The organism is Vibrio sp. EJY3 (assembly GCF_000241385.1).
GTDB lineage: Bacteria > Pseudomonadota > Gammaproteobacteria > Enterobacterales > Vibrionaceae > Vibrio > Vibrio natriegens.
In genome coordinates, this window is sequence record NC_016614.1 from 1381964 (window position 1) to 1497306 (window position 115343).

The window sequence follows — 115343 nt, forward strand, 5'->3', positions numbered from 1 at the left end:
TGTATGACCTGACCGGGATGAACATCCATAGAAATGACTTTGGGTCTAAATTCCCATGGCATATCCGGATTGACGTGCGCCATAAATTCCACTCGAATCGTACGGCTCATGTCCGGTTCCATGCCTGTGGGCTGAATGGCGGCCACATCATTAGTTTTGCCGTTAATGCCCAACGCATCGCACATCACGTCGTACAAGGGGACCAAAGCAAATCCAAAGCCAAACATCAGCACTGTGGCTATCAGTAGCTTGATGGTCAGTTTCTTATTCGATGGATTAGATTGAGTCACGCTTGCCTCCTACATTTAATCGACTTTAGGAGGTGTCGTGAAAGTATGGTGCGGCGCAGGACTTGGCACTGTCCATTCCAGCCCTTCTGCTCGCTCCCAAGGTTTCGCGGTTGCTTTCTCACCACCACGAATACACTTGATGACTACCCATAAGAAAATCAGTTGAGAAAGGCCGAAGGCGAAGCCACCAATAGAGACGATTTGGTTTACATCAGCAAACTGGATGGAGTAATCAGGGATTCGTCGCGGCATGCCAGCTAGCCCTAAGAAGTGCATAGGGAAGAACAACACATTGACGGAAATGAGCGAGCACCAGAAATGCCACAAACTTAACTTGTGGTCATACATGTTACCCGTCCATTTCGGAAGCCAATAATAAGCCGCCGCCATAATGGAGAAGACTGCCCCGGAAACCAGAACGTAATGGAAGTGCGCAACCACAAAATAGGTATCGTGATATTGGAAATCGGCAGGCACAATCGCGAGCATTAGCCCAGAGAACCCACCAATAGTGAATAGGACGATAAACGCAATCGCAAACAGCATTGGTGTTTCGAACGTCAGTGCACCGCGCCACATGGTCGCAACCCAGTTAAACACTTTCACCCCGGTTGGCACTGCGATAAGCATGGTGCAATACATAAAGAATATTTCGGCAAACACCGGCATCCCTGTGGTAAACATATGGTGAGCCCACACAAGGAAAGAAAGCAGCGCGATACTGCACGTCGCGTACACCATAGAATGGTAACCAAATAACTTCTTACCACTGAACGCAGGAATGATCGCTGAGACAATACCAAAGGACGGGAGGATCATGATGTACACTTCTGGATGACCAAAGAACCAGAAAATATGCTGGAACATGACCGGATCACCCCCACCTGCCGCATCAAAGAAACTGGTGCCAAAGTACTTATCGGTAAGAACCATGGTTACCGCGCCAGCCAAAACAGGCATAACGGCGATAAGCAAGAATGCAGTGATCAGCCATGTCCAAACAAACATCGGCATTTTGAACCAGGTCATGCCCGGTGCACGCATATTCACGATGGTTACGATGACATTGATCGCCCCCATGATTGAGCTAATACCCATGATGTGTACAGAGAATACAAACAACGCAGTACTGTCGGGGCCATATGTGGTTGAAAGCGGCGCGTAGAATGTCCAGCCAAAGTTAGGTCCACCGCCCGGTAAAAACAGTGAGCTTAGTAGGATGAGAAACGCAAAAGGCAAGATCCAAAAGCTCAAGTTATTCATGCGCGGTAATGCCATGTCTGGCGCACCAATCATCATCGGTATCATCCAGTTCGCTAAGCCCGTAAAGGCAGGCATCACCGCACCAAAGACCATAACTAAGCCATGAACTGTCGTCATCTGGTTGAAAAACTCAGGTTCTACCAATTGTAAGCCTGGTTGAAACAGCTCTGCGCGAATGACCATCGCCATCGCACCACCGGTCAGGAACATGGTGAAACTAAACCAGAGATAAAGTGTGCCGATGTCTTTGTGGTTGGTCGAATACAACCAGCGAGTAAGTCCTTTTGGCGCGTGATGAACATCATGATCATCATCAAGAGCAATGGTTGAATTTGCCGAAGTTTGCGCTTCAATCGGCGCAGACTTTATCGCTTTTTCTGCTGGCTTACTCATATTTCCTCCTTAGCACTCTTTTGTGCCTTAAAGGCATTGACGTCAGATGCTTGAACGGTATCGCCCGTATCATTACCCCACGCATTTCTCTGGTAGGTTATGACAGCTGCGATCTCTTTATCGCTTAACTGGTTGGCAAAAGACTGCATCGCGGTTCCCGCGCGACCATTCACAACCACTCCAATATGCTCAGTTACATTACCTGTGGCCACAGGGCTGCCTTTAATTGCAGGAAATGCGCCTGGAATACCTTCACCATTCGCCTGATGACACACTGCGCAACGCGAGGTGTAAATCGCTTCACCTTCTGCCATCAACTCATCCATGGACAAGTCTTGGGTTAATGCTTCTTGAGCGGCGGCTTTTTGAAGGGCTAATTCTTCTTTTTTACCCGATAACCATTGGTCGAACTCTTGCTCTTCCATCGCATGTACCACAATCGGCATAAACCCGTGAGCACGACCACAGAGCTCGGCGCATTGGCCTCGATACACGCCAGGCTCATCAATTCTTGTCCACGCTTCATTAATGAATCCAGGTACGGTGTCTTTCTTCACTGCAAAATCAGGTACCCACCATGAGTGAATCACATCGTCTGACGTGAGGAGAAAACGAACTTTGCGATTAACCGGAAGGACAAGCGGGTTATCCACTTCAAGTAAGTAATGAGCGCCTTTGGCTTCGATTCCGTCAATCTGCTTCTGACTTGTTGCAAGAAGACTAAAGAACTCGACGTCTTGACCAAAATAGTTGTAATGCCACTTCCACTGAGAGCCAGTGATTTTTATGGTGAGATCCGATTGGCTGGTATCTTCCATTGCAACTAAAGTTTTTGTTGCGGGAATCGCCATTGCGACAAGAATGATAATAGGGATAACAGTCCAAATAATTTCCACTTTGGTGCTTTCATGGAAATGAGCGGCAACTGCTCCTTTTGACTTGCGATGACGAATGATGGAATAGAACATGACACCAAAGACCACAAGGGCAATCGCACAGCAAATATAGAAGATCAGCATATGCAATTCATACACTTGCTCACTGATCGCTGTGACCCCTTTGGTCATGTTGTAGTCGTTGTCTTTTGACCATCCATAAGAGGAGAATGTGATTAAAATCACATTCAGTGTTAAGGCAAGAGTAGTCGCTAATCTTTTCAAAAGATCTCTCCTCTGCTCAGCCGCTACGCTTACGCGAGCTTCCTTGCGTCCCGATGCAAATATCGAACAAATTTACGAAAAATCGCAAAAACTGCGATTTCAACATGGTTTGTTATATTTATGTTAAAAGGCTAGTTATAGTTCTAAAGTTCTTCAAGAAATAAAATGCGAATAAATTTTGTTCGATAATTAAAAAATAAATTCGGTTTATCGATTGCCCTCTTTGAATTGAAATTGATAACCATTTACATTAATTGCAATTAATGACGTAAAGTCGAAACAGGTAGGCCCCCACACCTAAGGAAAGACAGACATGACCGCAATAATTGATCAATGGCTAGCACGAGACCCCGATCCTAAAACTCGTGAAGAGCTGCAACACCTCGTCGACACAAATGATCAGCAAGAGATCAACGACCGATTTGGTTCACGCCTTGCTTTTGGTACCGCAGGATTACGAGGAAAAGTCGGCGCGGGTCCAAACCGTATGAACCGCCTCGTTATTCAGGAAACCGCAACCGGACTTGGCCACTACTTAATTGACCAGGTTCAAGACGCAACATCACGCGGCGTTGTTATTGGATACGATGGTCGACCAGACTCAAAGCAGTTTGCGCACGATACTGCATCTGTACTGACCGCACTTGGCATCAAGGTTTATTTGACTCATAAAGTGGCTGCAACGCCAATCGTTGCCTTTGGTGTACGTACACTGAACGCTGCCGCAGCCGTTGTCGTAACAGCAAGTCACAACCCGCCGGAATATAATGGCTTTAAAGTCTACTGGGAGAATGGCGCGCAAATTATTCCACCGCATGACTCGGGGATTGCCGCTGAGATCGACCTGGCAACGACCAAACCTCTACCGCTGATGTCGTTAGACGATGCGAAACAACAGGGATTACTGGTTTGGCTGGAAGATGACTACTACCAGAGTTATCGCCAAACCATGAACGAAAATGCGTTGCTCACACCAGATTCCAACACCGATATTTCTATCGCTTACACAGCCATGCATGGTGTCGGTGCCGATATGGCAGAGACGCTTTTGGCTGATGCCGGATTTAAGAAAGTGGCGAGTGTAACAGAGCAGCGTGAGCCGGATGGTACCTTCCCAACGGTTAACTTCCCTAACCCAGAAGAAGCAGGTGCAATGGACATGGTGATGGCTCTGGGTAAATCAGTAGACGCCGATATCGCCTGTGCTAACGACCCAGATGCAGACCGTTTTGCAGTCGCGGTTAAACGTCCTGATGGTGAGTATCAAATGCTCACTGGTGACCAAGTCGGCTCACTATTTGGTGATTACCTGCTGGAGCAACAACCAAACTCGCTGGTGGGAAATACCATCGTCTCTTCTCGCCTATTAAGCAGCATTGCCAAAACGCATGGTGCACAATACTACCAAACCTTAACGGGCTTTAAATGGCTGACCAACATCGCCATGGAGAAAGAAACAGAGCAACACCCATTCTTATTCGCTTACGAAGAGGCTCTGGGTTACACAGTTGGTAATAAAGTCTGGGACAAAGATGGGCTCTCTGCGATCGTTGCCTTCTCTCAGCTGACAGGAAAACTGAAAGCTCAAGGCCAAACGCTATGGGACAAACTGGAAGCGCTTTACCGTCAGCACGGATTTTACTTCAACGCACAACGCAGTATTGCTTTGGGTCCAAAATCGCCACCTATCGGTGACAAGCTACGTGCAACGCCACCAAGAGATATCGCAGGGAAAAAAGTAGCAATAACAGAAGATTTAAAAACATCCGTAAAAACGTATGACGACGGCTCTGAAGAAGCGATCGATTTACCTTCCAGTGATGTATTGATCTACCACCTCGAAGACCAATCACGCGTGATCGTTCGTCCTTCAGGCACTGAGCCTAAATTGAAATGTTACTACGAAGTCATCTCTGATTTTCCGGACAACATGAGCTATGAACAAGCCCAGCAAGCTGCAGAAGCGAAGATGAATGAACTTATCGACGCCCACCAAAAAAGCTTGTAAGTAAAAATCTCTAGACGCAAAAACAAAAACAGCCAGCAATAATTGCTGGCTGTTTTCTTCGCATTTGAAAGGTTACAGAACGAAACTGCTCAACATCCACAATGCTAATATCACAAACACCAATCCCATTAATTTATGTTGGACCATGCGGAATTTGTCATTTTCAATCAGCCCCTTACCCACACTGCCAGCCAACGCGACAAGTAACAGATTAAACAGAAGGCCCATAACGTTAAGTAACAAGCCAAGCGCTAGCATTTGCTCACCCGATGTGGCCGTAATGTTGCTGGAAACAAACTGCGGCAAGAACATAACAAAAAACACTAATGCTTTTGGGTTGAGTAAGTTGCTCATCAAAGCGCGCTGATAATAGGTCGTCGCCATTTTACTCATTTGATCAAGCTCTGGAGCCGACGAAGCTTGCGCTCTCATACAGTCCCACCCCATTTTTAGCAGGTAAGCACCGCCCAGCAAGTGCAGCACCTTTAGCGCAACCGGACTCATCGCGACAAGCGTGGAGACGCCCATCGCAGCCAACAGGGTTAAAATGACACCTGAGGTAGCATTGCCAAGGCTGGCAAACAGCCCAACTTTTTTGCCATAGCTCATACTTGAACTGGCAATCAGTAACATATCAGGACCAGGCAACATCAATAACGCCAGAACGGCAGTCAGATAAACAGGGAGTACAACTAAATCAATCATGAAAGAAAATGAGTGCAATAAAAAAGGAGGCGGATCATATATCAATGAGACAACAAAAAACAATAGATATATTCCACGATAAAGGTGTCAATCAATACATTAATTCACAAAGTTATAATTTAGCAACCTATTAACCTTTTAGCACCTAACCAGCCGTTTTTAAAACACATAGCAATTTTGTACAAAAATAAGCACCATAGATCCGTTACACTCTCCAGCCTGAACTCCTGAGTAAATGAGGCATCATGAAAAAAAAGAATAAGGAAATCGCGACATTCAAGATTGCTCAAGAACTCGGAGGCTTAGAATTGCTCGATGCGAAGTACGAAAAGCAGCATTTTTCTCGCCATAGTCACGAAGGTTATACCATCGGCGTGATTGAAAAGGGCGCGCAAAAATTCTTCCGTACTGGGGGGAACCACATCGCGCCGCAAGACAGCATCATTTTGATCAACGCTGATGAAGTGCATAGCGGCCACTCGGCTTCAGAAGGGGGATGGGAGTACAAAGCCATGTACCCTGTCCCGGACCAGTTTCAGACTCTAGGGCAAGAGCTTGCTTCTCCTGACATTGCCCTTCCCTACTTTCCTCAACCTGTCGTGTACGATCCGGAACTCGCCGGTCAGCTACGTCTGGTATTTGAGACATTAGAAAAGTCGGACAATCGACTGCTGAGAGAAACGCTGGTGTATGGCACGCTCATCAAGTTAGCGAGCAAACACAGTACCCACCGCTCGCCACTGCAGCAGTCGACCAAAGCACAAAAACAAGTAACATTAGTGAAAGAGTTTTTAGAGGACTTTCCTCAAGCCGATGTCTCGCTGGAAGAATTAGCCAAACTTGCCGCGCTAAGCCCATTTCATTTGCTCAGAGAGTTTCAAAAGCAGTTTGGCTTCCCACCCCATGCTTTTCAAATTCAGCAACGTTTACGAATGGCGAAGAGACTGCTAAAGCTAGGCGGGAAGATCTCTGATGTCGCTCAAGAGTGTGGTTTTCATGACCAAAGCCACTTACATCGTCACTTTAAAAAAGCAATGGGTGTGACACCAGGCCAATACGCTCGCTATTGTTAATCTCAGCAAATTTGTACAAGGCGTGGAATCATATTCACGCTACTTTCAGGTTAAACCTGAACTCTGAAAAAATAAGAAAATAAAATGGAAAATACTTTGCCTTTAGAAGCACAATCAAAAGCCGCACTGTTTTGGCAAGGCACGATAGCCATGATGCCACTCAGCATTGCTGTCCTTCCTTGGGGGCTGCTCGCGGGCTCATTTGCAATAGATACCGGCCTCACTCCGCTTGAAGGACAAGCGTTGTCGGCAATCCTATTTGCAGGCTCCGCACAACTGGTCGCGATGGGGATGATAAAAGCTGGGGCTGGATTAACAACCATGTTGCTAACGACTTTCTTTATTACTTCCAGACACTTTCTGTATAGCGTGTCTATGCGCAGTAAGATCTCACCACTTCCGTTAAAGTGGCGTCTTTCACTCGGATTTTTGCTCACCGATGAGCTGTTTGCCATTGTTGGACATCACTCGGACAAGCAGTTTAACCGGTGGTATGCACTTGGTGGTGGTTTAAGTTTTTACCTTTTTTGGAATGCGGCCACGTTAACAGGCATCGTGGCGGGAAGTATGATCCCCGAGCTGAATGAAATGGGGCTTGAATTTGCAGTGGCTGCGACGTTTATTGCGATCGTCGTACCAACCATAAAAAATGCAGCAGTACTGGCCAGTGTCGTCATTGCATTGGTAACTTCCGTCGCTCTTGCTTATTACCAAGTCGAAGGCAGTCTGATGATTTCAAGCATTTTGGCAATGCTAACCGGATACTTTGTGGAACAGTTTACGGAGAAAAACTCATGATTATGTTATCGATCTTACTGATGACGGCGCTTGTATTCACCAGCCGATACTTGTTTCTTGAGCCTAAACTGCCAATTCGACTCGGCGTACGCACGCAAAAGATTTTGAGTTACGCGAGCCCAGCAGTGCTGACAGCAATTTGGGCTCCTATTGTTTTTATTCCGGAAGGTGAACTCGGACTAAGCTTACAAAATCCATTTTTGCTCGCCGCCATTATCGCCGTTTTAATCGCTTATCTGACCAAAAACGTGTTAATGACGACGATTGTAAGTATGGTCGCATTTCTCCTTCTAAGAGTACTGCTTTAATCAGCAACCCACTCAGTTTCAAACAAGGTGACGTCGCCACATTTTAGGCGTCCGAGAAAAACGTCACCTTGATGAACTTCTCCAACACCTTTAGGTGTGCCCGTCATGACCACATCACCATCTTCTAAACGGGTGTAGCTGCTCAGTTCATCCAGAATAGTAAAAGGAGGATATAGCATCTGCTTTACGTGCCCTTTTTGTACATGAACACAATTGATCAAAAGTTCGAGATTCAGATCGTTAATATCTATCCCTTCAAGAGGTACAAAACGGCTGAACACAACAGAGCCATCAAATGCCTTTGCTCGTTCCCAAGGTAGCCCCTGCTTTTTCAGAGTCGATTGTAAGCCGCGCTTAGTTAGATCTAACCCTAAACCGACCGCAGCGTATTGACCATTTTGAACTAAAAAACAGATTTCAGCTTCGTAATGCAGTGTTTCTTGATGAAATGAATGCAAGGTTGCAGAAATGGATGAGGAAGGTTTATTAAACACCACCATCTGTTCTGGTATCGCATTATCAAGCTCATGTATGTGCTCGACATAGTTTCGACCTACGCACAGCACTTTACCCACTTTAACTTTCTTTTCTTCGACCTGAATTTCACCCATTGCTCGTCCCTGCAAAACAAAACATACACAAATTCTAAGAGTTAACGACACTTGATCGCATACCCGCTTTTTAAAATCAAGCAATTCGGCTTATTTTGAGTTTTGTGTCACCAATCTGAAGCAGAGCGTTTTTGATTCAGGCTGTTGAGTTTGAAGGGCGATGTTTGGATATTGAGTAAAGTGATGTGCTGATATTGATTAAAATATAGAAAAGTCAGCAATTTATTAGCAATAAAACTGAAATCGAATCATCACACAACAGAAATCTATCTTTCATTTTCACCGTTTACCTTAGCGTCATCAACACATCAGGCAAGAAAGCCCATTTATAACAAATAAGGTATTAAGATAATGAAAAAAGCAGCACTCACTACTGCAATTCTGTCGGCATTGGTAACAGCACCATCTTTCGCAGCAACCGTTTACTCAAACGATGGCACTGAGCTAAAAGTTGGTGGTCGTGTTGAATTTCGCGGTGACTTCATCGGTTCAGGCGGTGAAGAAGTAGAAGGCTCAATGAAAGATAAAAGCCGTGCTCGTGTAAACCTTAAAGGTAAAACAGACATCGGTAACGGCCTTTCAGCATTTGGTGTATACGAAGCTGAGCAAGATACAGGTTCAAGCGAGTTTGAAAACCGCTACATGTACGCTGGTGTAGATTCAAATGCAGGTGCTTTCTCAGTAGGTCGTCAAGATATGGCTGCGGTAATCATCTCTGATATGACGGATATCACTGAGTTTTCTGGTGTTCAACAAGTTATCGATTCATCTTCTGACAAGCAAGACAGCGTATTCGCATACCGTGGTGAGTTCGACGCTCTACAACTGCAAGCAACTTACCAAGCAAACTCTGATGATAACCAAGACAAATATGGCATCTCAGGTATGTACTCTCTGCCAATGGGTCTAGACCTAGGTCTTGCATACTCGGGTGGCGATGTTGACGCAGACAACTCTGAAGACCAACTTCTTGGTGGTATCGCTTACTCCCTAGATAACCTATACCTTGCAGGTACTTACTCACAAGGTCAACTATCTGATTCTGTAGACTTCACTGCTTACGAATTAGTTGCAAGCTACAAAGTTGCTAGCCAGGTAACGATTGCGGGTATGTACACTTTCCAAGAAAACGATCCAGACGGCGCGAGCAAATACGACTCAACTGATGGTTTCGAACTGGTTGGTTACTACAAACTAAACAGCAACTTCCGTACTTACCTTGCTTACTACTTCAACCAACTTGATGAAGTGAAAGATGCAGAAGGTCTAGTTGTAGAAGGTGAAGACACGCTACGTCTAGGCGTACGTTACGATTTCTAATTCTCTCTTGTCCTAGAGCGAGTCCTTGGCCGGCACCTTTGTCGGCCATTTTTTGCTTCATAAAAGTAGTTTTCCCAATCCTTCCTTAACTACTTTCATTCACTTACGCGATTTATTCCCACATATTCTTCTTCGCCCTGCCCTGTTTTAATGCAATTTTTCACAGACTTAGTGCATACCTCCTAAGAGGTATAGAACCTAAAAATAAATATGCTTATATTTCAACAAGATAAAAGTTGGCACGCGAACTGCAATATAGATATTGCAAATGCATGGCAGCGTTTGTGCTTCTCGTTCTTTGTACCTGTTTTAACAGGCACGTCCTTTGAATTGGTAATGTGGCCTCCCTATGGGAGGCATTTTTTTTTATTGGCGCTTTTTGTTGGCGTAAAGACCAATAGCGCGTATGCTCCACAGTTCAATCAGCAGAAAAATCCATTATAATCCAGTGACTTCACAAACAATCGCCGCACCTTTGGCCTAAACCACAGGTTCAAACAGTAAAAATACCCATTGAATTGAAAGAAAAACCCCGCTTTTGAGTTCTATATTTTCAGAGAAGGAAATGAGGAGCGTCGCATGACACAACCAATCAAAATTACACTCTATCGATGGGCAGGAAGCTGGGGACCTTTCAAAGTGAACATCCCTTGCGGAGAATGCACGCTAACCCACGATATTTTAACCGATACTTTTGAAAATGAGCTGTCAGATGTGCCTGTAGAGCTGGAAGTCAAAGATTGGTTATCCCACTGGTGGGAACCCTTAAAGAAAGGCGCCTGGCACGCTCCTATTCTGATAGTAGAAGGTAAGGTGATCAGCCAAGGTGAAGCATTAAACCGAGGTGTATTAATACAATCGGTTATTGCTGAGTGGGTTAAACGAGATAGCCTCAAAGGGAATATTGTTTACGGAAAAGCTACGTGTCCACATTGTAAGAAGACCAAGCAACTGCTTGATGATGCAGGTATCACATACCAATATTACGATGTGGTGAAAGACAGTGCCGCACTTTACAGAATGATCCCGGAAGTCAAAGCCATCATAGGTGAAAAAACACCCGTCACTGTGCCTCAGATCTGGCTAGAAAGTAAGTATATTGGAGGTGCTGATAGTCTGGAAAAGTGGTTAGTAGCAAAGGGGCTAGATAAAGTCCCGAATAATGTTGTAGAGATACCGAGTCAATCTGCATAGTCTGGCATTGGTCTTAAACCTTTACCTATGCTATTTCGGTCACTGACTGTGATTGATATTGTTTGTAGAAGCGCTGAAGTAATTATGGAAACAAAAAGCCCTGATTAAGTAATCAGGGCTTTTTGTATTAATTCGCTAGCTTTTTCACTAAACGAGAAAGAGCAGAAGCTTTTTTCTTCTTCGCTTTACCGTGAAGTGCTTTGTGCATTGCATCTTTAGCAATCATTTGGCCAATGTAAGCGCCACCAAGTTCGTTTGTCATGACCTTCTCCTGAAGTTATCCTTCTTGTTTATGTGGTAATATTACACCACAAAAGGACAAAAACAAGATCTAAATCACATGTTTTTGTAATTAAATTTCAACCCTAACTAACCTGGACACACATTTAACTCAGCGTTTCGGCTGTTGGTAAGTTTTACCAGCAGCAACATAAGTATCTTTCTGTTTGATTTCAAAGAAGGTTTCAAAGAACCAAGCGGCAAACTTGATTAAATGATCGCCTTCATTCATGACATGTTCCACATACTCTTGCTCTTCACCAGACTCGTCTTCTTGAGTTGTCATATGGTAAATACGCTTTTCACCATCGACTTCCGCAAGGCCAAACTGACCTGTAAGAGACTGAGCCGCTTGCGCGACCTCTTCTTCTTCACAAGCTTTTAGTATCTCAAGTGCTTTAGGCATGTTTTCTTGCTGGATAATTTCTTTTACCAGCGTTTCAAATTCGTTTTGTTGCATTCTTTCACCTAACGATTAAAGACGGTTTGCTGCGCATTTTAGAAAGGTGGTGTCTCCCTTGCAAGAAGATTCAAACCGTTGCGTCTGGCTGGTTCTAATTAGAGAGCAGCCATTCTTCCCGCCAAAGGTAACAAACTTCCCCAAAAGATAATGATTTATACACGCTCTCATACGATGACAGCCTAGTCCCTTACAGTGTATATTTCGACACGCATAGTTGATAATTGGTTCAAATCGTGATGCATTAGTTCTTAGGAGGAAGCAGTGGATTGGATTCAAAGTGTACAAAGTTATATTCGTGTCGTTGAAGAAGGCAGCTTTAACGGTGCAGCACGAAAACTCAATACCACCAGCTCAGCCATCAGCAAGCGGATTCAATGGCTTGAAGACAAAGTCGGCGTGCAGCTGCTCAAACGTACGACTCGTTCAATCAGCCAAACGGAAGCTGGGGCTCTATTCTATGAGCGAGCCAAAAGTCAGCTCGATTCCTGGCAGTCCGTATTAGACGAAACTCGCTCTGTGAACCAATCGCCGGCAGGGCTTTTAAAAATTGGCGCAACACTCGCGGTAGGTTCGAAGTTTCTTGTCCACTATTTGGATGACTTTCTCGAAAAATACCCGGACATCACGCTACAACTGACGACCACATTGCCCGGTCAACTTCCTGAGTTAAGTTTGGACCTCTTTATCAGCCGCGAGTTAGATCAGCTCAACTCACTCAGTTTTAAGGCTAGCCCTCTGTTCAAACACAAAGCTCAGTTTTATGCTGCCCCGAGTTATTTAGAAAAGTACGGCACACCAGAACGCGTCGAAGATTTAAGCCGACACAACGTGCTTATATGGGGTGAAAAACCCTCAAGAGAAATTAAGACCAATAAGAACCAACGGATAAGCTTATCCGGCAACTTTGCAACGACAAATCCAGAAGCTTTATTTCATGGCGCTAAGCGAGGGATGGGTATACTCATGACCAACAACGTCATGATCAAAGATGACCTAAAATCTGGAGCATTAGTGCCTATTTTGCCAGACATTACGGCTGATGAAGCGATCGTCTACGCTTACTACCCTAAATTAGACTATCAACATACCCGAACTCAATTGTTTCTCGATTATCTAAAATCTCGATTAGAAGAAGAAAAACGAGAATAATTTCAGATAACTAACAACGCTCCAATAGCAGTCCCTTGCTTGATGAAAAGTAATCAAACACTGGCCTGGTGAGGTAAAAATCGTGCCACTGGTTACACTTACAGGTAAACCATACTGTAACTTAGTCGCTGGCAAAGTTTGAAAAATCCACCTAAGTAAACGATAGTTTGTCTGATACGTTTCAAATTAGTCAGAATCAACGCCACACGATATAGAACAAACAACGCTAGGTGACGTGTACAATGGATCATGTACAAATCAGTTTTCAAAAGCTTGATGAGATCTTGAAGCTGAGTGGTAGTGCTCTACTAAACAGGGTGATTTTAGATATTCATCAACAGGTGAACACGCACTGTACCTGTATTGTCGAGGTGGCTCATCTCCAGCACTCAGCTCATACAATATCGGTTGCTAGAAACGATAAAATCGAAAATCACCTTGAGTACCCGCTTTCTGGCTCACCATGCGAGGAAGTGGTTAACGATATCGGTGAGAATATCTTCTTTCAAGATCATGTATATCGTGATGTATCCGAAGATAAAATGTTTCGCGAAATTGGAATAGAAGCGTATTTAGGATTGCCACTGAAAACACAAAATGGCGATGTACTCGGTATTTTGATATCTACTTTTACCCATATCTTTTCCGCACTAGAAGCGCAAGCATTGCTCGAACTGCATCGCTTCTACGCCAATGTCATCATCCACAGTTTACGAGAAAAATGGGTCAGTGAGCGTTCGGATAAACTTCTAAACCAGCTGAGTTACGAAGTTTCGCACGACAATCTGACAGGACTACTTAACCGCAGTTGTCTGGCTGATACCCTGGAAACTTTAACACAACAGTCGTCGCGCCCTTTTAACCTTGCTTATCTGGATATCGATAACTTCAAGTCGATTAACGATATCAACGGGAACTACATCGGCGACCAGATAATAAAGTTTACGGCAAACGCGATTCAAGAAAGCCTGTCTTCCCCAGAAAACGCGTTTCGAGTTGCTGGCGACGAGTTTGCATTTATCACCTATGACGAAGACCCTGTTGCGGTGTGCCAGCAGATTCTCGACATCATAGAGGCGGGTTACATTGATAAATCGAACCACATCTCGTTCACAGTGAGTATTGGTATTGCACGAGCCGCCAATCACAGCCCAAAAACAGATGGGCTTATCCTAAACGCCAGCCTGGCATTGAAAGATTGTAAGAAACACCGAGAGACGCGTATACAGCACTATGACACGCAGCTTAGTGCCCTTTATCATCGACAAACGCAACTTATTGAGGTGATACGTCAGCAGCTGAAAACGAGCATCACAGACAATCATGAACTGTATGTCGTTGTTCAACCGATCGTGGACATCAACGCTGACCAGTGGGATTACTTTGAAATACTCTCCCGTTGGGAAAGTGACACATTGGGCAACATCGCCCCTTCTGAGTTTATAGAAGCAGCCGAACAATCTGGCTTAATCGTAGAGCTCGGTGAGCGCATTATTGAGCTCGCTTGTATTGCCAAACAAGAATTGGAATCTCAACTAGGTCACAGCGTAAAATTATCGATAAATTGTTCTGCTTATGAGTTGGTTGATTCTAAGCGCTACATCAACCATTTAACGTCCATGATAGACAAGTACCAACACTCGACCTGCGACTTTGTTATCGAACTCACCGAAACCGTTTTACTGTCCCTAAGTGGGCAAGAACAGATGGTTCTGAATTCATTACGTTATCTCGGGTTTCAAGTCGCCTTGGATGACTTTGGTACGGGCTACTCAAGCCTGAACTATATTCACAACTACCCTATCGACATCATAAAAATTGATGCGACGTTTGTGAGAAATATGCTTTCGAACAAAACGTCTGAACAAGTGGTTTTATTGATCGTGCAACTTTCCCAATTGCTCAACGTGAACTTAATCGCAGAGGGGGTGGAAGATAAGAATGCCTCAGACAAGCTCATTGAGATGGGATGCAATTACATACAAGGCTATTTCTACGCCAAACCAAGCCGTGTAAGCGAGATGCTCACGCTGATTAATAAACGACAAGTTAAAAGCGCATAAAAAAGTGAATAAACAAAAGGCCAAGCAATGCCTGGCCTTTCAAGGTTAAATTTTGCACAAAGGGAAAGCCGGACTGTTATAAAACCGCTTTCTCTTTATTCTTCAGAAGCTTATCCATCGCATCACGGTTTGCAACAAACGTTGCCATTTCCTTCTTAGGCACCGAACTCGCCATTGGAATGTTCGCTCTCATGGCGTTGACTGGTCGGCCATACTGGATCAATTCATAGTGCAGATGAGGGCCAGTTACACGGCCTGTTTTACCAGATAGACCAATGCGTTGACCACGTGACACTTTTTGCCCTTTCTTCACCAGGATCTTACTTAGGTGTAGATAGCGGGTTTTGAACTTACTACCGTGTTCAACCACCACGTAATTACCCGCGTATGGGTGTTTACGTGTCATGATAACCGTTCCGTCACCTGTCGAAACCACAGGCGTTCCGATTGGTGTTGCGAAGTCGGTACCATTATGTGGCGCGACACGGCCTGTCACGGGGTGATGACGATTAGGATTGAACCCAGAACTGATTCGCCAACCACGACTCACAGGATAACGCTGGAAAGCACGCTGCAGGCTCTCACCTTTCGCGTTATAAAATTGACCATCGGTATGCAGGTAAGCGGTAATTTCACGACCGCGATTATAAATCTTTATCGCTTCAATTTCGTTCTTACCAGTAGAGACACCATTGATGCTCTGTGAACGTCGAACCACTTCAAAGCGATCGCCGGCACGAAGATCTTTGCCAAAGTTTAATTGCTCTTTCAGCAAGGTCACAACCTGACTGATTTCAGCCGAAGTTAAGCCAAGACGACTCGCTGATGAAGAGAAGCTGCCTTGGATCACACCAACCAGTGGTTCTTGATTCCATACGCCAGGAATTGAAATGTCGGTAAAATCATAATTGCCGTCACGGTTCAGCTCATAAACCACTTTGTCTGCAATAGAAAATTGCAGTTCCATTTTAAGCAGTTCACCTTCGATATCATCACGCCAAAATCGCAGTGTATTGCCTGGTTTTAGCGTATCGAGCGCAAGGTAGTTTAAGTCCGTTTCCATGACTTTCATTAGCGAGCTGTAGCCGAAACCAAGCTGACTAAAAATGGTACTAAGATTGTCGCCTGCTTGGATTTGATACTCAAAGTTCGGTGGGGTGACAACTTCTGCAGTCGTCGCATCAAGAATTCTTTCAACAACCTGCGATTCCGGCAGGTTTAAAGCGATGGTTTTCGTTAATGGTGACTCTTTGAGAGAGTGAGAAACACCAATCGCGAACAAAACAGGTAAGGAGTACAACAGCAGCGCTCTACGACCTGTCAGATTCGGCAACCGTCTTGTAATTTCATTTGTAGACACGGGAATTACTATCTCCTTATAAACAGGCCTAATAGCTTATTCATTCCCGCATAAGAAATCACTAGGAAATTTCGAGATCTAGCTCAGAAAACACCTATTTTTTACATAAGTAAAATAAATTCATCTTTGTTGCATATGTAGGAAATTGCCTACACGCTTCAGCGATACAGAATTTAATTGTTTAGGCACTTCAGACATCGCTTGATTTTCATCGTGCGTCAGATAGGAGGCATCGATAATTGTATCGTCTCGCCACTCCAGTTGATTAAATTTAATACGATCGCCAATGAATACACTATCAAGTAATATAACTCGGCTTGGAACAGCATCAAATTTAAACAGACCAATATAATAAAAAGATCCTGTTCCCTGTGAGGTAACAATCATAGGGGCAACAATCCAAGGCACGTCTTCTATCTGGCGTTGAACAATAAATTCTTTCGGTAACAAAACCTTACCTTTCGTCGCCCCAGCATCGTATTGACCAATCAAATAACCAAGTTCTTTATCCCACTCATCAATGAAACTCACTGCATTTTGTTCGGGAACCTGAATTGTCCACGGATTTGAAGATTTGATATTTAGCACGTCCGAAATAATCGTATTAGTCTGAACTTCGCTCTGCGGAAACTTGGCTAATATTTCGTCATCAGAGAGACTAAATCGGTAAACACCAGCAACAATCACGATGATTAATAATACAACGGGAATAAGAAGGATAAGTGGAATAGGCAGAATTCTATTGCGGGCCATGAAGACTTCCTTGATTTTATATTTTATAAATCGCGCTCGGAGTATATACCAAATAAAGAGCCATAGCCGTAAAACAACCTTCTAATCAATACATCAAATGTTTCAAAATAAAACTGACTTGGCCTTCCTAAGTTCGTCGAGTTTTCGTTGGAAAGGTGATCGCTGCCATGAGGTATTCGGCCTTAAATGTCCTAAACTGTTCTCTGAGAACTTGAGAAGATTTAGCCCCGCGTGGCGCTAACCATTCGATCGCCAGTACAGGTGCTTCACGGGACATGAAGACAGTTTGAGGTTATTTAATTTAAACGATGCCAAAACCAAACAGAACCCACTCATGTGAGTGTGCGTGTGGCTTGATTCAGCTTCGCTGCTTAGGTGAACCCATGCGTACATCGATTTGCCATTGCTTTGAGTGTCAAAAGCGAACTGGCAGTGTATTTGGCGTCCAGGCTCGCTTCGCCAAAAAGCACGTCATTTTAGATGGTGACGTAATTAGCTATACCAGAATCAGCGATGACGGGAGCGAAGTCCGATACGAATTTTGTCCTGCCTGTGGCACCACCATGCGCCTGTTACTCTCCGCTGCACCAGACATTATTGTTGTGCCTGTTGGACTCTTTAGTGACAAAGAATTTCAAGAACCGACCATTTCCATCTATGAAGAACGAAAACATGGCTGGGTCAGTTTCGAATGCACGATGGAGCACATCGAATGAGTGGCAACCTTATTTAGGACGGTACACACTTTTCAAAAAGTAGCTTGTTATCAAGCGTTTTTCCGACACGTTTTCTTATCAATCATTTGTTGTGATTGGCCTATCCCTGCTTTTTTGAGTTTTTTTTGAGAATGATCAACCGAGTTGTACTGTAAGGGGTTTCGTATCTCAGTGTGAGCGCTATAATCGGCTCCTAACATTTAGTGGGGTTTTATTGTGATTTCCAGACTTCCTCGTTGGGTGGAATATGGCGCGTTTCTACTTGCCCTTCTTGCAGGCTGCGTCAATGCCGTCGGTCTTCTCGGCTTTCAACATCAAGCGATAACACACATCTCCGGAACCGTAACTCAGCTAGGGAATAGCTTACTAACAGGTGTGGACAGCTCCATTCACCTGCTCTTCATCGTATTTAGCTTTTTGATTGGTGCTGCGTTCAGTGGTTTCTTTATCGAAAGCAGTGCATTAAAACTTGGACGTCGTTACGGGGTCGCACTGTGTATAGAAGGCAGCTTACTTCTTCTTAGTTTAGGCTTCTTGGTACAGGGCAACGTTTATGGCCAATATTTAGCTTCCGCTGCCTGCGGATTGCAAAACGCGATGATTACGACGTTTAGTGGCGCTGTAGTCAGAACCACTCACATGACCGGTATTATTACTGATTTGGGCATTATGATTGGAGAAAGCTTGCGCGGACGTCAATTTGACCGTCGAAAGGCCCTATTGTTCTTATTCATCTTTTCCGGATTTTTACTCGGTGGCGTTGCAGGTGCCGCGCTTTTTACTGTGTATGGTCTGCATACATTGATATTTCCAGCGCTCTTAGCGTTCGGAACCGCCATCATTTACTGGATGTATTTGTACAGGCTAAACCATAGCCCAACGTCTTGATAATTCAGACAAACCGTCAAGTAACAATGGCACAGCAGCCTAAGTGCAAATGGCTTCATAACGCTTAGGCTGCAAGCAGGAACTCAACTGAATCCCGCCACAAACACGCCGCTAAACTCCAATCCCAAATCTGACGACAATCCCTCACTTTGCCTTTCCCGTGTTCAACACTCAAACTTGCCGAGAGTCAGGAGAAAGTCCTTATGTTAAGAAAGTGTAATGGTGAAAAATCCCGCAATTGTTGCGTGATTTAAATCACACTTAGCCGCGTTTTTACTATTCCAATCACACTGCTTCTCAGAATTACCTTCACACAAGCCAATTAATGATACAATTTTCTAACACGAGCAACATATTCGTATACAGAAACGCATTATTCAATCAATTTTCCGACAAATCGACTGAATAAGTAAATGTATTTAATGAATAGTATTGCAATGGATGTAGTTTGCGGGTACCCTCCGCAACCTGCGATTAAATACGGATGTTTAGTGAATATTTATGTCATGGATTATGGCAAGTATTGACTAGTAGTAACACGAGACAATTATGCACAATAATACTAATGCTACTGAAGCACCTAAAGGCAACTTTTGGATGTTCCTGATTCCATCCTTAATCGGTCTTCTGCTTTTTATGGCACCAATCTCTTACGATGGTGATCTTACTATCCCAGTTGCGGTCATGGCTAAAGTCATTCCTGCTGTACTTGGCGATACATTGATTGCCATTATTACCGTTATCATCTCTTTTATGGCTGTCGCTTCTGTTCTTTGCAAAATTTTCCAGCCTGCTGCGATCCTTCGTAATGGTTTCCTTAACGGTTTGTTTAACCCATCCCCACTTTGGTTGCTTGTTCGCTTAATTGGCGCAGCTGCCGTGTTGATGACTTTCTTTGAGATCGGCCCTAAAGCGGTCTGGGAAGAAAACACAGGTGGATTGGTTCTGACAGGCCTGTTACCGACACTGTTTGCGGTATTCATCTTTGCTGGCCTATTACTGCCTCTGCTGCTTAACTTTGGTCTGTTGGAGCTATTTGGCGCACTGCTAAGTAAAATAATGCGCCCAGTGTTTAACCTACCAGGCCGCAGTGCTATCGACTGTATGGCATCTTGGTTGGGTGATGGCAGTGTTGGTATCTTGCTGACCAGTAAACAGTACGAAAACAAGTTTTACACGCAACGTGAAGCTGCGGTAGTGGGTACCACTTTCTCAGCAGTTTCGATTACGTTCAGCTTAGTCGTTATCGCTCAGGTTCAACTTGAGCATCTGTTCCTGCCATTTTACGGCACCATCTGTCTTGCAGGTATTGTTGCTGCAGTGATCATTCCACGCTTACCACCACTAAGCCTGAAAAAAGATCGCTACATTGATGACAGCAAGCCAGACAAAGATGCAGATGCAGTTCCTGAAGGCCATACAACGTTCTCTTGGGGTATGGATCTGGCTCTGAAACGCGCGTCAGAAGTGACATCGTTCCAGTCTGTATTTAAAGAAGGTGTTCACAACGCAATAGACATGGTCTTTGGCGTACTACCTGTAGTAATGGGTCTTGGTACGGTTGCTTTGGTCATTGCAGAATACACGCCAGTATTTGAGATCTTGGGCCAGCCATTCATCCCTTACCTTGAATTGCTGCAAATCCCAGAAGCGGTTGCTGCATCGCAAACTATCGTTGTGGGCTTTGCTGATATGTTTATCCCTGCGATTCTGGCGGCTTCAATTGATAATGAAATGACGCGCTTTGTTATTGCGGCTATGTCTGTAACTCAGCTTATCTACATGTCTGAAGTGGGCGCGCTGCTACTAGGCAGTAAGATCCCGGTCAACATCGTAGAACTGTTCGTTATCTTTATTCTACGTACCCTCATCACACTACCTGTGATTGCTGGTATGGCGCACTTGATATTCTAACGTCACTTGCTCTCAGAAAGGCTCTGCTTCGGCGGGGCCTTTTTTGTTTGAACACAACGCCCCTCGCCCTCCTTAATTCCAACCTTGGCCAACAATATCAACCTTAGAAAAGAGTAATTTCTCTTGTTGCCGAGAGGCGTATTTTCTCATCAGACCAGTCTGGATATTTTCCCCTCAACGAGCACTACCCTCTAACTCATTCATATACAAGCAATAAATAACCACTTTATTTTTCATCCATAACCGGAGTGCCAAATTACGCATTTTTCCATCCAAATCGCGCATGTTTGGTTTCAAGTTTTTCACAATATTGTCGATAAGTAATGAAGAACCAAACACACCGGTTTCTTTTGCTGTCAATTCACCCGAGTAAGCAGAGGTGAAAGCAGGGATAAGCCATAGGGATACTCAGAGGAAAACTATGAAATTCAGACACAAGGTTGTCACCGCCTCTTCAATTTTGTTGCTCATTACTGTGTCGCTACTGTCGATAGAGCAAGTCATAACGATCCGAGCTCAAACCAGCGAACATATCGATTCTAGCGTACAAGAAATCTTAACGAGCGTAGGGAACACGGTAGAATCAGAAATGTCAGCCAAGAAGAATCTCGCTCGCGCCACAACCGAGATCATAGAGCTCGACCCAAACTCACAGGACTATGTTAAGAGCATTGTCGAGAAACCAACCCTAAAATCCAGCTTCATCGCCATTGGTTTAGGCTACGAGCGTAACGGAGTGGTTGTCGAAAACGACGATGGCTGGGAGCCAGATGCGACTTACGATCCGCGTAAACGTCCTTGGTTTACCGCTGCAAAAAGCAAAGGCGACTTGGTAGTGACCGCACCGTACGTTGATGTTTCTACAAAAAGCGTAATCATCTCCGTTGGGACGCCAGTTAAAAACAACGGCCAGTTTACAGGTGCTATGTTTTATGACTTAGCACTCACGACACTTTCCGATTTGGTCAATCAAGTAAACTTGTTTGATGCGGGCTATCTATTTCTTGTGTCATCAGACGGCACCACCATTGCACACCCTAACAGCAAGCTCCATGGCGAGAAAATCAGCAGCTACTTGCCGCAAGTAAAACTGGAGAGCACAACTCAGAAGATTGAAATTGATGGCAGCCCATACATGGTCAGCCTGGAACACATCCCGAGTGAAGACTGGTATCTGGGTGCAGTGATCGACGAAACCATCGCTTATGCGGATGTGGCCGAGTTACGTAACAGTGCAATCATTTATTCAATCATTGCGATTATCGCGTCAATTATCGCGTTAACTCTGTTGATTCGCACATTAATGCGCCCGCTTGATACTCTCAACAACGCGATTAAAGATGTGGCATCAGGAAAAGGCGATCTCACTCAACGTCTGGAAACCAATACCGATCCGGAGTTTTCTGAGCTTGCAAAAAACTTCAACACCTTTATAGAAAATTTACAGCACCAAATCATTGAATCGAAGAGTATTTCTGACCAGATCCTAAGTGGTACGCAAATAACCGCCAAAGGTGCTGAAGACTCCGCAGGCGCTATTCAAACTCAGCTACAGGAGCTTGAACAGTTAGCAACGGCCATGCACGAAATGTCGGTTACAGCAACCGAAGTGGCGAACAATGCTCAAGGTGCCGCAAGTGCAGCGAAAGAAGCCGATCAAGCGACGGTCGAGGGTTCATCCGTCGTAAGCGAGTCGACACAAACCATCAACTTGCTTTCAGACAGCATCGATTTGGCCGTCGAAGAAGTTCATGTTCTTGAATCGGCAACGGCGAACATTGAAACGATCCTTAAAGTGATTAACGATATCGCTGATCAAACCAACCTGCTGGCTCTAAACGCAGCAATTGAAGCCGCTCGAGCGGGTGAGTCTGGCCGAGGTTTTGCGGTCGTTGCTGATGAAGTGCGTACGTTGGCTCAGCGCACACAAGAGTCTACAACGGAGATTCGCAGTATGATTGAGCAGCTTCAGTCTGGCGCTTCATCTGTTGCCAGCGCAATGCACCAAAGTAAAGGCAGCGCAGTTGAAGCCGTGGAAAAAGCTGAGTTAGCTAATAACTCATTGCAACGTATTCGAGATGCTATTCAGAGAATTTCGGATATGAACTTACAGATCGCCTCTGCGGCTGAAGAGCAAAGCTTAGTTGCTGAAGAGATCAACAACAATACCGTTAATATTAAAGACCTGTCGACTCAGGTCGCTGAATCAGCGAATCGAACTAACGAAGCGATGCGAACTCAGCAAGAGGATGTTCATAAGCAAGATGATATCCTCAACCGATTTACGGTATAACGTCATCTACAACAAAAACAGCGAGCTAGGCTCGCTGTTTTTGTTTCATCCACTTGTAAATTCAGACTAGAGTCTTAAATCAACGTGAACATAACGATCATTTGAACGACGATAATAGTGATCATCGACTTTTAAATAGGTCAAATTACCAATTTGGATAAAGACACTATTACTAGGAACGCGATCGCGGTAATAGTAGCGGTGTCTTGGTGGTCTATGCTCAACCACTATTACATCTCGATGCTTATGCTTATGTTTATGTTTACGCTTGTGCTTATGGTGGTGACGATCATGGTCATGATCATCGTGGTAGTGATGATGCTCACGTTCATAGCGATGCTTATGCTTCGGATCCGCCATCGCGTCGGCACTAAATATGCCTAAAGTCAGCATAACGCCAGCCATGGCAACAGATAATTGTTTTGACACAACAGTTCCTCTCATCGAAATTACCACTCTAATCTTAGGCAGCAGCTATCCTACTCATGTCAGACCACCGCTAAGGTTTTTCACCAAACCGTCAGAGTTTTTGCCATATATCAGGTTTACGTCAGAACAATTACTCTCCTTATGCACCCCCCACTTTAGCTACACATTTCATAACAAATAAAAAAGCCGCGCTGTTTTATCAGCGCGGCTCTACTAAATTTGACTGTAAAAGCTTACACAGCTTGAGCAACCAGCAAGAAGCAACCAAACAGGAACATCATGCTCATTCCCATTACGCCGCCACCAGCTTCATAAATACTGTTATCTTCTACTGGTACACGACGAACTTTCATTGTCATAGACAAAGGAACGAATACCGCAAGGAATACCAGAATAATACCTGCATAGCTAAGGATGGCTAAGAAGTGCTCTGGTGCAAACACGGCTCCCAGTAACGGTAAAATAAACGTGGTGACAAATACCACTGGCTTACCCGCTTGTAACAAGTCTGCATTTTGATCGTAAAGGGCCATCGCCACCCCTAAGAACGAGGTCAATAGCGCCAAACCAGTAAACATAGACAGAATAAACTCCAGACCAGAGTACTGCTGACCAAGCACCGCAATCAATTCCGTCACATTTGAGTATTGAGCCAGCTCCTGAGGGGGTAAATTGCCCACAACTGCAAGTAGCCATAGCAGGTAACAAATAAGAGGAATGGTTGAGCCAACAATGATCATGTTTCGCAACTGCGTTTTGCTCGCTTCTTTGTTGTAACTAACCAGAGACGGAATCACGACCATAAAACCAAAGCTCGTAAATAGAACTGAGCTGGTTTTAATCAGCGCTACTTTGTCTTCGCTCACGACTTCATCTAGCCCTTCAAACGTCACGCTTGGCATAAGAGCGAAAAGAGTAAGGATAAGTGCGGCGATCATACCAATGAACAAAGCGCGGTTAAGCTTATCAACAACGCCTGTGCCTGCAGAAACAACGATGCCAACCAAAAGAGTGAAGCCAACTTGGCTTGAAATTGTCGAGATTGGTAGTCCCATCGACGCAGTAACTTTTTGTAGCAAATCGCCAGCGCCGATAATGTAAGCCATGAGTAGACAAACAAGCAGCGCATAAAGCAGGCCGTTAGTAACCAACTGACCACCTTTACCAAGCGTTTCGCGAGCAATTGCATTCATGCTAACGCCACCACCGACTTTACAGCTCGCTTCAAGAAGAAGCAGCGCCGCGTAAGTAGTTCCGGCCCAGATGAACAGCATAAGAAGTGTGCCCCACAGGAGGCCAAATTGAGCAAGCACCATAGGTATAGCAAGCATACCGGCGCCAAGAGCAGTACCTGCAACAATCAGGGAGCTGCCGACAAGTTTTAGATTCACGGTCAATACCTCTAAATTCAATCCGTTTTTGTTCCCCCTGCCGTACTTAATCCAAAGTACAAACAACAAAACGTCCCCTATTTGCCAAAATTGGCCGAAAACCGGCGTCAATTAGCAATAACATGCACTGAAAAAAGAGAACGCACTCTGATTTCATCGGCATGTAGGCGAGCATTTTTGGGCGATATTCTGATTGATGGGATGCCCACATTTTGGGTTCGAAGCAAAATAGGTCATCAAATTCATCAATCTCTCACTCGAAATAGAATGAGATTGGTTCGGCGAGATTGTACGGCATAACCAGGAGAATTGAAAAGTAAAAGGTCAAAGTTTCAGCCATATATTTTAGTGGTTGCAACTAAACACCTAACATGTGCGGTTAAAATAACCAGTAAAGAGAGGAATGTCTGGCACTCCCACGGGAATATATCGAGTGTACACTTTTATTTACAGCTTGTGAGAAGACGTTAAATTCCAATGCCGTAGCCTAGATCAGACAATATCGCTATTATTCGCTGCGTACCGACATCGTTCGGTTCACATACCTCTAAAACACTGAGTTACGGTTCGAAAATTTGGTAACTTAAGTGACGAAATGCTGGGTTCGGTTCCCCAGCATTTACATTTCCCTGGTATTAAACCAAATCTATACGACACATAACGCTTTGAGTTTATTAGTCAGCTTTCGTCTAAAGCCTGGATCATATACGTCAAAGCATGAATGCCCTCATCTGCAATCACTTTTTCGGTTTTGCTCATGCTCTTATAAAGGGTTTGCAATTCTTCTTCACCAATCGATTCACGATGTAAGTAAAGTTCCTTGTAGTTCATTAATCGCAACTGAGATTCACGCGTCAACGCCAACACACTTCTCCCGAAAGTCTGCTGTTTGTCTGCAATTTCACTACGTAACGTATCTAAAATGCGTTGCATTTTGCGAATATCTGTTTCATTCGTGGTTAAATGATAGGACTGATAATTTTCCATTTTTTATAGCCAACTGAAATATATGTATTTTTTAGGTCGCCATTCATATACCTAATTATCAATAAGATAAAGAGCAGCTGGTTAAACTGGTCCACAAATTGCTTTAATTAGGTCAAAACAGTCCTGTCTGGAGAAGCTATGCATGTCGACCCTATTATTGAAGCACTGATCAAAAGACGAAAAGAGATGGGTTTTTCCCGTGAACAAATTGCCAAAATGGCAGGGATGAGCGTAAAAACCTATCAAAGAATTGAGCGCGGTGAATCTGACCTCAAGCTTTCACAATACCGTTCAATCTTAAGATCAATGCAGCTCACTGATCTTGATCTCTCTCTCGACGTCAGGGGTGTAGAACATGTGACAGAACAGGACCTTGCTTCTATCGCACGCTTACTATCCCCTGAAGCTCAATCCTTATTAGTACGTCTTTTGTCTCTCGTACTCGAGCAACGGAAGAACACTTCCTAAGCCTGATGCTCTGTTATAATTAGGTATGAGTATATTTGCTCTCCAATATGTAACGGAGACGTTTTATGAAACGCGGTTTAATTAGCAGATGGGTTGTTACAGCCTTGACGTTTTTCCTTATAGGCAGCACATCGGTGTCGGCTAAGCCACACAACGAACCTTCCGTGCGCCCAATTACTCAACCAGGGAATAAGCATCAGACCCGTCCGGTGCAACGTCCAACAGTAAAGCCAACTCATCCACCTTCTCAGCATAGACCACCAAGCTATCATCGTCCTCCGAATGTCAGCAGACCACCGAGTTACCACCGTCCTCCCGTGGTGATTAGACCGCCTAAACATCATTCGACTTATATTTATGTACGCAGTGGGCATCGTTACCCACCATACCGCGGCCATTATTACTACTATCACCGAGACTTAGTCGATATCGCGACGTTCGCGATTTTTGCTGGTATTACTTACGCTATCATTCAGGATGCTTATTATAAGAAAAGTGGCGATCGCTACGTGTACGTAGAAAGTCCACCGGCGGGAAACTACACAGTCATCGATGGAAGCGAAGTGGTAAGCTATTCCGGCTCAAATAGTGCGACCGTCACGCAAAGCTCCAGCTCGACTTCAACTAATGTGTCCTCGAACAGTCCATTCAAAAAAGGAGAGATTGTTGACTCTTTGCCTAGCACTAAGAAAACGGTAGTGGTGAATGGACAAACTTACTTTCAATATCAAAACGCTTGGTTTCTCCCTTTACGAGATCAGCGTAAATATGTGGTTGTCGAATCACCGTTGTAGCGCGTATACGATCTCTAGCTAATGCTAATCCGCTGACCACACTGAACGTATGTCTGGCCAGCCCCAGTTAGTCAGCGCTACGTCTTCGAGTACCCCCTGAAAACGTAGCGTTTGGGTGTGATGAAACATGGGTGCAATCCAATATTCACTGACCAGCGTTGAAGCAATCGGTTCTAGCGCTTCCAAATAGTCTTCGAGCTGAGTATTTGCCCGAAGTCGTTCAAGTTGCTCATCCAGCCACACTGCATTTTCCTGATTCAAGGTATTATGCAAAACGGTGTGTGTATAAAAATTGCTGAAAGCCGATGCATGCCGATTGTCATCCAAATTGATATTGGTCACCACGAGTGTTTCATTCAGCGTGCCATTGCGTGCTCGCTCACTCAACTCTCGATATGAGTACATCACGGTCTCTACTTTACAACCCGTACTTTCTAATTGGCGTGAGATAGCACGAGCGCACCGCCGCAAAGCCGTATAGTTATAACCAGCAATACTGATGTGTTTGGGTAGCTTGGTTTCTTCACCAAACGGACGGAGAACCGGTCTCCAGGTTGGCAATAAATTGAACGCAGGAATGCTACCGAACACGATATTTTCACTTTTCATGATTTCAACCAAATACTTGGGTTGAATCAATTCGGCGATATAACGACGTTGTGCCAAAGACAACGCGTGCTTCGCCCGGTGGTTAAACAAAGCAAACAAGCAGCCGTCTTCGATTCGGCTTCTTTTATTTGCCGCATATGTCTGTGCATCACTCATCGACATATAGTGAAGACACGCGCCATCATCCGTATTAGCCTCAACCAGTTCTGAGTTTGAAGATAAGGAGGGATTTTCCATCTTTTCGTCATCGACAATCCATATGGTCACTTGGTCGGTCAGCACTCGACAAGAATAGTAGCCTTCAAACGCCTGTAGCTTTAAACGGTTTTCATTATGTTCGATCACCGAAAAAGGACCACTCCCAACAACGAGTCGATTATTTGCCTCATTGACCTGACTCGCAGGCTGGATGCCATATTTCACCCCGGAAATCAGTCCCGCGAAACCCAAATCAGGCGTGTTCAAAGTAAAAATCACCTTGAGCGGATTCGGGGCAGTTATCGTTTCGACATGGGCCAAATCTTTTTCGTAGTAATCGAGAAGCTTTAACTTATTAAACAGGCTTACAACCGTATCTGCATCAATGGGGCTACCATTATGGAAAGTCAGTCTGGGACGAAGATAGAAAGTCCACTCGTACTTGGCCTCGTCATATCGCCAATGATGTGCCAGTTCCGCTTTAACCTGGCCATCATTGTCGCTAGCAACTAAGCAACAGTATATTTGTCGTAGCAAAAATCGTTCACTGCTTCTCTGAAGTTGATGCGGCACTACACGTTCAAACGTCCGCTTATAGGTCAGCTGTATATTGAGTTGGCCTTCTTGAAGTGAGGCACCAGAAGTCGTTTTCAGTAATCGCCCAAAAGCCGCTTCGTCTTCATCTAATATGGAGAGCGCTTTTTCGTATTTTCCTGACTTAATTCGCTCTCGTGCGAGCGTTTCCTTCAATGCACTCAGTTCAACATTCATTAATAAGGTAGAACGATGATTTCGGCCTGCTTTAGGCTGCCAGCTCAACCATTCATGCTGCTGCATTTGAGCCAACAGGCTTCGCGCATGACGAGGCGACACAAACAATAACTCAGCAATCTCATGGAGCGTGGTTTTCGTTTCCTTACCAACTTCAAACGGCATTAAACGTTGATAGTAACGAAACAAATTCAGATCAGACACGGAGCTTTTCCTTATCTTTTGATGAGGCTTTTGGGAATGGAGTATTTTACTGAAGTTAGGAGAAAAAAAATAAGAAAATCTCGAACTAATGAGTTCCTCTTTTCCGCCTTTTCTCGCGCCAAAAAGCCCAACGTCCGCTTAATTTTAGCCTTAACAGGAACAAAAATAATAAATTCACTCTGTTTTATTAGTCCCCTTTTCTCAACATACTGAATTTGTCAGCACGAGAAGGAGAAATAAACATGATGTCAAAACCAGATAAAGCACCGATGGCGAACTTTTTCCAAAAACGCCTCATTCAGTCGCACAGCAAACTAGAAGTGATGGCTCTGGTCCACCTCAACGAGATGTTCCACTGGTCGTAATTCCCCCTTTGCAAAGCAGAGCCTTAGCTCCTGATACCCCCAACGTCTTTAGGTTCTGCTTTCTTTCTCTCCATACTTGCTATCCTCAGGATCAACTTGCACAACCCACTCGTACCACGTACACTTAATCGCAATTCGACGATTAACTATAAAGACCGACAGATGAGTGATAAATGCGATAATACCTGCCAGGTTTCTTTTGAAACGACTGAGCAACAACTGAACAAAGAAAAAACCTTGGCTGCACAGGCAAAAGCTTTATCACACCCTGCACGGATACGTATCCTGCATATCCTCCATAAGTTAGACACAATGGACAACTGCTTGAATAGTGATTTAGTCTCTGAGCTGGGCCTGGCGCAATCCACCGTTTCTGAGCACTTACGAATTCTAAAACAGGCAGGCTTTATTACTGCCGAGCCTAATCCACCAAAAGTTTGCTACCGTATTCAGCGAGAAACACTGAATAGTTTCAGCACTGAATTCTCAAACCTTTTCAACTAACTGATTCCGCCTTACACGTTAAGATGAGTAAGCGCAAACTCAATAATCGTCTTTCGACGATATACGAGGAAGACACGATGACCACTGAAGTTTTAAGTAGTGCCAGTAATAAAATGAGTTTTCTGGATCGATACCTCACAGTATGGATCTTCGTCGCAATGGCAATTGGTGTTGCTATCGGTGCCGTTTTCCCTCAAGTAGCACAATGGAACGAAGCCATGTCAGTCGGCAGTACCAACATACCACTGGCTATTGGCTTGATCCTGATGATGTACCCGCCACTGGCGAAAGTTGACTACGGCTTGCTGGGAACGGTGACGAGAGACAAAAAAGCCATCACACTTTCATTAATAATGAACTGGATTGTTGGTCCGATTCTGATGTTCATTCTTGCGCTGACATTCCTTGGTGATCATCCAGGCTATATGGTTGGGATAATCCTCATTGGTCTTGCTCGTTGCATCGCTATGGTTCTGGTGTGGAACGACATCGGCGGCGGTAACAAAGAGTATGGGGCCGCGCTGGTCGCTTTGAACAGTGCTTTTCAAATTCTGACTTACAGCGTGATGGCATGGCTGTTTATTACGGTACTGCCGCCCTATTTTGGCTATGAAGGTTTCATCGTTGATATCTCTATGGGAGATATTGCTGAAAGCGTTCTGATTTACCTTGGCATCCCTTTTCTCGCTGGCTTTCTCAGCCGTAAGTGGCTAGTCGTAGCTAAGGGGGAGCAATGGTACAAAGACGAGTTCATCCCGCGAATTTCTCCGATCACGTTAGTCGCTCTGCTTGCAACCATTGTTTTGATGTTCAGCTTAAAAGGTGAAATGATTTTAGAGCTTCCTATGGATGTATTCCGAGTCGCAGTTCCACTGGCTATTTACTTCGTATTGATGTTTTTTGTTAGCTTCTTTATCGGTAAAAAAATCGGTCTCCCATACGACAAAAATGCTTCTATTGCTTATACAGCGACTGGTAACAACTTCGAACTCGCTATCGCAGTTTCTATCGCGGTATTTGGTTTAAATTCCGACCAAGCGTTCGCTGGTGTGATTGGCCCACTGATTGAGGTGCCAGTATTAATAGCGTTGGTTAACGTCGCACTCCGAATGAAAGCCAAATACACAAGCTAATTAGAAAATTTAAACTGATATCCTTCAAAACGCCTTCCCTTTTCGGAAGGCGTTTCAGTATAGTGAGTATGAAACTTCGTTTGAGCTCGTGGAAAAAGGGAAAATAAATGGAATTAGATATTTATGTTGTAGACGCATTCACAGATGCACAATTTAAAGGCAACTCTGCCGCTGTCGTCCCTGTTACTGAATGGTTAGCACCTGAGCTCATGCAAAATATCGCTGCTGAGAATAACCTCTCTGAGACCGCATTTCTAAAACAGATTAACGAAAATCAATATGAAATCCGCTGGTTCTCGCCACTGACAGAAATTGACTTTTGTGGCCACGCAACACTTGCTTCAGCCATGGTTTTATTCGACCAACTCAATGTCGACGGTACTATCGAATTTCACACACTAAATGTTGGTAAACTCAGTGTTGTGAAAAATGCTTTGAGCAAGATCGAAATGACCTTCCCTGCCCGACCACCTGAACCAGTCAGCACTATTCCTACACAACTGATAGAAGGACTGAATTGCAAAGTAGACCGAGTGCTATTAAGCCCGCAAGCGTACTTTGTCATATTGGAAAACCAACAAGAAGTGCTGGACGTTCAATATCAATCTGAGCAGCTTAAACAACTTGCTCCTTATGACGTCGTCGTTACCGCCAAAGGCACTGATTATGACTTTGTTTCGCGCTACTTTTGGCCTGCTAACGGTGGTGACGAAGATCCGGTAACGGGTTCTATACACGCAGGACTCGCGCCATTTTGGACAGAGGAGCTTGGCAAGACCTCACTTGTTGCCTATCAAGCCTCGGCTCGAGGTGGCGTATTGCACTGCCAAGTAAACGATAACAGCGTTGAAGTTTCCGGTGATGGTGTGCTTTACCTGAAAGGAAAAATTTTCGTTTAACGTAACGACAATAAACAATCTAAATACAGCCCAGCCGCGGTTGGGCTTTGTTCTCAAAAGACGTTATATCGACAGCCGATTAATTGCTGGCTTACTCACTAACCGCACCTGCGGATACATCATAAAGAAGTACAAAACTCGATCATGCTCTCGATTCTGCACACTAACCTCCTGGCATTTCAGTTGCGAACCTAAGCCTCTAAATTTTAAAAGAATAGTTTCTTCATTCCATGCTAAGCTCTAGTAAAGCTCGTTCACTGCTGAAATGTATCCAGTAATTTCAGAGCATCAAAATGACTTGTCTAAACATCTTTCAGGGAAGCACCGCACTATGAAGCGAATTATCTTTGGCACCTTAATTATTGCTCTACTGACTGCATGTTCAAAAGACAACACACATCAGGCACTTGGAACACTAGAGCGTGACCGCGTCACTTTTACCGCAACTTCAAATGAGATAATTCGCGCTCTACCCGTCAAGGAAGGCAGCCAAGTCAGTGAAGGTGAAGTCCTCGTGCAACTGGATACCAAGAACCAACAAGCGGTGCTCGCTCATACAGTAGCCGAGCAAGCCAAAGCCGAAGCTTATCTCTTGAAGTTAACTAACGGTGAGCGTCCTGAAGACATCGCTGCCGCCTCGGCAAAAGTCGCAAGAGCGGAAGCACAACTCACAGAAGCTCAGAAAAGCTATCAACGCACAGTCGAACTGGTCAGAAAAAAGCTCATTAGCCAATCGGAGAAAGACTCCGCCCTAGCAGCAAGAGATTCAGCTCGGGCTGAGTTGAACTCCGCCAAAGAAGAGTTCAGCAAGCTCACTGCCGGCTCTCGGCCTGAAGATATTGATCAGGCTAAAGCGGAATTGATGGCAGCGAAAGCAGATGTTGCGTTGCAAGAGCAGAAACTTGCAGAACTGACCATTACCGCCACACGCGATGGAACGTTGGATAACTTACCCTACAACCTTGGGGAGCGAGTGCCAGTGAATGGTATCGTTGCGGTAATACAAGCGAGCAGGGTCCCCTACGCCCGAGTTTACGTTCCTGCTAAATTTCGTCTTAGTTTTGTCCCGGGAAAAACCGTTACGGTTAACGTGGATGGGCTAGCAAGTCCTTTACAGGGAACCGTACGCTGGGTAGCCACTGAACCGTCATTTACACCTTATTTCGCGCTCACAGAAGAAGAACGTTCGCGTTTGATGTACCTGGCTGAAGTCGATTTACCTGAGTCGGCAAAAACGCTGCCTTCTGGTGTGCCAGCTCAAGTTGACCTAGTGGAGTAACGCGATGACGGAATACGCCATTCAGGCTAAGAATGTCGTCAAGAAATTCGGTAATTTCACGGCGATCAACGACATCACACTGAATGTTCCCAAAGGCTCTATCTACGGCTTTTTAGGTCCGAATGGCTGCGGTAAGTCGACGACTATTCGTGTACTGACAGGTTTGCTCAGCCCTACGGAAGGCAACGTCGATGTTCTTGGGCTGGAGATTCCTAGGCAGTCCGAAATGCTGCGGCTCAAGATCGGCTACATGACTCAGAAATTTTCGCTTTATGACGATCTCTCGGTTCAAGAAAACCTCGAATTTATTGGCCAAATTTTTGGTCTGGGTAGCAAAGCGCTTAAAACCCGGATTGAAGAACAATTGAGAACCTATGGGTTAGATCAGCTACGAAAGCAACGAGTCAGCGGCATGAGTGGCGGGCAAAAACAGCGTCTTTCTCTTGCTGCTGCAACAATGCATAACCCCGAACTTCTGTTTCTTGATGAGCCTACCTCCGCCGTCGATCCTGAAAACCGACGTGAGTTTTGGGAACAGTTGTTTGATTTATGCGACCAAGGCACCACCATTTTAGTAACCACCCATTACATGGACGAAGCCGAACGTTGCCATCGTCTGGCTATTATGGAATCAGGTGAAATTCGTGCCGATGGCGAGCCGGAACAGTTGATGGAAAATATGGGCGTGAACATTATTGAAGTCAAATCAGACAAACTGCGTGAGTTAAAAGAAAAACTCCTTCAACGTGATGAGGTTCGTTCTGCCGCTCAATTAGGGGTTCGTTTGCGCATTCTGATCCACCAGCATGTTGAGCATCCAATAAATTGGCTCAAACAGACATTTCCGGAATTAGAACATGCCGAAATGAATCATGCACGACCAAGTCTGGAAGATGTCTTCGTCACTGTAACAGGGAAAGGTCGCCAATGATCAAGCCAATAGCCCGAATGAAAGCCGTGATGATCAAGGAAATTCGTCAACTTTCCCGAGATAGGATCACCTTTGGCATGGTCGTGATGATCCCGCTTATTCAATTACTGTTGTTCGGGTTCGCAATCAATACGGATATTCGCAATATTCCGGTTGGTGTCGTCGATCAAAGTGGCAGTACGGCCGGGCGAATCATTGCTCAGTCAGTTGAAGTCACTCAGGTTGTCGATATCAAAGAGACCTATGCCACTGCTCAAGAAGCAGAGCAAGCCATCCAGGACGGGCTTGTGCGAGCAGTGCTGATTTTACCGAGCGACCTTACGCAACGCATGATGCAAGGGCGCGAACTGGGCCAATGGATCGTCGATGGTTCAGATACCATGATCAGCTCAGCGATATTGTCGCTGCAAACCATGCCTCTCACAGACTTTGACTTCGAGATCCGATCCAGACCGACCAAAACGTTTGAGGTTGCGCTTTACTACAACCCTAGCCGCCGTTCTGCGGTAAACATTGTTCCGGGGTTACTCGGCGTCATTCTCACCATGACGATGATCTTATTTACCAGTGCGGCTATTGTTCGGGAGCGAGAACGAGGTAACTTAGAACTTCTCATCACGACACCAATCCACTCAATTGAGTTGATGATTGCGAAGATCGTGCCTTATATCTTCGTCGGCTTGATTCAAGTCTTTATCATTTTAGGTCTCGGCCATTGGATTTTTGGCGTTCCTATCAACGGTGCCATCAGCCAAATGCTGTTTGGGACATTGCTCTTTATCGCGGCGAGTCTGACCTTAGGCCTGATGATATCCACCATCGCAAAAACACAACTTCAAGCCATGCAGATGACCGTGTTTATTCTGCTGCCATCCATTCTGTTGTCTGGTTTTATGTTTCCCTATGAAGGAATGCCAGTGGCGGCACAATGGATATCGGAAGTGCTTCCCGCCACCCACTTCATGCGGATGATTAGAGGAATTGTGCTACGCGGTGCGGACTTATTCGATTTATGGCGAGATACGTTATGGCTAGTCGGATTTACCATACTCGGTCTCTTAGTTGCTTCTCTCAGGTTTAAGAAGTCGCTCGATTAACAGCGTACCAAACGCTGTGCATCTTTTAATAGTACTCGCCCATAGAGCAGTCACGTATTTGAGAAATTGTGTAGTTATTTAAAGAGTCTATCTTAAAATCAAACACAACTTCTTTACAGACCATGCCCTGGCGGTCACTGTAGGTGATAAAGCCTTCACTATAGGCTCGATTGCCATCGGAAGATTTGATTTGTGCTGCAAGCTCTAAGTAACCTTTGTGTGCATCAACTCGGTTCATCACTTCGAACGCATCCAGCCATTCTTCTCGATTTGCCATCTTAAGTAGCATTGATTCGGCTTGAGATTCCAACTGCTTTGGGTACACATAAAATCGGTTGTATCCAAAATATGCGCACATCAATAAAAAAACGACTGCTAATGAGGTTGTTCTTGTCATGCAAGTGCCTCTTGTTGTTATAAAAACTCAACGTTGTAGTCTGAGTATAGGAGCTCAGCAAATTTTAGGTTATAGAACTTGCCTGAATAACAGAGGGCCGTCAGAAACAGTCAATTCTCTGACAATCTCGCGTCCAATTCACATAAAAAAGGGCAGGGATCATATTATGATTCCTGCCCATTTCTTTTCGAGGCTCAATGCGAAGCCCGTTTTATCCTGTCTGCCTAATCCGTATGTACGTGTTCGGTAGTTATACTCTCAGTCTTAACGGGTTCTACTATTTCAACTTTTACCGCCGCAACCTTAAATTCTGGGATTTTCGCATGCGGATCCGTTGCCGTAGTTGTTAAGCGGTTAACTGGCGATTCAACAAAGTGGAAAGGAATAAACACCACCCCTTTTTGCATTCTCTTGGTTACAAACGCATCAATTTCGATATGACCACGACGTGTCGATATTTTCAGGCGCTGACCATTGCTGATCCCCAAAGCCTCGGCATCTTCGACGCTGATCATGGCTCTCGGTCCTGCAAGATTATCCAACCCTTTCGTTTTTCGCGTCATGGTCCCGGTATGGAACTGCTCCAACACTCGGCCGGTTGTCAGTACCAAAGGATACTCTTCATCTGGAAGTTCAGCGGCATACCGGAATGGAATGCCCACCATTTGCCCTTTACCACGGGTAAACTGGGTTTGGTGCATGATTCGCGTGCCGTTCGGATTATTCTTGTTGCTCGGCCATTGCACACCATTTGGCGTGATAGCGTCCCAACGTAAACCCGCATACTGAGGCGTCACACGAGCAATCTCGCTGGTAATTTCAGACACGCAGTGATAATTCCAGTCACTACCCATCGCGTTAGCCAGCTCTTGAATGATCCACCAATCCTCTTTGGCCTCTCCCGGAGCGGTAACAACAGCATTCACACGCTGTACCCGACGCTCAGTGTTAGTGAAATGCCCTGATTTTTCAGCAAATGAGCAAGAAGGCAGAACCACATCGGCATACTGCGCCGTTTCAGTAAGGAAGATATCCTGCACAACCAAGAAATCCAGTGCCTCTAAGCCTTCAATGACATGCGCTTGGTTTGGGTCACTCAATACTGGGTTTTCACCCATGATGTACATGCCTCGAACTTCTCGTTTGCATGCGGCATCAATAATTTCAGTCAGAGTTAACCCTTGCTCTGCCGACAAATCGGGCGCATTCCATTCTATGGCAAACTTCTGTCGTACCATTGGGTTATAGACTTTTTGATAGCCCGGATAGCAGTTTGGCAATGCCCCCATGTCGCACGCCCCTTGCACGTTTGACTGACCGCGCAATGGGTTGATGCCTCCACCTTCGATACCAATGTTTCCACACAACAATTGCAGGTTAGCAATCGAACGAACGTTATCATGCCCGGTGGTATGCTGCGTAATCCCCATCGAATAATACACAGCCGTACGCTTGGCAGTCCCAATCATACGTGCCATGGCGAAAATATCGTCGGCTTTCACACCCGTGACCAGTTCTACTTTGTCCAGGTTGTAAGCGGGTGACATCACTTCTTGCAGTAAGGTATCAAAGCCATCAACGCGCTCTTCGATGTACTCCTGATCAAACCAGCCATTCTTAATAATCAGCTGCATTACGCCATTTAGTAGCATGACATCCGTACCGGGACGATGTGCTAAATAAAGCTCTGCATGCTCAACAATATCGACACGTTTTGGATCAGCCACCACCAGACGTGCACCATGATGACGAATAGCTTGCTTGATATGAGATGCGATGATTGGATGCGCAGAAGTGGTGTCTGAACCGATAATAAAAATCACATCCGAGTGTTTGATACTCGGAATATCATTCGTCATTGCCCCACTACCCAGTGAAGCTTCCAGCCCAGTGACGCTTGATGCATGACAAAGTCTCGCGCAATGGTCAACGTTATTGGTACCGAGTTCGCGGCGAATGAATTTCTGAAACGCGTAGTTGTCTTCGTTGGTGGTTTTTGCTGAAGAGAAACCCGCCAGCGCATTGCTGCCAAAATCTTGTTTTATCGACGTAAACTTAGACGCGACTAATTGAATAGCTTCTTCCCAACTTGCAGGTTGCAGCCATCCATCTTTACGAACAAGCGGCGTGGTTAACCGCTCTTCGCTGCCAATGAAGTCAAAACCAAAGCGCCCTTTTACGCACAACATACCTTGGTTAACCGGTGAGTCAGCACCTTTGACATAGCGAATTTTATTCTCTGCCTCGTCAACAAACATGGTTAACTTACAGCCGACACCGCAGTAGGTACAGATAGTGTCAACGGCTTTCAAATCCTCAGTTCGGCCTTGTGATCGATCACGGCTGTCTACCATTGCACCCGTTGGGCACGCTTGCACACACGCACCACACTGCACGCACTTGGAATCGCCCATTAGCGTTAAACCACTAGGCTTATTCCCTTTTTGTTCTGAACGGAATCGAGGTCGATCATCCGGTCTCAGTGCCGGACGGCCATTAGCATCGCTTACAAAACTGAGCACGCCATGAACGGCTTGCTCTCGACACGCCTGAATACACTGACCACAACTGATACAGCGGTTGGCATCGAACTCAATAAACTCCGAACTGCGGTCGACTTCGTATTTATGGCGAAGATCTTTTGCTCGCAGATCAAGCCATCCTTGATGATCGACGACACTAGTGGCTTTAGCTTGTAACAAGTCATCGAATTTCTGTTCAGCTTGATATTCCGTTGAATAATCTCGTAAAGCACAGTCTGTGTTCGCCTGACAGCCACATTCAAGACAACGTGCCGCTTCTTTCATTGCCTCTTCATTATCAAATCCGAGCTCAACTTCGGCAAAACTCTGCTCACGCTGCTCAGGGGTTAATTCCGGCATGATCGTACGAGCGACTTTTTGGATGTTTTCAAAGTGAAGCGGATCAACTTGCGACAATTTTGGCTCTTTACGAGAGTTAAAAGCTGGCGTTGGCATATCAGCCATGTCTCCGTTTAGGAACAGGTCGATCGCTTTCGCCGCTACTCGCCCATCTCCAACCGCTTCTACGGCCGTTGCCGGACCACGACGGAAGTCACCAATGCTGAAAATATTCCCCGTCCCGGTATGCATAGTTTGTGCATCAGATTCTGAGGTGTTCCAACGGGTAAGCGGTATTTCTAACGAATCATTGTCTAAGAAGCTCAAATCAGTCTTCTGTGATACCGCAGCAATCACCGTATCGAATGCTTCTGTAAAGAACTCCCCTGTCGGTTTCGGACTGCGGCGTCCTGATGAATCCGGAGCACCAAGTGCCATCCGCTCTAAACGAACAGCATTAACACGACCGTTTTCATCAGCTAAGTTTTCTGCAGGGTTAGTCAGAAAGTGGAACTTAACACCTTCATGCTCAGCTTCAACAATTTCATAGTCTTCTGCTGGCATTTCATCTCGAGTTCGACGGTAAATCAACGTCGTATCAGCACCAGCACGTCTTGCGGTTCGGGCACAATCGATCGCGGTGTTACCACCACCAATAACGGCTACTTTTTTGCCAGTGACATAGTTTTTTTCGGTTACGTAGTCTTTCAAATAATCGACGCCCAGATAACAGCCTTTTAAATCGCTCCCCGGGTAAGCCATCTCGACCGCTTTAGAAGCTCCGACAGCCAGACAAACTGCATCATAATCTTTACTTAATTGAGAAAGCGTGAAATCAACGCCAAGCTTTTTATTGGTTTCGATTTGCATGCCGTTACGGCACATCAGTTCGATCTCTTTATCCAAAATATCTTTTGGTAAACGATATTCCGGAATGCCGTAGCGTAGCCACCCGCCCGCTTTTGGCATCGACTCAAAGACGGTAACGTCATAACCTTCGTTAGAAAGATAATAGCCGGTGGTTAATCCCCCCGGGCCACTGCCTACCACCGCAATTCTAAGGCTCTTGGTCGCCTTTTTCTCCGGCACGTAAGCGTCATAAGAAGCCAAATCGGTGTCTGCCGCGTGACGCTTAAGTTGACGAATGGCAATAGGCTCATCGACTAAAGAACGGCGGCATTCACTTTCACAAAAGGCCGGACAAACACGTCCGATTGATAGCGGCATTGGCAGCGTTTTTTTGATCACTTCAATCGCTTTTTGGTGATCATTCTGTGAGATATGGTAGAGGTAAGACTGAATATCAACACCAGCGGGACAAGCCGTTTTACACGGAGCTTCGCAGTCAGCGTAATGGTCCGTCATAATTCGGTTAAGGGCTTTTCTTCGGTGTTCACTGAGTTGCTCTGACTGGGTAACGGCGTTAAGTCCTCGATAGACTTCGAGCTCACACGCTCGTTTGGTACCACCACTTTCTATCTCAACGACACATAAGTCACATGGCACTTTCTCGTTACTTTTGTTCATGCCGCAAAGCGACGGGATTTCGACCCCACATACTTTTGCCGCTTCAAGAAGAGTTTGCCCTTCTTCTACAATTCGATACTTCCCGTCGATGATAATTTCGATCATACGCTACCCTGAGTTAGCCACTTAACCCTTACTTAATTTAAGGATAAATCCTACCGCGGGAAGTTCATGTGACAAAATGCTCACTAACTACATTTTTATCGACAAATATTAACTATTGACTTTCCCCCTAGGGTAACCTTTACTCTCCAAGGGTTATTAACGAGATACATTCATTTTACTGGAACGAGTATGCACCTTAAATCTTGGCATACAATTTGGTTGACTCTGCTGACAACGCTGATCCTTTTGGTATCGAGCGTGGTAAACAGTGCACCACTAATGAACCTAAAAATGATGTCAGATCAGACACTCACTCAGCAAAATGAGCACTGTGGGTCACACAGTATGGATATGAGTATGGCGATGTCTCATAGCTCAGCCCCTTCCGACATACCAATGAGCTGTGCGGACAACTCGGGTATGGTTCATAACTGCTGTACAACGTCCTGTTCGTTTGTTTTTGTTTCACTACCCGTTCCCGAAAACAGACTTTCTCCGCTGGCACAAAGAGCCTCCTTCAATATTGAGAACCATGACCCTGTCGTACAAGTCAGTCACGATCTCTACCGACCTCCTATCGTTTAATTCAATAAAAGCATTCGACCCTGCTTAACCTTGCAGGTTGTTTAATTGCGCCCGACGATTGGTCCAATTACCCAAATAACGCCTTACGATCTCAGATTATTTGTATCGTCTAAGAGCTGAAGTAATCACAACGTCCAAACGTCCGGCAATCACCAGCTTTCGCATCGATTCACACTATTTGTGCGTTTACGAGCAAGTCTGGTATTAATTTGGATGAAAACGATGGAATTCACCCCAAATCACTTAGTGACATCAATAGGCTCACTAGCCCTGATTGCTTTGCCTGCATTTAATGTGATGGCACAAACGCCATCACACGAAAAAGCAGTCAATGTATCTCAAGCACAATCGACCCAAGAACTGGCAAAGCTGATTAATATTGCGCTTGAAAACGATGGCAATCGCAAACAGTTCTTTGCTCAATCGGAAGCCATGCGTGAGACCGGCATTGCAAGCGCGACGCTAATGGATCCGAAACTAAAAGTGGGTGTTGGCGGACTACCTGTCGACAGTTTTAAGTTCGACGAAGACCCGATGACTAATATCTCAGTTGGTCTAATGCAGCAGTTTGAGCGCGGTTCTACCCTCGACCTTCAACAGAAGAAAGCTAACCAACAAGCGGATGGCTTATCTCTGCAAGTGCATGCAAGAGAGCTGGATATAGCGAATAACATGACTCAACTCTGGCTTGAGCTTGGCTATCAACAACAAGCAGAACAGATCATGTTAGAAAACCGCCGCTTGATGAAGGAAATGGAGAACTTCATACAAACCAATTACTCAATTGGCAAAAGCGAAGCTCAGGACCTTCTTAACGCACAGCTGCAAGTAAGCAAGCTGGATGAAAAGTTACAGGCTAATGCTCAAATGCAGCGACGTTTGGTAGCCCAGCTTTCTGAATGGCTAGGCTCTGACTGGTTGGTTAATCATTCTCAACAAGGTACTCCATCGCTACAAGCCAGCAACCAACTTAACTGGAATAATCTAAATCAGGCCCTCGCCTCTGGGGCTGATTCTACGCAGCACTATCAACTACTTAGCCAGCACCCAATGGTGAAAATGGCCGATGTCAGCATTTCAACTAATGAAACTCAGGTTGAAATTGCCGAGCAAGCTTATAGTCCGCAGTTTGGTGTCGAAGTTGCCTATGCCTATCGCCAGTCAAACAACATGAAAGGTGAGCCGGCTTCAGATTTAGTCAGTGCGTATTTAACGATGGATATTCCGCTATTCACTGGCAATCGCCAAGATAAAAACCTCGCAGCGGCGCAGTATCAGGTAGGAGCCGCGCGCTCACAGAAAGACACATTACTGACGCAAATGAACGCCAAAGTGAACACGCTTTTGGTCGACCGCAGCAACTTAAGCCAACGCCTGGAGCGTTATCAAACCACTTTACTTCCTCAGGTCAACGCTCGGATTCGGGCAGTAGAACGGGGATACCAAAATAACACCGCGCAATTCAACGATGTGATTTTGGCCAGTACCGATGAGCTTGCTCTGCAGCTCGAGCAACAACGTTTGATCACTGATTTAAATATCGTCAATAGCAACTTGGCAACTTTACTGGGTGGTTTTGAATATCAAGTATCAGCACCGGAATTAAGGAAGTAACAATGAGTTCGAATTCTATCAAAATCGCCACCATCGCTTTAATAGTAGGTGGGGCTTTAGGCTTTGGTTTCAGCCATTTTAATCCGAGTGCCAATCATGAACTAATGGCGGCTGAGGATAGTGCGTCAAATAGCTCAAACGATCCGCTCTACTGGGTCGCCCCGATGGATCCTAACTACAAACGAGATAAACCGGGCAAGTCACCAATGGGGATGGATTTGATTCCTGTTTATGCTGAAGATCTCGCCGGAGCACAAGATAAGCCTGGCACGGTCACCATTGACCCTTCTGTCGAAAACAATCTTGGGGTTAAAACCGCTCAAGTTTCAGTAGAGAAGTTATCACCGCGTATTGAGACCGTTGGTTACATTGCCTTCGATGAGAGTAAGTTATGGCAAACTAACGTTCGTGTTGCTGGTTGGGTTGAAAAGCTCTACATCAACGCCGTTGGTGAAAAAGTAAGTAAAGGTGACGTGCTATTCACACTCTACTCACCTGAACTGGTTAAAGCGCAGGAAGAGCTGCTCAACGCGTACCGTACTGGCCGCAGTGGCTTAGTCAAAGGCGCGACTGAACGTTTGGTCACACTTGGTGTCGATCGCTCGCAAATCAAAGCCATAACTCAGCGCGGCAAAGCTTCCCAAACCATCGCTATTAAAGCGCCAGACGACGGTATTATCGCCAGCTTAAATGTGCGCGAAGGCGGTTACTTATCACCTGCTCAAGCCGTGATTAGCGCTGGTCCACTGGAGAATGTTTGGGTAGATGCAGAAGTGTTTGAGCGTCAGGCTCACTGGATGAAAGCTGGCAGCAATGCAACTATGACGTTAGACGCGATTCCGGGTAAAAACTGGCAAGGTACGGTTGATTACGTCTACCCCATTCTTGATCCAAAAACCCGAACCCTGCGCGTGCGCCTAAAGTTCCCAAACCCTAATGGCGAGCTTAAACCAAACATGTTTGCCAACATTGCGCTACAACCAGTCAGTGACGATGCCGTGCTGACTATTCCTAAGTCTTCCGTTATTCGCTCTGGCGGTATGACCCGAGTTGTCCTCGCTGAAGGCAACGGAAAGTACCGTTCTACCCGAATCAAAGTCGGTCGCGAAGCCGATGACAGGGCCGAGGTATTAGAAGGCCTAAGCCAAGAAGATCGTATTGTTACCTCCGCGCACTTTATGCTGGACTCAGAATCAAGCCAAACGGCCGATCTTTCTCGTATTTCAGCTCCGCAAGAGTCGACTGCGGAAACGGCTTGGGCGAAAGGAGAAATTACCGATGTAATGAAAGACCATCGCATGCTCACCATCAATCACCAACCAGTACCGGAATGGGATTGGCCAGGCATGGTGATGAACTTTACCTTTGCCGACAACGTGGAAATGGGTGATCTGCAAAAAGGTCAAAACATTGAATTTGAAATGCAGAAAACCGATTCAGGCCAGTACGAAATTATTGATTACAAAGCAGATGGCAGTGTCGTTGCTACCGATGTATGGCTTACGGGTGACATCAGCATGCTCATGGCTGACTTTGGCATGATCACGCTAAATCACATGCCTGTTGCAGAATGGAACTGGGACGCTGGTGAAATGAACTTCACAGTAGGTGACGAAGTCAGCTTATCTGGTTTCAAGGAAGGCCAAAAAGTTCGGTTTCTAATCGAGAAGCAAGGCACTGACTACGTATTAAAACAACTCGAAGCGATTGAGGGCTAACTATGATTGGAGCAATAATCCGTTGGTCTATCAACAATCGCTTTATGGTGTTAATCGCCACCTTAGTGGTTGTGCTATCAGGGCTTTACAGCGTAAAGAATACACCTGTTGATGCTATTCCCGATCTTTCTGATGTTCAGGTGATCATAAAAACCAGCTACCCAGGCCAAGCACCGCAAGTCGTTGAAGATCAGGTCACTTACCCGCTTACCACAGCGATGTTGGCCGTTCCGGGCGCAGAAACAGTGCGCGGCTATTCATTCTTCGGGGATTCGTATGTTTATATCATTTTCAATGATGATACCGACATGTACTGGGCGAGATCCCGTGTTTTAGAATACCTAAGCCAGGTAGCACCGAAATTGCCGCCAAGTGCAAAACCGACGCTAGGTCCGGACGCGACAGGTGTGGGCTGGGTTTACAGCTATGTACTGCAAGACAAAACAGGGCAACACGACCTTGCTGAGCTTCGTAGTTTTCAGGACTGGTTCTTAAAATACGAACTTCAAACGGTTGATGGGGTTTCTGAGGTCGCCACTGTTGGCGGGATGGTCAAACAATACCAAGTCCAGATCGACCCAGCCAAACTGCGCGCCTACAACCTCACTCTGCAGCAAGTCAACATGGCTATCCAGAACGGCAACCAGGAAACGGGGGCGTCCGTTGTGGAAGTGGCAGAAGCGGAACACATGGTTCGCACAACTGGATACTTAACCAGCATCGAAGACATTGAATCTCTGCCAATCAAAGTGACCGACAAAGGTACGCCGCTCCTACTTGGAGACATCGCAGACATCAATCTCGGCCCGCAAATGCGTCGCGGTATCTCTGAGCTAAATGGTGAAGGGGAAGCCGTCGGCGGCGTGATTGTGATGCGCTACGGTGAAAATGCCAGCGAAGTCATCAGTAAGGTCAAAGAGAAGCTGGATGATTTGCAGCGAAGCCTGCCTGATGGCGTAGAAATCGTATCAACTTACGATCGCTCAACGTTGATCAATGCAGCGGTAGACAATCTTTGGAAAAAACTCGCCGAAGAGTTCATCGTGGTAGCGATCGTTTGTGCCTTGTTCTTGTTCCATATCCGCTCTTCTTTAGTCATTGCTCTTAGCTTGCCAGTGGGTATTTTGGCTGCCTTTATTGTGATGCACTATCAAGGCATTAATGCCAATATCATGTCACTCGGCGGGATAGCTATTGCCATCGGGGCGATGGTGGACGGTGCGATTGTGATGATAGAAAACGTCCATAAACACATCGAACGGACGCCACTTACTGACAAAAACCGTTGGCAGGTAATTGGTAAAGCAGCCGAAGAAGTGGGTGCTCCCCTATTCTTCTCGCTCCTCATCATTACATTGAGCTTTGTGCCGGTGTTCGCGCTGGAAGGGCAAGAAGGCAAAATGTTCTCGCCTCTCGCCTTTACTAAAACGTACGCGATGGCCTCGGCGGCGGCTTTGGCTATCACGTTAGTCCCAGTATTAATGGGTTACTTTATTCGCGGTAAGGTACTTCCTGAACACAAAAACCCAGTTAACCGCAGCTTGGTGGCACTTTATCGTCCACTGCTGAACCTCAGTTTGAAGTATCCAAAAGCGATGATCGTGCTGGCTCTTGGGCTAATGGCATCGGCCTACTACCCGACCAGTAAACTGGGCAGTGAGTTCATTCCGCCTCTGGATGAAGGCGATTTGATGTACATGCCGACCACCTATCCGGGTATATCTATCGGTAAAGCACGTGAATTGCTCCAACAAACCAATAAGTTGATCAAGACCGTACCGGAAGTGAAAACGGTTTGGGGGAAAATTGGTCGCGCGGATACGGCAACCGACCCTGCCCCGCTGACGATGATCGAAACGGTTATTCAATTTAAACCACGTGAAGAATGGCGTGAAGGCGTGACAACAGAATCTTTGCGCAAAGAGTTTGACCAGCTGGTGCAATTCCCTGGATTAACCAACGCCTGGGTCATGCCGATTAAGACTCGTATCGACATGCTCGCAACTGGCATCAAAACCCCTATCGGGATAAAAATCGCCGGCCCTGACCTGAAAGAGATCGAAAAAATTGGTGCGCAAATAGAGCCAATTCTTAATAACGTCTCTGGCACCTCATCGGTTTACGCTGAGCGTGTTGCTGGCGGTCGCTACGTCACCATTGATATCAAACGCCGTGTCGCTGCGCGTTACGGTCTGAATATCAAAGATGTTCAACAGGTGATTTCCACTGCGGTGGGAGGCATGAATGTCGGTGAAACTATCGAAGGTCTGGAACGCTACCCGATCAACGTTCGTTACCCGCAAGACTACCGTGATTCGGTGGTGAAACTGCAAAACCTACCGCTGGTAACACCAAACGGTGCACGTATCGCGCTCGCTGATGTGGCCGATATCCGCTACGAAGATGGTCCACCGATGATAAAAACAGAAAACGCGCGTCCAAATGGCTGGGTGTTTGTTGATATCGACGGACGAGATCTTGGTTCGTACGTGATTGAAGCACAGCAAGCCGTCGCGGATCAGCTGGTTTTACCTACAGGCTATTCTATTGCTTGGTCGGGTCAGTATGAGTACATGGAACGCGCGAAAGACCGACTCAGTGTGGTCGTGCCGATTACTTTAGTGATCATCATGATGTTGCTCTACTTCAGTTTCCGTCGCATCGGAGAAGTCTTGATCATCATGGCGACGCTGCCATTGGCGATGGTGGGAGGCTTGTGGTTAATGTACAGCCTCAGTTACAACTTCTCGATTGCGGTAGGGGTTGGCTTTATTGCCCTTGCGGGTGTCGCTGTTGAGATTGGGGTCATTATGCTGGTTTACCTCAACCAAGCATGGCACCACAAAAAACTGGATACAGAAGAAAAACGCCAGCCACTGCGCTTAGATGATCTGACTAATGCGATACGCGAAGGAGCAGGTCTACGTGTGCGTCCAGTGATGATGACCGTACTCACCGTCATTATTGGTCTGATTCCAATCATGTATGGCGACGGGACAGGCTCGCAGGTAATGCAACGTATTGCTGCCCCGATGATCGGTGGTATGGCATCTGCCTTACTGCTAACTCTACTGGTACTGCCAGCGATTTTTATGCTCTGGAAACAGCGCGAAGTAAAACCTAACAAAAACACAGAGAAATAAACATAAAACGCTATGGTTCCAATGACCATAGCGCACTACCTCATTGACGATAAAGGAAACCGATATGAAAAAGACACTGATCACTCTTGCTCTGACCTTAGCCTCTGGCAGTGTATTTGCTCAGATGGATAATTCAACCATGAACCATGACAACATGGATCACGGCTCTATGCCTATGGAACATGCGCAGAACGACAGCATGCCTATGGACCATTCCAACATGGATCATTCTAGTATGGGAGGCATGGTAGCAACGTCTGCCGTCGGCATGCCTGCAAATGGAGCGAAACCGGATAAAGTCGTGCACGTTCTTTTAAGTGATGACATGAAAATCACCTTTAAAAAAGAAGTGAAGATCGAACCCAATGACGTTGTCCAATTTGTGGTGATGAATACGGGAAAAATAAATCATGAGTTCACAATTGGCTCAGCCAAAGAACAGCTAGAGCACCGTGAAATGATGAAAAACATGTCTGGCAATCATATGCATGATTCAGATAATGCCGTAACGGTTGAACCAGGAAAAGCTAAGCAACTCTTGTGGCACTTCCACGGCGACAACAATGTCGAGTTTGCGTGTAACATCCCAGGCCACGCAGAAGCTGGCATGGTGAAAAAACTGAAGTTATAACCTTCAGTGACGTGACCATCCATAAAACAAAAGGAGCGAATTACCGCTCCTTTTATTCTTTCAAACGGATTCTTACCTCATCACAAATAGCTCTTCATGATAGTGATGCTCGGTGTCGAATCGATACTCCATCAACTGTTGCTTCAATGCTGAAGAAAATGCTTCAGGCCCGCAGAAATAAAGCTCATAGTCTGCCAAATTACCACACTGCTTAACGATGTGTTGTGCGTTAAGTCTTGGCGAAACCTGAGTATCAATAACACTCAATTCAACGTCCGCGTGATGAGCACAACGCCATAACTCATCCACTAGTTGACTATCCAATCCGCGTGCACAATAGAATTGATGCACTGGTTGATGCGATTTACGCTCTTTTAATGAAGCGAGTATTGCAAAAAAGACCGCAATACCAACACCACCCGCTATCCAGATCTGAGGTTTGGATACATCAAACTCTAATCGACCATAAGGCCCTTCCAGAGTGACTTCATCGCCTGCTTTTACCCTTTCACATAAATCTGTCGTAAAGTCACCTAACTCTTTGATCAAGAAACGTAACTCTGGTTCACCATTAGCGGAGGCGATGGTAAACGGATGCGGGTCTTCATCGCCAAATCGTATATAGGCGAATTGTCCTGCTTTATGCCCCTGCCAAGAATCTGTTGGGGTGAGTACTAATTCCATGACTCGAGCCTGTGGGAAAAAGCGCGTCGATTTCACTTTCATATTGTGACGGTTAACTCGGCCAACTAAACCCGACAAGCTATAGATAGCCGCAGCGCAGCCAATTAAGGCGAATGCGATAGAAATATAGAAAATCGGCTCCCCCCAATAGGCTCGCTTGATCAACAACACAGAGTGAACCGCAATCATCAAATAGACCGCCGCCATCATGCGATGCGAGACTTTAAAGGGCTTGTACTTCACGACAGTCCAGAGCGAAATAACAAACAGCACAACTAATAAATAGAAGCCCCATTCGCCAAGACTAAGGCCAACATCACGCAAGTCAACAATCCAGGATTCCAACGCGGTTAAGTTATTCCCACTAGGCCCTTCCCCGGTATGTTTAAGCGGTTTTTCCAGCATTCCAGACTGGACTAACCATTTGGGCACTTGATAAAGCAGCCAATGCACAATACCTAAACTCACCCCCGAAATACCCAACCACTTATGAACCCGGTAGGCTTTATCCATACCATTCACCCATTGTTCTACAACAGGTAAGCGCAGTGCTAGCACCATAGCAATAGACATTAAGGCGAGTGATAGAACACCAGAATACTGAATCAGCGCTGAGCGCCAATAGAAAAACTGCGTCGATGAAAGCAGCTGTGGTTCACTCAAACACCATATGACCGAAACGACTGCAATCACAAGACATATAGAATTCCGTACTGTTTTCATGTTCACTACTCCACCACTGACGACAATTCTAGTTTAGTGCACCATACGTAAAGCAACGTAAACCAAGGTAAAGCAGAGAAAAACGCATCACTTGAGAGGAATTCTACAAAAAATCTACAGGGATTTAACAGTCGTTAGCGCACTCCATCGCTATAGTCACGGTTGATTTCGCATCAATGCGAACCAGAAAAATTAATAAAGATAATCACTCATGAAAAAGTTATTTTTTTTGCTTGCGCTGATGGTCGCCTCACCTTTAAGTCACGCATCGAAACTACATGAAGACGTTTCTCTTCTTGAGCAACAGATCTCCGGACGCATTGGGATCGCCGTCTGGGATACTCAGACCGATAAACACTGGGCTTATCGTGGTGACGAACGATTTCCTTTAGTCGGAACCTTTAAGACGTTAGCTTGCGCAACCATGCTGAGTGAGATGGATACCGGTATCCTCAAAAAAAATGCCACCGCGATTGTAGAAAAGCGAGATATGGTGATGTGGTCTCCCATCATGGATAAACTGGCTGGGCAGAATGTCCGTATCGAGCATGCCTGCGAAGCCGCGATGTTGATGAACGATAACACAGCGACGAATCTCGTACTGAGTGAAATCGGCGGGCCTAAGTCGGTCATGCTTTTCCTGCGTACCATCGGAGACAAAGCCACCAGACTCGACAGCGCTGAACCGAGCGTCAACGAAGCTATGCCGGGCGATAAGCATGACACGACAACGCCTAACGCTATGGTAAACACACTTGAAACACTGATCGATGGTGATGCGCTCTCTTATGAATCTCGAATTCAATTAAAGATATGGATGCAAGACAGTAAAGTGTCTGATCCACTCATGCGTTCCGTTTTACCGTCGGGTTGGTCTATTGCCGATCGCTCAGGAGCAGGTGGCAACGGTTCACTTGGCTTTAACGCCATCATCTGGAAAGAAAACCATAAACCGGTATACATCAGTATCTACCTGGCAGAAACCGAGCTGTCGCTTCAGGCAAGAGAGCAACTCATCGCCCAAATTAGCCAACTTATTTTGTATAAGTACCGAAACATCTAGCAACGAAAATGCAGTGCCCTTCCCTCCCTTAACAAGGGCACTTTTTACGCTAAGCTATCCAAGATTTCTCCTACGTCTACCTTCTTAGTAGTATTTACAGTCACTCTACTCCTACTGTATACATTTTTCGGGTTATTAATTCCTATCACCAGATAAAGTGATTTAGTTCTCACTTTGCGTTAACACTAGGGTGAAATAGGCGACAAATTAATCGCATGTTATTCAGCGTTAATATTTTTCTTGAAAATATCTAAGCGTTACTTATTGTTTATATTAAGGGAATGCCCGAGGAGATGGCTATTGAGACTTGAAAGAACATTTGCCCCCACTGACCTATCGACGCAAAACATGGAAAGTCCGATATGTTTGCCGATCGGCTTTGTTCACTTTTTGGCTCAGTCACAAACCTTACAGCAGGTACTTGATACCGTCGCAGAGTGGATTCACCGAATCTTTGAGTCTGATCGTGCAAGTATTACTTTGTATGAAAATAGTGACTTCTTGAAGGTCTACTCTTTTTCTGGAAACAAAGCGATCCCGACAGATTTTCTCGTGCCAATTGCCCAGTCTTTCGTTGGCCGAGCTTTTGATACTCAGCAATTGATCATTTGTGACGACTTAAGCCAATCCGATGAAATCGATTGTGTCATGCTGTCTTCAAGCGGAATGGGGACGTGTATGGATGCGCCCTTAATGCACGGCAAGGCTTGTTTGGGTACGCTAAATGTCGCCCACAATCAAACCCACTTTTACACTAAAGAACAAGCCTCGCAGCTGCAATGTATCGCGAACTGGATTGCATTGAATATCGCTTTACATATTCAGGTCATGAAAATGGAGCATCTTGCGAAAACGGATGATCTGACGGGAATACCAAACCGCAGAGAGTTCATGCGTGAGATTGAAAACCGCCTTTCAGATTACCGTACTCAGGGAATCAAGTTCCACGTAGCTATTCTGGATTTAGATCACTTCAAGAAGTTAAATGACAAGTATGGGCACGATGCTGGCGATAAATCGCTGATTCACGTAGTTAATACCATAAAGGGTCATTTGCGTGACTACGATTTACTTGCGCGAGTTGGAGGCGAAGAATTTGCGATTGTCCTTCGACGACGATCATCTCAGGAAGCACTTGATACATTAGAGACCATTCGCAACGCACTAGAAAGCACCGTCATGAAACACTCTGGCCTTGAAATGCCGATAACTGCCAGTATTGGGGTTACTCAAGTGTGCAGTGTTGATAATTCGTTTGAGCCACTGATTAAAAGAGCTGACTTAGCGTTATATAAAGCAAAAGAAACGGGTAGAAACCGCGTTGAAATAAACCATGAAGCCCAAAATAAAAAAAGGTAGCGACCTAAAACGCTACCTTTATCCCTACTCGCGCTGACTCCAGACTTACTCAGGCACCAGCGAGATGAGCAGATTCAATTATGCTTTCTTAAGGTCTTTAGTTGGGTATGTTAACGTCGCTTCGCCCGCTTTTACGTGTGTGTAATAACCGCCGCTGCTCACACCTCTAACTACCATTTTACCTAGGTCAACACCCTTAGTTGCAACTACTTCTTCGCCGATTGAAAACATATAAAATACCTTTTATTCAGATTTAGACAATGAGTCAATGCGAGGTATTTAATATGAAATAGCATCGTTTACCTAATCAGCTTTTTTGTCGTTAGGATTAAGTTTTTTACTATTTATCCCCCCGCTCCTTGCTATTTTTCGACACGGATAAACTTCACTAAATCATAAAAAAACAAGTAATAAAATTCCGTATAGTAAGTTAATATTTTCACACATAAGAATAGGAGCAACACCTGCTCCCATTGGAGAAGTATCATGACGAAAGGGCTTAAAATGCGTGCGTTAGAACGATCGGACCTTCGTTTTATCCACGAGCTAAATAACAACCGCAATATTATGGCTTACTGGTTTGAAGAACCTTACGAATCTTACGATGAGCTAGAGGAACTGTACCGGAAGCACATTCATGACGATGCAGAAAGGCGCTTCGTTGTAGAGGATATTGACGGTATTGTTATCGGCTTAGTTGAGCTTATCGAGATAAACTACATCCACCGAAGCGCAGAGTTTCAGATCATCATTGCGCCGGAGCACCAAGGCCGTGGCTACGCCATGGAGATGATACACAGAGCGTTAGACTATTCATTTTCTATCCTCAATCTGCGTAAAATTTATCTATTGGTCGCGGTAGAAAATGAAATTGCAATCCACTTATATAAAAAGTGTGGGTTTATAGAAGAAGGCCACTTAATTGAAGAGTATTTCATTAATGGTGGTTATCGAGACGTTAAGCGTATGTATATTCTGAAGCATCAATATCAAAAGTCGATGGAAGAAAAGAAAGAGAGCAATTAATTCGTCGCAGCTTCAGCCTCCCCAATCAGCTATAAATAAAAACGCAGCTTAATCACTGCGTTTTTATTTAATCTAAACTCGGGGTACCGATTAATTCTTATTATTGATTTTTCCAGCTATAGCCGAAGCTTAGGAAGTACAACGTAGGGTCTTTGTATCCGGCTAGCTTAGTACCATTCGCCAACGTCGATTCCGACGAGTCAATGATGACAGCTTCAAATGCGACGCTTACCGTATTTTTCTCGTCCCACTTGTAATCAACGCCTGTGCCTAGTCGGTATGCATCACCAGTAGGAACAGTAATGTCCCCCTTCGACTGATCCTCATACATGCTGCTATCAAACGCCACACCAGCATTCCACATCACTTTGCTATTCACCTCATACTGAGTACCAAAAGCGACCTGATAAGTATCCTGAGTATCGACATTCAATGTGGTTTGGTACTCGCTCCAGTCTTGCCAGTTCACGTTACCCATCCACGCAAACTTATCATTTATCTGCTGATAAATACTGAAGATCACTTGTTGAGGTGCAACAGATTCTGAGTTTTCAAACTCAAACTTCGTCTCGCTCGAGTAAGATAGGCCGAAACGTGTCCCTGGAACCAACTCGTACAGAACCCCAAAGCGACCATTAACCTGAACATCGGTATCATCATCTTCGAATGAGAAATTATTATTTGCCGAGCTGGCGTTCGCTTCCACTTGATATTTACCATACTGAACACCGAGCGCAGCCCCCACCGACCACTGGTCATTAATTCGATAAGCAGCACTCGGCTGGACAGTTACCGCTTGCGTAATCGCGGTAGGAATATCTAGTTTAGCAACGGTTCTGTCCACCAACCCTTCGTAGCCCAGTCCAAGACCATAGTTTCCATATAGACCGATACCCAATGTCCATTTTTCGTTCACTTTCTGACTATAAAATGCAGAGCCCATAGGAACAAAACCAATTACGTTACCCGCATCTCCCGCTAATGTATCCAGCTGTGCATCGCCATAAAGACTGATTAAGTGACCAGAGAAAGATTGACCTGAAACATTTGCCAAACCAGCAGGGTTTGCTGCCATAACTGACGCATCCTGTGCTCTTGCAGCCATCCCTGCAGATGCGAGACCGATGTCCGTTGTATTCGTTTCGTATAAGTACAAACCAGCTGCTTGAACCGTCGCGCAGCTTAATAGAGAGCCTGCAACGATGATTTTTGATAGATTTTTCATAACAAAGCCTATTATTTTTAGATAGAACCTATGCCACAGTGAACCGATGTAGGTTATTGAAAAACACTGCCGTTGTTACAAAGCATAGGTCTCAATGAAGTAGAGCGCGAAGAAAGTATTGAATCGATAGTCCAGATTTACTTTTACTCTCCCAAACCTTACTCATATTGGTATAAGGACACGCGATGAAACTGCATGCCCTATGAGATTGTCAGTGTAAAAAACGGTCCTACTCTGGCCGTTTAAAGCCAGTCTATTTTCATTTGCTGTTTACTAGTGAAGAGTAAACACAGCGACAAAAATCAATTTCTGTCTCAATATTTATACACATGAAAGCACTCTGTGCCTCCGCCTCACGCTCTTTCCGACTAAACCGTGAATAAGCAGCGATCATGAGGCTCAGTGCATCGTCAAAACCAAAATTAGTGAGCGAACAGTCAATACTAACAAATCACTCCAACTCATTACTTTTATTGATCTTTATTTACACCTTTAACTGGTTTCGCGATCTTGTCGACACAATTTTTTGTCAAGCCATACTATGCTTAGGGTGAATATAATCCACTTAAGGGCGTGGTTATGAAATACAAACATATTCTTGTCGCACTAGAACTTGCTGATGAAAGCACAGTGCTGATTGATAGAGCAGTAGAAATGGCAAACTACCTCGACTCCGACATTTCATTCATCCATGTGGATGGTACTCATGGTGAAATTTATCGCGAGCTCGTGGATATTAAAGCTAACCCAGATCATGTACCGCTAAATGAGCATTCGATGGAGTGTCTAAAAACGTTCAGCGATTATATGGACTACCCACTAAAACACTTCTTTGTGGGTACTGGCGATTTGGCTGACAAACTAGAAACAACCATAAAAGAGCAAGAAGTCGACTTACTGATCTGTGGTCACCATCAGGATTTGTGGAGCAAACTTATCTCCTACTCTCGTCATCTAATAAATAAGTCACCAGTCGATATTCTGGTTGTGCCTATTCACGACTAGTATTTTCAAAGTTCCAGCGCGGATATGTACGATGCATAAAACAAAAGCCAGTAGTTTTAAACTACTGGCTTTTTATTAAGTACATCCACATAACCTTGATTCTATCGACTAAGCAGAACCGCTCCCTCTAGAGAGATGCTCCTCCGCACATGACCAGTTCCTGACCTGTAATCGCGCTAGCATGCGGTGAAAGAATAAACTTCACGTACTCTGCCACTTCGTAAGGAGAAATAAATCGCCCCATTGGTGGAAGCTTTGGTGGGGATGACTTTCTGTCTGGGTTTAGCAGCATCGGCGTTTCTGTCGCGCCAGGAGCAATGATGTTGGCGGTAATACCTTTCGGCGCTAATTCAGCAGCCCAACTGCGTACCATGCCAAATAAAGCTGATTTAGTCGCGACGTATTGCGAACGACCAGCAACCCCTTTCGACGTGCGGCTGCCAATAATCACAATTCGCCCACCATCGCCCAGTTTTGTCGCAAAGTGGTTGGCTAATATTTCTGCTACGTGTACGTGAAGGTGCCAGACAGACTGGCTCTCTTCGATATTCAACTCACCTAAAGGGGCTGCCACCATTTTCCCCGCAGCATGGATAACCGCATCAACCGAAGGCAAGGTTTCCAGACAGCTAATTAAGCTGTCAGTGTCAAACAAATCGACGGTCTGACTGACAAAATTAGGATTCTCATGTTCAACTTTGGAACGGCTTAACCCAGTAACCTTCCATCCTTCGGAAAGTAACGTTTCAGCAATTGCTTGCCCGATACCAGAGCTTGCGCCTGTAACGACGGCATGACGACTCATGATCATTCTCCCAAGATAGATAGAGGGACTTTGAAAACGGCTTTTCGGATTTGCTTAGGTTCTGAAACCATACACAAAGCCTGATGAGGCTCACCTGGCATGAAAATAGCGAAGTCACCTGGTTTGAGGTGCACCGATTGAGACAGCGTTGGATTCGTTAAAATTAATAAATCCGGTTTCTTTTCTTCCGCTTCTTCATCTGAACAATCAACAACACCGTAATTAATAATTTCTTCACCTTCCAATACAACCTGTATATCGGCATACAGATGATGAAACTCTGTGTGTCTTACTTCTTGTTCTTGTGTTTGCGCCGGACCAATATTAACGAACCACTCTTGATCAGATAATTGAATTTTTCCGTCATCTGATTGAATAAGCGAATCAAATAAGCATTCTGGATGAGATAAAATATCTTTAAACGTTTTTGGCAAACCAGCAGTGTTTAGTGATAATAGATTTCCACATATCATAATAGTATCTCTTAATAGCCGGTAGCCCGATATATCAGGCTACCGTTTTAGTTGCGCCTATTTATAGGTGATTGATACGTACATATTTAATTGCTTGGCGGAAATATGTATAGGCAATATGAATCGCGCCGTCGCTAGATTGAGTAATCGTCGGGTATGAGAATTCACGATTGAGTTTTTCTTGTGAATTGTTGGTCATACAGAAGCCATCACCCTCGTCGAGGTTCGCAACGATTTGCCAGCTTGCGCCGTCATCTTTAGAGATAGCCAGTGACATTGGTGCACGAGGTGCTCCCCAGAATGCACTTTTTCCATCGATAATTTCAGGTTCTTTTGCATCGCTATCGTCTTCAATTTCATCATACAAGGAGCTACGACGATCCGTTGCACCTTCTGCACTCATATTATTAAAGACCATCGCCAGGTCACCGTTGTTCAACGCGGTAAGCTGAATCGAAGAGTTATTGTTTGGCAGCTCAGTCGGAACTGGCGCACTCCAGGTCTCACCATTATCGTGGGAGTAGCTTTGGTAAATGGAGTCAGCCCAACGACTGCGGTATACCGCGATTAGAGAGCCATTTTTCAATAGCGCTACCGACATGTGCACGCAACCCAAGCTTTCTGGTACGTCTACGTCTCTCCACGTTTGACCCTTGTCTTCCGAGATCTTCACGCTGCTGGTGTCGTAGTTACCCACCCATTTCTCGCCCGGTTTGATAGTGCAGTTAAATATTGGAAGTAACCAGTTACCATTAGGTAAAACAACAATAGGCTGACGGATAAACGTTCCAGGCTTGTCGATTAATACATCGATATCTTGCCAAGTTTCACCCAAATCAAAAGACTTACGGTAACGCACGATAGCTGTATCTTGGTTACCCGCAAGTTGAGCTGTCCAAAGCAACCAAAGTGTGTTGTCTGGATCCAAGAATAATACTGGGTTTTGTTCAGAACGCTCTGGGTCATTAGACAGTTTGACTGCCGGTTCCCACTCATTCGAATCTTTACGTAAGCGTGAACACAAAATAGAAATATCAGACACCCCTTCCTGAGTTCCTGCAAACCAGGTACATAGCAAGTCACCATTTGGTAAAACAAGCAAATTCGATGCGTGGTTTTGAGGATAGTCTGAAGGTAGCATCGCGTTATAGTATTGCTCACGATGCTCAACTGGCACTACTTTACCGTCACGTTCTACAGTAATAGCTTCTTGATTCATTGAATTTGCCCTATAAATTAAAATTTAAAACTTGAGTAAATACAGCTCTCTGTTTTAGAGAGCTATATTCGTAACCGAGGAGTTATGCGAGGGTCGTTGCTGAACTAACCTTTTTTGCAGAAGACTTCCAGCACCATAGAATTAACATGGTCGCCATACCGATAAAGAAGAACCAGAACGGTGATGCAGAGTTATCTAACACAATACCTAAGCTAGCAACTAAGAACAGTAATCTTTCCACAATATTCAGGTTTTTCTTCAGCCAGCCTTGTAGGAATACAGCCCAGCAGAATGTCGCCATAAGCATACCCATGAAAGCAATCAGAATGAGATACCAACTACCTTTCCAAAGCACGACAGGGTCTGTAATAAAGCTAAACGGTACTAAGAAAATAACCAGTGCATAAGAGAATGCGATAAAGCCAGTTTTCGACGAGTCACTATGACCGATTGCTGATGCCGCATAGGCACATAGCGCAACTGGTGGCGTCACCATTGACAGTACGCAGTAGTACATGATGAACATGTTTGCAGCCAGCACATCAACACCCATCGAAATCATTGCCGGAGCAAAGATAATTGAACCGATGATGTATGCCGCAACCGTAGGCAAGCCCATGCCCATGATAATACAACCAACAATCACCATAACCAGCGATAGGTAAAGGTTGTTCTCACCGACAGAACTCAATATTTCTACGAATTTAAATGCTAGGTTTGATTGAGTTGCCAGCACCATGATGATACCAACAGATGCAAGAGGCACAGAAACCCAAGACATTTGCTTAGCCACATCCATGATCATCGGGTAGATAATCTTATAGCTGTAGCGAGTATGCTTTCTGAATAATGGTGCAATCAGAGCAAACACCGTACCGATGAAAGCCGCGTATGGTGCAGAGTATCCAGAAATCAGAGCAATCACCAAGAACGCTGGAGAGATCAATAAGTGCAGGCGTGGAAGAATCGGCTCAAATTGTAGATCTTCTTTAGAGATATTACCTGTACCTGTTTTTCTCGCACGTAGATCGATGATGATGAACAGTGCAAAGTAAAACGCAGCAGCCGGAATAATACCTGCAGCAGCAATCTCAGCGTATGGAATACCTAGCATGTCAGCCATAACAAACGCAGCAATACCCATGATAGGTGGCATTAGCTGACCACCTGTTGAAGCAATCGCTTCTGTTGCTGCAGCTTGCTCTTTACTGTAGCCAGAGCGCTTCATGATAGGAATCGTAAGTACACCTGTCGAGGTTGTATTTGCAACCGCAGAGCCGCTCACCATACCAAACAAAGCAGAGCCAAGTAGTGACATTTTTGCTGCGCCACCAGTCAGAGATGCAGTGGCCTTCATTGCTAAGTCAATAAATACGCTGCCGCCGCCAGTCATGGTGAACACACTACCAAACATAACGAAGAAGAATACAAAGTTAACAGCGGTACTTGCAGTGATACCGAACAGACCATCAGCTTGCATACTGATTAACTCTGTCATTGTATCTAAAGAGAAGCCTTCAAACGCAGTCCAACCTGGGAAGTATGGACCTAAGAAACCGTAGGCAACAAAGACAATAACAACAGAGAGAAGAGAGAAGCCTACTGAACGTCGAACTGCTTCAAATAGCATCAAACAGCCAACGATAAACGCGTATTTATCAGAGAATAATACATCGTCGATCATTTCCAGGCGAGTTTCTAACCTTGGGATTGACGTATAATAGTGGTAGACCACCGACAATGTTAATCCGATAAAAATAAGATTAATTATTCTACCGAGATATAAAAACGCGCGGTTTTTAAACTCAAGAGGTTGAAAACATAAAACTAAAGCTGTCGCCGTAAAGACATGAATACTTGCAGCCGTTAAAGGTGATAGCGGATAAAAAAACTGTCGAAGTAAAAACACGATATATGCGATACCAATTACCGCAGTTAGTGCTTTCATAAAGTTTTTGTAGTTCATAACAATACCCTACTTACTAAACTCATTAAGCAAAGCTTAATTAAAGCTTTAGAGAAACAGATGCATATATTATTTATATATACATCTGTCTTACTCAAACTAGACTTATTTAATCCAGCCTTGTTCTTTGTAATATTTAGCTGCGCCTGGGTGTAGCTCAACTAGTTGCTCTGCTTGACCAATCTCTTCTGGGTGCCAGAATTTTAGAGGTGAGTGTGACTTCTTAATTTCAGCCTGATTTTCAACCAGTGATTTAGTTACGTTATAAACAACGTCATCACTCACTTTCGAGTTAGTTAAAAATACAGTAGCACTAACTGGGTTCACGTAATCTGCCGATTGGCCATCATAAGTACCAGAAGGCATCGTGCCCGTTGGTAGACCAACTTTCGCCAAATCTTTAAGCGTCTTATCAGAGTAAGGGATATAAGTTACATCACTTGTTAGTGTCATTTCAGTCAAGTTAGGGTGCATCGCTGGAACGTTATCAATATAAACATCGATTGCGTTATCACGCATCATTTGGCTTGCTTGACCACTGCCCATTTGAACAATCTTACCTTCTTTCTTTAAGGTCTCGAAATCGGTACCTAAAGATTCAAAGATGTAATCAGCAATGATAGGAACCTGAGAACCTGTTGGCTTCATCGCGATAATAACTTTATCGGCGTTGATGATTTTTTCCCAAGTATCGTTACCGGTTTGATCAACCCACGCTTTACGAGCCACAGTGATGGTGTACGCTTGTTGAACATTATCCAGAACCATACGCAGTTCTTTGTTCGTGCGGCCTTTATAGATGTCTGTCAGACCATCGCGAGCCCAAACAGCAGCGTTAGATGTTGCGAAACCAAAGTCAGCTTTCTCTTGGTTTACAACAACAGGGTTTGTCATACCGCCGCCACGAGGGATAAGTTTGATTTTGTACTCATCGTTAGTAGCACGAGGAATTAATTGTGAAAATGTCGTGCCATACGTGTACCAGCCGTTGCCTGGTGGCTGAGAAATAATACTTGCGGTAGAGGCAGCTTGTACGCCTGCAGCAACAAGAGTTGAACACAATACAGCGGTTTTGAGTGCAGATTTAAGGTTTTTGTTAAACATTACTGGGGATCCTTATTATAAGTATACGTCTGGCTATGCCTTGACAATAGACAATATCTTGTCGGTATCTTCCTGAGTGAAATAGACCGGGTAACGGCTCTCTCCGACTTTTTCACCGAGTAAATTCATCGTTTTCTTAACAACAGCAGGCGCAAATGCAATTGGGTATAGGGTCGCACGTAAATGATTTATCTTTTCTTGTGCTTGATTTGCTAACTCTTGGTCGTCTTGTACGAAACCTTGATAAACCTGGTTAACAAGCTCAGGCACAATATTCGCGATACCCGAGATACAACCAACAGCACCAAGGTTGTAACCAGTCAGAATCAGAGAGTCCGGACCAGTAAGTACATCAAAGTTTTCCGCTTCTTCACTAACAGCAAGGAATCCCTGCAGACTTTCTAGAGAACCAGCGCTGTCTTTGATGCCATAAATGTTTGGATGCTTCGCTAACTCGGCAGCAATCTCTGGCGTGATCGTGTTTCCGGTGCGAGCAGGAATGTTGTACAGGTAAATAGGAACCGGCACCGCATCTGCAACTTGTTGGAAATAGCGAACTAGCTCTTGTGGACGTAGTGCTGAGAACCAAGGAGTAATCACGGATACAGTCTTAATTCCCATCGCTGCAACGTCTTTACCATGTTGAATGGTTTGAGCAAGGTTTGTTTCACCAATATGGGTAACAACCAGGCTGCTATCTTTTGCTTCATCAAGACAGATTTCTGTCACTCGGCGCTTTTCGTAATCACTCAAGACAAAAAATTCGCCATTCGTTCCATTACAGAAAATCTTATTACCGTTTGATAGCTGTCTGCGAACTTGTGCTCTTAGCGCAGCTTCGTCCAATGTACCTTGACTGTCGAAAGGGGTGACAACAGCAACGTGTGGACCTGTTATTGGGCTGGTCATAGTTTGTCCTTACTTAGTGATGCTCTGATAAAGCTCCAAAACATCTTGTTCAGAAACTTTAACTGGTGAATGGTTAAGTAAACGGGTCACTTGCATTGCGCTCGCCGCCAACTCAGGCAACTGTTCGCGCTCAATGCCAATGTCATTGAGGTAAGTAGGTAGGCCTAGCTTTTGTACTAGGTTTTCTAAGTAATCTACCAACTCGGATGCCATTTCTGCTTCGGACAACTCAAGGTTGGCAGAAGGCAGTAGTCGGTAGACATTTGCTAACTTTTCTTCGCAGTGACTGTAGATATGCTTCATAACTGGCACAAGCAACAGTGAGTTCGCCAGGCCATGTGGAATTTTATATTTGCCGCCAAGTGGGTAAGACAACGCATGCACAAGGTGGGTACCAGAATGAGAAATGGATGCCCCGCCGTAGTACGAAGCCCACAAAAGGTTAAGTCGAACCATTAAGTCTTCTGGTGTATCAATCACTTGCTCAATATTCGCGAAAAACTTCTGCATGCCGATCAGCGCGTAGTTATCGCCAACTGGGTTCGCTACGCTCGCGGTGTAACACTCGATTAAGTGACATAGCGCATCAATCCCCGTTGAAGCAGTAATGTGCACTGGCATAGAAGTGGTCAACTCAGGCACCAAAGCAACATAATCAGGAAGCATCACTGGAGAAATGATGCCCACTTTTGTTGCACGCTCTGGGATCGCGATGATTGAGTTTGGCGTTGCCTCTGCACCAGTACCTGCTGTAGTAGGAACAAGCACTAAAGGAATTCGTGATTCTGGTGTTTCCCCTTCTAATAAGCGGTTAAAGCACGCCAAATTCTCTGAAGGTGATGCGTAAAGCACCGAAATCAGTTTCGAAATATCAAGGACACTACCGCCGCCGATACCAACAACAGCATCTACGCTCTCTGGCAATGTATCGAGTAGGCTTTCGACATCAAGGTTGGTCGGCTCTGCAGGTAAGTCGCTGACTAACGTATAGTGGTATCCCTGCTTATCAAGTGAAGAAACAAACGACTGAACCTTGTCCAGCTTAATAACGTTGCTGTCTGTCATTATTAACAGATTCTGTTCACTTGATAACACCTGAAACATCTGTTCGATGCCACCACTTATCACAGTTGTAAAAATATTCATTCACTTCCCTTATCTTTCGCTAGGACTGATTATTTTCAATCATCGCCGTTATTAAACTTGATATATTTATACATAAAAATTCTGACCATCGACGAGATTTAGCTCACAAATAATCATTTTGATTAAATTTAATCAAAAAGTTCTTTATTTGAGCGATTTTTTGATTACAATAATTGTAGTTGCAAATCTTGGAGTAAGAATTTCGTCATGAAGGAAGGAATAGAGAAACCTGTTTACATTGTTGCTGACGATTTCACTGGCGCAAACGATGTAGGTGTCGCATTAGCTTCATCAGGAGTAGAAACGCAAGTTCTGCTTACTCCTGAAGTACTTAGTGATAAAGGCACTGCCGTTCGCATCATTTGTACTGACTCCCGAGATCTAGATAAGCAAGACGCGAATGCTGAGCTCGCTCAGATATCAAAACGCTTTCATCTAGCTGAACATCAACCACTGCTTATAAAGAAAGTCGATTCAACTTTGCGTGGCAATGTTGGAAGCGAAATCGAAGCACTAATTGATACCGGTTATGATTTAGCCATCGTCGCAATCGCCGCCCCAATCGCTAAAAGAAAAACGGTTAACGGCCTTTGTTATGTCAACGACACTCCACTGTCAGAGACAGAGTTTGCTTCTGATCCGAAATCGCCGATTACTTCCTCAAGAATCGTCGATATCTTGGGCTCACAAACTACCAGTGAAATGAGTGAATATCTTCAGTCAGATCACAATAATGATCCTCACCATCAACATTTCAATAAATTATATGAAAGCGGTACCAGAATTGTTGTCTGTGACGCAAATTCAAACAAAGATTTGCTTGATCTCTATCAGGCAGCGGCGAAGTTATCGATACCAACGGTCTTTGTCACCACTGGGGAACTGACCCAGGCAATCGTCGACAATACAAGCACTCCAACGCCAGAAACGAATCACACTCAAGGGCCTGTGTTGGCGATAATTGGGTCGATGAGTCAAACCACTTTCAAACAAACACAGTTCCTACTCGACAATAAAATAGCTCAAGTGGTTGAACTGGAACTAGAAGCGTTGCTGTCTTCTGATTGTGAGCCGTACTTACAAGCGAAATCATCAGAAGCCATCCAATGGCTGAACAGCAATCACAACTGCGTAATAAGAAGCTGCAAAGACCCTGAGATTCGACATGAGCTCAGCGCGATAGCAGCGCAACACAACTTATCTCAAAAAGCACTGGCTGAGCATGTTCGTAACTGCTTGGCGGAGTTAGCGACACAAATTATTGCCACCCTCGAGCCCACTCAAAAGCTCGGAGGCATGATTCTTTGCGGGGGTGACATTGCCATAGCTACCGCGCAGAAATTGAACGCCCCTACCTACAACATCGGCGGTATTGTCGCTGATTGCGTGCCATGGGGAACACTTGATAGCGAATTAACCCAATTTCCTATCTTCACGAAAGCAGGCGGGTTTGGCGACGCTAGCACTTTCTCTAAAGTTATTCAGCATTTAAATAAAGAGGTCAAATAATGAAAGGTGTAATTGGTATTACAATGGGCGACCCTGCAGGTATCGGCCCGGAAATCATTCTTAAAGCACTAGCCGAAGATTCGCTATCTGGAACAAACTGTGTGGTAATCGGTAGTGTTGAAGTTCTTGAGGAAGTGCTTAAGCAAGATCTTGCCCCATCTCAAGAAATCAATGTTATTAACAAGGTTAGTGAAGCTAATTTTAGTACTGGCGTTGTGAATGTTATCGATATTCCACTGGAAGACATCGGTTCATTTAAGATCGGCACAGTGCAAGCCCAAGCTGGTGACCTTGCCTACCGTTGTATCGAAGTAGCAACTTCGCTAGCCCTAGATGGTGAAATCAGCGCAATTGCCACAGCACCTCTGAATAAAGAAGCGTTGCACTTGGCAGGCCATAATTACCCTGGTCACACAGAGTTACTGGCGAAGCTTACGGATACTAAAGATTACGCTATGGTGCTTTACACCGATACACTACGTGTTATCCATGTAACCACACACATCGCGTTGCTAAAATTCTTGGAGACTCTGAATCAGAACCGCGTAAACACTGTGATTAAGATTGCTGACGAGTTTATGAAAAAAGCCGGTTTCGAAACGCCTAGAATTGCAGTTGCAGGCGTTAACCCTCATGCTGGCGAAAACGGTTTGTTCGGTACCGAAGAGATTGAAGTTCTGAACCCATGTATAGAAACAATGAAAAAAGAAGGCGTTGACGTTTATGGCCCATGCCCACCAGACACTGTCTTCCTACAAGCGTCACAAGGCCAATATGATATTGTCGTTGCCATGTACCACGATCAAGGACATATCCCTCTGAAATTGATGGGCTTCTACGACGGTGTTAATATTACCGCTGGTTTGCCGTTTTTCCGCACCTCTGCAGACCATGGTACTGCATTTGATATTGCATGGTCAGGTAAAGCTAACCCTGAAAGTATGATTAAGTCCGTCGAATTGGCGGTTAAATTGAGCAATGTATGAAAAAACACCGCGTTGAGCAAATAACTGAGTATCTCAAACACCATAACCTGGTGACCGTGGATGATTTGGTCAAAGTCGTGGCAGCATCACCTGCCACGATTAGACGAGACCTGATCAAACTGGATGAGCAAGGTGTCATCACCCGAACTCATGGTGGCGTATCTTTAAATCGATTTGTCGCCAATCAGCCAACTACTAATGAAAAAATGCTACGCAGTATGCGAGAAAAGCAACACATCGCAGACAGAGCAGCGGAATTAGTTCAGGCTGGAGATTCCATCGTGTTGGATGCCGGGACCACGTCAATGGCGTTGGTCAAAAACCTTACCCATCTACCACTTCGAGTTATTACGGTTGATCTGCACATCGCGTTGTTTCTGTCTGAGTTTAAACAGATAGAAGTCATTGTTACCGGAGGCGCTGTGGACCATAGCAGCCAGTCAACCATTGGTGAGCATGGTAAACAGCTACTCCGCTCTATTCATCCAGATATTGCCTTCCTAACTTGTAACAGCTGGAGCCTGGAAAAAGGTGTCACAACACCAACCGAAGAAAAGGCGTCTTTGAAAAGAGACATAATTCTAAACGCCAACAGAAAGGTGTTGATTGCGGACAGTTCAAAGTACGGAGCTTATTCGCTCTATAAAGCCTGTGATTTAGTCGATACCACGCATATCATCACCGATAGCAGTCTCGAAGCCGATACTCAATCCCAAATTCGAGCAAAAGGTATCGAACTCATTACTGTTTAAAACAATTTAAGCCTTAAACAGTGCGTTATCATCAATCATTAGACTGCAGGTTTGTCCTTAATTTCATAGCTAACCTATCTCAACATATGGACGAACATCGACTCTTCAAAAAGAAAGCCAGTAGCTAAATCACTACTGGCTTTTTAGTTTTATATCAAGCCTAAACGCACTCCAAGAGAGTGCTTTAAGTGAGCCTTGATCGAGACTCTCATCCGTTTTGCCTAACAGCACTATATCGCTGTCTAGCAACGCTATTCTATATGGGTTACATTTTTACATGACCCACGCCTAACTGTTCCTCGTAGCCAGTTAGGTTAAGCAGCTGGCAAGGATCCCCATGACCAATAAAAAAAGTATTAATTCTCTTTGCTCACCCTTCTCAACATCGTTCAGAAGTGAATATAAAGCTATTTAAAGAAGCTCAGAAAATACATGGCGTAACATGTGTCGATCTTTATGGTGAATATCCGCGATTTAATATCAATATCGATCGTGAACAACAGCGCTTGCGCGACCATGACGTGGTGATTTTTCAGTTTCCTCTATATTGGTACTCTACCCCTTCGATTCTAAAAGAGTGGCAAGATCTAGTTTTAGAATATGAGTTTGCTTATGGGACCGATGGAACTGAGTTGCAAGGCAAAACCATGCTTTGTGTGCTTTCTGCTGGCGGCAAAGAAGAAGCCTACAAAGCGGAAGGCTATAACCATTTCACGATTCGTGAGCTGCTGGCTCCTATTGAACAAATGTCCGCTCTGACGGGTATGAACTACGTCGCCCCTCTGGCAATGTTTGGAGCACGCACGGCAGCAGAAGAAGGCCGGATACCTCGGCATGTGGAACGCTACAGAAAGCTATTAACCGCATTGGTTGAAGACAGGCTTGATATTGATGCAGCTGCTTCACTGATTAAACTCAACAGTGCTCTGCCTGAACTGATTAAGGAAGCCTCATGACAGGAATATTTTTACAGGCTTTTGTCTACCTTTTTGCCGCAGTCATCGCTGTACCGCTCGCTAAGCGGTTTGGTCTCGGTTCCGTCTTAGGCTATTTAATCGCGGGCGTTGTCATCGGCCCAATTATTGGTTTAGTTGGAGAAGAAACAACGACCATACAGCACTTCGCTGAATTTGGCGTCGTGATGATGTTGTTCTTAGTCGGCCTGGAACTCGAACCTAAAATGCTTTGGGCAATGCGTAATCGCTTAATGGGTTTAGGTGGTCTTCAGGTTGTAGGAACCACAGGCGCTATCATGGCGATTGCCTTGTACTTTGACCAGCCATGGACCATTTCGCTGGCGATAGGTTTGATTTTTGCCCTTTCTTCCACGGCGATCGTACTGCAAACTTTCAGCGAAAAAGGTTTAACGAAAAGTGATGGTGGGAAAAACGCATTTTCCGTGCTTCTTTTTCAAGATATTGCAGTTATCCCTATGCTGGCTTTCATTCCACTTCTCGCATTACCTGAACTCGTGGAGCTCGCTCAACAAACTGCTCAAACTGCAGCGCAGCACCACGACGATTTAAATCTCGTCGCCGATTTACCAGGCTGGGCGTACGGGCTGGTGATAACCGCTTCGATTGCTATCGTCGTTGTTGGCGGACACTATTTGAGCCGTCCTCTACTCAGTTACGTTGCCAGCTCAGGGCTGCGCGAAATCTTTACCGCCACCGCCCTGATGTTAGTGATCGGTATAGCTGCACTGATGAGCTTGGTTGGCCTATCGCCTGCGCTGGGAACCTTCTTGGCCGGCGTAGTGTTAGCCAACAGCGAGTTCCGCCATGAGCTTGAATCCAACATCGAACCATTTAAAGGACTACTACTGGGCTTGTTTTTTATCACCGTTGGCGCGGGGATTAACTTTTCCGTTTTGTTTGGTGAGTTCTGGTTAATCTTGGCGCTGACACTTAGCGTCATGGTGTTAAAAGCCTTAGTGCTGTTTAGCCTTGGGATCATCTTCCGAGTTAAAGGCAGTAACCGCTGGTTGTTCACGCTGAGCTTGGCTCAAGCCGGTGAGTTCGGTTTTGTACTACTCAGCTTCTCAGTACAAAACCACGTGATCCCTTATGAGTTATCACAAACCCTGTCTCTTGTTGTCGCGATATCCATGTTCCTGACGCCAGGACTGTTTATTTTGTTTGATAAGGTCATTCTGCCTCGATTCGAAAGTCAGTCTAATCAACGAGAAAGTGACACGATTGAAGAAAAAGGAACGGTAATCATTGCGGGAATCGGGCGCTTCGGGCAAATAGTGAATCGCTTATTGGTGTCCAATGGGGTCAATACCGTGGTGCTGGACCACCAAGCCGATCAAGTTGATAACTTACGCCAAATCGGTACTCGTGCCTATTTTGGTGATGCAACTCGTCCAGACATGCTTCATACCGCTGGCATCGAAGAAGCAGCAGCATTTGTCGTCGCTATCGACAATCGAGAAGCCAGTGTTGAGTTAGTCAAATACGTAAAACACACCTACCCCAAGGTAAAAGTTCTCGCGCGCGCTTTCGACCGAGGCCATGGCTACCTTCTGAGGCAGGCGGGAGCAGATATCATTGAGTCAGAAACTTATCACTCAGCGTTAGAATTGGGAGGGCAAACAATGAATGTTCTTGGCATTCACCCTTTCTATGTCGAACAGCAAAAAGCGACCTACAAACGCGTCGAGGAGCGTAAATCAGAAATGCTGTACAAAGCGTGGGAGGACGACTCGGAAGGCAAACGCTTTGATAACAACTATCGCCTGCTGTTTATTCAGTTAGAGGAAAAGATGGCAGAGGAAATGGGCAAAGACCGCCACGACAATCTTTCTCGTTCTGAGCGTGGTTGGACTCCGCCACCTAAAGAGTATGCAGATACTTTTGAGGGGGAAAACGTTCACGAACTGCACCTTCCCAAGGAAGAAACCCAGTAGTTTGCTAAACAAAAAAACCTCCCTGATTTAGGGAGGTTTTTAATATTTAGAACACCACTACACGCCACTAGAAGTCGAAATCACATAAGATCATTCATTAAAATCTCATATTCTTCACTCGCTTCCTCGACTAAATGAGAAAGCTCTCTAGCGTCAGAAACCGCAAGCTTGAATTGCCAAGGAGTCGCGTTGTCTTTACCGCAAATTCGCGTCTCGTTGCCGCGGCTTTCAAAAGACAAATCGTCAAACGCGGTCGAGTGACACTCTTGAAGTTCGACGATTTCGACTTTTAATTTACCGACTGGGTTTACTTCTATATGCGCGTGTAAATCCGGGCGTCTGGATAAACAATAGTCTCGATGAACTGCAATCATAGCCGTCTCCTTGTGCCTGCCGATTCAACAATAAGTGTAGATGACCTAATGTGACCGACAGGTGAAAAAATGGTTAAGATTGATCTGTCTCATCAGATCAAACAAGTTTTCTCCCAAACCAAAATATCGGCATGAAACTCTCCGAATGCACGGGCGATGAAAGCGAAATTCTGGCTGCGCTTGTGATTAAACCGATAAGGATGAAAACGCTACTCGCTGAACTGGTATAAATATCACATTTCTCAATGCTTCCCCAAAATGCACAATATTTCTCCGAAATGCAAAGTGTCGACGCGCTGAAATCTTTAAAGTCATTTGTCAGAACCATCTTACAACTGCGTTCTTAGGTTCATTAGGTAAGAAACCTCAAATAACAACAAGGAAACCCTATGTCTGACTTTAAAACTCTACCAAAGCTAATCACCGTTGCTGTCGCACTTGGGTTAGCAGGTACTGCGACTGCTGCTAACGATAAAGACAATCTACAAATTCAGGACAGTGGCGTTAAGTACACTAAAAAAGCAGAATCCATGCTGAAAAAACTTAGCCTCAGCGAAAAACTGGATATCTTGTCTGGCCCGGGTATGGACTTAACCACCTATCAAGGTCAGGACGCGATTAATCTCGATCCCGAAAAAGATGTGACAGGTGTAGCTGGCTACATCAACGGTGTTAAAAACAAGAAATTGGATATTCCGGCAGTGAAACTGGCTGACGGTCCTGCTGGTTTAAGAATTCAACCATTACGTGATGGTGACAGCAACACGTATTACGCAACCGCGTGGCCAATTGGCTCCTTGCTGGCTTCGACATGGGATACCGAACTGGTTCAAAAAGTAGGTCAAGCTGAAGGTAACGAAGTCAAAGAATATGGCGTCGACTTTTTGTTAGCACCAGGCATGAATATTCAGCGTAACCCACTTCTTGGTCGTAACTTTGAGTACTATTCAGAAGACCCAGTCTTATCAGGCAAAATCGCAGCGGCGATGGTGAACGGGCTCCAGTCCAACAATATTGGTGCGACCATTAAACACTTTGTCGCAAACAATGCCGAGACCAACCGATTTTTCAATAACACGGTCGCCGATCCACGAACCCTACGTGAAATCTATCTGAGAGGTTTCCAGATTGCCGTGGAAGAAGCGCAACCATGGGCAATCATGAGCTCATACAATCTGGTTAATGGTACTTACGCTAACCAGCGTAAAGATCTGATGACTGATATCCTGAGAGGTGAATGGGGCTTCAAAGGACTGGCAATGTCAGACTGGTTTGCAGGTAATGTATCTGGATTGAGAAGTGACTTCACCGGCCAAGTCGAGGGCGGACGAGATGTAGAGTCAGCGGCCAAGCAAGTGAAAGCTGGCAACGATTTGATTGAACCAGGCGGTGTAAAAACGGATCTTCTTAACTCTTATAATAACGGTACGCTGACACTAGCAGAGATCGATAACAGCGTTGTGGCAATTCTTGCCCAAATGCAGAAAACCCCTTCTTACAATAACTACAACTACTCCGATGCACCGGATCTTGATGCTCATGCGGCACTAGCCAGACAAGCCGCTGCAGAAGGTATGATTCTACTTAAAAATACAGATTCTGCCCTTCCACTTGCATCAGGTAGTAAAGTGGCTTCATTTGGTACCACACAAGTGAATACCCTCAAAGGTGGTACGGGGAGTGGTGATGTGAATGCTGCTTACATCGTAGATATTGCCTCGGCGCTAGCGAACAAGTTTGAGCTTAACCAAGGACTTACAAGCTACTACAGCGACTACTTCGAAGCCAACAAACAATCGACAGGAGCGCTAATCGGTGCTTTTGAATTCTGTTTAGAGCCGGAAGTTGATGCTAGCTTGCAAGCACGTGTCGACGCCGCGGCTGAAAATGATGACGCAGCCGTTATCACAATTGGCCGTCAGGCTGGTGAAGGTGGTGACCGAAGTGCAGAACAAGGTGATTACCGCCTGACAAATGAAGAGTTGGCGATCATTGATGCCGTATCCACAGCATTCCACGAACAAGGCAAAACGGTCACAGTGGTCCTCAATGTAAACGGCCTTGTTGAAACGACTGGTTGGTCAGAGAAAGTAGACTCTATTGTTCTTGCCTACATGGGTGGTCAAGAAACCGGTAATGCAGTCGCTGATATACTATCTGGTGCCGTTAACCCAAGCGGTAAACTTGCGCAAACTATGCCAGTAAACTACGCAGATGTTCCATCAGCAGATACGTTCCCAGGCGCTGATACCGATGGGGACGGTCTAGAAGATGAGTCTCTATATAACGAAGGTATCTACGTCGGCTACCGCTATTACTCTTCGTTTGATAAGGCTCCGGCATACCCATTTGGTTACGGCCTGTCATACACGAACTTTGAGTACAGCAACCCATCGATTGTCTCCAATACGTTGTCCAAAGGTGGTGCATCAGGCTCTATTACCATCAGCGCCACAATTACCAATACCGGTAGTGTGGCTGGTAAAGAAGCGGCTCAGGTTTACGTAAATGCACCAGAAGTGAAGCTGAAAAAACCAACCATCGAGCTTAAAGCCTTCAATAAGACAAATCTGTTGAACGCTGGTCAGTCTGAGACATTGACTTTCAATATCTCAGCTCAGACCCTCGCGAGCTTTGATGCGGAAAACAATCAATGGATCGTTGAACCAGGCGCTTACACCGTCTATGTCGCGCCGTCTTCAGATGTGGCTGGCACCGAAGCACCATCAGTACAATTTACTGTGAGCAGTGAGATTGTTGTAAGTCAAACAACTCCGAACGCGCTTGCATTAGAAGAAGGCGTCACAAAAGAAGATCTTCTGACTATCAAAGAGTAATTCACGTTTACCGATCAAAGCCCGAAATTTTATTTCGGGCTTTTTTTAGTTCTTATGTTGTCCATACGTTACCTATCCACATCAGTCGATCATCAGAAGTAAGAATCTGATCTCGATTCCTATTTTTTCACGAAGTAAAATATATTTTTAGCAGTAGATCACTAATTCATTTTTCCGTAACGGAAAAATATCAAAAGAGATATACCATGTTAATGGTTGGGTTTTGTTCATTTATAATCTTAATAAAGGACGAATAATGAATGGCAGTGTCTCTAATGTATTAACATCTACAATGCTTCAACAACTATCTGTATTAGGACATGATACAGATAAAATTATACAAAGTTGCGGTATTAACAAATATGAACTCAATAAAAAGAATGGACGAATCTCTTCGGCTGCGCATTATGCTCTTCTTGAAACGTTTATGCCTTATCAAAAGCGATTCTTTAAAGATTCTGGGTTAGAGGGCATGTATTCATTATTCCCTGATTTATTTAGTTTATGCATTAATGAGTCTTCTGCAGAGTCGGCTATGAGTAGCTATATTCAGTACCGCGCCGTCATTGGCAGTTGCGACCGGTGCGAAGTACAAGTAGATCAAGATACGATGAAGATAAAATATACTGATACTGGGCCGAATAAAATGATATCCAGTGCATTATCAAACTTTGTCTTTATTCGTGAAATTATTAGCCAGTATATTTCAGATGGAAAATACTCTGTAGGGTTAACTCATACGAACTTGATTCCGCATCATACAGCAAACGAAAAACTCGATACTAAATGCTTATTTGGCCAAAACGAAAACTACTTAATTGTAAAATCTCCGCAAATAAAAAAAAGAAATGCCTTTTTTAACGAGAACCTCTACAAGCTACAAAAAATAAATTTAGATAAAGTCAACAATGAAATTAATCAAAGTAAGTTTTCATTTATTGTAGAAGATATTGTGAGTTCTTTAGTATCTGAACAACTGGTTTTTTGCGATCAAAAAGTTTTGGATAATGTTTGCGACAAATTAAAAATGAGTCGCTGGACACTTAATAAAAAGTTAGCGATAGAAAATACGTGTTTTACCGATATTTTTAATAAAGTCCGGTTAGATAGAGCCGTCAAACTTCTCACCGAAACCAATAAGAGCATGAACGAGATCAGTGAACTGACTCGATTCTCTTCTCAATCGGTATTTTCCAGATTTTTCCGTACGCACACCAATATGTCGCCTAACCAGTACCGAAAACAAGCTCTTCACGCCTGAACTAAGGTACTAAGGTACTAAGGTACTAAGGTACAATGCTGTTGTTCTAAGCAATCACAACACATAGGTAGCTTGTTTAACGCCTTGATTAATCGACGTTAAACAAGCTTAAAGCACTACAACTGGGCCAAAAGTAGCATCGACGACTTGGCCGGTACCTTGATCTCATCTTGCGACGAAACTGAGTTTCCAGTCATCATATCTAACCACTTTCCTTCTATTGCAAGCGACAAAGACTGCGGACGAGTTGATTTGTTGAGGACAACAATACCTTGCTCCCCCCGCTCTAACACCAGCATGTCGTCGTTACCTTCGAGAACCTTCATAGGTTGACCATGAACGGCGTTGTGGAACTTAATCATGGTGGCCATCCGAGGATCACTCCATGCATCTTTCCATCTTGGTTTGCCATTTTTACCTTTAATGCCACTGGTGTCTAAATCGGTGTAAACCAGAGGAACACCGCCATCTCGACCCAATATATACGCATACGCCAGCCATTCGTCTTCTTCATCCATAACTAAGTCGAGGAACACATCGTTATTCGGGATGTCATGCGTCACGGCAAAAGTAATGGCTCGCCCCGGAGACAGTGCCTCACCGAAACAATACGGATCAATTAGCGTCTTAAAACTGCCGTTTTTAGAAAACGCTTTAAATATGGTGGTAAACAGCGGGAAGTCATAGGCACCTAAGCGAGTTTCTTGTAAATATGGCTCTAGAAACAGCTGATACTCTTCGACGGTCGCCCCGCCATCTGTAATGATCTCGCCAAAAATGTGCACATCTTGGGTAATATCGTCGGTCCAGACTAGCTTAAGATGCTCAAGGGTCATATGTTTAGCCGCATCAATACGGAACCCTTTCACCCCGATCATTTTCAGTGCTTTTAAATAGGCTCGTTGCTGCTCAACAACATGATCACAAACACGCAAAGTCGGTAAACCGGGATCCGCTGGTCCTCCAGTAATACGGCCATTTTGTACTTGCCATTTGTCTTTCCAGTTCTTAATACCAAACGCTGTCACAAAATCTTCTTCAGTGAATAGCGGCTCAGATAGGTCACCAAACAGCTTGAGCGCTTGGTATTTCTCTGGATTCTTTTGGTATTCCTGTAAAATTTCTTTGCTTGGGTATTGCAGATCTGGGCGCATGTGCGCTTCATTCGCCATATGGTTGAACACAACGTCTGCGTACACAAGTACACCAAAACGGCCCAGTTCATTAACCATATGGATAAAATCTTGAGTGTTACCAAGGGCATTGTCGATAACACGATAATCTTGAGGTTGATAGCGCTGCCACCAGCGTTCGTCGTTAGCGCTTTTCATTGGTGGAGAGACCAGAACAGAACCATAGCCTAGCTCATGGATCTCTTTTGCACGTCGGGCAATGTCAGCATACTTCCAATCAAAAGCATGCAGAATCACGTTCGCACCAGATGATTGTATTTCCTGTAAGCCACTCATGTTTATTCTCCTACTAGCTTCCACTTACTCGTTGCTGCTTGTTTGGTTTTCGATTCACAGTAAGCGGATTCAATAGTAAAAATTATAAGTGCTATCGCTAGGAGCCCCTCACCCTTTGAGGTTTTACTCAAGGATGAAAATAAAGGCGTACACCCTACTCCTTTCCCACACATAAAGGCTTACTTTGCTCTTTACCGTGTGACAGCTCTTATAATAACGCTCCCCTAAAATATGTAATCCTTTGTTTTATAATCCAATTTCAATCATATAAATACAAAGCTCACATACTCCCTCATTTCACTAATCTTGATAAAACAAGCACTTCCAATCCTCTAGATAACAAAAATTAAACAAAATGATTCTGGATACTGGATCACATTCGGGGAGAAATAAAACCGTTCTCAATTAGAGTAAAACAAGCACAATTCAAGCCAAGGAGCCCGATAAACAGCCGTTTTTCCTATCGCGTTGGTGAGCAATGCGTAGATATAACCGCTGAAAGAGGTGTTAAATAGAGAATCAAATTTAAGGTGAGACGGTTGTAGTAGAAGCGTACTTCCTCAGATACTCTAAGGAAGTACGGTATAGCCTAAATTCAGCATCGGCAACATAAATTGCCAACAACGCTGTCGAGTACATTAATAGGCTAAGGTAACCTGCGATTTACTGCGACAGATAGTATTTATAAAGCGAGCTTTAATATCTCCACTGCATCCTCAGGCGTGACGTCTTTATGCTCACCCATTGCCAGCATACCGTGTTGAATCAACTTGTCTTTAACGGCAGGAATGTCGTTCTCACCTAAACCGTATGCAGATAGCGTGGTGGGATTTCCCATTGCGGCAAAGAACGCTTCTGTTTTTTGAATGGCAACATCAATTTTCTCATCTTCTGTGCCAGACGTGATGTTGAATACGCGCTGAGCATATTGCAGCAATTTGCCTCGTTTTTGTGCTTTTTTATATTTCCACATGGCAGGAAGAACGATCGCTAAAGTCTGCGCATGATCCAATCCATACAGTGCGGTCAGCTCATGGCCAATAGCATGCGTTGCCCAATCCGTAGGGACACCACACTTCAGTGTGCCATTGAGTGCTATTGTCGCGGTCCACATCAGATTTGCACGTACTTCGTAATCGTTAGGTGTTTCAAGAGCCAGTGGGCCATCTTCCAAGACATTAAGCATCAGACTTTCTGCGAAGCGATCAGACACTTTAGCATTCACTGGGTAAGTCAGGTATTGCTCCAAAATGTGTACAAAGGTATCGACAGCACCATTGGCAATTTGTCGTGCCGGCAGAGAGTACGTGGTTTCAGGGTCTAGGATAGAGAAAGACGGGCGAACATACTCTGAGCCAAACGACAGCTTATCTTGTGTTTCTGCGCGGGTAATCACGCCGTTTCGGTTCATTTCAGATCCTGTCGCAGGCAACGTCAGCACACAGCCTAACGTTAAGGCGCTTTCTACACAGCTTCCCCCCGTCGCGATGATGTCCCAGTAATCGCCTTCATAACAGGCAGCAGCACTAATGAACTTACTGCCATCAATAACGGAGCCACCGCCTACAGCAAGAATGACATCAATGTCTTGTTCCTTGGCGATTTCCACCGCTTTCACTAGTGTCTCGTAATGTGGATTAGGTTCGATTCCACCAAACTCAAACACGGTGTAACCATCGAGAGCAGCCATCACTTGCTCGTATACGCCGTTACTTTTGATGCTGCCGCCACCGTAGGTGATCAGAATTTTGCTACCGAGTGGCACTTCTTCTGTAAGCGTCGAAATTTGACCTTTACCGAAGTGCACTTTGGTAGGGTTGAAGTAGGTAAAGTTGTTCATATTGCGTCCTGGGAATCGATGTATTTTTTGACTTTCGATAAATCCTCAACGATTCAGGCACGACAAGTCAAGGGCAATCGACATTGATATCAATACGAATACTGACTTTTCAATCAATTGAAATATGATAGAGTTTCGACAGCTTTACATAACGTTAACGGAGTAATAATGCAGTACGATGTGATTGTTGTCGGTGCAGGATCGATGGGCATGTCCACAGGCTACTTTTTAGCTAAACAAGGGAAAAAAGTACTACTTCTTGATGCTTTTGATCCACCCCATTCACACGCCAGTCATCATGGTGAAACCCGCATTATCCGCCATGCATACGGAGAAGGTGAAGAATACGTACCATTGGCGTTACGAGCGCAAGAATTGTGGGGCGAGTTAGAACAGTTATCAGGCAAATCTCTATTCCTCAAAACAGGTGTTCTTAACATTGGTGATGAACGCTCGCCTTTTATCTCGATGCTGATTGCCAGTGCAAAAAAACATCAGCTTCCGCTTGAAATTTTAAGTGCCGATGAGACGAACCAACGCTTCGAAGGCCTCAACCTGCCACCAGAATATATTGGTTGTTTTGAGTCGACGTCAGGCGTGCTTAGAGTGGAAGATTGCATTCAGGCATACCGTGATCTCGCCCTTGCTCACGGCGCAACACTGCTTACACACCATAAGGTATCTGGCATTGAACGCCTTGAAGATGGTGTCAGCGTTACAGCAAACGGCAATACATTTCAGGGTAAGAAATTGGTCGTCTCCGTTGGTGCATGGTCAAACGACCTGCTGGATATGCTAGGCGTAACCTTACCAATCAGCCCTATCCGTAAAACATTTGCCTGGTACAACGCACCAGAAGCTCTTTATGGAGAAGGAACTTTCCCTGCATTTTCCTTTGTGACGCCAGAGGGTATCTATTACGGGTTCCCAAGTATTGACGGCGCAGGATTAAAAATAGGCCGTCATGATTTAGGCGAAGACCAAGATCCCAACGCAGAGATCACGCCTTTCGACAACCAGGCAGATTCAGCAGACCTTCAACAACTACTAGATAAACACATGCCCCACGTTGAATCGCTGAAGTTTGGTAAAACCTGTATGTACACCCGAACGCCAGATGAAAACTTCATTATCGATAAGCACCCTGATAATGACAATGTCGTTCTAGTGTCCGGCTTTTCAGGGCATGGATTCAAATTCGCCAGTGTGATTGGCGAAGTGGTCGCAGATATGGCGATTGATAAACCGGCTAAGTTTAACTTGTCGCTGTTCTCAGTGGACCGGTTTAATTAAACCCAGCGCTATTAAGAAAATAGCCAGGTCGAATTTGAACATGGTTGATTATATACAACCATGTTCTTTTGACTGGTTTCTAGGCTTGGGCTGTTTCACCAACCAGCGTGGCATCGCCAATAAAGTAGCCATCTTCGCCAAACCGCTTGATAGCGTCGCCATCCAAAATAACCGTTACTCTGCGTACATCCGCAAATTGCCAGTTACGCCACTGGTACATAAAGTGATTATTTTCAATCCACCAGTAACCTTCATCCGCGTCATTCGGTCTATCCGACACCCCTGTCATCTTGCCATCCGCCTGAAATGTGATTCGGTATGGGATATTGAAGCAATCTCTTGTCAGAACGACCCTGTCAGAAAGTAACTCTCGTATACGCTTGCCGTTTAAACGAACGCCTTCTGCATCTTCTACTCGCGGAATAGGTAGTATTTTCTTTGCCAATTGAGCGAGCTTCTCGATACCGCTGCGAATATCGGAATTCTTTATCGACTGAAAGCTGAGGCGGAAACTGTTATTACGCTTTTCACACGTATAATACTTGGCACCGTTGTTTATCAATATGCCATGAGCCTTCGCCAATTCCTCAAGTAAACCGGCATCAAAGTCTTCACGATAATCTATCCAAAATGCGGTTCCCGCGAGCGAGGGAATAACGCCGGATTGAGGAAAATAAGTGTTTAACGCTTTTTCCATGGTTAACCACTTCTCACGATATTTCTTCAACATCTTCTGGATTAACGAATCGTAATAACCAAGGCTGATGAAAAGTGCCAACGTCTGGCAGTTGTTCTTTGGCGGTAAACTATGCATCCGCTGCTGAACTTGCCTTATCTGCTTAATAAGCGGTGGCGACGCCACAATAAACCCTAACCTTAAGCCCGGTGCGATAATCGAGGAAAAGCTAGAGATATAAATAATACGCTCACTCGGGTACTCGCTACGAAGCGCCGGGCACTTGTCGCTGATAAAGTTGATGTCATGCTCAAAGTCGTCCTCAATAACGAGTAAATCTTCCTGTTCAGCCTTGTCCATCAATTGCTTTCTTCGTTGCGAAGACATTCTAACTGTCGTAGGAAACTGATTACTCGGTGTCGTGTAAACAAGCTGACAGGAGTTCAGTCTGTCGTCGACAACCATGCCTTCTCTATCGACTTCTAAAGGTTGAACGTTAGCCCTCCTTGCTCTGAACTGCTGAAGTGCTTCTGGGTATCCTGGGTTTTCAAAGCCGACTTTCGTATAGCGGGATACCAGTAGTTTGGAAATTAAGTACAAACTGTTCTGGCAACCATGAGTTAACGCGATCTGATCCGCATCGACAAAGATCCCGCGATTCGGCAGTACCCGGGTACGTATCTGCTCAATAAGATCGTGGTAATCATTATCGTCGGAAGTCCAACTTTTGTGATTAATCTTATTCAGTGATTGAATGCTGCATTTACGCCACTCGGATACCGGGAAGAGATCCTCATCGACCTGACCATGAACAAAGAGGTAAGGATAATTTTTGAGATTATTCGCGGCTGAGCCATGCGCTTCATCGCCTTCTATCAGGTATTTTTCCCAATCCAGTTGCCTTTCAGATTCAAGTACGCGTTCAGGGGCTTTTTTTTCGGAGACTTCTAACTCAGGATTAACGAAGTAGCCTTTTCGCTCTACCGAAATGAGTAAACCTTCATCGGTGAGTTGGTCATAGACTCTGAGTACAGTGTTCCGAGATACAGAAAGGGACTGAGCGAGCTTTCGTGATGATTCAAGGCTGCGGTGTTTGGAAACAAAGCCATCAAATATCGCCTGAGAGATGCTGCTTTTGATTTGTTCTTGTAACGTACGAGAATCGAGAGGATCGATGTGAATGTAACCCTGGAGCATAAATGACCTAGCCTTTACTGCGCCGGCCATTTACACATGCCCGGCTTCAACTACTTAACCTGAATTCAGGTCACTAAACCATACCACTCAAAAGCAGCACGTTAAATGCCGCTTTTGAAGGTTTTATCAGCTATCGAGTTAAAGCCTGCAACTCAGATTTGATGATATCTAACCCTTTACAGATCAGTTCATCTTCAATCGTTAGCGGTGGCAGGAAGCGGATAACGTTTCCTTTTACGCCACATGAAAGCAATACCACGCCTGCTTTATTTGCACTTGCAACCAGCTTTTTCGTCAGTTCAGGTAATGGCGCTTTAGTACCAGGGTCGTTAAATTCGATTGCGATCATTGCACCAACTTGGCGAATATCACCAATTTGGGGCACTTCTTTCTGCATCTCAGATAACAACTCGGCGAAGGTTTGGCCAATCTGCTCTGCTCTTTCACACAAAGATTCTGACTCAATAATGTTAAGAACTTCAATACCAGCGACACAAGCCAAAGGTGAACCAGCATAAGTACCACCTAAACCACCTGGATTTGCTGAATCCATGATCTCAGCTTTACCAACAATACCCGATAGCGGGAATCCACCAGCGATACCTTTTGCCATTGTAGTGATATCGGGAACGATTCCAAGATATTCTGAAGCAAACATCTTGCCAGTTCGAGCAAAGCCTGTCTGAATCTCGTCACAGATAAGAACAATGCCGTGTTTATCACAAATCTCTCTCAGCTTTTGTGCCCAGGAAGCAGGTGCCTGGTAAAAACCACCTTCGCCCTGAATTGGCTCAAAGATCATCGCCGCAACGCGAGTTGGTTCAATATCACACGCGAACAAATCATCCAATGCATCTAAGCTCTGTTGCTCTGAGATACCATGATATTCATTTGGGAACGGCAAGTGATAGATTTCGTTAGGAAAAGGACCAAAGCCTGCTTTATACGGAGCTACTTTACCCGTTAGGCCCATACACATATTGGTACGACCATGAAAACCACCTTTGAAGGCAATCACGCCACTACGGCCAGTATGAGCGCGTGCCACTTTCACTGCGTTTTCCACCGCTTCCGCACCCGTGGTTAAAAAGGCAACTTTTTTGTCACCTTCACCCGGAGCAACATCGACGATTTTTTCTGCCAATTCAATAAAACTGCTGTATGGCGTCACCATTGAACAAGTGTGACTGAACTTTTCTAGTTGCTCTTTTACTGCTGCAATAATTTGAGGGTGAGAATGCCCCGTGTTCGTTACTGCGATACCAGCGGCAAAATCGATGTATTCTTTGCCTTCGATATCCGTCAAAAGTGCATTTTTCGCACTCTCGATGTATACCGCGCTAAGGTTTGCCATGCCCTTAGCAACTACTTTTTCTTTACGCTCTTGCCATTGTGAATTTGTCATAGCCTTGTTCCTTTAAAACTATCGTCAGTCTGTTGTTTATTACATTCCGCCGAGGCAGATGTATTTAATGTTCAAGTATTCATCGATACCTTGTTTTGCACCTTCGCGGCCAAAACCAGATTGTTTAACGCCACCAAACGGAGCGACTTCATTTGAGATGATCCCTTCGTTCACTCCCACCATTCCGTATTCCAGCTTTTCGGCGATAGAGAACGCGCGAGTCAGCGTATTGGTGTAGAAGTAACTGGCTAAGCCGTAAATCGTATCGTTGGCGAGCGTAACCAGCTCTTCGTCATTGCTAAAACGGATAATTGGGGCGACTGGGCCAAATAGTTCCGTCTGCACAATATCCATATCCTGAGTCACATCCGTCAGAATCGTTGGCTGTACGTATAATCCACCCAGGTCATCACCACCAAAGGCTACATTCGCGCCTTGTGCAACAGCTGTTTCGATATAGCCCATCACCTGTGCTTTCGCTTTGCTGTCGATAAGTGGCCCAATTGTCACGCCAGGCTCAATACCGTTTCCGACTTTGAGCTCAGCCACAGCGGCTTTGAATTTTTCAACAAATTGGTCGTATACGGCATCCTGCACATAGAAGCGGTTAGCGCAGACACAGGTTTGACCCGCGTTACGAAACTTAGAGGCGATCGCACCTTTAACCGCTTCATCAATATCGGCATCATCAAACACAATAAATGGCGCGTTTCCGCCGAGTTCCATGGATGTACGCTTGATGGTGTCAGCACACTGTTTTATCAGTTGGCTACCCACCCCTGTCGAGCCAGTGAAAGACAATTTTTGAATATCTGGGTGTTGGCAGAAAAGATCGCCAATCGCGACAGAAGAGTGATTGTTCACCACAACCAGCAACTCTTTCGGCAGTCCAGCCTGATAAGCTAATTCAGCGATAGCGTAGGCAGAAAGCGGAGTTTGATTTGCTGGTTTGACAATAAAGCTACAGCCTGCTGCCAATGCTGGCGCGGCTTTACGCGTGATCATCGCAGTCGGAAAATTCCATGGTGTAATCGCTGCAGCAATACCAATTGGCTGCTTGATTGTCATGAGTCTTTTGCTACCCGCTGGTGTCGGAATGGTATCGCCATATGTGCGCTTCGCTTCTTCGGCAAACCACTGAATAAATGATGCGCCGTAAATAATTTCACCTTTCGCTTCAGCTACTGGTTTGCCTTGCTCCAAGGTCATAATGCGGGCGAGATCATCACTGTTTTCGATAACCAGATCGTACCAACGCTTTAAAATGGCTGAGCGCTCTGACGCGGTTCGACCCTGCCATAATTTCTGAGCTTGTTTGGACTGCTCAATTAGCCCTTCAATTTGCGCTGGCTGTAGTGATGGAACATAGCCAATCACTTCATTTGTTGCTGGGTTCACAACAGCAATAGCGTCATCGCTTGCGTCACACGTTCCCTTTAACAGGGATTGGTTCGAAACCTTGTCCATAATTCACTCTCTTACTTTCGTCTATGAGAAGAATGCTATCGACAAAAAAAACGGTGCCTAAGTACCAGTTTGAAAATATTCATGGTACCAGCATAAAAATTTAAACTGGTACCATCGTATGTCACCGACTGGTTCTATTCCTTTAGCACTCGACTCTTAATATGAGTATCGAAAACGGAATCGAAAAACATTTAGAAGAGGACTTTCTATGCTAAAGGGAAAAGGTAAAAAGTTACTGAGCAGTATGCTTGCAGCGACACTGGGATTGGGCGCTATGGCTACTTCAGCGGCAAGTTTTGCTGCAGAGCAGAACTGGCGCTTTGCCAACCTTTATGGTCGTGGAACGGCTTATGGACAAGTTTACGAAAACCTAGCAAAGAATATTGAAACCATGTCTAACGGTCGAATCGCTGTACAGGTTTTATATTCAGGCGAAGGCGTTGGTACTAAGGGTATTCTGGGTGCTGTTAAATCTGGCCTGATCCAGATGGGTGCACCATTTCAATCTATGCACGCGGGTGAACTCCCAGCTGGCGTTGTCGAGATTGGCTTACCGGGCGGTACTGACGATGTGGGCGAACTTTCGACCTTGTTCCACGAAAAGGGTTGGTCAGAAGTATTAAAAGACGCCTATGGTTCTCAAAATCTAGTGTGGTTGGATCCTTACATTCAGCCTCCGGTATACATCATTACTAAAGAAGAAATTAAGTCTGTTGAAGACTTCAAAGGCATGAAAATTCGCGCGCCAGGTGCTTACGGTAAGTTCCTGAGAAACCTTGGAGCTTCACCGGTTTCACTCGCTTGGAGTGAAATTTACACCTCTCTGGCTACAGGCGTCATCGACGGTTCAATTGGCTCTAACATGATTGACCACCGTGATGGTAACCACGTTGAAGTAGCGAAATACATGTACCCGCTACCTCTGGCTGGCGCACAGGTACTGCCGATTGTGGTCAACAAGAAAGCATGGGCAAAGCTATCTCCCGATCTACAAGCTATCGTCAGCGCTGCTACCACTGTTCACGCACAAGAGCAGATGACCAAATCTATCCTGTGGGAATCTCAGGCAATCGCCGACATGGAAGCGAAAGGTTTGAAATGGAGCCCAGAACCATCTGAAGCAGACAAAAAAGCATGGGAAGAAGCGGGTAAATCTCTTGCAGCAGAATACGCAGCAGCAGATAAGTACTCTAAACAGCTTATCGACATATTGGAAAAACAGTAACAAAGAATTGAGAGGTGGAGTTCGCTCCGCCTCTGTTTGTCTGTTTTGCAAGGAGGCCACATGATTGAAAAAATTCTCATAGGATACTGTCGAGTCGTTCAGAGTGTAGTTAGAGGTATTGGGCGTTCTGTTTCCTACCTCCTGCCAATACTCGCTGGTGTCGTCGCTTACGAAGTGTTCGCAAGATATGTTCTGGACCGCCCGACCATTTGGGGATACGACACATCGTTGTTTCTCTTTGGTTATATTTCAGCACTGGGTGGCGCTTATGCACAGCAGAAAGGCGCTCATATCAATGTAGATATTATCCACGCTAAGGTTTCCGAAAAAGTTAGACGCTGTTTCGATTTGCTAACCGCCGTATTGGCTATCGGCTTCTTAGCCGTAATGGCCAAAGTGTGCGGTGGCATGTTTTTCGAAAGCCTGGAGCTTAACTACCGAACTCAGAGTGAATGGGCTCCACCGTTACATCATTTCTGGCTGATGATTACGGTATCTTCAGGGGTATTTATTGCCCAGTACTCGGTGCAAATCATTTGCAACCTGTTTTATCTGCTGACATCCAGAGAACTTCTGAAACCATCAAAGCACGACGTACCCTCTTCGCTTGAAGAGCAGCCGTTCAAAGTAGATTCAACAAAATTTAATAAAGAGCAAAACACAGAGGAAGTGGCATATGGAGATTGAAGTACTTACAGGGGTGTTATTGGCCTGTATCCTTACCGCTTTTGCTTTAGGTGCACAAGTCGGACTCGCATTAGCGGCAATCGCCATGGGCGTTGGCTACATAACGTGGGGCGAAGGCCTATTTAATATTATTCCGACTACCGTAGAGAGCACCTTTTTCAACTTTATCCTTTTGGCGATACCACTATACATTTACATGGGCCAGATTCTGACTCGCTCAGGCATCGGGGATGCCATGTTTAACGCCAGTCAGTTAGCTATCGGGCGAATTCGCGGCTCATTGGCGATCAGCGTTATAGGCGTGTGTTCAATGATTGGCGCTATGGTTGGTATTATCGGCGCAGGTATCATGACGTCGAGCAGCATCGCATTAAAACCGATGCTAGAACGTGGCTACGATAAACGCCTGGCATTGGGTGTAATCATGGCTGGCGGCTCTCTAGGTATCCTCATTCCGCCAAGTATCCCTATGATCATGTTTGCATCCGCGACCCAAAACTCGGTCGGAAAGATGTTTCTTGGTGCTATGGTTCCCGCATTGATTACCATTGTGCTTCTTATTAGCTACGTAGTGATTTCCTGTAAACTCAACCCGGATCGCGCTCCACTAGACACTGATAGCGACAATGACATCGAGATCCCGAAAGGTTATGAGTTATTCAGAACCATTCGTGACGGCGCGTCTTCTCTGCTACTCATTGTTGCTGTGTTGGGCAGTATTATCGCCGGTATCGCGACACCGACCGAATCCGGTGCAATCGGTGTTGTAGGTGCGATTATCCTGTCTATTTTGTTTAAACGCTTTAAGCCAGCAATGGTTCAGAAAGCCGGACTACAAACGGCAACCTTAGTCAGCGTCGCGATGTGGATCATCCTTGGTGCGTCAGTATTCAGTAACTTCCACCTTCTGATGGGAGTACAAGGCATGGTTTCAGACATCACAACCAGTCTCGATCTACCACCGATCATGATCATCATCATGTTCCAAATCATCATGCTACTTCTGGGCTTCATCATTGATGAGTTCATTATTGTTTTGATGTGTGCGCCGATATTTACACCAGTCGCAGTCGCACTGGGTTACGACCCTATCTGGTTTGGTGTTCTGATGATCCTAAACATTGTTATCGCAGTACAAACTCCACCTTATGGCTTCGCTCTGTTCTACTTAAAAGGCATCGCGCCAAAAGGTATTACCATGCTGGATATCTATAAATCAGTTACCCCATTTATCCTGGTTCAGTTGCTGGTTTTGTGTATCGTTATGGTTTTCCCAGATTTGGTCACTTGGCTACCAAACCAAGTCATGGGCTAGATAATAGAGAAAGGAAAGGCTGTTGCAAAACAGCCTTTTTTATTGCGTTCAAGATGTTAGCCACGACTGAATTTTATCCGCTTGAGGGACTCCGCCAGAATGCACCAACTCTTCGTCCATCACCACGGCTGGTGTAGACATCACTCCGTAGTTCATGATGGTTTCCATATCGGTGACTTTTTCTACTTCAACCTCGACGCCTTGCTCAGCTGCAATTTTTTCAATCAAGTTAGCGGTATTAACGCAGTTCGCACAACCTGACCCCAACACTTTAAAAATTTTCATCTCCAGCTCCTAAAATCGCCACAGTGGTAAATTAAATATCCATCCCATCATCGTAAACGCGAGCAGCAACATACCGAAAAGCATACCAAGAAGCCGCCACTGCATAACTTGTTTCAGCATTACAAACTCAGGAATACTCGCCGCAACAGTACTCATACAAAATGCTAATGTTGTACCGATTGGCAAACCATTTTGAAGTAAGCTTTCCATCACCGGGATCACACCAGTCGCATTCGAATAGAGCGGAATACCAATAAGTACCGACGCTGGAACCGACCACCATTGACCGGATCCCAAATGTGTTTCTATCCAACCGTCAGGAACAAAGCCATGTAAGCCTGCTCCAATGCCGACCCCAATAAACACCCACTTCCAGACACGACCTACAATCTCGACCATCTCTTGCTTGGCAAACGTGTGTCGCTCTGACAACGTTATTCCCGCGCTCCCATTGTCACTTGGAGTTTCATGACTCTGTTGCGGAGTTTTGGCGTTTCGCATCGCCTTTGATGCCAGTGGCTGTAACCAGCGCTGTGCGCCGATCACATCAAGGACCCAGCCACTCACGATGCCGATAAGCATCCCTATCACCACGTACATAACGGTGAACTTCCAGCCAAGTAAACTGAATAGCAACAACACGGCGATTTCGTTAATCAATGGCGAGGTGATCAAGAAAGCCATAGTGATACCAATAGGAATACCTGCAGAGGTAAACCCTAAAAAGATTGGAATGCTAGAACAAGAGCAAAATGGTGTGATTGCGCCAAAGAAGCTGCCCGCAAGATAACCAAACCATCTACGTTTTCCCGCTAAATAGTGCCGCACTTTTTCTACATTTAACGAGGCTCTAAACAGCGCAATCACATAAATCATGACGACCAGTAGCACCAGGATTTTACTGACGTCTTCAATAAAAAAATGAATAGCATCCGCGAGCTTGGTATTGGGCTGTAAAGAAAAAAGCTGGTAAGTCACCCAATCAGCGAGACGTGTAAAAACCTCAAACATATCGAATCCTTATACTTACTACGATGACCAGTCTGCTCATCGATATTGCAAGTAAGTCAACAGCGTGAGACAAGGCACTCTGATACCTTGAGAAATAAGTTCTTTTACTCTAATTCTAGTCTATATCTTCAGGCTAATTTCATTTAGCGGCACTATTTCACCTTTGTTGTTTAATCTTTCACGACAAGCATTTAATAGTCTTGTTGGCTCGAAAACACCAAGTTGAAACCTTCGACATCATCATTGCCGAATCCTTAGCTATAGTTAGTCACAGATACAACGATCAAGGAGTTGTAAAATGAAAGATGAGACAAACCCGAAAGATAAAAGCAATTGGGCAATTGGCGGAGGAACACTACTCGGCTTAGGGGTGGGAATGATCTTTATTCAGCATTCTGCGCTCGCCTTTGTCGGCTGTCTGATTGCTGGCATCGGGATGGGGTTAATCATTGCGGCCGTCATTAGCTGCAAAAAGTAAATTCGATCGCGTGAATGATAAACAGATAAGGAACATTAGGTACTTTTCAAATTAATCAGGAATCTTATCCAAAGATGAACCATTATTAATTCATAGGTTTAGCGCAGCCAATAAGACGTCCAGTAAGTATGAATGTTCCTGATATTTTCATATCATCGATCTTAGGTATCGTATTGTTAATCACGGTATCCGTGGCTTCGTCCCTGATTGCAAGAGCGCTGCGAGTCCCCTTCCCAATTATTCTGGTGATGTCTGGTGTTTGCCTTACACTTCTACCCGAACTGCCAGCAGGCATCAGCATATTCTACGAACCCGATATTGCAGAGAAGACTATCTTATTCGTCTTCCTACCGTTATTGGTGTTTGAGGCCGCCTATAAATTCGATTTCGCTAAGTTCACCGCTAACTGGTCCGCGATTATGATCATGGCCATTCCCGGCGTCATGTTCTCAACGTTAATCATTACGGCGACACTTGTTTTTATTGGTATTTTAACGCCTCAGACCGCCCTAATCCTTGGGATTATTTTAAGTGCTACCGACCCCAGTGCCACGATCGCTATTTTTAAGGAGTCCGGCGCGCCTAAAGATCTCATCACGATTGTAGAGGGAGAAAGTTTATTCAATGATGCGACCGTCATTGCTGCATACAAAATCGCGGTGCTAATTTTTGCCATGCACCTAACCCCGACCGATATGGTAGTCACCGGGCTGTGGCAATTCACTTGGGTCTTTTTTGTCGGTGCACTTTGTGGCTATGTCACGGGTCACCTGCTTCTTTGGCTGATGAAGGCGCTGCCCGACGATCCTTATATCGAAATAAGCATCAGCCTTGTCACTGCGATTGGATGCTTTGTCGCTGTTGAGCAGTTTGTCCATGCCAGCAGTATTGTCGCTTTAACCATTTGCGGTTTGGTCTTGGCAAAAAACACACCATTGCCGATAAGTAATGAGTCCAATCAGTATCTAAATAGCTTCTGGACCTACTTATCCGATCTCGCTAAAGCCATGATTTTTATACTGGTGGGGTTGTGGCTAAACTTGGAATTGATCGCGTCGCACTGGTTAAACACTCTGCTGGTGATCATTAGCATGCTTGCCGCAAGGGCGGGTTTTGTGTACTGGATTTTGCCATTTTTCGGGCGACTTAGCCGCCTGTCTTACTCGCTGCCTCGATCATACCAGCACATCTGCTTATGGGGTGGACTAAGAGGTGCGGTCACTCTTGCACTTTCAATATTGGTGATTACCGATACCTCATTATTTGCTATCGAAGAACGAGAAACCATGTTAGCCGTCGCCATGGGTGCGGTGTTCTTTACCATTTTAATTCAAGGGCTGACGTTATCTCCTCTTGCGAGCCGCTTAAAACTGGATGAAACCAGCATTGAAGAGAAGATTACAAAGAAAGAACTTATGTTATCGGCGATGAAAGCCAGTGAGAAAGTGTTGGCACATCTGGCTAAAACACCGTTAGCCGACAGCGGTGCTCCTGATGAAATCATGCAATCACTTAAATCGCATGTGGATGAAGAAAAGCGCGACTTACGCCACCTCTACACCACAGCAGTGGACACTCAAAGTTTGTATAAGAAACTCATCATGGAAGGCTTGAGTATCGAGAGTGAATATCTCTATCTGCTTTATGATCAAGGCTTGATATCAATGGAAAGTTATCAAAAGCACAGAGAGTTTTTTGATCAACAAATGGACGCGGCGCGCCATAAATACCAGCAGCCAAATTCTCAACATGCTCACAAGCGATCGCTGAGACGCGCGCTTGATAAGTGGACACACAAACCTACGTCAGATGTGTCCATTCAATACGAACTCGCTTGGTCACGATTACTTACTACCGATTTAACGCTTATCGAACTTAAAGCACTGGTAAACGACTACCCAGTTGAACCCGCTTTGAAAAAACAAGTGCTTCAGGTTTGGGCGTCCTGGCGCCAGCAAAGCGCAGATACCGTCAGTCAGCTGGACAAAACCTACCCCGTAATTACAGCGACAGCCCATAGAAAATGGCTACACCATATGCTGAATACGGTTCAAAAAGCGCACCTGGAGAAGTTTGTCAGGCAGCGTCTGATCAGTGAGTCGGACAAAGAGCAGATCGTAAAACAGCTGATGCATACCACCTCATCCTTTTATAAGGATTCGGTTGATAACATTCGAACTGGCCGTGACTCGACCCACTCTAATGACGATTCTAAATAGCAAAACCAACCCAAATATTTCTATGGCTTGAACCTTATTAATCATTTGATTAATAAGGGCTGGTTTCAACTAAACTTCTACGTACGTTTTGCGAACTCGCTTAGTCAGTTTGATTACGAGCTCATAGGGGATGGTACCTATGTGTTTCGCGACTTTTTCAATCGGTAGATTGTCGCCCCAAAACTCGACGGTATCTCCGACAGCATCACGTGCATTAGGCCCAAGATCCACAGTAACCATATCCATAGAAACGCGACCAGAGATAGGAACGATTCGTCCGTTGATATAGACAGGTGTACCTACCGGTGCATTTCGTGGATAGCCGTCACCATACCCCATCGCGATAACACCAATGTTGGTATCACGTTCTGAAGTCCAGCTTTCACCATAACCGACAGGTTGATTCGCCTTATGCTCACGTATCGCAATGAGCTTTGAGTTCAGCGTCATTACACAACGTAACCCATGCTCCTTACCCGTTTCATTTTCATTTGGGCAGATACCATAAAGAGAAATGCCCGCTCTCATGTAATCGAGGTGAGAGTCAGACCAATACAGAATGCCCGCTGAGTTAGCTAGTGTTTTAGGTCCTGGGAAGTCGGCGGTTTGCGACAGAAACAGATCGATCTGCTTTTGTGTCGCAGGAGAGGATAAATCGTCAGCACAGCTAAAATGACTCATGAAACCAACCGGTCCCGCGAGTTTATTCGTCGCTTCGATTTGTCGAACGTAGTCGCTGAGTTCATAGGGGTGGATCCCCAATCTATGCATCCCAGTATCCAGTTTGAGCCAGACAGTAACAGGGGTAGTGATATCAGCCTGTTTAAGATCTTCCAACTGCTCTTTGCAATGAATCGCCGTATGGAAACCTTCACGTGCAGCCGTTTCCAGATCGGCTTTACAAAAACAGCCTTCCAGCAGCAGTATTGGCTGTTTAATACCTTCGCTTCTTAGCTCTAGCGCTTCTTCGATACGAGACACAGCAAACATGTCGGCTTGCGTCAGTGTTTGTGCAGTTTTTACTGCGTTATGCCCGTAAGCGTCACCTTTTATCACAGCGACAACAGATTTATCAGCGCATTTATTTTTAAGTACATCGTAGTTATCGCTAAGTGCTTTTAGATTGATAACAGCTTCAGCAGTGATCATTAACTCTTTCCCAGTAATATACCAATCGGAGTAAGTTTTTCATCATTCTTGCAGGTTAAAATCGCTGATGGTTGGGTAAGAGATCGGTAATTAAAATAACAAGTTAATGCTATCGACACCTTGCTCTACGCGATTTATCCAACGCAATGAAATGACTATTTCCTCATTCAAATTGGTATTGAATTTCTTCCATGTCAGCTCTACAAACACAATTCATTGGATTGTATCTGATGAGCCGATTAATAACGGTTCTAGCTCTTGTTTTGCGATAATTTACGGTCTTTCTACCTACACGAGTTGCCTAAGCCACCAAATAAACTCAACGCAAATATGCTCAATATCAATTAAGCAATATACAGACCATCGTTCCAATCAGCACATACACTTAGCCATTAAGCTTTTTACAGTGAAATACCCTAAATAAACTCTCATGGTATAAGTTCCGAACTGGAATTCTAAAACCTGTATATTATTTCGATATAAATCAAAATATCAGATTAATATATAAAAGCAAGCACCAATAAAACCATAAAAAATATATGGGATTATTTCGATAAAAATAAGACAAGAATGGCAAACTACGCACTAATTAGGGTCAATATGTATTATTTTGGTGCATTTCGATGAATATTAAAAAATATCATTGGGCTCTAATTATAAAACCAACCAGTAAAATTTGAATTACATCACAAAATAGAATCATCTATATATTAATTTAAACTTAGTATAAATGACCAATGAATAAGTCATGGCGTATTTTATAGATAAGACGCGTAATTCACTAAGTACTAAAACAATCTGTTACTGACATACACATAAACGACATTTAACGCGAGACGCCAAGGTCAAAATCAGAATATTATGAAAACAAAATTAAGTGAATAGATATGCATTAAATGCATTTTATTTGAATATATATTGCATGTTTTTGAGTTTCATTGCTTATACTTTAAATATTCTCACGTATCGACTGATGTTGATGTCACGAATTTTGCACTGTAGTTTGTATTGAGAAGCAAGATTAAAAGCTAGTAAGAAATCCAATTCACGACATGGAGTTAACACAAGATGGAACTTAAACAACCTTATCTATTATTTTTAGGCGATGCTGCAGATGCTTTAGCAGCGAAAGTAGCACAGGGAATCAACACGTGGCGACCAGAACATTGTGTTGGACAATTACGCCTTGAGGGTTGTAACGCTGATGTTGGTCTTGACGATCTAAGTGTGGCACAAGCTGTTGAGGCGGGCGCCAAAACATTGGTTATTGGCGTTGCTAACCGAGGTGGCGTGATTTCTGAGGAGTGGATTTCGGTCCTGATCGAAGCACTTGAATCAGGTATGGATATCGCTGCAGGTTTACATAATAAATTAAGCGACATTCCAGAACTGGTAGAGAGTGCAAAGAAAAATGGCTGCAGCCTTTTCGATGTTCGCTATCCAACACAAACCTACCCTGTCGCAAACGGTAAGAAACGTTCAGGAAAACGCCTGCTAACGGTAGGTACAGACTGCTCGGTAGGCAAAATGTATACCTCGCTGGCGATCGAGAAAGAAATGAAAGAGCGAGGCATCGATGCTGATTTTCGCGCCACCGGTCAGACGGGTATTCTGATCACTGGTGATGGTGTGAGTGCAGACTGTGTGGTCGCCGATTTCATTGCCGGTGCTATTGAAACCATCGCGCCAGAAAATGATCCACAGCATTGGGATGTCATAGAAGGCCAAGGCTCGTTATTCCACGCTTCATTTGCAGGTGTTACCACAGGTCTTATCCATGGCTCTCAAGCAGACGCTTTAGTGTTGTGTCATGAGCCGACTCGCACCCATATGCGTGGCCTGCCTGATTATCCATTGCCGGATATCAAAGCTTGTATGGAAGCCAATATTGCCACCGCAAAACTCACCAACCCAAATGTCCAATTTGTCGGTATCTCAATCAACACTTCAGGCATGTCAGAAAGTGAAGCAATGGAATACATGGATAGCGTTGAGTCTGAAGTAGGCTTGCCAGTTGTCGATCCATTCCGTCAGGGCGTAGCGCGTATCGTAGATAAATTAGCGGAGCTGTAATGAAGGTTAGTCTTGAAACGAAAAGTTGGCCGATTCTCGGTAGTTTTACTATTTCTAGGGGTAGTAAAACCCACGCAGAAACCATCATTGTTGAAATAGAACACCAAGGCTTGAAAGGACGTGGCGAATGTGTCCCATATGGCCGATACGGTGAATCTATTCAAAATGTGTTGGCAGAGATAGAAAGCATCATCCCTGATATTGAAGCTGGGATAAGCCGAGAAGAGTTGCAACCGTTATTACCATCGGGCGCAGCGCGTAATGCCGTCGACTGCGCTCTGTGGGATTTGGAATGTAAAACCGCAAACCAGTCTATCTGGGAAAAAATTGGTTTGGCAGCAGGTGAACTAACCACAGCGTACACCCTCTCTTTGGATACCCCAGAAAATATGGAGAAAAAGGCAATTGAGCATTCTCATCGACCACTGCTTAAACTGAAATTAGGTGGTGCAGAAGATCTTGAGCGTGTTCAGGCAGTGCGCCGCGGTGCACCCAACTCTGCGATCATTCTGGATGCCAACGAAGCATGGACGTTAGATACCTATAATCAGCTGATACCTGAACTATTAAAGCTGGATGTTTCAATGATTGAGCAGCCGTTTCATGCCGATGACGATCATATATTGGATGACCTTGAACGACCGATAGCAATTTGTGCCGACGAATCTTGTCATGATCGAATGAGTCTACCAAAGATCATTGGTCGATATGACATGATCAATATAAAGCTCGATAAAACGGGTGGCTTAACTGAAGCTCTGGCACTGAAAGAACAGGCTCAAGCGGCAGGTCTACGTATTATGGTCGGGTGCATGGTGGCTTCTTCATTAAGTATGGCGCCAGCATTTGTCGTCGCCCAAGGAGCGGAAGTCGTCGATTTAGATGGCCCGCTGCTGCTCAGTGAAGATATCGAACATGGCTTTGAGTTCGAAAACAACTCTATGCTGCCTTTCGACAGAAAATTGTGGGGATAAGGGGAAAGTAATGGAACGAATTGTATACCTCAATGGAAAGTTTCTCGCTGAAAGTGAAGCAAAAGTTTCCGTATTTGACAGAGGATTCCTCTTTGCAGATGCCGTCTATGAAGTAACGGCGGTATTAGATGGTAAATTGATTGACCACGAAGGTCACCTTGCCCGCTTAGAACGTTCGGCTAAAGAGCTTGGCATTAAGATGCCAGTCACTGGTGAACAGTTGATGGATATTCAGCGCCAGCTCATTGAAAAAAACAGTTTAGTGGAAGGGGGAATCTATCTTCAGCTAACTCGTGGGAATGAAGGTGACCGCGACTTTTCATACAGTGACAAGATTGAACCCACACTGGTGCTGTTTACTCAATCACGCAATCTGATTGATAGTCCCAAAGCTCAGACAGGGATTAAAGTCATTTCGTTTAATGATATTCGCTGGCGTCGACGTGATATTAAAACCACCAGCTTGTTACCCGCGTGCTTAGCGAAACAAATCGCACACGAAGCTGGCGCGGAAGACGTTTGGCTAATTGAAAACGGTTATGTTACCGAAGGTGGTTCAAGTAACGCCTATATTGTTACCCAAGATGATGTGCTGGTCACTCGCCCGCTAAGCAATGATATTCTGCACGGTATCACCCGTGCATCATTAATGACGCTCGCTAAAGAGCTGAACTTAACCATTGAAGAGCGTTTCTTCACCATCGAAGAAGCTTATCAGGCAAAAGAAGCCTTTATCAGCTCTGCAACAACCTTCGTGTGGCCTGTCGTAGCAATCGATGATAAGCCAATTGGCACTGGCAAACCTGGTGAAATCGCATTAAGGCTGCGTGATATTTACATTAAGACGTCAAAAGAACTGGCGGTTTAACTCCAACATACTATTCAACTATTGTGGCCAAATAACCTTGGCCACGGTTGAATCTCTTTTCACACCAATGAGTTGCACGATAACAATCATTGTGCGGCTGCCGGATAGGTAAAGAAAATTAGATGAGCAAAGTTAAACAGAAAATGCGCCAATACTGCACACCATAATCGGCCAGTCACGTAGAAAATCAACCCGTAGCCTAACCCTGCTAGCGTCGCGAATAAGACAAGTAATCCGCCACCAGCGATATGCGCGACACCAAACAACACACCCGCAACTACCAAGCCAACTTTCCAGTTAAAACGACGGCCCAAAGATTGTTGAATCAACCCGCGAAACAATGCTTCTTCCGCAACGCAGGTAATCATCAAGTTATTAACAGCAAATAACCACCACCAGCCAGGTAGGCTAAGTTCCACCTTCAATGCTCCCAAAAAACTCGCAATTGGCAGTAAGCTGAGCAACGGAACCAGTATCAATAAAATATGCTTAAATTCGATTTGCTGTGTTTCCCCCAATAACTTCGGGTAAGCGAGTAGAAGAGCAAAAAAGGCGAGTGGTTTATCCAAATTCAAATACATTGAGAAGGGAATACTTTGCGGGCCCGATTTAACATCATCAAGCACTTGGAGGTTATTAAATCCCGGCATAGCGTGAGTAAACAGCACCGCACACCAAATCAGAACAAGTGCCCAGCCACTATAGTAAACCCACCTACCCTTTTGGTTGTTAGCAAGCCTGGGTAATTGGTAAGCGGTAGCGAGCACAAACAATGCCGTAATAAACGCGATAAACTCAATGCGGTCAACGATAAGAGCACATACCAGAGCCACGAGTAACAGCAATATCGCCGTCAATTTATGTCGAGTGAAAGCTGTAGCTGTCGCAAACAAAAGGGGTAGCCATACCCAGACGGTGGCATCAAGAAGCATGAAAAAGTCCTTTTTTATAATTGTGCTTCAGTAAATCAGGGTTGAATTGTAAAGGAAAGAAGTACAGACAGTAAGAAGGCTACCGTGAATCTTGGTAGCCTTTTAGATTTGATGAGATGCTACGTGATGCTTTAACTTTACTTTGTCGTATTCGCGGTCAAGAAGCTTGAGAATGCTTGCCAAGACTTTTCATCCGCATCTTTACGATAACGATCGGAGTCCCACACGGTGAAGGCATGAGGTGCACCGCCGTAAGCCACCATTTCATGTGGAACTTTGTTTTGCTCGAGTTCGTCAGCCAACTGAGCAAATTCGCTCATTGGTATTGCAGTATCAGCCGTGCCATGAAGAATAAGAACCGGAGCTTTAGTCTCTGCATAGCTTTGACCTTCTGGCGTTTTGAGTCCGCCATGGAAAGTAACGAAGCCTTTCACATTCATGCCAGATCGTGCAGACTCCAATACTGCCGCACCGCCAAAACAGTACCCCATCACAACCGTGTTATCTAAATTGCCACCCAGCTTGCCCGCTTCTGCCAAGCTAGCGTTCATTAGCTTTCTCAGCTTTTCCCTGTCCTTATAAAGCTCCCCGGTATGCTGCCTTTTATCTTCCACTTTAGTTGGGCGTACTCCTTGGCCAAACAGATCAGCAGCAAATACGTTGTAACCCATGTCGTTAAGCATTTGCGCTCTCTTTTCTTCGTACTCGGTCAGCCCGTCCCAATCGTGGACCAACAACACGAGCGGAGCATTATCGTCAACTTTAGCCCAATACCCTTCGTAAGAAACATCGCCAACTTGGTAAACCACGTTCTCACCAGCAGAAACAGAGCAGCTGCCAGCCGCAGCAAGAAGTGCCAACCCAATGAGCTTGATTTTCATAACAATTCCTTTTTGTATTATGTTGATGGCTGTCTAAGTAGCTTAGTACATCCTCAAAAAGGAACGGTTATTTGAAGATGAAACTTTGCGACTCGTTCAAACAACTTATACCAGCGAGGAGAATGAAATGATCAGGTTATATAACACCATTAAGTAGCTAACTATCAATGTTCTGGAGAGACACTCCAATCTAATTTCCGCCCCAATAATAGAAAAGCCTCACTGAAGAGGCTTAACATGAACGTAGCTTAAATGGAGATTAGCTCTCAGAATAAGCTGGGTAATCAATCAACCCTTTTTCGCCGCCACCAAACAGAGTGTCAGGGTGATGAGATGCCCAAGGGTGACCATGTTTAATTCGGGCTGGTAAATCTGGGTTTGACACAAATGGTCGTCCAAACCCAATCATATCTGCCAAACCTAAATCCAAAGCTTGAACTGCTTTTTCCACGTTGTATTTACCCGCATAGATGATGGTCCCAGAGAAAACGTCACGTAATTCCCGCTTGAAGGTAACGGGCATCAGAGGGGCATCTTCCCAGTCTGCTTCTGCGATGTGCAAATACGCAATGTCATGTTGATTGAGCAATTTTGCTGCCGCAACATAAGTTTCAGCAGGATTCGCATCCACCGTTCCATTTAATGTTGTCAGTGGTGCCAGACGCACACCAACGCGGTCAGAACCAATCGCATCACACAGTGCGGTTACCACTTCGTCAAGAAAACGGAGTCGATTCGGTAAACTGCCGCCATACATGTCCGTACGGTGATTCGATTCAGAGTCGATAAACTGATTGATCAGATAACCATTCGCAGCATGAAGTTCGATACCATCAAATCCGGCTAGCAACGCATTCTTTGCTGCTTGATGAAATTGACCAATGACCTGCTGAATATCCTCTTCTGTCATTGCTCTTGGCTCAGCAGTATCAACAAAACCGGGTGCATCCGTACCATTATCAATAAAAACTTTAACCCCTTCAGCACGAATGGCTGATGCTGAAATAGGTTGTTCGCCAAGAATGTTATCTGGATGGGTAACGCGCCCCACATGCCAGAGCTGAGCAAAAATGACACCGCCTTCAGCATGCACGGCATCTGTCACTTTTTTCCAACCCGCGATTTGCTCTTCACTGTATATACCAGGCGTCCACGCATACCCTTTACCGTTAGGCGCAATTTGAGTCCCTTCGCTGACGATCAGGCCCGCACTCGCTCGCTGAGCATAATACTTGGCCATCAATTCATTTGCCGCATCATGTGGTTGAGTCGCTCTTGAACGAGTCATTGGCGGCATAACGATACGGTTAGCTAACTGGAATCGACCTACTTTGAGCGGTTGAAATAATGCGTCAGTCATAAGAGCCTCTATTGATATCTGAATACGTTTTAGCAGAGTCTAACAACGCAGCTCACATCAATTAAGCAGCAAAAGGACAAAACATTTTTGCAATAATTGCAAAAGTAGCAGGAGAAATGACAGATGGAACTAAAGCGTCAGACGTGGCTTGATAAAGTCGATGAACGCCGATATCCGGCGAGCGACGTGTGAAGATTTGTAATACACGGCATTGATCAACTCACGCTCTGAAGATCGAGTCATAAACGAGTCCAAAAGGACCACTAATCGCCCTGCTGCAATATCCTTCTTTACCATATATCCAGACAGACAACTGACCCCATTTCCAGTGAGAACAAGTTGTCGAACCGTTTCACCACTGCTACACGCAATAGTAGGTTCAATATAATCAACACCCTGTACTGGCCAGACATTTAACGCCCTAGGCGAAGTGAAGCCGATAATATCGTGCTGTAAAAGGTCTTCGGGCGTAAAAGGGAAACCTTTTCGGGCGAGATAATCGGGAGATGCCACCACGAACAACGCACTCTTACCCAAGAATGATGAATGTAGCGAAGAATCGGCGAGTTTACCGATTCGAATCGCGACATCTGTGCGCTTCTCAAGTAAATCTACGTAACCTTCGTTTGAGGACAATTCCAACTCAATATCAGGAAAAGACTCGTGAAATTCCTGAGTGAGCGGGACCAATTGATTAAGCATAAACGGACTTGCTGCATCCACACGAAGCTTGCCTTTAGGGAGCACCCGGCTGACGAGCAAATCCTCTTCCGCCTGACGAAGGTGTTGCAAGCCATATCGAATCGATTCAACAAAGCGCTTTCCTTCTTCCGTGAGTTCCAAACGTCGCGTCGTCCGATTGAGGATGGTAATACCAAGTTGTTTTTCTACTCTACTGACCGAGCGAGAGACTTTGGCGACTTGAATACCTAACACTTCGGCGGCAAGCGAGAAGCTGCCACTGTCGATGACATTAACCAGTATTTCCAGATCATCCGATCGTGTAAGCATTTCAATTCCGTTTTATTGCAAAAATGACAAAATTCGTTCCACTATCATAGCGAAACTAATGAATATGAAAAGTACAGACTCGTCATATCCTTTAATGAAGGAAAATGCCTGATGGCAGGTCAACAGCTCGACTTAGGTTTTTCTGAATGGACAAGTAACGTGCCTAATTTTGCACTTTTGAGCACTCACCCTCACTCAATGACACAGTTGTGACCTTGATCTCAGCATCAATTTTCTTATCTCAATCACGTCGTAAACGCACCAAAATGCGGCGCAATGCGACATATATGTGCATTAGGTGAGCGCTATTCTCCGACACGAAAGTTAAAGAAAAGCACCAATAAATCTTCGCTAACATGAGCCGAAATGCTGTTGTCACCAAGGACTAAAATCGCCCTAATGGTTTGATAAATCTGAGTTTTAAAGCTGTTGTCATCGTTAACGGATTTCACTGGTAAAGGAACCACTAGAACTATAATAAGCCTCAACAAGGAGACCTTATGTCCTACGAAAAATCAAACCGCGCCGTTGTTTACAAAGGCCCGGGCAAAGTTGCTGTCGAGTCAATTCCATACCCAGAACTCGCATTAGGCAATCGTAAGTGTGAGCACGGCGTAATCCTTAAAGTGCTGACGACCAATATCTGTGGCAGCGACCAACATATGGTACGTGGACGTACAACCGCTGAAGAAGGCTTAGTACTTGGTCACGAAATCACGGGCATCATTTTAGAAAAAGGCCGCGATGTCGAGTTCGTTGATGTTGGCGATATCGTTTCAGTACCGTTTAACATTGCTTGTGGCCGATGCCGCAACTGTAAATCAGGCATGACTGGTATCTGCCTCAACGTAAACCCTGCTCGTCCTGGTGCGGCATACGGTTATGTTGATATGGGCGGCTGGGTTGGCGGCCAATCGGAGTACGTAATGATACCGTACGCTGACTTTAACTTACTTAAGTTCCCAGATCCGGATCAGGCACGAGAGAAAATTAAGGATTTAACACTACTGTCTGATATCTTCCCTACGGGTTTCCATGGCTGTGTAACCGCAGGTGTTGGTCCTGGTTCTACCGTTTATATCGCTGGTGCAGGTCCTGTGGGTCTGGCAGCAGCAGTATCGGCTCAACTACTTGGCGCCGCTTGTGTCATCGTTGGAGACATGATCCCAGATCGTCTAGAACAAGCACGTAGTTTTGGTTGCGAAACCATTGACCTACGTGAAGACGGCAGCATGGAAGATAAAATTGAAGCAATTCTGAATGAGCGTGAAGTTGATTGTTTTGTTGACTGTGTTGGTTTCGAAGCGCACGGATGTGGCTGTGGTGGTCACACTCAAGAAGCACCAGCAACAGTACTGAACTCTGCGATGCAAGTAACGCGTGCCGGTGGTTCGATTGGTATTCCTGGTCTTTACGTTACAGACGATCCGGGTGCGAAAGACGAAGCTGCGAAAGAAGGTGCACTGAGCATGCGCTTTGGTCTTGGCTGGGCGAAATCACATTCTTTCCATACTGGCCAATGCCCGGTAATGAAATATCACCGTGGTCTGATGCAATCTATTTTGTTCGACAAAGTTAAAATTGCTGACGCCGTAAACGTACAAATGATTTCACTCGATCAAGCACCTCAAGGTTACGCCGACTTTGATGGTGGTGCAGCTAAGAAATTTGTTATTGACCCGCACGGTGAATTTAGCAAGTAACGCTATTTCAGAAAATGCCTAATTTTTAGGGGATAGGTTATTAAATTAACCGAGATCAACGATAATAACTGCGATCGTTAATGTGGGCTTGACTCCCCTGCCGCGGGCTGAATTCCAGCCCGCTTTTTTATATCTAGCAATTTATTCCATCGTTATTTTTGTGATTTTTAGTTTTAAAATGCAGATACTATCCACACATAGAACTAAATTCGTATTAGATTAATTGAATAAAGTAACAACCTGCACTGTATTCGTCTTATTTATTAATTAACCACTGTTTAATAACTTTTATCTCAGAGCTATACAGCCAAAAAAACTAACTATCTGTCCCATTTTTAGAGCATACATTTTATTGTATCGCCTAATTAAATATTGATAATATCAGCCATACTAAACCAGAAAGTCATTACTTAGGTGTATTCATGGATCTTGCAAGTAGACTGGAACTACTACTCGAAGTTTCTAAACAGGGCTCTTTCGCAAATGCTGCGGACGCGCGTGGCATCGATCGCTCGGTATTATCCAAACAGATAAGAAAACTAGAAGAGTCGCTTGGTCTCAGGCTACTTAATCGCTCTACACGCTCACTGTCGCTTACACCCGCAGGCGAAGAAATAGTAAAGCAAGCCCAGCAAGTTAGCGACGCTTTAGAAAAGACTCGTCAACTTGCGGATACGTTCAGTGATACACCTAAGGGCCATCTTAGAATATCTTGCCCATCACTCTTTGGCCGGAAGTACGTAAAGGAAAGTGTGGTCGCTTTCCTCAAAAAGTACCCGCAAGTCAGTGTCGAAGTCATCCTCAATGATAGGAGAGTCGATCTTATTGGAGAACGTTATGATGTTGTATTTCGAGTCGGTTCTCCCGTAGACTCAAACTTAGTGGCGAAAAAACTGGCAAATCATCAGCTGCTATTACTTGCATCAAAAGACTTTATCGCTGAATACGGCTACCCTGAAACACCTCAAGAACTCGCAGCGTTACCCGCTGTCATTTATTCCAACGGCTCATACCAAATGAATAAAGTGCAATTATCGTCAATGAAAGATGAAGAAGCACATCCCGTCACTGTTACGGCTCAAGGTCGCTACCATGTCAATGAGGTGGAGTTATTAATGGATGGTGTGCAATCGGGGCTAGGCTATGCCATCGTGGGCCAATTGATGCTCACGCAGAGTATCGAAGAGATGCAGCTGGTTAGATTATTACCTGATTATGAAATCTCTTATACCGGTGGTTTGTACGCCTTGTATCCACACCGCAATCAGCCTCCGCTGGTCAAACTGTTTATTGAAACGGTACAAAATACGATTGGAAGCCCACCGATATGGGAGAGTTACATGACGTAAACTAAACAATATTTATATTTTGATAAATATTCAATTTACGTCAGTATCAGATTTGTTGGCATTTATTATTGGGGGGTATTATGTCCCCCAATACAATTAAGATAATATTTTAGATGTGGATGTTTGACTAAATAAGCCATAACTTAGTCATGTAGTCTCATTGCGTTGAAGTGGTAATCCACATTTAGAACTGCTCGATATTGAATGTCATCACGAGCGTAAGCCACTTCTTTAATAATCACTTTACTGTCATCGATGTTGATATTATTTACATTAGTGTACCCAAATAATCCAAATTCACGTCGTAACTCTGATTTAGACATTGATTTTAATGAATCTGACAAATCAAAGCCTGCATTGAGTGCTTGCTCTCTGCTTTGATAAGTACCTGCATCCATATTTGTATGTTCTGTAATTGTAATATTTGAAGCAAATACTGATGAAGCCATAAGTAGACCAGAAGTTAGTACGAATAATTTTTTCATAATAAAACCCTTTAATTTATTAATTAATATTGATAGGAACCTATCTCGTTTTGTTGGGTTTATTATTCATGTTTGAACTGGGAAGATAAAGGGAGGTTTCAGAATTTCACTATGGGCAAAATGGCACTAATAAACCGTATGGCTAGCGCTACTGAATGTGTAGATTACACCCGAAAACTGACTTGGCATTATGATTGGGATCAAAAGACAGACACTTACCCTTGGGTCTAATTTCATCTCCTATAACCCTACGGCACTCTGGGTTAGGCACTTTGCTGTTAAAGTTAACACTACTTGAGAAATAAACTGATGCTGCTGGAGATCCTGCCTGGTTAAACATTGACATGTTGTTCTATCAGAGAAGATTGCTATGCTAACTAAATGTAACAAAATGCAAATAAAGTACTAAGTAGAGAATGAGACAGGTCAACTATTCACTCATAAGAATGATGGATTGAACTCATTAACTACGAGTAACGTTAGATAGCAGGAACAACAATGACAGCTAAGAAGGCAACCTCACCTTTATCTCCGCATGTTCAGTACACTGCACTGGCACTTTTTGCCGCGTTATTCTTCATAGCCGTGAATCTCTGGTTCCGACCTATCTTTCCCATCGATGAAACCCGTTATGTCTCTGTCGCGTGGGAAATGTGGCTCAACAATGACTGGCTGGTACCACAACTCAATGGGCTACCATACGATCATAAACCACCGTTAATGTTCTGGTTATTCAGCGCCGTTTGGTCCTTATTTGGCACATCCGATACCGTGACGCGTTTAGTAGTACCAGGCTTCGCTTTGGTAAACCTTTATCTTGTAGGAAAACTGGCGGAGAAAATTTACCCCGACTCAGCACAAGCGAAGTGGTTATCTCCACTCATTCTTATCAGTTTTCTTGGCTGGTTTTTGTATTCCAGTATGATCATGTTCGATTTAATACTCGCCGTATTCCTCCAACTTGCGGTATTGAGTTTTTGGCGATACACCGAAACAGAACATGATTCATGGTCATATTTAAGTGGTGTGTGCCTTGGGCTCGGAATGCTGACTAAGGGACCCGTGGTGTTCGTCTATTTTATCCCTTTCCTTCTTTTAGCCCATCTTTGGCACCCTTCACCCGCTTCTATCAACAAAGCCTTTTTCAAAGCGATTCTCAAAACAGTGGGTATCGCGGTTATAGTCATCCTGCTTTGGGCACTACCGGCAGCGATAGTCGGTGGAGAAGAGTACACGAAGGCCATTTTATGGGTGCAATCTGCCGGGAGAGTACAAGACTCTTTTGCCCATGCCCGACCTTTTTACTGGTATGTGTCACTCTTGCCGGCCTTACTTTTTCCTTGGCTTTTCCTCATTAGTTTCTGGCGAAATCGTCCATGGGTTTGGGTCGGACGACGAGATACCTTCTGTTTCTCGTTGTTTGTGTTTGTGGTGGGAATATTCAGTTGCTTCAGCGGAAAACAGATTCACTATTTACTTCCGATTTTCCCTTTTATCGCCATTTGGATAGCTAAGCGATTGGATCTCGCAAAGGTAAAAACCGAGCCAGCGATAGTGGGAGCCATCGTGCTTATTACGCTAGCCATCTTAAGTGCTCCACTATGGGTAGAAAAAGCATTTCGCAGCACGGAAGTCACGGATGTTCACTTAAGTTGGAGCCTGTTGCCGGCGATGTTGATCGTGTTGCTATTATGGAAAAGAAAGCTGCCTATTGATCGTCTTGCGCTTAATATAGGGGCACTACTGCTGAGCTTATCCGCCTTGATGGCCAGTCTGTCACCAGTCCTCAACAACGTTTATGACGTTACAGATACAGGTCGTCAAATCCATCAGTTGCAATCTCAAGGACACAGCGTTTCGTATGTTGGCAAATATCACAACACCTTTGGTTTCGCCGGAAAACTGGAAAAACCGCTAAATTTAATTCCGTCATCCCAACCAGAGAGAAACGCATTTTTAACCACGCAGCCGGGCTATACCATCTGGGTTCAACGTAAGAAAACACAGCCTTTGGAAACCAATGCCATTTACATGACCCCCTACCGTGGCAGGTGGCTGTTTATTGTCGACAATCAAGTACTGGCGAACCTTCTTGCATCAAGTGGCACTAGTGAAGCAGCGGATAAGTAGCCGCTTTATCTAAATTAAAACAGGCATCAAAAACCGGGCTCGTCGATGAGTGTTCGCAAACGAGCCCTAACTAAACTGTGACAACCGCACAGTTGTCATTTCCATTGTTTATTCGAATACATAAATTAAAGATCTGAAGTATAAACACAAACTTCTCGCGCCTTTCCCTGCATACGATTAATGCGATTTTCAATATAGGTAAAGCCGAGTTTTTTGATCACTGACTTGGAACGTTCATTGCCCAAAAGATGCATGACATGTAACTTGCTCAACCCAAGGTTCGATTTACCAAAGGTGATTATTGCCTTCGATGCTTCAGTCGCATAACCGCGCCCCCAATAAGGTACGCCCAGCCAATAACCTAAGGTGCCCACACCATTATCTATTCCTAGAAAACTCACCGCGCCAATCAGCTCACCGCTCTCTTTTAAAGTAATGGCATAGACGATACCTTTACCTCTATCAAAGAGTGGCTCATGAGTATTAATCCACAACTCCGCATCGGCAAGCGAATAAGGATGAGGGATGTTCGCTGTCATGTCCGCAATAACCTTGTCACCAGCCAGAAGCGCGACACGCTTGCCATCCGATAAAGCAAAGGGTCTGAGTATCAACCTATCCGTTTCTACGTTTTGCTGCATATATTCCTTAATGTTCCTAGCGCAAGTTAAGCGAGAAAAAGTTAGGTTCTCTCTGCATAATCACTTTTGAGTGTTAAAAAAGCTAAATAAATCAGTCCTAACGGGGGGATCAAGGCTAAAAGAACGCCGACTAACGCAGAAATCATTGGAGTACTGGTTTTACGCCGTCCCAAGTAGTAGCTCAAAAGTAAGCTGATCACCAAATAGACAGAAGCACCTTGAAGCAGTAATGTCGCGTCTATATTCATTGCAATCTCCTTTGCATATAACGCCTGTTCAAAAATAATGGTGCCTTCTGTACCAATATGCAACAAAGTAACAATGAATTTTATCAATAATGAGGCTATAAAACGTTTTACGTTAGTTAGCTACTGTAATCACTATAACCAGATCCCTTAAATCAATTTTAAAAAATCATGTAGCTATCGTAACAGTTGGAAGTTTGGGGCAAACGTCGATCCTTAGAAACGTTACAAGTAACGAAGTATACTGCTGTGCTCAATGGCTAAACTCAATCTAGTGGCGTTATCGATGACTAACGCCACTTTAGCCCTTAAGCATCACTTCTTCATCATCTTCGCTAAATCAGCAAATGGATTGTATGTTGCGCCTTGGTGTTCATCTTCACCAGGTTTTATTTCGCTGCCGTAACGTTCATGCTCTAGATACTTACTATGTTCATGATCGTGGCAATAGAGACATAACAACTCCCAGTTGCTACCGTCTTCCGGGTTATTCGTGTGGTCATGATCCTTGTGATGAACCGTTAATTCACGCAGATTTGAATACACAAACTCTCGAGCACACCTTCCGCATACCCAAGGATAGAGCTTTAGTGCTTTCTCGCGATAACCGGCTTCTTTACGTGCATAACTGGCACTGGTTCCGTAATAATCTGATGCCATACGTATAACCTCACGTGTGATTTAAAATAAGATGCTAGCCCAAGCACAAAGTTCCTGTACTCGGGCTAAATATCATGTTCTATATAATACTTTTACCACATGCCAGCCAAATTTAGTTTTTACTAAATGCGGTGTTAGCACCTCACCTGAAAAACAAACTTTGTCGAACTGAGGCACCATTTGTCCACGACGAAACTCACCAAGATCACCACCGCGTTTTCCAGACGGGCAAGTCGAGTATTTCTTTGCCAGTGTCTGAAATTTAGCCCCTTTTTTAAGTTGCTTTATGATGTCTTCTGCTTGTTCTTTGTGTTTCACAAGAATATGCAATGCGGCTGCTGTATTTGCCATCTGTTTATCTCTCGCTGTTCTGTTAGCGCAAGTTTACCGAATACACCCAAGCACGCCAAACATTTCTCTCACCACGCCTACAGGGAAGCTCTATTTGTGTTTTGTTAACACGACCTGAGCGGAATTTAAGCATTCTCACATCTGCAAAGCTAATAGATTGAATGAAAACTTAACTTTTCGGTGTAGGGCTGTTGATGCCGCCGGTTTATCCGATTAGATTAGAGGTAATCATTTGGTATTTATAAGGTTATTTCATGGCAAAAGTCGTTAGCAAAGCGAATCAATCTCAGGGGATGTTAGTATTCAAGCTTACCCTGCAACAATACTTCGCGATAGGCACTCTTAAAGTCCGTGAAATTGTTCCGTACATGCCGACCACGAAGATCCCATACTCCCACCAGCACGTAATCGGCACAGTGACGATTCGCAACCTAACCGTGCCTGTGATTGATATGTCCGCAGCCATCGGGTTCCGGCCGATTCAGGAAGAAGAGTACCAAAGCTGTTACTTGATTGTGACCGACTGCCTGCGAACCGTTGTTGCCTTTATGGTTCGAAGTATTGAAAAAATCATTGATTGTGACTGGAAAACCATAGAGTCACCACCCGAGAGCGCTGGTCAAAATATTTTTGTCACGGGCATTACTCAGTATGAAAACAAAATGGTTCAAATGCTGGATGTCGAATTGCTATTGTCCAAGATCTATCCGCAATATGAGCATTCAAAAATTCCAATGCTGACTGACGTAGAACGTGAACGTTTAAAAGCTCTTAATATCTTACTCGTTGACGATTCTTCGATTGCACGTAAGCAACTTAGTGATGCACTAGACAGCATTAACATCCCGTACCAAATCAGTAAAAATGGCGCGGAAGCGTTGCAATTCATGAGAGATCAAGCGGCACTACATAGCCCAATTGATTTGTTAGTCAGCGACATTGAAATGCCGGGACTGGATGGTTACGAGCTGGCGTTCGAAGTGCAAAACGACTCGGCACTGAACCACTCGTACCGTATTTTGCACACTTCTCTTTCAAGTGAAATCTGTGTTGATCGCGCCCATCAAGTGGGTGCACACGAGGCTCTAGTAAAGTTTAACGCTGGTGAGTTAATTGAAGCCATGCTGAGAGGGGCGAAGGAGATTGAAGCTACAGCTATGGCTTCATAACGTCGCTGACAGAGAGGGGGAGATCGAGAAACGCCTCCCCCAAATGGTTTGACTGTGCCCAGTAAGTCTCTAAATTTTTTGATGTCCTTTCTCTAAGTGGATAAAGTCCACAAGATCATCGCCAGAAACCTCATACGCCTGGCCGAAGCCTTTCACAAACAAGCCTTTTTCTGCTTTTAAGTTGAACAAAACGAAGTCTTCCAGATTGCTCAAACCATCAATAATATCTCCGAAACGTGCTTTCATCTGAGCAACAATTTGTTGCCAAAGCTCGGTGTCACGTTCCACAACGATTGCTACCGCATCAAACGTCAGGCGCTTACGGGCAAAAATTTGACTAGCAGAGCCTTCATCTTCGATCATCATTAGGGAGACGTTAGGATTTTCTAGTAAGTTGCGTGCATGGCGAGCAAGCTGTGAAATAAGAACAAAGTAACCTTGCTGGTTTTGTACAAACGGGGCGTAACTGACGTTAGGTCGGCCTTCAGCATCTACCGTAGCTAGCTGTAGTGTTTGGCGCTCCTGACGAAACGCTTTGATCTCCGGCCCCAGACGACCTTGCAGGCGATCTTGTTTCACTTGTTGATTCATTTTAATTCCTGAGGTTCTCTACCACTGTGATTGGTATTATAGCCTCGCATTACTGGCTCTGTGGCTAGGGCTTCTTAATACAAAGGCGTTTGGGCCAAAACATAAAGCCCCACTAGTTACTAGCAGGGCTTTGTTAATTCTGTATCGGTTATTTGCTCATTTGAATCAGAGAACGACCAATCAACCATTCAAGTTCTTTGTCACTGCCATCCCCAAATTGGCTACCGACCATTTTATACAAGCGATCAATACCGTTTGTTGCAAACTCATGGGCGTTTTCTGTGGCTACGATGTGATGGAACAGGAGTTTTAAAATAGCCACAAATTCAGCATTTTCCAGTGCGGTCATCCAGCTATCCGAAAACGTAGCCAACCCTTTATCAAACCTTAAGTGCTCGACAAACATTTTAAAGATGCGAGCATCAAGTGCTGCAGTAAAATCCGTTTTTTTAGGGAAGTGATGGCTAATACCTGTACGTGATACACCCGTCTGCTGACTCAGCGTTGTGTACGACATTCTGTCGTAACCAAGTCTAAGCAATTGGTCAACGACGGCATCCATGATCTTCTGGATAGTTATTTCAGTATCTTCTTTACTACGCTTTGGCATATTTTAAGCTCTTCTTTATTAAATCCATCTAACTCACAACTCAACGAGGCCAGAGTGAAATCATCCTCAGTTTTATTACTGTGCTTCCTAATCTAAACGCGGATCTCTGTCATAGCGATAAAGTACTGCGCAATCATCAACATGCCAGGGAATGCTCATCAATGTTTACCATACGCACCCTAGATGAAAAGATAACGACATCAAGGTGTTGCACGAGACTATCCATCAAAGCCACTCAGGAGTTAAGAATGATAATCATGTAGAATTATTCACTCAATAAATACTCTTATAAATTGTTCTTCAGTTCAACTGACCAAACATAAAACTCGTTCGTAGCTAGTGTAATTACTCTTAAATATTGATATATATCACATTAGGCATACCCTTCCTCCGTCTTATCGAGCGTTATTCCCTTTAATCTGTGTGCTTTTTTATGCAGATTCATTCATTTTTGTAGATAGAGATCAAATACCTGCTAGAATACCCTTAGTTTTTACAAGAGGATTCGTTATGAGCATCGAATTAGAAGGAAACCAAGTCTGCGAAGCATGTGGCTGTGCGGGTGAAATTGGCTTTGTCATTAAAGAAGGCGACGAAGTTGCCGACGTAACGATTTTCGCAGAGTCTAAAGCGGCATTAGAGTCTGAAATAGCTGCCTACATTGAACTAGCTAAATCAGTATGTGCTAACGTTGAATATAATGTCAGTGAAATCACAGAAGAGTCTAAAGAAGCATCAGCCCGCTTCAAGTTCGAAGTCAGTGCAGAAAAGCTGATCTTTGAATTAAAAACTCGTTCATTAGCGCGTTAATCCTATTCCAAAGCGAGCACTCTGCTCGCTTTCTACTTACTTCCATTTAAGTGTTACTTTCCTTCAAGTGTTAACACTTGGAATAGCCGTATTTAGCGCTTTGAGATATGCTTGGCGGGTTTTATATCCAGCAAAGTCATCAGCCATGCGTTTCATCCTACTTATTATTGCACTGGTAACATTCAACACTCCTTCAGTGGCGTACGAACTGGATTACTACACCAAGCTCGCTTACCTAGACAACTATGGCAACCTAGATCTACGTAACAAACCCTTTACTCAATTACCATCTGATTTGTCGATTAAAGGCAACCTGAACATTTCCCAAACGTCTATCACGCGGCTACCGAATGGTCTCAATGTCGGTGGCAGTTTAGAAGCAACAAACAGCGCACTTAAAACCGTCAGGCCTGGTACCAGCATAAAAGGCTATGCCAATTTATTAGGTAGCCAAGTTGAAAACTGGCCAAAAGGCGTAAAACTCGGCGGATATTTAAACCTTACTGACACTCCACTAAAAAAGCTTCCTGCAAGACTTCGTGTCTATGGTGATTTAAGTGTAATCCGCACACCATTAACGGCTTTGCCTGATGGCTTAATCATCGATGGAAATCTTTACATTGGTGGCTCGGCACTCAAAGCCTTTCCTGACACTATGACTGTAAAAGGAAATATCTTTCTGGGTGGGAATCAAATCACTAAATGGCCAAGTAACCTGACCTTAGGCGGAGCTGTCGCACCTTAGCAACAGATATAAAAAACCCCGGAACAGAGCCCGAGGTATTTTGATTCAGAAATAAACCAACCAATCTACTCTTGATTGTTTACCGGGTTGGCATAACTCGCAACAAGGAAAGGACGCGCGCCTTCTGGCAACTCTTCAAGCTTTTCCGCCAACTGACGTTTTACCTTTTCAGGCACCTCTGAATCATCACGACCAGCAGCGAGCAAATTCATTGGATAGAGTCGGTAGTTGTTGTGAATTTGACGGTCGATTTCAGCAGCAAGAGACTCTGGTGTTTCAAATTCTTGCTCAATCACATCGCCGAAAGCCACATGAATGCGACCTTTGTAACCGATAATACCTTGAATGATACTTTCAATATCTTCAAATTCACCTTTCTCATAACGGCCACTTTCTGCTTTAGCAAATAACTCTTTCGCCTTCGCAAGGTCACAAGGGTCGTTCTCGTAAGAGATAGAAACAGGCACGATTTTCAAAGAGCGAGTGTACTCTCCAAAGCTGACCTTTTGCTTACGACCTTCAACATGAAACATTTTAAGAATAGCTGGATCAGTGAAGTCGTTGCCGTCTTTTGCTCGGCCTTCCTTCTGCGCGATCCAAATAGAGTTGCCCGTGTCGAGAGAATGCTTGATGTAGCTCGACAGCTGTCCTAACGCTTTCATCATTTCGCGCGGTGCTTTTGCTGAACGCTTAACAATAAAGCTCTTGTTCAAGCGCATCAGTTCCGTCGTACACGGCTTCTTGAGGAGGTTATCACCAATAGCAATGCGGACAGTGCGATGGTCAGTTTGGTGTAAGCCGTAGTTGACTAACGCAGGGTCCATCGCGATATCACGGTGGTTAGAAATGAATAGATAAGAGGTATTTTTGTCCAGTTTATCTAAACCAGAGAAAGTGACGCCATCCGTTGTCTTATCAAGCATATCTTCAAGATACTTTTTCACTTCGATCTGGATCGCTTCTACGGAGTCAAGCTTACTCCACTTTGCTTTTAGGTAAAGGCGAACAATCGGACTCATAAGAGTTTTAAACCATCCTGCTTTATTGGCAAAACGGTGATCAAGAATCGCGGTGATAAATTCATCATCTTGGATTAGACGATCCAGCGCTGCTGGAATTTCTTCGTCATTATAAGGACGAATTTCAATATAAGGGTCGGTATTGGCAGTCATTATTCATTACATATCTAAAAAAGCTGGCACATTTTACGCATAGTTTTACTGTATAGCAGCATTTCAGCTCATACTTTTCTCATGGTCATACCAGTTCACCTAACAAAAGTATGGCTAAAAAATTTTTTTAACCGGTTGGAATCCTATAGGTTTAGCGTTACGCTTAGCGCCCAAAAATCACTGGTAATAATAATGAACTACGCAATTGAATTTCACGACGCTAATTACCCTTTTCTTAATGTTACTGCACGCAAAAAAGCGCTAAAGCACAGTTTATTATCTGTGATTGAAGGATTAGTGATCATTAAATTGGGTAAGCAGGAGTATGCCATTGAACCGGGTCAGATTTTTTGGATTCCTCAGGGATGTTTGAGCTCCCTCACCTTTTTACCTAACACTCGTGTGCATCGTTGTGATTTTTCTGTGCGGTTGAGTGATGATTTTCCTCAGCAAGCGGGCTTCATTACACCATCAGTTCTACTCAAAGCATTACTCGACAAACTGTCGACCGTAGAGTCCCGTTCGGATATCGAGCTAGATTTACTTGCAGTAGTAAAACACGAAGTGGTTACGATTTCTCCCGCCCTTTCTAGCTCAGCTTTAAGCAAAGTCATCAATCAGTGGAAGCCAGGGGGTGACGTACGTATCTCAAGAGAGCTATGTCTGGTGCTCACGCTGAGAGAAGCAAGAAAGATGAAATTATCAGGGAAAAAAGATGCTGATATTGTTGAAGCACTTTTTGCAGGAAATAGCGAAGAGTATGAGCAACTTTGTTTCTTGGTCTTTGGCGAGCCTTTATAACTGCTAACGAAAGTAGCTAATTACTAAAATAGCCCCCACACTAAGCAACCCTGTGCTCAAAAAACCAAAAAAGCGTACATCATTTGATGTACGCTTTTTTTAATTATTCAGAATGGCAATTCAATTTGCATCATCCAGTCAGCGTCATAGTATTCGTGCCAACGATAATCCAAACGCATTCTGGGCTCACCATCGCCCTTATCACCAAAACCGATACTAAACATCAGACCGTGATTGCGAATCCACTCTTCCGTCGTCATGTCACTTTCTTCGTCTAGAAGATCTTCAGGCATCCAGATACCAAGACCAAAGTAGTTCTTCTCTAGGTTTTGAGTAAGGATAGGTGTCTCATTCGGCGTAAACGCCCACTCTTCCCAATAATTTTTCGTGGGTCCATCCAGTTCGATTTCTGGTGCATACCAATTCAACGAGTCAGTACTTAACACGCCTACGCTATCAAAAAGTTCTTCACAAATAGGCATGGTATTGTCAGCAAAAACGACCGATCGATCAGAAAAATAGTTACATGCTACACTTGCTTGCGAATATACAAGCAGCGCGCACGTACTAAATACGGCTAATCTGACCATGAACATTTAACCTCTCAGTTACCAGATAAAGTTTCTCTATATAAACCTTCGTTGAGCAATAGTTCACTGACTGTTAACGTAGTAAAGGCACTGATGTCTTTTCCTTCCATCAGCGCTTTTCGAATATCTGTGCTTCTAATTTTTATTTTTTCAGGACACGCCATAACGGTCCAGCGCTCAGTAATTTCCTGTGCTTTATAAAATTTAGCAAATTTAAAGAAATTGTCAGGCCCAATGACAAAAGTTAGATCGTCCGTCGAATGAATTTCTTGAATTTTGTTTAATAACGCATAGGTCGTCACACTTTGTCCAGGCTGGTATAAAGCTTGCTCTACGTTCGAGCGCTGAACATTAGAAAGCCCGAGATCTTTGATAAACGCATCGACCAACTTGCACCGGGTTGGGTAATCCAACATTTCCTTGCCCCATGCGTGTGCGATGCTGGGTTCAAGAAGCACAAGATCAAAGTGCCCCAAAGACTCGATAACACTTTTGTGGCCTAAGCTAGGTGGATTAAATGCGCTACCAAAAATGGCAATTTTTTTCATATCCGGCGATTACCTGGTTTAAGAGAGTTTTCTAATTTGATGATTTCGGTATGATACTACTAATCTTTATAGCTTTTTGACACCAAAGTGATGTTTGTGAGCCTCAATTGGATGGTTTGTCACCATTTATTGAATATTCACCTCACCACTCTTACTGGTTTTGGTACCTACCAACGCTGTTGGTGTCTGACATATTTGCAGGAAAAGGAACCCTAAATGGAACAATCCATCCGTGATGAAATGCGCGTTCTACCTTCTATTGATCCGCATTTCGAAATTGAACGCCGTGTTGCTTTCATAAAGCGTAAGCTACAAGAAGCAGGTTGTAAGTCACTCGTGCTTGGCATCAGTGGCGGTGTTGACTCAACCACGTGTGGTCGCCTTGCCCAACTTGCGGTTAATGAACTCAATGAAGCGAGTGGTAGTAACGACTACCAGTTCATCGCGGTTCGTCTGCCTTACGGTGAGCAAAAAGATGAAGACGAAGCACAACTTGCCTTATCTTTCATTGAACCGACACACTCTGTGTCAGTAAACATCAAACAAGGTGTAGACGGTATGCATGCTGCTTCTAGCTTTGCACTAGAGGGAACTGGCCTTCTGCCGACCGACGCGGCAAAAGTAGACTTTGTGAAAGGTAATGTAAAAGCGCGTGCCCGTATGGTCGCACAATACGAAATTGCTGGCTACGTTGGCGGTTTAGTGCTGGGAACCGATCACTCGGCAGAAAACATTACAGGCTTCTACACGAAGTTTGGTGATGGTGCTTGTGACCTTGCGCCTTTATTTGGTTTGAGCAAACGTCAAGTACGTGAGGTAGCGGCAACATTAGGCGCACCAGAACTACTCGTGAAAAAGACACCAACGGCAGATTTGGAAGAACTTGCTCCACAAAAAGCGGACGAGGATGCGTTGAACCTAAGTTACGAACAAATTGATGACTTCTTGGAAGGCAAACCAGTGTCACAACAAGTGAGTGACCGTCTGGTAACTATTTACAAGGCTACGCAGCACAAACGTCAGCCAATCCCAACAATTTACGACTAAGCAACATTTTAAACGCAATGTTTGCTATAAAAAACGCTGCTCAAGGGTAGCGTTTTTCTTAAGTATTGTAACCTGATTAGTCAGTCACTGTGACATCGGTTTCCGGAACGGCACAACACGCTAATACCGTCCCCATAGCACGCTCTTCAACACTCAAAGCGGGTACGTCTGGATGGTGAACTTGCCCCGATTTCAATTGTACTTTACAAGCGCCACATAACCCTGCGCGGCAGCTGTTGCTGATGTCCTTTCCGGCATCTTCAAGTTGGTCTAGAAGTGTTTTCTGATTAGTGCCCGTAATCTTAGCGCCGTTGAACTCGATTTCGATACTTTTCTCTGGCTGTGCTGTTACCGCAGAGACACCAAACGCTTCCTGATGGTAGTTCTCTTCAGGCAGCCCCTTTTTCATTAGCAAGTTTTTCGCTTTTTGCATAAAGCCATCAGGGCCACAAACAAACACCTGACGCTGCTCCGCATCTTTAATTTGTTTGATGTGCGAAAGGCTGAGTCGACCTTTCAATCCAAACCAATCGATCGCTGGCTGAGTCAGGCAGAATTTTACCTCTAGTCCCGGATGCTCTCGCTTCAGTTGTTCCAGTTCAGCTCTACAAGGAATGTCTTTTTCAGTGCGGCACTGATGGTAGAACACGACGTCATCTAATTGATTGTGATCGGCTAGGTAACGCACCATCGACAGCATTGGAGTAACGCCACTGCCTGCTGAAAGCAACAATAGACGCTGAGTGTGATGCGGCTTAAGATGAAACTCCCCATCTGGGTTTTCCGCTTCTAATACGTCGCCAACCTGCAGATTATCCAATAGCGAATTCGACACACGGCCACCAGAAATTCGCTTAACTGAAACAGCATATCGCCCCGGACGAGAAGGACTCGAAGAAAGAG

Annotated in this window: 103 protein-coding genes (2 of these 103 running past the window's edge); 54 read left to right on the forward strand and 49 right to left on the reverse strand. The window is 44.7% G+C overall.

Going from position 1 to position 115343, the window contains the following annotated elements:
* The 3 genes in view from VEJY3_RS22050 to coxB are tightly spaced (at most 15 nt apart) and all read right to left on the reverse strand, a layout consistent with a single transcriptional unit that may run on beyond the window.
* Positions 1 to 290, reverse strand: partial view of a cytochrome c oxidase assembly protein gene (locus tag VEJY3_RS22050; protein ID WP_014234644.1) — the 5' portion only. The gene continues 253 nt to the left of window position 1, outside the view; the window shows 290 of its 543 coding nt (coding positions 1-290); it begins with the start codon at positions 288 to 290; its stop codon lies off the left edge, out of view.
* 15 nt (positions 291 to 305) lie between these two features.
* A complete protein-coding gene (ctaD, locus tag VEJY3_RS22055) occupies positions 306 to 1946 on the reverse strand; it encodes a cytochrome c oxidase subunit I (protein WP_014234645.1) in 1641 nt (546 codons plus the stop codon).
* Entirely contained in the window at positions 1943 to 3106 is a 1164-nt protein-coding gene (gene coxB / locus VEJY3_RS22060; protein WP_014234646.1) for a cytochrome c oxidase subunit II, read from the reverse strand. The genes ctaD and coxB overlap by 4 nt, the downstream gene beginning before the upstream one ends.
* 313 nt (positions 3107 to 3419) lie before the next feature.
* On the opposite strand from coxB, the gene VEJY3_RS22065 reads away from it, so the two are divergent.
* Positions 3420 to 5114: a phospho-sugar mutase gene (locus VEJY3_RS22065; RefSeq protein ID WP_014234647.1), complete on the forward strand. Its 1695-nt coding sequence runs from the start codon at positions 3420 to 3422 to the stop codon at positions 5112 to 5114.
* A gap of 72 nt (positions 5115 to 5186) precedes the next feature.
* On the opposite strand, the gene VEJY3_RS22070 is transcribed toward VEJY3_RS22065, so the two are convergent.
* Positions 5187 to 5819 (reverse strand): LysE family translocator, encoded by a 633-nt coding sequence (locus VEJY3_RS22070; protein WP_014234648.1) that lies wholly within the window; start codon positions 5817 to 5819, stop codon positions 5187 to 5189.
* A 245-nt stretch (positions 5820 to 6064) separates the two neighbouring features.
* Between VEJY3_RS22070 and VEJY3_RS22075 the strand changes: the two genes are divergently transcribed.
* The 3 genes from VEJY3_RS22075 to VEJY3_RS22085 all read left to right on the forward strand — a co-directional run bounded on the left by VEJY3_RS22075 (position 6065) and on the right by VEJY3_RS22085 (position 7998).
* Positions 6065 to 6892 carry an AraC family transcriptional regulator gene (locus VEJY3_RS22075; protein WP_014234649.1) on the forward strand — a complete coding sequence of 276 codons (828 nt, stop codon included), beginning with the start codon at positions 6065 to 6067 and terminating at the stop codon, positions 6890 to 6892.
* A gap of 84 nt (positions 6893 to 6976) precedes the next feature.
* Positions 6977 to 7690: an AzlC family ABC transporter permease gene (locus VEJY3_RS22080; protein ID WP_014234650.1), complete on the forward strand. Its 714-nt coding sequence runs from the start codon at positions 6977 to 6979 to the stop codon at positions 7688 to 7690.
* The gene (locus VEJY3_RS22085) at positions 7687 to 7998 is read left to right on the forward strand and encodes an AzlD domain-containing protein (protein ID WP_014234651.1); all 312 of its coding nucleotides are present in this window, start codon (positions 7687 to 7689) and stop codon (positions 7996 to 7998) included. The genes VEJY3_RS22080 and VEJY3_RS22085 overlap by 4 nt, the downstream gene beginning before the upstream one ends.
* Here the strand turns inward: VEJY3_RS22085 and VEJY3_RS22090 are convergent.
* Positions 7995 to 8609 (reverse strand): fumarylacetoacetate hydrolase family protein, encoded by a 615-nt coding sequence (locus VEJY3_RS22090; protein ID WP_014234652.1) that lies wholly within the window; start codon positions 8607 to 8609, stop codon positions 7995 to 7997. The two genes, VEJY3_RS22085 and VEJY3_RS22090, sit on opposite strands and share 4 nt — an antisense overlap.
* A 351-nt stretch (positions 8610 to 8960) precedes the next feature.
* On the opposite strand from VEJY3_RS22090, the gene VEJY3_RS22095 reads away from it, so the two are divergent.
* Together VEJY3_RS22095 and VEJY3_RS22100 are read left to right on the forward strand one after the other, a co-directional pair.
* Complete coding sequence (locus tag VEJY3_RS22095; RefSeq protein ID WP_014234653.1) at positions 8961 to 9929, forward strand: porin; 969 nt, start codon at positions 8961 to 8963, stop codon at positions 9927 to 9929.
* A 579-nt stretch (positions 9930 to 10508) separates the two neighbouring features.
* On the forward strand, positions 10509 to 11123 hold the full coding sequence (locus tag VEJY3_RS22100) for a glutaredoxin (RefSeq protein ID WP_014234654.1): 615 nt from the start codon (positions 10509 to 10511) through the stop codon (positions 11121 to 11123).
* A 127-nt stretch (positions 11124 to 11250) separates the two neighbouring features.
* Here the strand turns inward: VEJY3_RS22100 and VEJY3_RS26095 are convergent, their stop codons facing one another.
* Both VEJY3_RS26095 and VEJY3_RS22105 read right to left on the reverse strand, forming a co-directional pair.
* A complete protein-coding gene (locus VEJY3_RS26095; protein ID WP_014234655.1) occupies positions 11251 to 11385 on the reverse strand; it encodes a hypothetical protein in 135 nt (44 codons plus the stop codon).
* A 129-nt stretch (positions 11386 to 11514) separates the two neighbouring features.
* Positions 11515 to 11862 carry a hypothetical protein gene (locus tag VEJY3_RS22105; protein ID WP_014234656.1) on the reverse strand — a complete coding sequence of 116 codons (348 nt, stop codon included), beginning with the start codon at positions 11860 to 11862 and terminating at the stop codon, positions 11515 to 11517.
* A 264-nt stretch (positions 11863 to 12126) separates the two neighbouring features.
* Between VEJY3_RS22105 and VEJY3_RS22110 the strand changes: the two genes are divergently transcribed.
* A complete protein-coding gene (locus tag VEJY3_RS22110) occupies positions 12127 to 13014 on the forward strand; it encodes a LysR family transcriptional regulator (protein WP_014234657.1) in 888 nt (295 codons plus the stop codon).
* 242 nt (positions 13015 to 13256) lie between these two features.
* Positions 13257 to 15077: a bifunctional diguanylate cyclase/phosphodiesterase gene (locus tag VEJY3_RS22115; RefSeq protein WP_014234658.1), complete on the forward strand. Its 1821-nt coding sequence runs from the start codon at positions 13257 to 13259 to the stop codon at positions 15075 to 15077.
* Between the two features lie 76 nt (positions 15078 to 15153).
* Here the strand turns inward: VEJY3_RS22115 and VEJY3_RS22120 are convergent, their stop codons facing one another.
* Both VEJY3_RS22120 and VEJY3_RS22125 read right to left on the reverse strand, forming a co-directional pair.
* The gene (locus VEJY3_RS22120; RefSeq protein ID WP_014234659.1) at positions 15154 to 16437 is read right to left on the reverse strand and encodes a peptidoglycan DD-metalloendopeptidase family protein; all 1284 of its coding nucleotides are present in this window, start codon (positions 16435 to 16437) and stop codon (positions 15154 to 15156) included.
* A gap of 120 nt (positions 16438 to 16557) precedes the next feature.
* Positions 16558 to 17190 carry a hypothetical protein gene (locus tag VEJY3_RS22125; RefSeq protein ID WP_014234660.1) on the reverse strand — a complete coding sequence of 211 codons (633 nt, stop codon included), beginning with the start codon at positions 17188 to 17190 and terminating at the stop codon, positions 16558 to 16560.
* A 383-nt stretch (positions 17191 to 17573) separates the two neighbouring features.
* Between VEJY3_RS22125 and VEJY3_RS22130 the strand changes: the two genes are divergently transcribed.
* The 4 genes from VEJY3_RS22130 (at position 17574) to VEJY3_RS22145 (ending at position 23001) form a co-directional block, all read left to right on the forward strand.
* Complete coding sequence (locus tag VEJY3_RS22130) at positions 17574 to 17906, forward strand: GFA family protein (protein WP_014234661.1); 333 nt, start codon at positions 17574 to 17576, stop codon at positions 17904 to 17906.
* Positions 17907 to 18122: 216 nt separating this feature from the next.
* Positions 18123 to 18794 carry a YoaK family protein gene (locus tag VEJY3_RS22135; protein WP_014234662.1) on the forward strand — a complete coding sequence of 224 codons (672 nt, stop codon included), beginning with the start codon at positions 18123 to 18125 and terminating at the stop codon, positions 18792 to 18794.
* Positions 18795 to 19343: 549 nt separating this feature from the next.
* Positions 19344 to 20708: a YjiH family protein gene (locus VEJY3_RS22140; RefSeq protein ID WP_014234663.1), complete on the forward strand. Its 1365-nt coding sequence runs from the start codon at positions 19344 to 19346 to the stop codon at positions 20706 to 20708.
* Between the two features lie 421 nt (positions 20709 to 21129).
* On the forward strand, positions 21130 to 23001 hold the full coding sequence (locus VEJY3_RS22145) for a methyl-accepting chemotaxis protein (protein ID WP_014234664.1): 1872 nt from the start codon (positions 21130 to 21132) through the stop codon (positions 22999 to 23001).
* Positions 23002 to 23067: 66 nt separating this feature from the next.
* Here the strand turns inward: VEJY3_RS22145 and VEJY3_RS22150 are convergent, their stop codons facing one another.
* The 3 genes from VEJY3_RS22150 to VEJY3_RS22160 form a co-directional block, all read right to left on the reverse strand.
* Complete coding sequence (locus VEJY3_RS22150; protein WP_041170425.1) at positions 23068 to 23430, reverse strand: hypothetical protein; 363 nt, start codon at positions 23428 to 23430, stop codon at positions 23068 to 23070.
* Positions 23431 to 23663: 233 nt separating this feature from the next.
* Positions 23664 to 24821 (reverse strand): amino acid permease, encoded by a 1158-nt coding sequence (locus tag VEJY3_RS22155; protein ID WP_014234666.1) that lies wholly within the window; start codon positions 24819 to 24821, stop codon positions 23664 to 23666.
* Positions 24822 to 25499: 678 nt separating this feature from the next.
* A complete protein-coding gene (locus VEJY3_RS22160) occupies positions 25500 to 25808 on the reverse strand; it encodes a hypothetical protein (protein ID WP_014234667.1) in 309 nt (102 codons plus the stop codon).
* A gap of 138 nt (positions 25809 to 25946) precedes the next feature.
* Here VEJY3_RS22160 and VEJY3_RS22165 point away from each other — a divergent pair, with 138 nt between their 5' ends.
* Positions 25947 to 26276 (forward strand): helix-turn-helix domain-containing protein, encoded by a 330-nt coding sequence (locus VEJY3_RS22165; protein WP_014234668.1) that lies wholly within the window; start codon positions 25947 to 25949, stop codon positions 26274 to 26276.
* Between the two features lie 65 nt (positions 26277 to 26341).
* On the forward strand, positions 26342 to 27070 hold the full coding sequence (locus VEJY3_RS22170; RefSeq protein ID WP_014234669.1) for a DUF6515 family protein: 729 nt from the start codon (positions 26342 to 26344) through the stop codon (positions 27068 to 27070).
* 24 nt (positions 27071 to 27094) lie between these two features.
* Here the strand turns inward: VEJY3_RS22170 and VEJY3_RS22175 are convergent, their stop codons facing one another.
* The gene (locus VEJY3_RS22175; protein WP_014234670.1) at positions 27095 to 28852 is read right to left on the reverse strand and encodes an SgrR family transcriptional regulator; all 1758 of its coding nucleotides are present in this window, start codon (positions 28850 to 28852) and stop codon (positions 27095 to 27097) included.
* 242 nt (positions 28853 to 29094) lie between these two features.
* Here VEJY3_RS22175 and VEJY3_RS26100 point away from each other — a divergent pair, with 242 nt between their 5' ends.
* The 7 genes from VEJY3_RS26100 to VEJY3_RS22205 all read left to right on the forward strand — a co-directional run bounded on the left by VEJY3_RS26100 (position 29095) and on the right by VEJY3_RS22205 (position 35060).
* Positions 29095 to 29217 carry a hypothetical protein gene (locus VEJY3_RS26100; RefSeq protein ID WP_020335323.1) on the forward strand — a complete coding sequence of 41 codons (123 nt, stop codon included), beginning with the start codon at positions 29095 to 29097 and terminating at the stop codon, positions 29215 to 29217.
* 162 nt (positions 29218 to 29379) lie between these two features.
* The gene (locus tag VEJY3_RS22180; protein ID WP_014234671.1) at positions 29380 to 29721 is read left to right on the forward strand and encodes a helix-turn-helix transcriptional regulator; all 342 of its coding nucleotides are present in this window, start codon (positions 29380 to 29382) and stop codon (positions 29719 to 29721) included.
* Between the two features lie 77 nt (positions 29722 to 29798).
* Positions 29799 to 30854, forward strand: coding sequence for an ACR3 family arsenite efflux transporter (gene arsB / locus VEJY3_RS22185; protein ID WP_014234672.1), 1056 nt, complete (start codon positions 29799 to 29801; stop codon positions 30852 to 30854).
* A 107-nt stretch (positions 30855 to 30961) separates the two neighbouring features.
* Positions 30962 to 31753, forward strand: a complete 792-nt coding sequence (locus VEJY3_RS22190) for a PhzF family phenazine biosynthesis protein (RefSeq protein ID WP_014234673.1) — start codon at positions 30962 to 30964, stop codon at positions 31751 to 31753.
* A 331-nt stretch (positions 31754 to 32084) separates the two neighbouring features.
* On the forward strand, positions 32085 to 33032 hold the full coding sequence (locus VEJY3_RS22195) for an HlyD family secretion protein (RefSeq protein WP_014234674.1): 948 nt from the start codon (positions 32085 to 32087) through the stop codon (positions 33030 to 33032).
* 4 nt (positions 33033 to 33036) lie between these two features.
* Complete coding sequence (locus VEJY3_RS22200) at positions 33037 to 33963, forward strand: ABC transporter ATP-binding protein (RefSeq protein ID WP_014234675.1); 927 nt, start codon at positions 33037 to 33039, stop codon at positions 33961 to 33963.
* Positions 33960 to 35060, forward strand: a complete 1101-nt coding sequence (locus VEJY3_RS22205; protein WP_014234676.1) for an ABC transporter permease — start codon at positions 33960 to 33962, stop codon at positions 35058 to 35060. Before VEJY3_RS22200 ends, VEJY3_RS22205 begins: the two co-directional genes overlap by 4 nt.
* 25 nt (positions 35061 to 35085) lie before the next feature.
* Here VEJY3_RS22205 and VEJY3_RS22210 read toward each other — a convergent pair whose 3' ends face one another.
* Both VEJY3_RS22210 and fdhF read right to left on the reverse strand, forming a co-directional pair.
* Complete coding sequence (locus VEJY3_RS22210) at positions 35086 to 35457, reverse strand: hypothetical protein (protein WP_014234677.1); 372 nt, start codon at positions 35455 to 35457, stop codon at positions 35086 to 35088.
* A 224-nt stretch (positions 35458 to 35681) separates the two neighbouring features.
* Positions 35682 to 39950: a formate dehydrogenase subunit alpha gene (gene fdhF / locus VEJY3_RS22215; protein WP_014234678.1), complete on the reverse strand. Its 4269-nt coding sequence runs from the start codon at positions 39948 to 39950 to the stop codon at positions 35682 to 35684.
* 189 nt (positions 39951 to 40139) lie between these two features.
* On the opposite strand from fdhF, the gene VEJY3_RS22220 reads away from it, so the two are divergent.
* The 5 genes from VEJY3_RS22220 (at position 40140) to VEJY3_RS22240 (ending at position 47641) form a co-directional block, all read left to right on the forward strand.
* A complete protein-coding gene (locus tag VEJY3_RS22220) occupies positions 40140 to 40535 on the forward strand; it encodes a hypothetical protein (protein ID WP_041170426.1) in 396 nt (131 codons plus the stop codon).
* 297 nt (positions 40536 to 40832) lie between these two features.
* Positions 40833 to 42149, forward strand: a complete 1317-nt coding sequence (locus VEJY3_RS22225; RefSeq protein WP_237708205.1) for a TolC family protein — start codon at positions 40833 to 40835, stop codon at positions 42147 to 42149.
* Positions 42150 to 42151: 2 nt separating this feature from the next.
* Positions 42152 to 43867 (forward strand): efflux RND transporter periplasmic adaptor subunit, encoded by a 1716-nt coding sequence (locus VEJY3_RS22230; RefSeq protein ID WP_014234680.1) that lies wholly within the window; start codon positions 42152 to 42154, stop codon positions 43865 to 43867.
* A gap of 2 nt (positions 43868 to 43869) precedes the next feature.
* Complete coding sequence (locus VEJY3_RS22235) at positions 43870 to 47010, forward strand: efflux RND transporter permease subunit (protein ID WP_014234681.1); 3141 nt, start codon at positions 43870 to 43872, stop codon at positions 47008 to 47010.
* Positions 47011 to 47074: 64 nt separating this feature from the next.
* The gene (locus VEJY3_RS22240) at positions 47075 to 47641 is read left to right on the forward strand and encodes a cupredoxin family protein (RefSeq protein ID WP_014234682.1); all 567 of its coding nucleotides are present in this window, start codon (positions 47075 to 47077) and stop codon (positions 47639 to 47641) included.
* Between the two features lie 72 nt (positions 47642 to 47713).
* Here VEJY3_RS22240 and VEJY3_RS22245 read toward each other — a convergent pair whose 3' ends face one another.
* Complete coding sequence (locus VEJY3_RS22245) at positions 47714 to 49048, reverse strand: ferric reductase-like transmembrane domain-containing protein (RefSeq protein WP_014234683.1); 1335 nt, start codon at positions 49046 to 49048, stop codon at positions 47714 to 47716.
* A 211-nt stretch (positions 49049 to 49259) separates the two neighbouring features.
* Here VEJY3_RS22245 and blaCARB point away from each other — a divergent pair, with 211 nt between their 5' ends.
* Together blaCARB and VEJY3_RS22255 are read left to right on the forward strand one after the other, a co-directional pair.
* Positions 49260 to 50111 carry a CARB/PSE/RTG family carbenicillin-hydrolyzing class A beta-lactamase gene (gene blaCARB / locus VEJY3_RS22250; RefSeq protein ID WP_014234684.1) on the forward strand — a complete coding sequence of 284 codons (852 nt, stop codon included), beginning with the start codon at positions 49260 to 49262 and terminating at the stop codon, positions 50109 to 50111.
* Between the two features lie 300 nt (positions 50112 to 50411).
* A complete protein-coding gene (locus tag VEJY3_RS22255; protein ID WP_024372867.1) occupies positions 50412 to 51470 on the forward strand; it encodes a sensor domain-containing diguanylate cyclase in 1059 nt (352 codons plus the stop codon).
* Between the two features lie 78 nt (positions 51471 to 51548).
* Here the strand turns inward: VEJY3_RS22255 and VEJY3_RS25880 are convergent, their stop codons facing one another.
* Positions 51549 to 51701 (reverse strand): hypothetical protein, encoded by a 153-nt coding sequence (locus tag VEJY3_RS25880; protein ID WP_014234686.1) that lies wholly within the window; start codon positions 51699 to 51701, stop codon positions 51549 to 51551.
* Positions 51702 to 51956: 255 nt separating this feature from the next.
* On the opposite strand from VEJY3_RS25880, the gene speG reads away from it, so the two are divergent.
* On the forward strand, positions 51957 to 52496 hold the full coding sequence (gene speG / locus VEJY3_RS22260) for a spermidine N1-acetyltransferase (RefSeq protein WP_014234687.1): 540 nt from the start codon (positions 51957 to 51959) through the stop codon (positions 52494 to 52496).
* A gap of 100 nt (positions 52497 to 52596) precedes the next feature.
* Here speG and VEJY3_RS22265 read toward each other — a convergent pair whose 3' ends face one another.
* A complete protein-coding gene (locus VEJY3_RS22265) occupies positions 52597 to 53721 on the reverse strand; it encodes an OmpP1/FadL family transporter (protein WP_014234688.1) in 1125 nt (374 codons plus the stop codon).
* A gap of 579 nt (positions 53722 to 54300) precedes the next feature.
* Between VEJY3_RS22265 and VEJY3_RS22270 the strand changes: the two genes are divergently transcribed.
* Entirely contained in the window at positions 54301 to 54726 is a 426-nt protein-coding gene (locus tag VEJY3_RS22270) for a universal stress protein (protein ID WP_014234689.1), read from the forward strand.
* 127 nt (positions 54727 to 54853) lie between these two features.
* Here VEJY3_RS22270 and VEJY3_RS22275 read toward each other — a convergent pair whose 3' ends face one another.
* The 7 genes from VEJY3_RS22275 to VEJY3_RS22305 form a co-directional block, all read right to left on the reverse strand.
* The gene (locus tag VEJY3_RS22275; protein WP_014234690.1) at positions 54854 to 55531 is read right to left on the reverse strand and encodes an SDR family NAD(P)-dependent oxidoreductase; all 678 of its coding nucleotides are present in this window, start codon (positions 55529 to 55531) and stop codon (positions 54854 to 54856) included.
* A gap of 2 nt (positions 55532 to 55533) precedes the next feature.
* Positions 55534 to 56004, reverse strand: a complete 471-nt coding sequence (locus VEJY3_RS22280) for a YhcH/YjgK/YiaL family protein (RefSeq protein WP_014234691.1) — start codon at positions 56002 to 56004, stop codon at positions 55534 to 55536.
* 61 nt (positions 56005 to 56065) lie between these two features.
* Positions 56066 to 57223, reverse strand: coding sequence for an exo-alpha-sialidase (locus VEJY3_RS22285; protein WP_014234692.1), 1158 nt, complete (start codon positions 57221 to 57223; stop codon positions 56066 to 56068).
* A gap of 82 nt (positions 57224 to 57305) precedes the next feature.
* On the reverse strand, positions 57306 to 59189 hold the full coding sequence (locus VEJY3_RS22290) for a TRAP transporter fused permease subunit (protein ID WP_014234693.1): 1884 nt from the start codon (positions 59187 to 59189) through the stop codon (positions 57306 to 57308).
* Positions 59190 to 59294: 105 nt separating this feature from the next.
* A complete protein-coding gene (locus tag VEJY3_RS22295) occupies positions 59295 to 60293 on the reverse strand; it encodes a TAXI family TRAP transporter solute-binding subunit (RefSeq protein WP_014234694.1) in 999 nt (332 codons plus the stop codon).
* A 33-nt stretch (positions 60294 to 60326) separates the two neighbouring features.
* The gene (locus VEJY3_RS22300; protein WP_014234695.1) at positions 60327 to 61202 is read right to left on the reverse strand and encodes a dihydrodipicolinate synthase family protein; all 876 of its coding nucleotides are present in this window, start codon (positions 61200 to 61202) and stop codon (positions 60327 to 60329) included.
* A 9-nt stretch (positions 61203 to 61211) separates the two neighbouring features.
* The gene (locus VEJY3_RS22305; RefSeq protein WP_014234696.1) at positions 61212 to 62348 is read right to left on the reverse strand and encodes an iron-containing alcohol dehydrogenase; all 1137 of its coding nucleotides are present in this window, start codon (positions 62346 to 62348) and stop codon (positions 61212 to 61214) included.
* Between the two features lie 207 nt (positions 62349 to 62555).
* Here VEJY3_RS22305 and VEJY3_RS22310 point away from each other — a divergent pair, with 207 nt between their 5' ends.
* The 5 genes from VEJY3_RS22310 (at position 62556) to VEJY3_RS22330 (ending at position 68506) form a co-directional block, all read left to right on the forward strand.
* Entirely contained in the window at positions 62556 to 63857 is a 1302-nt protein-coding gene (locus VEJY3_RS22310) for a four-carbon acid sugar kinase family protein (RefSeq protein WP_014234697.1), read from the forward strand.
* Positions 63857 to 64843, forward strand: coding sequence for a 4-hydroxythreonine-4-phosphate dehydrogenase PdxA (pdxA, locus tag VEJY3_RS22315; protein WP_014234698.1), 987 nt, complete (start codon positions 63857 to 63859; stop codon positions 64841 to 64843). The genes VEJY3_RS22310 and pdxA overlap by 1 nt, the downstream gene beginning before the upstream one ends.
* A complete protein-coding gene (locus VEJY3_RS22320) occupies positions 64840 to 65595 on the forward strand; it encodes a DeoR/GlpR family DNA-binding transcription regulator (RefSeq protein WP_014234699.1) in 756 nt (251 codons plus the stop codon). The genes pdxA and VEJY3_RS22320 overlap by 4 nt, the downstream gene beginning before the upstream one ends.
* Positions 65596 to 65939: 344 nt before the next feature.
* On the forward strand, positions 65940 to 66551 hold the full coding sequence (locus tag VEJY3_RS22325) for an NAD(P)H-dependent oxidoreductase (protein ID WP_041170428.1): 612 nt from the start codon (positions 65940 to 65942) through the stop codon (positions 66549 to 66551).
* A complete protein-coding gene (locus tag VEJY3_RS22330; protein WP_014234701.1) occupies positions 66548 to 68506 on the forward strand; it encodes a monovalent cation:proton antiporter-2 (CPA2) family protein in 1959 nt (652 codons plus the stop codon). Before VEJY3_RS22325 ends, VEJY3_RS22330 begins: the two co-directional genes overlap by 4 nt.
* Before the next feature lie 80 nt (positions 68507 to 68586).
* Here VEJY3_RS22330 and VEJY3_RS22335 read toward each other — a convergent pair whose 3' ends face one another.
* Positions 68587 to 68880 (reverse strand): hypothetical protein, encoded by a 294-nt coding sequence (locus VEJY3_RS22335; protein WP_014234702.1) that lies wholly within the window; start codon positions 68878 to 68880, stop codon positions 68587 to 68589.
* 389 nt (positions 68881 to 69269) lie between these two features.
* Between VEJY3_RS22335 and VEJY3_RS22340 the strand changes: the two genes are divergently transcribed.
* Together VEJY3_RS22340 and VEJY3_RS22345 are read left to right on the forward strand one after the other, a co-directional pair.
* Positions 69270 to 71717 carry a glycoside hydrolase family 3 C-terminal domain-containing protein gene (locus tag VEJY3_RS22340; RefSeq protein WP_014234703.1) on the forward strand — a complete coding sequence of 816 codons (2448 nt, stop codon included), beginning with the start codon at positions 69270 to 69272 and terminating at the stop codon, positions 71715 to 71717.
* 256 nt (positions 71718 to 71973) lie between these two features.
* The gene (locus VEJY3_RS22345) at positions 71974 to 72978 is read left to right on the forward strand and encodes a helix-turn-helix transcriptional regulator (RefSeq protein ID WP_014234704.1); all 1005 of its coding nucleotides are present in this window, start codon (positions 71974 to 71976) and stop codon (positions 72976 to 72978) included.
* A 116-nt stretch (positions 72979 to 73094) separates the two neighbouring features.
* Here VEJY3_RS22345 and VEJY3_RS22350 read toward each other — a convergent pair whose 3' ends face one another.
* Positions 73095 to 74447: an alpha-amylase family protein gene (locus VEJY3_RS22350; protein ID WP_014234705.1), complete on the reverse strand. Its 1353-nt coding sequence runs from the start codon at positions 74445 to 74447 to the stop codon at positions 73095 to 73097.
* A 682-nt stretch (positions 74448 to 75129) separates the two neighbouring features.
* Positions 75130 to 76287, reverse strand: coding sequence for an iron-containing alcohol dehydrogenase (locus VEJY3_RS22355; protein ID WP_014234706.1), 1158 nt, complete (start codon positions 76285 to 76287; stop codon positions 75130 to 75132).
* A 168-nt stretch (positions 76288 to 76455) separates the two neighbouring features.
* Here VEJY3_RS22355 and solA point away from each other — a divergent pair, with 168 nt between their 5' ends.
* Positions 76456 to 77580, forward strand: coding sequence for an N-methyl-L-tryptophan oxidase (solA, locus tag VEJY3_RS22360; RefSeq protein ID WP_014234707.1), 1125 nt, complete (start codon positions 76456 to 76458; stop codon positions 77578 to 77580).
* 79 nt (positions 77581 to 77659) lie between these two features.
* Here the strand turns inward: solA and VEJY3_RS22365 are convergent, their stop codons facing one another.
* The 3 genes from VEJY3_RS22365 to VEJY3_RS22375 all read right to left on the reverse strand — a co-directional run bounded on the left by VEJY3_RS22365 (position 77660) and on the right by VEJY3_RS22375 (position 82325).
* Positions 77660 to 79453 (reverse strand): PLP-dependent aminotransferase family protein, encoded by a 1794-nt coding sequence (locus tag VEJY3_RS22365; RefSeq protein ID WP_041170499.1) that lies wholly within the window; start codon positions 79451 to 79453, stop codon positions 77660 to 77662.
* Between the two features lie 130 nt (positions 79454 to 79583).
* Positions 79584 to 80858, reverse strand: coding sequence for a 4-aminobutyrate--2-oxoglutarate transaminase (gene gabT / locus VEJY3_RS22370; RefSeq protein WP_014234709.1), 1275 nt, complete (start codon positions 80856 to 80858; stop codon positions 79584 to 79586).
* Positions 80859 to 80897: 39 nt separating this feature from the next.
* Positions 80898 to 82325, reverse strand: coding sequence for an NAD-dependent succinate-semialdehyde dehydrogenase (locus tag VEJY3_RS22375; RefSeq protein WP_014234710.1), 1428 nt, complete (start codon positions 82323 to 82325; stop codon positions 80898 to 80900).
* A 208-nt stretch (positions 82326 to 82533) separates the two neighbouring features.
* On the opposite strand from VEJY3_RS22375, the gene VEJY3_RS22380 reads away from it, so the two are divergent.
* From VEJY3_RS22380 to VEJY3_RS22390, 3 genes are read left to right on the forward strand one after another with little or no spacing between them, the layout of a single operon-like run.
* The gene (locus tag VEJY3_RS22380) at positions 82534 to 83550 is read left to right on the forward strand and encodes a TRAP transporter substrate-binding protein (RefSeq protein WP_014234711.1); all 1017 of its coding nucleotides are present in this window, start codon (positions 82534 to 82536) and stop codon (positions 83548 to 83550) included.
* A 60-nt stretch (positions 83551 to 83610) separates the two neighbouring features.
* Positions 83611 to 84237, forward strand: a complete 627-nt coding sequence (locus tag VEJY3_RS22385) for a TRAP transporter small permease subunit (RefSeq protein WP_014234712.1) — start codon at positions 83611 to 83613, stop codon at positions 84235 to 84237.
* Positions 84227 to 85552 carry a TRAP transporter large permease subunit gene (locus VEJY3_RS22390; RefSeq protein ID WP_014234713.1) on the forward strand — a complete coding sequence of 442 codons (1326 nt, stop codon included), beginning with the start codon at positions 84227 to 84229 and terminating at the stop codon, positions 85550 to 85552. The genes VEJY3_RS22385 and VEJY3_RS22390 overlap by 11 nt, the downstream gene beginning before the upstream one ends.
* 48 nt (positions 85553 to 85600) lie before the next feature.
* Here VEJY3_RS22390 and VEJY3_RS22395 read toward each other — a convergent pair whose 3' ends face one another.
* Positions 85601 to 85837, reverse strand: a complete 237-nt coding sequence (locus VEJY3_RS22395; RefSeq protein ID WP_014234714.1) for a thioredoxin family protein — start codon at positions 85835 to 85837, stop codon at positions 85601 to 85603.
* Positions 85838 to 85846: 9 nt separating this feature from the next.
* Complete coding sequence (locus tag VEJY3_RS22400; protein WP_014234715.1) at positions 85847 to 86848, reverse strand: permease; 1002 nt, start codon at positions 86846 to 86848, stop codon at positions 85847 to 85849.
* Between the two features lie 298 nt (positions 86849 to 87146).
* Here VEJY3_RS22400 and VEJY3_RS22405 point away from each other — a divergent pair, with 298 nt between their 5' ends.
* Positions 87147 to 87326, forward strand: coding sequence for a hypothetical protein (locus tag VEJY3_RS22405; protein WP_014234716.1), 180 nt, complete (start codon positions 87147 to 87149; stop codon positions 87324 to 87326).
* Positions 87327 to 87454: 128 nt separating this feature from the next.
* Positions 87455 to 89545, forward strand: coding sequence for a sodium:proton antiporter (locus VEJY3_RS22410; RefSeq protein WP_014234717.1), 2091 nt, complete (start codon positions 87455 to 87457; stop codon positions 89543 to 89545).
* Positions 89546 to 89614: 69 nt separating this feature from the next.
* Here the strand turns inward: VEJY3_RS22410 and alr are convergent, their stop codons facing one another.
* Positions 89615 to 90694, reverse strand: a complete 1080-nt coding sequence (gene alr, locus VEJY3_RS22415) for an alanine racemase (RefSeq protein ID WP_014234718.1) — start codon at positions 90692 to 90694, stop codon at positions 89615 to 89617.
* Positions 90695 to 91762: 1068 nt separating this feature from the next.
* Between alr and dgcN the strand changes: the two genes are divergently transcribed.
* From dgcN to VEJY3_RS22430, 3 genes are read left to right on the forward strand one after another with little or no spacing between them, the layout of a single operon-like run.
* Complete coding sequence (gene dgcN, locus VEJY3_RS22420; RefSeq protein WP_014234719.1) at positions 91763 to 92767, forward strand: N-acetyltransferase DgcN; 1005 nt, start codon at positions 91763 to 91765, stop codon at positions 92765 to 92767.
* Positions 92767 to 93741 carry an N-acetyl-D-Glu racemase DgcA gene (gene dgcA / locus VEJY3_RS22425; RefSeq protein WP_014234720.1) on the forward strand — a complete coding sequence of 325 codons (975 nt, stop codon included), beginning with the start codon at positions 92767 to 92769 and terminating at the stop codon, positions 93739 to 93741. The genes dgcN and dgcA overlap by 1 nt, the downstream gene beginning before the upstream one ends.
* A gap of 10 nt (positions 93742 to 93751) precedes the next feature.
* A complete protein-coding gene (locus tag VEJY3_RS22430; RefSeq protein WP_014234721.1) occupies positions 93752 to 94609 on the forward strand; it encodes a D-amino-acid transaminase in 858 nt (285 codons plus the stop codon).
* A gap of 86 nt (positions 94610 to 94695) precedes the next feature.
* Here VEJY3_RS22430 and VEJY3_RS22435 read toward each other — a convergent pair whose 3' ends face one another.
* The 4 genes from VEJY3_RS22435 to VEJY3_RS22450 all read right to left on the reverse strand — a co-directional run bounded on the left by VEJY3_RS22435 (position 94696) and on the right by VEJY3_RS22450 (position 98793).
* Positions 94696 to 95541 carry a CPBP family intramembrane glutamic endopeptidase gene (locus VEJY3_RS22435; protein WP_014234722.1) on the reverse strand — a complete coding sequence of 282 codons (846 nt, stop codon included), beginning with the start codon at positions 95539 to 95541 and terminating at the stop codon, positions 94696 to 94698.
* A 137-nt stretch (positions 95542 to 95678) separates the two neighbouring features.
* Positions 95679 to 96422, reverse strand: a complete 744-nt coding sequence (locus tag VEJY3_RS22440; protein WP_014234723.1) for a dienelactone hydrolase family protein — start codon at positions 96420 to 96422, stop codon at positions 95679 to 95681.
* 259 nt (positions 96423 to 96681) lie between these two features.
* Positions 96682 to 97782, reverse strand: coding sequence for an alkene reductase (locus VEJY3_RS22445; protein ID WP_014234724.1), 1101 nt, complete (start codon positions 97780 to 97782; stop codon positions 96682 to 96684).
* A 129-nt stretch (positions 97783 to 97911) separates the two neighbouring features.
* A complete protein-coding gene (locus VEJY3_RS22450) occupies positions 97912 to 98793 on the reverse strand; it encodes a LysR family transcriptional regulator (RefSeq protein ID WP_014234725.1) in 882 nt (293 codons plus the stop codon).
* 500 nt (positions 98794 to 99293) lie between these two features.
* On the opposite strand from VEJY3_RS22450, the gene fdhA reads away from it, so the two are divergent.
* Together fdhA and VEJY3_RS22460 are read left to right on the forward strand one after the other, a co-directional pair.
* A complete protein-coding gene (gene fdhA, locus VEJY3_RS22455; RefSeq protein ID WP_014234726.1) occupies positions 99294 to 100496 on the forward strand; it encodes a formaldehyde dehydrogenase, glutathione-independent in 1203 nt (400 codons plus the stop codon).
* Between the two features lie 422 nt (positions 100497 to 100918).
* Complete coding sequence (locus tag VEJY3_RS22460) at positions 100919 to 101845, forward strand: LysR family transcriptional regulator (RefSeq protein ID WP_014234727.1); 927 nt, start codon at positions 100919 to 100921, stop codon at positions 101843 to 101845.
* Positions 101846 to 101988: 143 nt separating this feature from the next.
* Here VEJY3_RS22460 and VEJY3_RS22465 read toward each other — a convergent pair whose 3' ends face one another.
* Complete coding sequence (locus VEJY3_RS22465) at positions 101989 to 102330, reverse strand: DUF3316 domain-containing protein (RefSeq protein WP_014234728.1); 342 nt, start codon at positions 102328 to 102330, stop codon at positions 101989 to 101991.
* A 498-nt stretch (positions 102331 to 102828) separates the two neighbouring features.
* Between VEJY3_RS22465 and VEJY3_RS22470 the strand changes: the two genes are divergently transcribed.
* The gene (locus VEJY3_RS22470; RefSeq protein WP_014234729.1) at positions 102829 to 104460 is read left to right on the forward strand and encodes a glycosyltransferase family 39 protein; all 1632 of its coding nucleotides are present in this window, start codon (positions 102829 to 102831) and stop codon (positions 104458 to 104460) included.
* A 125-nt stretch (positions 104461 to 104585) separates the two neighbouring features.
* Here VEJY3_RS22470 and VEJY3_RS22475 read toward each other — a convergent pair whose 3' ends face one another.
* The 4 genes from VEJY3_RS22475 to ppiC all read right to left on the reverse strand — a co-directional run bounded on the left by VEJY3_RS22475 (position 104586) and on the right by ppiC (position 106357).
* The gene (locus tag VEJY3_RS22475) at positions 104586 to 105101 is read right to left on the reverse strand and encodes a GNAT family N-acetyltransferase (RefSeq protein WP_014234730.1); all 516 of its coding nucleotides are present in this window, start codon (positions 105099 to 105101) and stop codon (positions 104586 to 104588) included.
* Positions 105102 to 105142: 41 nt separating this feature from the next.
* Positions 105143 to 105349, reverse strand: a complete 207-nt coding sequence (locus VEJY3_RS22480) for a hypothetical protein (protein WP_014234731.1) — start codon at positions 105347 to 105349, stop codon at positions 105143 to 105145.
* A gap of 312 nt (positions 105350 to 105661) precedes the next feature.
* Positions 105662 to 106006, reverse strand: a complete 345-nt coding sequence (locus VEJY3_RS22485; protein WP_014234732.1) for a YajD family HNH nuclease — start codon at positions 106004 to 106006, stop codon at positions 105662 to 105664.
* 72 nt (positions 106007 to 106078) lie between these two features.
* Positions 106079 to 106357, reverse strand: coding sequence for a peptidylprolyl isomerase PpiC (gene ppiC, locus VEJY3_RS22490; protein WP_005375342.1), 279 nt, complete (start codon positions 106355 to 106357; stop codon positions 106079 to 106081).
* A 254-nt stretch (positions 106358 to 106611) separates the two neighbouring features.
* Here ppiC and VEJY3_RS22495 point away from each other — a divergent pair, with 254 nt between their 5' ends.
* Positions 106612 to 107526: a chemotaxis protein gene (locus VEJY3_RS22495; RefSeq protein WP_014234733.1), complete on the forward strand. Its 915-nt coding sequence runs from the start codon at positions 106612 to 106614 to the stop codon at positions 107524 to 107526.
* A gap of 69 nt (positions 107527 to 107595) precedes the next feature.
* Here the strand turns inward: VEJY3_RS22495 and hutZ are convergent, their stop codons facing one another.
* Complete coding sequence (hutZ, locus tag VEJY3_RS22500; protein WP_014234734.1) at positions 107596 to 108117, reverse strand: heme utilization protein HutZ; 522 nt, start codon at positions 108115 to 108117, stop codon at positions 107596 to 107598.
* A gap of 148 nt (positions 108118 to 108265) precedes the next feature.
* The gene (locus VEJY3_RS22505; protein WP_014234735.1) at positions 108266 to 108727 is read right to left on the reverse strand and encodes a TetR family transcriptional regulator; all 462 of its coding nucleotides are present in this window, start codon (positions 108725 to 108727) and stop codon (positions 108266 to 108268) included.
* Positions 108728 to 109237: 510 nt separating this feature from the next.
* Between VEJY3_RS22505 and VEJY3_RS22510 the strand changes: the two genes are divergently transcribed.
* Together VEJY3_RS22510 and VEJY3_RS22515 are read left to right on the forward strand one after the other, a co-directional pair.
* Positions 109238 to 109537 (forward strand): DUF406 family protein, encoded by a 300-nt coding sequence (locus tag VEJY3_RS22510; protein WP_014234736.1) that lies wholly within the window; start codon positions 109238 to 109240, stop codon positions 109535 to 109537.
* 145 nt (positions 109538 to 109682) lie between these two features.
* A complete protein-coding gene (locus VEJY3_RS22515; RefSeq protein ID WP_014234737.1) occupies positions 109683 to 110282 on the forward strand; it encodes a hypothetical protein in 600 nt (199 codons plus the stop codon).
* A gap of 65 nt (positions 110283 to 110347) precedes the next feature.
* On the opposite strand, the gene VEJY3_RS22520 is transcribed toward VEJY3_RS22515, so the two are convergent.
* Positions 110348 to 111454, reverse strand: a complete 1107-nt coding sequence (locus VEJY3_RS22520) for a 1-acyl-sn-glycerol-3-phosphate acyltransferase (protein ID WP_014234738.1) — start codon at positions 111452 to 111454, stop codon at positions 110348 to 110350.
* Positions 111455 to 111646: 192 nt separating this feature from the next.
* Here VEJY3_RS22520 and VEJY3_RS22525 point away from each other — a divergent pair, with 192 nt between their 5' ends.
* On the forward strand, positions 111647 to 112255 hold the full coding sequence (locus VEJY3_RS22525; RefSeq protein ID WP_014234739.1) for an AraC family ligand binding domain-containing protein: 609 nt from the start codon (positions 111647 to 111649) through the stop codon (positions 112253 to 112255).
* Positions 112256 to 112362: 107 nt separating this feature from the next.
* Here the strand turns inward: VEJY3_RS22525 and VEJY3_RS22530 are convergent, their stop codons facing one another.
* Positions 112363 to 112845: a hypothetical protein gene (locus VEJY3_RS22530; RefSeq protein WP_014234740.1), complete on the reverse strand. Its 483-nt coding sequence runs from the start codon at positions 112843 to 112845 to the stop codon at positions 112363 to 112365.
* Between the two features lie 14 nt (positions 112846 to 112859).
* Positions 112860 to 113393: a nicotinate-nicotinamide nucleotide adenylyltransferase gene (locus VEJY3_RS22535; protein ID WP_014234741.1), complete on the reverse strand. Its 534-nt coding sequence runs from the start codon at positions 113391 to 113393 to the stop codon at positions 112860 to 112862.
* Positions 113394 to 113609: 216 nt separating this feature from the next.
* On the opposite strand from VEJY3_RS22535, the gene nadE reads away from it, so the two are divergent.
* The gene (nadE, locus tag VEJY3_RS22540) at positions 113610 to 114440 is read left to right on the forward strand and encodes an ammonia-dependent NAD(+) synthetase (RefSeq protein ID WP_014234742.1); all 831 of its coding nucleotides are present in this window, start codon (positions 113610 to 113612) and stop codon (positions 114438 to 114440) included.
* A 76-nt stretch (positions 114441 to 114516) separates the two neighbouring features.
* Here the strand turns inward: nadE and VEJY3_RS22545 are convergent, their stop codons facing one another.
* On the reverse strand, positions 114517 to 115343 hold the 3' end of the coding sequence (locus VEJY3_RS22545) for a hybrid-cluster NAD(P)-dependent oxidoreductase (RefSeq protein WP_014234743.1). Its footprint extends 991 nt past the window's final position; the window shows 827 of its 1818 coding nt (coding positions 992-1818); its start codon lies beyond the right edge, outside the window; the stop codon is at positions 114517 to 114519.

Bases quoted from the DNA above. Each gene is read 5' to 3' on its own strand.
- ctaD (WP_014234645.1), bottom strand. From the start codon at position 1,946: ATGAGTAAGCCAGCAGAAAAAGCGATAAAGTCTGCGCCGATTGAAGCG.
- VEJY3_RS22065 (WP_014234647.1), top strand. From the start codon at position 3,420: ATGACCGCAATAATTGATCAATGGCTAGCACGAGACCCCGATCCTAAA.
- VEJY3_RS22070 (WP_014234648.1), bottom strand. From the start codon at position 5,819: ATGATTGATTTAGTTGTACTCCCTGTTTATCTGACTGCCGTTCTGGCG.
- VEJY3_RS22075 (WP_014234649.1), top strand. From the start codon at position 6,065: ATGAAAAAAAAGAATAAGGAAATCGCGACATTCAAGATTGCTCAAGAA.
- VEJY3_RS22080 (WP_014234650.1), top strand. From the start codon at position 6,977: ATGGAAAATACTTTGCCTTTAGAAGCACAATCAAAAGCCGCACTGTTT.
- VEJY3_RS22085 (WP_014234651.1), top strand. From the start codon at position 7,687: ATGATTATGTTATCGATCTTACTGATGACGGCGCTTGTATTCACCAGC.
- VEJY3_RS22090 (WP_014234652.1), bottom strand. From the start codon at position 8,609: ATGGGTGAAATTCAGGTCGAAGAAAAGAAAGTTAAAGTGGGTAAAGTG.
- VEJY3_RS22095 (WP_014234653.1), top strand. From the start codon at position 8,961: ATGAAAAAAGCAGCACTCACTACTGCAATTCTGTCGGCATTGGTAACA.
- VEJY3_RS22100 (WP_014234654.1), top strand. From the start codon at position 10,509: ATGACACAACCAATCAAAATTACACTCTATCGATGGGCAGGAAGCTGG.
- VEJY3_RS26095 (WP_014234655.1), bottom strand. From the start codon at position 11,385: ATGACAAACGAACTTGGTGGCGCTTACATTGGCCAAATGATTGCTAAA.
- VEJY3_RS22105 (WP_014234656.1), bottom strand. From the start codon at position 11,862: ATGCAACAAAACGAATTTGAAACGCTGGTAAAAGAAATTATCCAGCAA.
- VEJY3_RS22115 (WP_014234658.1), top strand. From the start codon at position 13,257: ATGGATCATGTACAAATCAGTTTTCAAAAGCTTGATGAGATCTTGAAG.
- VEJY3_RS22125 (WP_014234660.1), bottom strand. From the start codon at position 17,190: ATGGCCCGCAATAGAATTCTGCCTATTCCACTTATCCTTCTTATTCCC.
- VEJY3_RS22130 (WP_014234661.1), top strand. From the start codon at position 17,574: ATGCGTACATCGATTTGCCATTGCTTTGAGTGTCAAAAGCGAACTGGC.
- VEJY3_RS22140 (WP_014234663.1), top strand. From the start codon at position 19,344: ATGCACAATAATACTAATGCTACTGAAGCACCTAAAGGCAACTTTTGG.
- VEJY3_RS22145 (WP_014234664.1), top strand. From the start codon at position 21,130: ATGAAATTCAGACACAAGGTTGTCACCGCCTCTTCAATTTTGTTGCTC.
- VEJY3_RS22160 (WP_014234667.1), bottom strand. From the start codon at position 25,808: ATGGAAAATTATCAGTCCTATCATTTAACCACGAATGAAACAGATATT.
- VEJY3_RS22165 (WP_014234668.1), top strand. From the start codon at position 25,947: ATGCATGTCGACCCTATTATTGAAGCACTGATCAAAAGACGAAAAGAG.
- VEJY3_RS22170 (WP_014234669.1), top strand. From the start codon at position 26,342: ATGAAACGCGGTTTAATTAGCAGATGGGTTGTTACAGCCTTGACGTTT.
- VEJY3_RS26100 (WP_020335323.1), top strand. From the start codon at position 29,095: ATGATGTCAAAACCAGATAAAGCACCGATGGCGAACTTTTTCCAAAAA.
- VEJY3_RS22180 (WP_014234671.1), top strand. From the start codon at position 29,380: ATGAGTGATAAATGCGATAATACCTGCCAGGTTTCTTTTGAAACGACT.
- arsB (WP_014234672.1), top strand. From the start codon at position 29,799: ATGACCACTGAAGTTTTAAGTAGTGCCAGTAATAAAATGAGTTTTCTG.
- VEJY3_RS22190 (WP_014234673.1), top strand. From the start codon at position 30,962: ATGGAATTAGATATTTATGTTGTAGACGCATTCACAGATGCACAATTT.
- VEJY3_RS22195 (WP_014234674.1), top strand. From the start codon at position 32,085: ATGAAGCGAATTATCTTTGGCACCTTAATTATTGCTCTACTGACTGCA.
- VEJY3_RS22200 (WP_014234675.1), top strand. From the start codon at position 33,037: ATGACGGAATACGCCATTCAGGCTAAGAATGTCGTCAAGAAATTCGGT.
- VEJY3_RS22205 (WP_014234676.1), top strand. From the start codon at position 33,960: ATGATCAAGCCAATAGCCCGAATGAAAGCCGTGATGATCAAGGAAATT.
- VEJY3_RS22210 (WP_014234677.1), bottom strand. From the start codon at position 35,457: ATGACAAGAACAACCTCATTAGCAGTCGTTTTTTTATTGATGTGCGCA.
- fdhF (WP_014234678.1), bottom strand. From the start codon at position 39,950: ATGATCGAAATTATCATCGACGGGAAGTATCGAATTGTAGAAGAAGGG.
- VEJY3_RS22220 (WP_041170426.1), top strand. From the start codon at position 40,140: ATGCACCTTAAATCTTGGCATACAATTTGGTTGACTCTGCTGACAACG.
- VEJY3_RS22225 (WP_237708205.1), top strand. From the start codon at position 40,833: ATGGCACAAACGCCATCACACGAAAAAGCAGTCAATGTATCTCAAGCA.
- VEJY3_RS22230 (WP_014234680.1), top strand. From the start codon at position 42,152: ATGAGTTCGAATTCTATCAAAATCGCCACCATCGCTTTAATAGTAGGT.
- VEJY3_RS22235 (WP_014234681.1), top strand. From the start codon at position 43,870: ATGATTGGAGCAATAATCCGTTGGTCTATCAACAATCGCTTTATGGTG.
- VEJY3_RS22240 (WP_014234682.1), top strand. From the start codon at position 47,075: ATGAAAAAGACACTGATCACTCTTGCTCTGACCTTAGCCTCTGGCAGT.
- VEJY3_RS22245 (WP_014234683.1), bottom strand. From the start codon at position 49,048: ATGAAAACAGTACGGAATTCTATATGTCTTGTGATTGCAGTCGTTTCG.
- blaCARB (WP_014234684.1), top strand. From the start codon at position 49,260: ATGAAAAAGTTATTTTTTTTGCTTGCGCTGATGGTCGCCTCACCTTTA.
- VEJY3_RS25880 (WP_014234686.1), bottom strand. From the start codon at position 51,701: ATGTTTTCAATCGGCGAAGAAGTAGTTGCAACTAAGGGTGTTGACCTA.
- speG (WP_014234687.1), top strand. From the start codon at position 51,957: ATGACGAAAGGGCTTAAAATGCGTGCGTTAGAACGATCGGACCTTCGT.
- VEJY3_RS22265 (WP_014234688.1), bottom strand. From the start codon at position 53,721: ATGAAAAATCTATCAAAAATCATCGTTGCAGGCTCTCTATTAAGCTGC.
- VEJY3_RS22270 (WP_014234689.1), top strand. From the start codon at position 54,301: ATGAAATACAAACATATTCTTGTCGCACTAGAACTTGCTGATGAAAGC.
- VEJY3_RS22275 (WP_014234690.1), bottom strand. From the start codon at position 55,531: ATGAGTCGTCATGCCGTCGTTACAGGCGCAAGCTCTGGTATCGGGCAA.
- VEJY3_RS22280 (WP_014234691.1), bottom strand. From the start codon at position 56,004: ATGATATGTGGAAATCTATTATCACTAAACACTGCTGGTTTGCCAAAA.
- VEJY3_RS22285 (WP_014234692.1), bottom strand. From the start codon at position 57,223: ATGAATCAAGAAGCTATTACTGTAGAACGTGACGGTAAAGTAGTGCCA.
- VEJY3_RS22290 (WP_014234693.1), bottom strand. From the start codon at position 59,189: ATGAACTACAAAAACTTTATGAAAGCACTAACTGCGGTAATTGGTATC.
- VEJY3_RS22295 (WP_014234694.1), bottom strand. From the start codon at position 60,293: ATGTTTAACAAAAACCTTAAATCTGCACTCAAAACCGCTGTATTGTGT.
- VEJY3_RS22300 (WP_014234695.1), bottom strand. From the start codon at position 61,202: ATGACCAGCCCAATAACAGGTCCACACGTTGCTGTTGTCACCCCTTTC.
- VEJY3_RS22305 (WP_014234696.1), bottom strand. From the start codon at position 62,348: ATGAATATTTTTACAACTGTGATAAGTGGTGGCATCGAACAGATGTTT.
- VEJY3_RS22310 (WP_014234697.1), top strand. From the start codon at position 62,556: ATGAAGGAAGGAATAGAGAAACCTGTTTACATTGTTGCTGACGATTTC.
- pdxA (WP_014234698.1), top strand. From the start codon at position 63,857: ATGAAAGGTGTAATTGGTATTACAATGGGCGACCCTGCAGGTATCGGC.
- VEJY3_RS22320 (WP_014234699.1), top strand. From the start codon at position 64,840: ATGAAAAAACACCGCGTTGAGCAAATAACTGAGTATCTCAAACACCAT.
- VEJY3_RS22330 (WP_014234701.1), top strand. From the start codon at position 66,548: ATGACAGGAATATTTTTACAGGCTTTTGTCTACCTTTTTGCCGCAGTC.
- VEJY3_RS22335 (WP_014234702.1), bottom strand. From the start codon at position 68,880: ATGATTGCAGTTCATCGAGACTATTGTTTATCCAGACGCCCGGATTTA.
- VEJY3_RS22340 (WP_014234703.1), top strand. From the start codon at position 69,270: ATGTCTGACTTTAAAACTCTACCAAAGCTAATCACCGTTGCTGTCGCA.
- VEJY3_RS22345 (WP_014234704.1), top strand. From the start codon at position 71,974: ATGAATGGCAGTGTCTCTAATGTATTAACATCTACAATGCTTCAACAA.
- VEJY3_RS22350 (WP_014234705.1), bottom strand. From the start codon at position 74,447: ATGAGTGGCTTACAGGAAATACAATCATCTGGTGCGAACGTGATTCTG.
- VEJY3_RS22355 (WP_014234706.1), bottom strand. From the start codon at position 76,287: ATGAACAACTTTACCTACTTCAACCCTACCAAAGTGCACTTCGGTAAA.
- solA (WP_014234707.1), top strand. From the start codon at position 76,456: ATGCAGTACGATGTGATTGTTGTCGGTGCAGGATCGATGGGCATGTCC.
- VEJY3_RS22365 (WP_041170499.1), bottom strand. From the start codon at position 79,453: ATGCTCCAGGGTTACATTCACATCGATCCTCTCGATTCTCGTACGTTA.
- gabT (WP_014234709.1), bottom strand. From the start codon at position 80,858: ATGACAAATTCACAATGGCAAGAGCGTAAAGAAAAAGTAGTTGCTAAG.
- VEJY3_RS22375 (WP_014234710.1), bottom strand. From the start codon at position 82,325: ATGGACAAGGTTTCGAACCAATCCCTGTTAAAGGGAACGTGTGACGCA.
- VEJY3_RS22380 (WP_014234711.1), top strand. From the start codon at position 82,534: ATGCTAAAGGGAAAAGGTAAAAAGTTACTGAGCAGTATGCTTGCAGCG.
- VEJY3_RS22385 (WP_014234712.1), top strand. From the start codon at position 83,611: ATGATTGAAAAAATTCTCATAGGATACTGTCGAGTCGTTCAGAGTGTA.
- VEJY3_RS22390 (WP_014234713.1), top strand. From the start codon at position 84,227: ATGGAGATTGAAGTACTTACAGGGGTGTTATTGGCCTGTATCCTTACC.
- VEJY3_RS22395 (WP_014234714.1), bottom strand. From the start codon at position 85,837: ATGAAAATTTTTAAAGTGTTGGGGTCAGGTTGTGCGAACTGCGTTAAT.
- VEJY3_RS22400 (WP_014234715.1), bottom strand. From the start codon at position 86,848: ATGTTTGAGGTTTTTACACGTCTCGCTGATTGGGTGACTTACCAGCTT.
- VEJY3_RS22405 (WP_014234716.1), top strand. From the start codon at position 87,147: ATGAAAGATGAGACAAACCCGAAAGATAAAAGCAATTGGGCAATTGGC.
- VEJY3_RS22410 (WP_014234717.1), top strand. From the start codon at position 87,455: ATGAATGTTCCTGATATTTTCATATCATCGATCTTAGGTATCGTATTG.
- alr (WP_014234718.1), bottom strand. From the start codon at position 90,694: ATGATCACTGCTGAAGCTGTTATCAATCTAAAAGCACTTAGCGATAAC.
- dgcN (WP_014234719.1), top strand. From the start codon at position 91,763: ATGGAACTTAAACAACCTTATCTATTATTTTTAGGCGATGCTGCAGAT.
- dgcA (WP_014234720.1), top strand. From the start codon at position 92,767: ATGAAGGTTAGTCTTGAAACGAAAAGTTGGCCGATTCTCGGTAGTTTT.
- VEJY3_RS22430 (WP_014234721.1), top strand. From the start codon at position 93,752: ATGGAACGAATTGTATACCTCAATGGAAAGTTTCTCGCTGAAAGTGAA.
- VEJY3_RS22435 (WP_014234722.1), bottom strand. From the start codon at position 95,541: ATGCTTCTTGATGCCACCGTCTGGGTATGGCTACCCCTTTTGTTTGCG.
- VEJY3_RS22440 (WP_014234723.1), bottom strand. From the start codon at position 96,422: ATGAAAATCAAGCTCATTGGGTTGGCACTTCTTGCTGCGGCTGGCAGC.
- VEJY3_RS22445 (WP_014234724.1), bottom strand. From the start codon at position 97,782: ATGACTGACGCATTATTTCAACCGCTCAAAGTAGGTCGATTCCAGTTA.
- VEJY3_RS22450 (WP_014234725.1), bottom strand. From the start codon at position 98,793: ATGCTTACACGATCGGATGATCTGGAAATACTGGTTAATGTCATCGAC.
- fdhA (WP_014234726.1), top strand. From the start codon at position 99,294: ATGTCCTACGAAAAATCAAACCGCGCCGTTGTTTACAAAGGCCCGGGC.
- VEJY3_RS22460 (WP_014234727.1), top strand. From the start codon at position 100,919: ATGGATCTTGCAAGTAGACTGGAACTACTACTCGAAGTTTCTAAACAG.
- VEJY3_RS22465 (WP_014234728.1), bottom strand. From the start codon at position 102,330: ATGAAAAAATTATTCGTACTAACTTCTGGTCTACTTATGGCTTCATCA.
- VEJY3_RS22470 (WP_014234729.1), top strand. From the start codon at position 102,829: ATGACAGCTAAGAAGGCAACCTCACCTTTATCTCCGCATGTTCAGTAC.
- VEJY3_RS22475 (WP_014234730.1), bottom strand. From the start codon at position 105,101: ATGCAGCAAAACGTAGAAACGGATAGGTTGATACTCAGACCCTTTGCT.
- VEJY3_RS22480 (WP_014234731.1), bottom strand. From the start codon at position 105,349: ATGAATATAGACGCGACATTACTGCTTCAAGGTGCTTCTGTCTATTTG.
- VEJY3_RS22485 (WP_014234732.1), bottom strand. From the start codon at position 106,006: ATGGCATCAGATTATTACGGAACCAGTGCCAGTTATGCACGTAAAGAA.
- ppiC (WP_005375342.1), bottom strand. From the start codon at position 106,357: ATGGCAAATACAGCAGCCGCATTGCATATTCTTGTGAAACACAAAGAA.
- VEJY3_RS22495 (WP_014234733.1), top strand. From the start codon at position 106,612: ATGGCAAAAGTCGTTAGCAAAGCGAATCAATCTCAGGGGATGTTAGTA.
- hutZ (WP_014234734.1), bottom strand. From the start codon at position 108,117: ATGAATCAACAAGTGAAACAAGATCGCCTGCAAGGTCGTCTGGGGCCG.
- VEJY3_RS22505 (WP_014234735.1), bottom strand. From the start codon at position 108,727: ATGCCAAAGCGTAGTAAAGAAGATACTGAAATAACTATCCAGAAGATC.
- VEJY3_RS22510 (WP_014234736.1), top strand. From the start codon at position 109,238: ATGAGCATCGAATTAGAAGGAAACCAAGTCTGCGAAGCATGTGGCTGT.
- VEJY3_RS22515 (WP_014234737.1), top strand. From the start codon at position 109,683: ATGCGTTTCATCCTACTTATTATTGCACTGGTAACATTCAACACTCCT.
- VEJY3_RS22520 (WP_014234738.1), bottom strand. From the start codon at position 111,454: ATGACTGCCAATACCGACCCTTATATTGAAATTCGTCCTTATAATGAC.
- VEJY3_RS22525 (WP_014234739.1), top strand. From the start codon at position 111,647: ATGAACTACGCAATTGAATTTCACGACGCTAATTACCCTTTTCTTAAT.
- VEJY3_RS22530 (WP_014234740.1), bottom strand. From the start codon at position 112,845: ATGGTCAGATTAGCCGTATTTAGTACGTGCGCGCTGCTTGTATATTCG.
- VEJY3_RS22535 (WP_014234741.1), bottom strand. From the start codon at position 113,393: ATGAAAAAAATTGCCATTTTTGGTAGCGCATTTAATCCACCTAGCTTA.
- nadE (WP_014234742.1), top strand. From the start codon at position 113,610: ATGGAACAATCCATCCGTGATGAAATGCGCGTTCTACCTTCTATTGAT.